The sequence below is a fragment of the Allobosea sp. P4_C6 genome, from assembly GCF_056402015.1.
This window is the reverse complement of the sequence record NZ_JBFUIF010000016.1, coordinates 1-111,257: the sequence shown is the minus strand read 5'-3', so window position 1 is coordinate 111,257 and position 111,257 is coordinate 1. Positions and strand designations below refer to the sequence as shown.

The 111,257-nt window shown below is 67.0% G+C and carries 109 protein-coding genes and 1 pseudogene (1 of these 110 running past the window's edge); 61 read left to right on the top strand and 49 right to left on the bottom strand.

Going from position 1 to position 111,257, the window contains the following annotated elements:
* The 6 genes from AC1DVA_RS13880 to AC1DVA_RS13855 all read left to right on the top strand — a co-directional run.
* On the top strand, positions 1-111 hold the final stretch of the coding sequence (locus tag AC1DVA_RS13880) for a carbohydrate ABC transporter permease (RefSeq protein ID WP_265050026.1). The gene continues 708 nt to the left of window position 1, outside the view; 111 of the gene's 819 nt are visible here — the last part of the coding sequence; its start codon lies off the left edge, out of view; its stop codon occupies positions 109-111.
* A gap of 83 nt (positions 112-194) precedes the next feature.
* Positions 195-1,091, top strand: a complete 897-nt coding sequence (locus AC1DVA_RS13875) for a dihydrodipicolinate synthase family protein (protein WP_476806225.1) — start codon at positions 195-197, stop codon at positions 1,089-1,091.
* Between the two features lie 25 nt (positions 1,092-1,116).
* Positions 1,117-1,794 carry a GntR family transcriptional regulator gene (locus tag AC1DVA_RS13870; protein ID WP_476806224.1) on the top strand — a complete coding sequence of 226 codons (678 nt, stop codon included), beginning with the start codon at positions 1,117-1,119 and terminating at the stop codon, positions 1,792-1,794.
* A 52-nt stretch (positions 1,795-1,846) separates the two neighbouring features.
* Positions 1,847-2,839, top strand: coding sequence for a sialic acid TRAP transporter substrate-binding protein SiaP (locus tag AC1DVA_RS13865; protein ID WP_476806223.1), 993 nt, complete (start codon positions 1,847-1,849; stop codon positions 2,837-2,839).
* Positions 2,840-3,049: 210 nt separating this feature from the next.
* Positions 3,050-3,565, top strand: a complete 516-nt coding sequence (locus AC1DVA_RS13860; protein ID WP_476806222.1) for a TRAP transporter small permease — start codon at positions 3,050-3,052, stop codon at positions 3,563-3,565.
* Positions 3,562-4,848 carry a TRAP transporter large permease gene (locus AC1DVA_RS13855; protein WP_265050021.1) on the top strand — a complete coding sequence of 429 codons (1,287 nt, stop codon included), beginning with the start codon at positions 3,562-3,564 and terminating at the stop codon, positions 4,846-4,848. The genes AC1DVA_RS13860 and AC1DVA_RS13855 overlap by 4 nt, the downstream gene beginning before the upstream one ends.
* Positions 4,849-4,864: 16 nt before the next feature.
* Here AC1DVA_RS13855 and ppk2 read toward each other — a convergent pair whose 3' ends face one another.
* Complete coding sequence (gene ppk2 / locus AC1DVA_RS13850) at positions 4,865-5,818, bottom strand: polyphosphate kinase 2 (RefSeq protein WP_476806221.1); 954 nt, start codon at positions 5,816-5,818, stop codon at positions 4,865-4,867.
* A gap of 119 nt (positions 5,819-5,937) precedes the next feature.
* Here ppk2 and AC1DVA_RS13845 point away from each other — a divergent pair, with 119 nt between their 5' ends.
* The 7 genes from AC1DVA_RS13845 to phoB all read left to right on the top strand — a co-directional run bounded on the left by AC1DVA_RS13845 (position 5,938) and on the right by phoB (position 12,596).
* Positions 5,938-6,990, top strand: a complete 1,053-nt coding sequence (locus tag AC1DVA_RS13845) for an ATP-binding protein (RefSeq protein ID WP_476806220.1) — start codon at positions 5,938-5,940, stop codon at positions 6,988-6,990.
* 113 nt (positions 6,991-7,103) lie between these two features.
* Positions 7,104-8,129: a phosphate ABC transporter substrate-binding protein PstS gene (gene pstS / locus AC1DVA_RS13840; RefSeq protein WP_476806219.1), complete on the top strand. Its 1,026-nt coding sequence runs from the start codon at positions 7,104-7,106 to the stop codon at positions 8,127-8,129.
* Positions 8,130-8,375: 246 nt separating this feature from the next.
* A complete protein-coding gene (gene pstC, locus AC1DVA_RS13835) occupies positions 8,376-9,332 on the top strand; it encodes a phosphate ABC transporter permease subunit PstC (protein WP_442865031.1) in 957 nt (318 codons plus the stop codon).
* 17 nt (positions 9,333-9,349) lie between these two features.
* A complete protein-coding gene (gene pstA, locus AC1DVA_RS13830; RefSeq protein WP_476806218.1) occupies positions 9,350-10,234 on the top strand; it encodes a phosphate ABC transporter permease PstA in 885 nt (294 codons plus the stop codon).
* A gap of 40 nt (positions 10,235-10,274) precedes the next feature.
* Positions 10,275-11,081, top strand: a complete 807-nt coding sequence (pstB, locus tag AC1DVA_RS13825) for a phosphate ABC transporter ATP-binding protein PstB (protein WP_265050015.1) — start codon at positions 10,275-10,277, stop codon at positions 11,079-11,081.
* Between the two features lie 85 nt (positions 11,082-11,166).
* Complete coding sequence (phoU, locus tag AC1DVA_RS13820; protein ID WP_265050014.1) at positions 11,167-11,886, top strand: phosphate signaling complex protein PhoU; 720 nt, start codon at positions 11,167-11,169, stop codon at positions 11,884-11,886.
* Positions 11,887-11,897: 11 nt separating this feature from the next.
* Positions 11,898-12,596, top strand: a complete 699-nt coding sequence (gene phoB / locus AC1DVA_RS13815) for a phosphate regulon transcriptional regulator PhoB (protein WP_265050013.1) — start codon at positions 11,898-11,900, stop codon at positions 12,594-12,596.
* A gap of 12 nt (positions 12,597-12,608) precedes the next feature.
* Here the strand turns inward: phoB and AC1DVA_RS13810 are convergent, their stop codons facing one another.
* Positions 12,609-12,995 carry a SpoIIAA family protein gene (locus tag AC1DVA_RS13810; RefSeq protein ID WP_476806217.1) on the bottom strand — a complete coding sequence of 129 codons (387 nt, stop codon included), beginning with the start codon at positions 12,993-12,995 and terminating at the stop codon, positions 12,609-12,611.
* 53 nt (positions 12,996-13,048) lie between these two features.
* On the bottom strand, positions 13,049-13,975 hold the full coding sequence (locus tag AC1DVA_RS13805; RefSeq protein WP_476806216.1) for a LysR substrate-binding domain-containing protein: 927 nt from the start codon (positions 13,973-13,975) through the stop codon (positions 13,049-13,051).
* A gap of 96 nt (positions 13,976-14,071) precedes the next feature.
* Between AC1DVA_RS13805 and argH the strand changes: the two genes are divergently transcribed.
* The 13 genes from argH (at position 14,072) to AC1DVA_RS13740 (ending at position 29,149) form a co-directional block, all read left to right on the top strand.
* Positions 14,072-15,487 (top strand): argininosuccinate lyase, encoded by a 1,416-nt coding sequence (gene argH, locus AC1DVA_RS13800; protein WP_476806215.1) that lies wholly within the window; start codon positions 14,072-14,074, stop codon positions 15,485-15,487.
* Positions 15,484-16,377, top strand: coding sequence for an amino acid ABC transporter permease (locus tag AC1DVA_RS13795; RefSeq protein ID WP_476806214.1), 894 nt, complete (start codon positions 15,484-15,486; stop codon positions 16,375-16,377). Before argH ends, AC1DVA_RS13795 begins: the two co-directional genes overlap by 4 nt.
* Positions 16,374-17,168 (top strand): amino acid ABC transporter ATP-binding protein, encoded by a 795-nt coding sequence (locus AC1DVA_RS13790; RefSeq protein ID WP_320109511.1) that lies wholly within the window; start codon positions 16,374-16,376, stop codon positions 17,166-17,168. The genes AC1DVA_RS13795 and AC1DVA_RS13790 overlap by 4 nt, the downstream gene beginning before the upstream one ends.
* A 36-nt stretch (positions 17,169-17,204) precedes the next feature.
* A complete protein-coding gene (locus AC1DVA_RS13785; RefSeq protein WP_476806213.1) occupies positions 17,205-18,035 on the top strand; it encodes an ABC transporter substrate-binding protein in 831 nt (276 codons plus the stop codon).
* Between the two features lie 206 nt (positions 18,036-18,241).
* Positions 18,242-19,420 (top strand): cell division protein ZapE, encoded by a 1,179-nt coding sequence (gene zapE / locus AC1DVA_RS13780; RefSeq protein ID WP_476806212.1) that lies wholly within the window; start codon positions 18,242-18,244, stop codon positions 19,418-19,420.
* 209 nt (positions 19,421-19,629) lie between these two features.
* Positions 19,630-20,229: a TetR/AcrR family transcriptional regulator gene (locus AC1DVA_RS13775; RefSeq protein WP_476806211.1), complete on the top strand. Its 600-nt coding sequence runs from the start codon at positions 19,630-19,632 to the stop codon at positions 20,227-20,229.
* Positions 20,230-20,491: 262 nt separating this feature from the next.
* Positions 20,492-21,454: a malate dehydrogenase gene (mdh, locus tag AC1DVA_RS13770; RefSeq protein WP_476806210.1), complete on the top strand. Its 963-nt coding sequence runs from the start codon at positions 20,492-20,494 to the stop codon at positions 21,452-21,454.
* 79 nt (positions 21,455-21,533) lie between these two features.
* Complete coding sequence (gene sucC / locus AC1DVA_RS13765) at positions 21,534-22,730, top strand: ADP-forming succinate--CoA ligase subunit beta (RefSeq protein ID WP_265050003.1); 1,197 nt, start codon at positions 21,534-21,536, stop codon at positions 22,728-22,730.
* 9 nt (positions 22,731-22,739) lie between these two features.
* Complete coding sequence (gene sucD / locus AC1DVA_RS13760; protein WP_265050002.1) at positions 22,740-23,624, top strand: succinate--CoA ligase subunit alpha; 885 nt, start codon at positions 22,740-22,742, stop codon at positions 23,622-23,624.
* 209 nt (positions 23,625-23,833) lie between these two features.
* Complete coding sequence (locus AC1DVA_RS13755) at positions 23,834-26,791, top strand: 2-oxoglutarate dehydrogenase E1 component (RefSeq protein ID WP_476806209.1); 2,958 nt, start codon at positions 23,834-23,836, stop codon at positions 26,789-26,791.
* A 129-nt stretch (positions 26,792-26,920) separates the two neighbouring features.
* Positions 26,921-28,198, top strand: coding sequence for a 2-oxoglutarate dehydrogenase complex dihydrolipoyllysine-residue succinyltransferase (gene odhB, locus AC1DVA_RS13750; protein ID WP_476806208.1), 1,278 nt, complete (start codon positions 26,921-26,923; stop codon positions 28,196-28,198).
* A gap of 42 nt (positions 28,199-28,240) precedes the next feature.
* The gene (locus AC1DVA_RS13745; RefSeq protein WP_476806207.1) at positions 28,241-28,657 is read left to right on the top strand and encodes a VOC family protein; all 417 of its coding nucleotides are present in this window, start codon (positions 28,241-28,243) and stop codon (positions 28,655-28,657) included.
* An 87-nt stretch (positions 28,658-28,744) separates the two neighbouring features.
* On the top strand, positions 28,745-29,149 hold the full coding sequence (locus AC1DVA_RS13740; RefSeq protein WP_265049998.1) for an MAPEG family protein: 405 nt from the start codon (positions 28,745-28,747) through the stop codon (positions 29,147-29,149).
* A gap of 148 nt (positions 29,150-29,297) precedes the next feature.
* On the opposite strand, the gene AC1DVA_RS13735 is transcribed toward AC1DVA_RS13740, so the two are convergent.
* Positions 29,298-30,965, bottom strand: coding sequence for an L-lactate permease (locus AC1DVA_RS13735; protein ID WP_476806206.1), 1,668 nt, complete (start codon positions 30,963-30,965; stop codon positions 29,298-29,300).
* 222 nt (positions 30,966-31,187) lie between these two features.
* On the opposite strand from AC1DVA_RS13735, the gene lpdA reads away from it, so the two are divergent.
* The 3 genes from lpdA (at position 31,188) to AC1DVA_RS13720 (ending at position 33,395) form a co-directional block, all read left to right on the top strand.
* Positions 31,188-32,588, top strand: a complete 1,401-nt coding sequence (gene lpdA, locus AC1DVA_RS13730) for a dihydrolipoyl dehydrogenase (RefSeq protein WP_476806205.1) — start codon at positions 31,188-31,190, stop codon at positions 32,586-32,588.
* Positions 32,589-32,754: 166 nt separating this feature from the next.
* A complete protein-coding gene (locus AC1DVA_RS13725) occupies positions 32,755-33,051 on the top strand; it encodes a nucleotidyltransferase family protein (protein ID WP_476806204.1) in 297 nt (98 codons plus the stop codon).
* Positions 33,051-33,395, top strand: coding sequence for a HepT-like ribonuclease domain-containing protein (locus AC1DVA_RS13720; protein WP_265049994.1), 345 nt, complete (start codon positions 33,051-33,053; stop codon positions 33,393-33,395). The genes AC1DVA_RS13725 and AC1DVA_RS13720 overlap by 1 nt, the downstream gene beginning before the upstream one ends.
* Positions 33,396-33,397: 2 nt before the next feature.
* Here the strand turns inward: AC1DVA_RS13720 and folD are convergent, their stop codons facing one another.
* The gene (gene folD, locus AC1DVA_RS13715; RefSeq protein WP_476806203.1) at positions 33,398-34,258 is read right to left on the bottom strand and encodes a bifunctional methylenetetrahydrofolate dehydrogenase/methenyltetrahydrofolate cyclohydrolase FolD; all 861 of its coding nucleotides are present in this window, start codon (positions 34,256-34,258) and stop codon (positions 33,398-33,400) included.
* A 212-nt stretch (positions 34,259-34,470) separates the two neighbouring features.
* On the opposite strand from folD, the gene AC1DVA_RS13710 reads away from it, so the two are divergent.
* From AC1DVA_RS13710 to AC1DVA_RS13690, 5 genes are all read left to right on the top strand, one after another.
* Positions 34,471-35,778 (top strand): cytosine deaminase, encoded by a 1,308-nt coding sequence (locus AC1DVA_RS13710; RefSeq protein ID WP_476806229.1) that lies wholly within the window; start codon positions 34,471-34,473, stop codon positions 35,776-35,778.
* A complete protein-coding gene (locus tag AC1DVA_RS13705; RefSeq protein ID WP_476806202.1) occupies positions 35,775-37,199 on the top strand; it encodes an FAD-binding oxidoreductase in 1,425 nt (474 codons plus the stop codon). The genes AC1DVA_RS13710 and AC1DVA_RS13705 overlap by 4 nt, the downstream gene beginning before the upstream one ends.
* Before the next feature lie 161 nt (positions 37,200-37,360).
* Complete coding sequence (locus tag AC1DVA_RS13700; protein ID WP_476806201.1) at positions 37,361-37,942, top strand: NAD(P)H-dependent oxidoreductase; 582 nt, start codon at positions 37,361-37,363, stop codon at positions 37,940-37,942.
* A gap of 102 nt (positions 37,943-38,044) precedes the next feature.
* Positions 38,045-38,527 carry a MarR family winged helix-turn-helix transcriptional regulator gene (locus AC1DVA_RS13695; RefSeq protein ID WP_265049989.1) on the top strand — a complete coding sequence of 161 codons (483 nt, stop codon included), beginning with the start codon at positions 38,045-38,047 and terminating at the stop codon, positions 38,525-38,527.
* Between the two features lie 142 nt (positions 38,528-38,669).
* Complete coding sequence (locus AC1DVA_RS13690) at positions 38,670-39,545, top strand: DMT family transporter (protein ID WP_265049988.1); 876 nt, start codon at positions 38,670-38,672, stop codon at positions 39,543-39,545.
* A 192-nt stretch (positions 39,546-39,737) separates the two neighbouring features.
* Here the strand turns inward: AC1DVA_RS13690 and AC1DVA_RS13685 are convergent, their stop codons facing one another.
* From AC1DVA_RS13685 to AC1DVA_RS13675, 3 genes are all read right to left on the bottom strand, one after another.
* Positions 39,738-41,702: a potassium transporter Kup gene (locus AC1DVA_RS13685; protein ID WP_476806200.1), complete on the bottom strand. Its 1,965-nt coding sequence runs from the start codon at positions 41,700-41,702 to the stop codon at positions 39,738-39,740.
* A 78-nt stretch (positions 41,703-41,780) separates the two neighbouring features.
* Positions 41,781-43,055: a flavodoxin-dependent (E)-4-hydroxy-3-methylbut-2-enyl-diphosphate synthase gene (gene ispG, locus AC1DVA_RS13680; RefSeq protein WP_265049986.1), complete on the bottom strand. Its 1,275-nt coding sequence runs from the start codon at positions 43,053-43,055 to the stop codon at positions 41,781-41,783.
* A gap of 13 nt (positions 43,056-43,068) precedes the next feature.
* Positions 43,069-43,608, bottom strand: coding sequence for a Fur family transcriptional regulator (locus AC1DVA_RS13675; RefSeq protein WP_265049985.1), 540 nt, complete (start codon positions 43,606-43,608; stop codon positions 43,069-43,071).
* 113 nt (positions 43,609-43,721) lie between these two features.
* Here AC1DVA_RS13675 and AC1DVA_RS13670 point away from each other — a divergent pair, with 113 nt between their 5' ends.
* The 3 genes from AC1DVA_RS13670 to AC1DVA_RS13660 all read left to right on the top strand — a co-directional run bounded on the left by AC1DVA_RS13670 (position 43,722) and on the right by AC1DVA_RS13660 (position 46,116).
* Positions 43,722-44,507, top strand: coding sequence for a 3-hydroxybutyrate dehydrogenase (locus AC1DVA_RS13670; RefSeq protein WP_476806199.1), 786 nt, complete (start codon positions 43,722-43,724; stop codon positions 44,505-44,507).
* A complete protein-coding gene (locus tag AC1DVA_RS13665) occupies positions 44,504-45,574 on the top strand; it encodes a patatin-like phospholipase family protein (RefSeq protein ID WP_476806198.1) in 1,071 nt (356 codons plus the stop codon). The genes AC1DVA_RS13670 and AC1DVA_RS13665 overlap by 4 nt, the downstream gene beginning before the upstream one ends.
* Positions 45,575-45,699: 125 nt before the next feature.
* A complete protein-coding gene (locus AC1DVA_RS13660) occupies positions 45,700-46,116 on the top strand; it encodes a DUF3830 family protein (RefSeq protein WP_047578809.1) in 417 nt (138 codons plus the stop codon).
* Between the two features lie 61 nt (positions 46,117-46,177).
* On the opposite strand, the gene ybaL is transcribed toward AC1DVA_RS13660, so the two are convergent.
* The 3 genes from ybaL to AC1DVA_RS13645 all read right to left on the bottom strand — a co-directional run bounded on the left by ybaL (position 46,178) and on the right by AC1DVA_RS13645 (position 48,961).
* Positions 46,178-48,049, bottom strand: coding sequence for a YbaL family putative K(+) efflux transporter (gene ybaL, locus AC1DVA_RS13655; RefSeq protein WP_476806197.1), 1,872 nt, complete (start codon positions 48,047-48,049; stop codon positions 46,178-46,180).
* A 209-nt stretch (positions 48,050-48,258) separates the two neighbouring features.
* Complete coding sequence (locus AC1DVA_RS13650) at positions 48,259-48,579, bottom strand: polyhydroxyalkanoic acid system family protein (RefSeq protein ID WP_476806196.1); 321 nt, start codon at positions 48,577-48,579, stop codon at positions 48,259-48,261.
* A gap of 172 nt (positions 48,580-48,751) precedes the next feature.
* Positions 48,752-48,961, bottom strand: a complete 210-nt coding sequence (locus tag AC1DVA_RS13645) for a hypothetical protein (protein WP_476806195.1) — start codon at positions 48,959-48,961, stop codon at positions 48,752-48,754.
* A 177-nt stretch (positions 48,962-49,138) separates the two neighbouring features.
* Between AC1DVA_RS13645 and AC1DVA_RS13640 the strand changes: the two genes are divergently transcribed.
* Entirely contained in the window at positions 49,139-49,801 is a 663-nt protein-coding gene (locus AC1DVA_RS13640) for a hypothetical protein (protein WP_265049979.1), read from the top strand.
* Positions 49,802-49,903: 102 nt separating this feature from the next.
* On the opposite strand, the gene AC1DVA_RS13635 is transcribed toward AC1DVA_RS13640, so the two are convergent.
* Positions 49,904-50,203, bottom strand: coding sequence for a hypothetical protein (locus AC1DVA_RS13635; protein WP_476806194.1), 300 nt, complete (start codon positions 50,201-50,203; stop codon positions 49,904-49,906).
* A 43-nt stretch (positions 50,204-50,246) separates the two neighbouring features.
* On the opposite strand from AC1DVA_RS13635, the gene AC1DVA_RS13630 reads away from it, so the two are divergent.
* Positions 50,247-50,768 (top strand): DUF4156 domain-containing protein, encoded by a 522-nt coding sequence (locus AC1DVA_RS13630; RefSeq protein WP_476806193.1) that lies wholly within the window; start codon positions 50,247-50,249, stop codon positions 50,766-50,768.
* A 21-nt stretch (positions 50,769-50,789) separates the two neighbouring features.
* On the opposite strand, the gene iolB is transcribed toward AC1DVA_RS13630, so the two are convergent.
* The 8 genes from iolB to AC1DVA_RS13590 all read right to left on the bottom strand — a co-directional run bounded on the left by iolB (position 50,790) and on the right by AC1DVA_RS13590 (position 61,774).
* Complete coding sequence (gene iolB, locus AC1DVA_RS13625) at positions 50,790-51,632, bottom strand: 5-deoxy-glucuronate isomerase (protein ID WP_476806192.1); 843 nt, start codon at positions 51,630-51,632, stop codon at positions 50,790-50,792.
* Positions 51,633-51,828: 196 nt separating this feature from the next.
* Positions 51,829-52,713: a myo-inosose-2 dehydratase gene (gene iolE, locus AC1DVA_RS13620; RefSeq protein ID WP_476806191.1), complete on the bottom strand. Its 885-nt coding sequence runs from the start codon at positions 52,711-52,713 to the stop codon at positions 51,829-51,831.
* Positions 52,714-52,739: 26 nt separating this feature from the next.
* Positions 52,740-54,590, bottom strand: a complete 1,851-nt coding sequence (gene iolD, locus AC1DVA_RS13615) for a 3D-(3,5/4)-trihydroxycyclohexane-1,2-dione acylhydrolase (decyclizing) (protein WP_476806190.1) — start codon at positions 54,588-54,590, stop codon at positions 52,740-52,742.
* Positions 54,591-54,750: 160 nt separating this feature from the next.
* The gene (locus AC1DVA_RS13610) at positions 54,751-56,685 is read right to left on the bottom strand and encodes a bifunctional 5-dehydro-2-deoxygluconokinase/5-dehydro-2-deoxyphosphogluconate aldolase (protein ID WP_476806189.1); all 1,935 of its coding nucleotides are present in this window, start codon (positions 56,683-56,685) and stop codon (positions 54,751-54,753) included.
* A 106-nt stretch (positions 56,686-56,791) separates the two neighbouring features.
* A complete protein-coding gene (locus tag AC1DVA_RS13605) occupies positions 56,792-57,655 on the bottom strand; it encodes a MurR/RpiR family transcriptional regulator (protein WP_265049972.1) in 864 nt (287 codons plus the stop codon).
* 214 nt (positions 57,656-57,869) lie between these two features.
* Positions 57,870-58,673 (bottom strand): SDR family NAD(P)-dependent oxidoreductase, encoded by an 804-nt coding sequence (locus AC1DVA_RS13600; RefSeq protein WP_476806188.1) that lies wholly within the window; start codon positions 58,671-58,673, stop codon positions 57,870-57,872.
* Positions 58,674-58,833: 160 nt separating this feature from the next.
* Positions 58,834-59,853 carry a TRAP transporter substrate-binding protein gene (locus tag AC1DVA_RS13595; RefSeq protein ID WP_265049970.1) on the bottom strand — a complete coding sequence of 340 codons (1,020 nt, stop codon included), beginning with the start codon at positions 59,851-59,853 and terminating at the stop codon, positions 58,834-58,836.
* A 52-nt stretch (positions 59,854-59,905) separates the two neighbouring features.
* Complete coding sequence (locus AC1DVA_RS13590; protein WP_476806187.1) at positions 59,906-61,774, bottom strand: TRAP transporter large permease; 1,869 nt, start codon at positions 61,772-61,774, stop codon at positions 59,906-59,908.
* 226 nt (positions 61,775-62,000) lie between these two features.
* On the opposite strand from AC1DVA_RS13590, the gene AC1DVA_RS13585 reads away from it, so the two are divergent.
* From AC1DVA_RS13585 to AC1DVA_RS13575, 3 genes are read left to right on the top strand one after another with little or no spacing between them, the layout of a single operon-like run.
* Positions 62,001-62,888, top strand: coding sequence for an IclR family transcriptional regulator (locus AC1DVA_RS13585; protein ID WP_476806186.1), 888 nt, complete (start codon positions 62,001-62,003; stop codon positions 62,886-62,888).
* Positions 62,885-64,519, top strand: coding sequence for an acyl-CoA synthetase (locus tag AC1DVA_RS13580; protein WP_476806185.1), 1,635 nt, complete (start codon positions 62,885-62,887; stop codon positions 64,517-64,519). Before AC1DVA_RS13585 ends, AC1DVA_RS13580 begins: the two co-directional genes overlap by 4 nt.
* The gene (locus AC1DVA_RS13575; protein ID WP_265049966.1) at positions 64,516-65,370 is read left to right on the top strand and encodes a PCC domain-containing protein; all 855 of its coding nucleotides are present in this window, start codon (positions 64,516-64,518) and stop codon (positions 65,368-65,370) included. The genes AC1DVA_RS13580 and AC1DVA_RS13575 overlap by 4 nt, the downstream gene beginning before the upstream one ends.
* Before the next feature lie 120 nt (positions 65,371-65,490).
* On the opposite strand, the gene AC1DVA_RS13570 is transcribed toward AC1DVA_RS13575, so the two are convergent.
* Positions 65,491-67,116, bottom strand: a complete 1,626-nt coding sequence (locus AC1DVA_RS13570; RefSeq protein WP_476806228.1) for an acyl-CoA synthetase — start codon at positions 67,114-67,116, stop codon at positions 65,491-65,493.
* Between the two features lie 125 nt (positions 67,117-67,241).
* Between AC1DVA_RS13570 and AC1DVA_RS13565 the strand changes: the two genes are divergently transcribed.
* The 3 genes from AC1DVA_RS13565 (at position 67,242) to AC1DVA_RS13555 (ending at position 70,438) form a co-directional block, all read left to right on the top strand.
* Positions 67,242-68,147 (top strand): beta-keto acid cleavage family enzyme, encoded by a 906-nt coding sequence (locus AC1DVA_RS13565; RefSeq protein ID WP_476806184.1) that lies wholly within the window; start codon positions 67,242-67,244, stop codon positions 68,145-68,147.
* Between the two features lie 48 nt (positions 68,148-68,195).
* The gene (locus AC1DVA_RS13560) at positions 68,196-68,948 is read left to right on the top strand and encodes a bestrophin-like domain (RefSeq protein WP_476806183.1); all 753 of its coding nucleotides are present in this window, start codon (positions 68,196-68,198) and stop codon (positions 68,946-68,948) included.
* Positions 68,949-69,070: 122 nt separating this feature from the next.
* Entirely contained in the window at positions 69,071-70,438 is a 1,368-nt protein-coding gene (locus tag AC1DVA_RS13555; protein ID WP_476806182.1) for an ABC1 kinase family protein, read from the top strand.
* Positions 70,439-70,443: 5 nt separating this feature from the next.
* Here AC1DVA_RS13555 and AC1DVA_RS13550 read toward each other — a convergent pair whose 3' ends face one another.
* Positions 70,444-70,656 (bottom strand): hypothetical protein, encoded by a 213-nt coding sequence (locus AC1DVA_RS13550; RefSeq protein WP_476806181.1) that lies wholly within the window; start codon positions 70,654-70,656, stop codon positions 70,444-70,446.
* A gap of 277 nt (positions 70,657-70,933) precedes the next feature.
* Between AC1DVA_RS13550 and AC1DVA_RS13545 the strand changes: the two genes are divergently transcribed.
* The 5 genes from AC1DVA_RS13545 (at position 70,934) to AC1DVA_RS13525 (ending at position 75,215) form a co-directional block, all read left to right on the top strand.
* On the top strand, positions 70,934-71,218 hold the full coding sequence (locus tag AC1DVA_RS13545) for an aa3-type cytochrome c oxidase subunit IV (protein WP_265049960.1): 285 nt from the start codon (positions 70,934-70,936) through the stop codon (positions 71,216-71,218).
* A 36-nt stretch (positions 71,219-71,254) separates the two neighbouring features.
* Positions 71,255-72,394: a Re/Si-specific NAD(P)(+) transhydrogenase subunit alpha gene (locus tag AC1DVA_RS13540; protein ID WP_476806180.1), complete on the top strand. Its 1,140-nt coding sequence runs from the start codon at positions 71,255-71,257 to the stop codon at positions 72,392-72,394.
* A 17-nt stretch (positions 72,395-72,411) separates the two neighbouring features.
* Positions 72,412-72,846 carry an NAD(P) transhydrogenase subunit alpha part 2 gene (locus AC1DVA_RS13535; RefSeq protein ID WP_265049958.1) on the top strand — a complete coding sequence of 145 codons (435 nt, stop codon included), beginning with the start codon at positions 72,412-72,414 and terminating at the stop codon, positions 72,844-72,846.
* Between the two features lie 3 nt (positions 72,847-72,849).
* On the top strand, positions 72,850-74,256 hold the full coding sequence (locus AC1DVA_RS13530; RefSeq protein ID WP_476806179.1) for an NAD(P)(+) transhydrogenase (Re/Si-specific) subunit beta: 1,407 nt from the start codon (positions 72,850-72,852) through the stop codon (positions 74,254-74,256).
* Between the two features lie 77 nt (positions 74,257-74,333).
* Positions 74,334-75,215 (top strand): alpha/beta hydrolase, encoded by an 882-nt coding sequence (locus AC1DVA_RS13525; protein ID WP_476806178.1) that lies wholly within the window; start codon positions 74,334-74,336, stop codon positions 75,213-75,215.
* Positions 75,216-75,236: 21 nt separating this feature from the next.
* Here AC1DVA_RS13525 and AC1DVA_RS13520 read toward each other — a convergent pair whose 3' ends face one another.
* The 5 genes from AC1DVA_RS13520 to AC1DVA_RS13500 all read right to left on the bottom strand — a co-directional run bounded on the left by AC1DVA_RS13520 (position 75,237) and on the right by AC1DVA_RS13500 (position 78,768).
* Positions 75,237-76,088, bottom strand: coding sequence for a tetratricopeptide repeat protein (locus tag AC1DVA_RS13520; protein ID WP_265049955.1), 852 nt, complete (start codon positions 76,086-76,088; stop codon positions 75,237-75,239).
* Positions 76,089-76,331: 243 nt separating this feature from the next.
* Positions 76,332-76,565, bottom strand: a complete 234-nt coding sequence (rpsU, locus tag AC1DVA_RS13515) for a 30S ribosomal protein S21 (RefSeq protein ID WP_038359685.1) — start codon at positions 76,563-76,565, stop codon at positions 76,332-76,334.
* Between the two features lie 284 nt (positions 76,566-76,849).
* The gene (locus tag AC1DVA_RS13510) at positions 76,850-77,950 is read right to left on the bottom strand and encodes a 5-(carboxyamino)imidazole ribonucleotide synthase (protein ID WP_476806177.1); all 1,101 of its coding nucleotides are present in this window, start codon (positions 77,948-77,950) and stop codon (positions 76,850-76,852) included.
* On the bottom strand, positions 77,947-78,447 hold the full coding sequence (purE, locus tag AC1DVA_RS13505) for a 5-(carboxyamino)imidazole ribonucleotide mutase (protein WP_476806176.1): 501 nt from the start codon (positions 78,445-78,447) through the stop codon (positions 77,947-77,949). Before purE ends, AC1DVA_RS13510 begins: the two co-directional genes overlap by 4 nt.
* A gap of 102 nt (positions 78,448-78,549) precedes the next feature.
* Positions 78,550-78,768, bottom strand: coding sequence for a YdcH family protein (locus tag AC1DVA_RS13500; RefSeq protein ID WP_055728071.1), 219 nt, complete (start codon positions 78,766-78,768; stop codon positions 78,550-78,552).
* A gap of 229 nt (positions 78,769-78,997) precedes the next feature.
* Here AC1DVA_RS13500 and AC1DVA_RS13495 point away from each other — a divergent pair, with 229 nt between their 5' ends.
* From AC1DVA_RS13495 to AC1DVA_RS13485, 3 genes are all read left to right on the top strand, one after another.
* A complete protein-coding gene (locus AC1DVA_RS13495; RefSeq protein WP_265049952.1) occupies positions 78,998-79,186 on the top strand; it encodes a YdcH family protein in 189 nt (62 codons plus the stop codon).
* Positions 79,187-79,355: 169 nt separating this feature from the next.
* Positions 79,356-79,616, top strand: a complete 261-nt coding sequence (locus AC1DVA_RS13490) for a GlsB/YeaQ/YmgE family stress response membrane protein (RefSeq protein WP_265049951.1) — start codon at positions 79,356-79,358, stop codon at positions 79,614-79,616.
* A gap of 37 nt (positions 79,617-79,653) precedes the next feature.
* Positions 79,654-80,151, top strand: coding sequence for a YidB family protein (locus tag AC1DVA_RS13485; protein WP_265049950.1), 498 nt, complete (start codon positions 79,654-79,656; stop codon positions 80,149-80,151).
* Between the two features lie 19 nt (positions 80,152-80,170).
* Here AC1DVA_RS13485 and AC1DVA_RS13480 read toward each other — a convergent pair whose 3' ends face one another.
* Positions 80,171-81,799 carry an acyl-CoA synthetase gene (locus tag AC1DVA_RS13480; RefSeq protein WP_476806175.1) on the bottom strand — a complete coding sequence of 543 codons (1,629 nt, stop codon included), beginning with the start codon at positions 81,797-81,799 and terminating at the stop codon, positions 80,171-80,173.
* 99 nt (positions 81,800-81,898) lie between these two features.
* Entirely contained in the window at positions 81,899-82,663 is a 765-nt protein-coding gene (locus AC1DVA_RS13475) for a sulfite exporter TauE/SafE family protein (RefSeq protein WP_265049948.1), read from the bottom strand.
* A gap of 176 nt (positions 82,664-82,839) precedes the next feature.
* Here AC1DVA_RS13475 and AC1DVA_RS13470 point away from each other — a divergent pair, with 176 nt between their 5' ends.
* Complete coding sequence (locus AC1DVA_RS13470) at positions 82,840-84,774, top strand: propionyl-CoA synthetase (RefSeq protein WP_476806174.1); 1,935 nt, start codon at positions 82,840-82,842, stop codon at positions 84,772-84,774.
* A gap of 122 nt (positions 84,775-84,896) precedes the next feature.
* Here the strand turns inward: AC1DVA_RS13470 and AC1DVA_RS13465 are convergent, their stop codons facing one another.
* Both AC1DVA_RS13465 and AC1DVA_RS13460 read right to left on the bottom strand, forming a co-directional pair.
* Positions 84,897-85,625: a DUF1013 domain-containing protein gene (locus AC1DVA_RS13465; protein WP_265049946.1), complete on the bottom strand. Its 729-nt coding sequence runs from the start codon at positions 85,623-85,625 to the stop codon at positions 84,897-84,899.
* A 383-nt stretch (positions 85,626-86,008) separates the two neighbouring features.
* Positions 86,009-87,007: an NAD(P)H-quinone oxidoreductase gene (locus AC1DVA_RS13460; RefSeq protein WP_265049945.1), complete on the bottom strand. Its 999-nt coding sequence runs from the start codon at positions 87,005-87,007 to the stop codon at positions 86,009-86,011.
* A 94-nt stretch (positions 87,008-87,101) separates the two neighbouring features.
* Between AC1DVA_RS13460 and AC1DVA_RS13455 the strand changes: the two genes are divergently transcribed.
* Together AC1DVA_RS13455 and rcdA are read left to right on the top strand one after the other, a co-directional pair.
* Positions 87,102-87,302: a DUF1192 domain-containing protein gene (locus tag AC1DVA_RS13455; RefSeq protein ID WP_265049944.1), complete on the top strand. Its 201-nt coding sequence runs from the start codon at positions 87,102-87,104 to the stop codon at positions 87,300-87,302.
* 372 nt (positions 87,303-87,674) lie between these two features.
* Complete coding sequence (rcdA, locus tag AC1DVA_RS13450) at positions 87,675-88,205, top strand: protease adaptor protein RcdA (protein WP_476806173.1); 531 nt, start codon at positions 87,675-87,677, stop codon at positions 88,203-88,205.
* Positions 88,206-88,511: 306 nt separating this feature from the next.
* On the opposite strand, the gene rpmE is transcribed toward rcdA, so the two are convergent.
* Entirely contained in the window at positions 88,512-88,748 is a 237-nt protein-coding gene (rpmE, locus tag AC1DVA_RS13445) for a 50S ribosomal protein L31 (RefSeq protein WP_265049942.1), read from the bottom strand.
* A 241-nt stretch (positions 88,749-88,989) separates the two neighbouring features.
* Here rpmE and AC1DVA_RS13440 point away from each other — a divergent pair, with 241 nt between their 5' ends.
* On the top strand, positions 88,990-90,795 hold the full coding sequence (locus tag AC1DVA_RS13440; protein WP_476806172.1) for an ABC transporter transmembrane domain-containing protein: 1,806 nt from the start codon (positions 88,990-88,992) through the stop codon (positions 90,793-90,795).
* A 195-nt stretch (positions 90,796-90,990) separates the two neighbouring features.
* Here the strand turns inward: AC1DVA_RS13440 and AC1DVA_RS13435 are convergent, their stop codons facing one another.
* The 12 genes from AC1DVA_RS13435 to tkt form a co-directional block, all read right to left on the bottom strand.
* Entirely contained in the window at positions 90,991-92,007 is a 1,017-nt protein-coding gene (locus tag AC1DVA_RS13435) for a peptidoglycan -binding protein (protein ID WP_476806171.1), read from the bottom strand.
* Between the two features lie 29 nt (positions 92,008-92,036).
* Positions 92,037-93,047: a flagellar motor protein MotA gene (locus AC1DVA_RS13430; protein ID WP_476806170.1), complete on the bottom strand. Its 1,011-nt coding sequence runs from the start codon at positions 93,045-93,047 to the stop codon at positions 92,037-92,039.
* 87 nt (positions 93,048-93,134) lie between these two features.
* Positions 93,135-93,923, bottom strand: a complete 789-nt coding sequence (locus tag AC1DVA_RS13425) for an inositol monophosphatase family protein (protein ID WP_476806169.1) — start codon at positions 93,921-93,923, stop codon at positions 93,135-93,137.
* A 91-nt stretch (positions 93,924-94,014) separates the two neighbouring features.
* A complete protein-coding gene (locus tag AC1DVA_RS13420) occupies positions 94,015-94,956 on the bottom strand; it encodes a tetratricopeptide repeat protein (RefSeq protein WP_476806168.1) in 942 nt (313 codons plus the stop codon).
* Positions 94,929-95,582 carry a thiamine phosphate synthase gene (locus AC1DVA_RS13415; protein ID WP_476806167.1) on the bottom strand — a complete coding sequence of 218 codons (654 nt, stop codon included), beginning with the start codon at positions 95,580-95,582 and terminating at the stop codon, positions 94,929-94,931. Before AC1DVA_RS13415 ends, AC1DVA_RS13420 begins: the two co-directional genes overlap by 28 nt.
* On the bottom strand, positions 95,579-96,733 hold the full coding sequence (locus AC1DVA_RS13410; protein WP_476806166.1) for a benzoate/H(+) symporter BenE family transporter: 1,155 nt from the start codon (positions 96,731-96,733) through the stop codon (positions 95,579-95,581). Before AC1DVA_RS13410 ends, AC1DVA_RS13415 begins: the two co-directional genes overlap by 4 nt.
* Before the next feature lie 316 nt (positions 96,734-97,049).
* A complete protein-coding gene (gene fba / locus AC1DVA_RS13405) occupies positions 97,050-98,132 on the bottom strand; it encodes a class II fructose-bisphosphate aldolase (protein WP_265049935.1) in 1,083 nt (360 codons plus the stop codon).
* Positions 98,133-98,275: 143 nt separating this feature from the next.
* Positions 98,276-99,469: a phosphoglycerate kinase gene (locus AC1DVA_RS13400; protein WP_476806165.1), complete on the bottom strand. Its 1,194-nt coding sequence runs from the start codon at positions 99,467-99,469 to the stop codon at positions 98,276-98,278.
* A 10-nt stretch (positions 99,470-99,479) separates the two neighbouring features.
* Positions 99,480-100,052, bottom strand: coding sequence for a putative glycolipid-binding domain-containing protein (locus AC1DVA_RS13395; protein WP_476806164.1), 573 nt, complete (start codon positions 100,050-100,052; stop codon positions 99,480-99,482).
* Positions 100,049-100,546: a hypothetical protein gene (locus tag AC1DVA_RS13390; RefSeq protein WP_476806163.1), complete on the bottom strand. Its 498-nt coding sequence runs from the start codon at positions 100,544-100,546 to the stop codon at positions 100,049-100,051. The genes AC1DVA_RS13395 and AC1DVA_RS13390 overlap by 4 nt, the downstream gene beginning before the upstream one ends.
* A 103-nt stretch (positions 100,547-100,649) precedes the next feature.
* Positions 100,650-101,660 carry a type I glyceraldehyde-3-phosphate dehydrogenase gene (gene gap, locus AC1DVA_RS13385; protein WP_265054788.1) on the bottom strand — a complete coding sequence of 337 codons (1,011 nt, stop codon included), beginning with the start codon at positions 101,658-101,660 and terminating at the stop codon, positions 100,650-100,652.
* A gap of 119 nt (positions 101,661-101,779) precedes the next feature.
* On the bottom strand, positions 101,780-103,777 hold the full coding sequence (gene tkt / locus AC1DVA_RS13380) for a transketolase (RefSeq protein ID WP_476806162.1): 1,998 nt from the start codon (positions 103,775-103,777) through the stop codon (positions 101,780-101,782).
* Positions 103,778-104,119: 342 nt separating this feature from the next.
* On the opposite strand from tkt, the gene AC1DVA_RS13375 reads away from it, so the two are divergent.
* Positions 104,120-104,425 carry a DUF4164 domain-containing protein gene (locus AC1DVA_RS13375; protein ID WP_320109574.1) on the top strand — a complete coding sequence of 102 codons (306 nt, stop codon included), beginning with the start codon at positions 104,120-104,122 and terminating at the stop codon, positions 104,423-104,425.
* A gap of 20 nt (positions 104,426-104,445) precedes the next feature.
* A complete protein-coding gene (locus AC1DVA_RS13370; RefSeq protein ID WP_265054786.1) occupies positions 104,446-104,814 on the top strand; it encodes a cell division protein ZapA in 369 nt (122 codons plus the stop codon).
* A gap of 183 nt (positions 104,815-104,997) precedes the next feature.
* Here the strand turns inward: AC1DVA_RS13370 and pal are convergent, their stop codons facing one another.
* Positions 104,998-105,510, bottom strand: coding sequence for a peptidoglycan-associated lipoprotein Pal (pal, locus tag AC1DVA_RS13365; RefSeq protein ID WP_265054908.1), 513 nt, complete (start codon positions 105,508-105,510; stop codon positions 104,998-105,000).
* Between the two features lie 378 nt (positions 105,511-105,888).
* Here pal and AC1DVA_RS13360 point away from each other — a divergent pair, with 378 nt between their 5' ends.
* The gene (locus AC1DVA_RS13360; RefSeq protein WP_476806161.1) at positions 105,889-106,689 is read left to right on the top strand and encodes an aldolase; all 801 of its coding nucleotides are present in this window, start codon (positions 105,889-105,891) and stop codon (positions 106,687-106,689) included.
* Positions 106,690-106,860: 171 nt separating this feature from the next.
* Here the strand turns inward: AC1DVA_RS13360 and tolB are convergent, their stop codons facing one another.
* Genes tolB through tolQ form a run of 4 tightly spaced genes read right to left on the bottom strand, consistent with a single transcriptional unit; the run spans position 106,861 to position 110,613 of the window.
* A complete protein-coding gene (tolB, locus tag AC1DVA_RS13355) occupies positions 106,861-108,198 on the bottom strand; it encodes a Tol-Pal system beta propeller repeat protein TolB (RefSeq protein ID WP_265054784.1) in 1,338 nt (445 codons plus the stop codon).
* A gap of 5 nt (positions 108,199-108,203) precedes the next feature.
* The gene (gene tolA, locus AC1DVA_RS13350) at positions 108,204-109,412 is read right to left on the bottom strand and encodes a cell envelope integrity protein TolA (RefSeq protein ID WP_476806160.1); all 1,209 of its coding nucleotides are present in this window, start codon (positions 109,410-109,412) and stop codon (positions 108,204-108,206) included.
* A gap of 28 nt (positions 109,413-109,440) precedes the next feature.
* A complete protein-coding gene (locus AC1DVA_RS13345; protein ID WP_265054782.1) occupies positions 109,441-109,890 on the bottom strand; it encodes an ExbD/TolR family protein in 450 nt (149 codons plus the stop codon).
* Between the two features lie 12 nt (positions 109,891-109,902).
* Positions 109,903-110,613, bottom strand: a complete 711-nt coding sequence (tolQ, locus tag AC1DVA_RS13340; protein WP_265054781.1) for a protein TolQ — start codon at positions 110,611-110,613, stop codon at positions 109,903-109,905.
* A gap of 455 nt (positions 110,614-111,068) precedes the next feature.
* On the opposite strand from tolQ, the pseudogene AC1DVA_RS13335 reads away from it, so the two are divergent.
* Positions 111,069-111,257: pseudogene (locus AC1DVA_RS13335) on the top strand (IS30 family transposase); the annotation flags it as partial.

Here is a 111,257-nt window from a genome sequence, read left to right as displayed (position 1 = left end):
CCACTGGCGGCGGCGGCGCTGCTGGTGACGCTGCCGGTGCTGCTGGTGACGGTGATCGCGCAACGCCAGATCGTCGCCGGGCTCTCCTCCGGAGGTCTCAAGGACGGCTAGCGAAACCGCTGGCGAGCGCTTGCGGGCACCTCTGTCTTCATACTAACATGTCAGTCACCGTTCAGACCTGAAAGCTCCCTCAAATGGCCACCGACAAGAACCGCTTCGGCCTTTCCTGCGCGATCACGACCCCGATGCGGGAGGGCGGCGGCGTCGACCTGCCGCGTCTCGTCAAGCATGCGCGACATGTGCTTTCCCAAGGCTGCGACTCGGTCACGCTGTTCGGCACGACGGGCGAGGGCGCGGCGCTCGGCTTGCCGGCGCGCACCGCGATGATGGGCGCGCTGATCGGGGCGGGTATCGATCCGGCCCGTCAGATCTATGCCGGCATCGCGGCGGCCTCCATGCATGAGGCGGTCGAGCAGGCCGGGCTGGCGCTGGATGCCGGGGCGAAGGGCCTGCTGGTCGCGCCGCCCTTCTACTTCAAGGGCGTCAGCGACGAGGGGCTCTATGTCTGGTTCTCGCAGTTCTTCGAGAAACTGGGCGGCTCGGCCCGCAACGTCATCCTCTACCACATCCCTTCGGTGACGGCGGTCGACATCAGCGTCGGGCTGGTGCAGCGGCTGAAGACGGCGTTCCCSGGGCTCGTCATCGGCGTCAAGGATTCCTCGGGCAGCTATGCCAATACCGAGGCGCTGCTGAAGGCGCATGGCGAGCTCGCCATCCTGGTCGGCGACGAGCGCCAGCTTGCCAAGGCGGTGCGCAACGGGGCTGAGGGCACGATCTGCGGCCTCGCCAATCTGGTGCCCGGCCTGCTGCGCCCGATGGTCTACGAGGGCAAGGACAGCCCGGTGGTGAACGCGCTGGTCGACGAGATCTGCTCGCACCCGGTGCTGGCGGCGGTGAAGGCTCTGACCGGCCATATCCATGGCGATCCCGGCTATGGCGCGATGCGCCCGCCGCTGGAGGCGCTGGACGAGGCGACCCGCAAGCGGCTCTTCGCCGCCTTCGATTCGATCTCGCAGGCGAAAGCCGCCTGAAGGAGGCGGCCTGAGGGAGGGCGACGTGAACCAGCCGGAGCAGGAACCGCGCGAAGGCGAACCGCTGAAGCTGAGGGAGCGCGCCTATGCCTCCTTCACCGAGCGGCTGCTGGCGCGCGAGATCAAGCCCGGCCAGTTCGTGACCCAGCGCGAGCTCGTCGCGATGACCGGCTTTCCGCTCGGCGCGATCCGCGAGCTGATCCCGCGACTGGAAGCAGAGGGGCTGATCAAGACCGTGCCGCAGCGCGGCATGCAGGTCGCCCATGTCGACCTCAACCTGATCCGCAACGCCTTCCAGTTCCGGCTCTTCCTCGAGAAGGAGGCGACGGCGCTCTATGCGCGCAACGCCACGGATGAGGAGATCGCCGAGCAGCGGGCGCGGCACGAGGCGATCGTCGCCCGCGCCGAAGCGGGCGGCGACGAGCGCCTGATCGAAGACGCCGAGGACATCGACCGGCTGATGCACGAGGCGATCATCGATCACCTCGACAACGACATCGTCAGCCAGGCCTTCCGCGTGACCTGGCTCAAGATCCGCCTGATCCGGCAATACGAGACGCGCATCCACAACAGCATCATCGTGCCGGTGATGCAGGACCATCTCGCGATCATCGCGGCGGTCGAGACGCGCGACCCCGAGCGCGCGGCCGAGGCGATGGCCGCCCATATCGGCAACGCCAGGACACGGGCGATGCAGTACTGACATCCGCAACCACCACGAGCCGGAGAACCGGCCGCTCCCGGAGGGAACAGCGATGAAGAGGCAGACGAGGCGCGATTTTCTGGCTGCCACGGCGGCAGGGGCGGCAACGATCGCCGCGCCCAACATCCTGCGGGCGCAGCAGCTGGTGCTGCGCTGGGCCGACGGCCAGCCGGCGAGCCATCCCTCGCCGCAGAGCGCGGTGAAGGCCGGCGCCGAAATCAAGGAGAAGACCGGCGGGCGCGTCGAGATCCAGTCCTTCCCGAACGGGCAGCTCGGCTCCTCGCGCGACATGGTCGAGTCGGTGGCATCGGGCGCGCTGACCATGGTCACGGAAGGCGCGGCGCAGCTCGGCCAGTTCGTGCCGCAGCTTTCGATCATCGAGGCGCCCTATATCTGGAAGGATTCGGCGCATATGACGCGGGCGCTGAAATCCCCGCTGATCGACGAGCTCAACAAGGCGCTGGTCGAGAAGCGCGGCATGCGCATGATCGGCGTCAACTATTACGGCGTGCGCCACCTCACCAGCGGCAAGAAGGCGATCAACTCGGTCGAGGACATGAAGGGCTTCAAGCTGCGCGTGCCGGAGGTCGACACCTTCCGCGCCATGGCCGAGGCCTGGGGGGCGCGGCCGACGCCGCTGAACTTCTCCGAGCTCTATCTCGCCCTGTCGCAAGGGGCGGTCGACGGCCAGGAGAACCCGCTGCCGACCATCGCTTCCGCCAAGCTCGGCGAGGTCCAGAAATACCTCGTGCTGACCGCGCACATCATCACGCCGCGGCTGGTGATCGTGAACGAAAGCGCCTGGCAGAAGATACCCCAGGCCGATCGCGACGTCATCGTCGCGGCCGTCGACAAGGCCGCCACCTGGCAGGACAACGAGATCCTGGAGCAGGAAAAGGGCCTCGCCGACACGCTGGCGAAGGGCGGCATGACGGTGATCAAGCCCGACAACGAGGCCTTCCGCAAGCCGGTTCTGGCGAGCGTGCCGGCCAAGTTCGAGAGCAAATGGGGCAAGGGGCTCTGGGACCGCATCCAGGCGCTTTGAGTCGGTCGTCCGTAAAGATCGTTCCGCCGTCATTCCGGGGCGCTGCGCAGCAGCGAGCCCGGAATCCATAGCCGCCGATTTCACCCGGGAAGAGCGGGACGTTCGCTTCGTCTTTTGCGGTCGTCGTCGCGGTTCTGGGTTCCGGGCTCAGGCCGCTGGCCTGCCCCGGAATGACCGCGTGGTTCCGAGCCGAGGCTGAGAGATATCCCGATGGCCGTATTGGTACGCGCAATATTCGACCGCCTGATGGAGGTGATCGCGGCGATCCTTCTCGTCGCGCTCCTCGTCACCGTGACGCTGGGCATCGTGACGCGGGCGCTGGGTGACCCGCTGATCTGGACCGACGAGGTCTCGCGCTTCCTGATGCTGTGGGTCGCCGTCGCGGGCTGGGTCCTGGCGAGCCGGCGGCGCGCCCATATCCGCATCCGCTTCTTCCACAATCTCCTGCCGCAGCATGGCTGGCGGGCGGCCGAGACCGTGATGCAGCTGGCGATGATCGTCTTCGGCCTGCTGGTGACCTGGTACAGCGTCCATCTGGTCCATGCGAATTACGACCTCGAGGCGACGACGGTGCCGCTCTCGATGGGAGTGCTCTATGTGCCCATGCTGCTGGCCGGCGTCGTCACCGCGCTGCAGGGCGTGGCCGATCTCGTCGACAATCTGCGCAACTGGAACGCGCCGCCCATCGCGCCGGTCGTGCCGACGATGCAGGAGGCGGCCGAGTGAGCACGCTGATCTTCCAGATCTCCGGGGTCTGGCTGCTCTCGATCCTGGCGGGCTTCCCGCTCTTCGCCTCGATGGGGCTGGCCGCCTTCGCCTTCGTGCTGATCGGCGATTTCTCCGCCTCGATCGTGCCGCAGAAGATGGCGCAGGCGATGAACTCCTTCCCGATCGTCGCCGCGCCGCTCTTCATCCTGATGGGCAACATCCTGGGCGCGGCGCGCATCACCGACCGCATCGTCGCCTTCGCCACGGCCGTGCTCGGCTGGCTGCGCGGCGGCTATGCCCATGCCTCGATCCTGACCAGCATGATCTTCGCCGGCATGGTCGGCTCGGCGGTGGCGGATGCGGCGGGCTCGGGCGCGATCGAGATCCGCGCCATGCGCAAGGCCGGCTACCGGCCGGAAACCGCGGCCTCGATCACCGCGGCGGCCGCGACGATCGGCCCGATCATCCCGCCCTCCTTGCCGATGGTGATCTACGGCGTCACGGCCGATGTCTCGATCGGGCGGCTGTTCATCGGCGGCGTCATTCCCGGCATCCTGATGGGGCTGTCGCTGATGGTGATGGTCGCGATCATCGCCAAGCGCCAGGGCTTCCGGAAGGAGAAGTTCAAGGGCTTCCGCGAGATCGGCCGGACCTTCCTCAGCGGCTTCTTCGCGCTGATGACGCCCCCGCTGATCCTCGGCGGCATGTTCACCGGCATCTTCACGCCGACGGAAGCCGCGGCCGTCGCCTGCCTCTACGCGCTCTTCCTCGGCTTCTTCGTCTACCGCACGCTGGAGGTGAAGCAGATCTGGCCGATCCTGATCGAGACCGTCGAGACCACCGGCCTCGTCACGGTGCTGGTCATGGCGGCGGGCGCGCTCGGCTGGTGCATGTCGATCTCGCGCGTGCCGCAGACGCTGACCCCGCTGATCGTCGACACGATCAAGGACCCGCTGGTCTTCCTGCTGGTCTGCAACCTCATCCTGCTCGTCGTCGGCTGCTTCATGGAGGCGTTGGCGGCGCTCCTGATCCTGATCCCGATCCTGGTGCCAGCCGCCCACAGCTTCGGCATCGACCCGGTGCAGTTCGGCATCATCATGATCCTGAACCTGATCCTGGGGACGATCCATCCGCCGATCGGCGTCGTGCTCTTCGTGGTGACGCGGATCGCGAACGTCTCCTTCGAGACGATGTCGAAGGCGATCCTGCCTTGGCTCGTGCCGCTGCTGGTGGTGCTGGCCATGATCACGCTATGGCCGCCGCTGACGACCTGGCTGCCGAACCACGTGATGGGGCCGTGAGGCGGCGGCCGGGGTGCTATCGGCCCTCCGGCTCGCCGCCATGGTCGAGATAGCGGTCGACGGGGATGACGATCTCCTCGTCGAGTATGCCGATCGCCGCCTCGTCCTTGTCCTTGTAGGGGATCGTCTTCAGCACGTGGCGGATGGCGTTGAGGCGGGCGCGCAGCTTGTCGTTGCTGCGCACGACGTGCCAGGGCGCGCTTTCGGTCGAGGTCCGGCCGAGCATCTCGTCGAAGGCGCGGGAATAATCGTCGAAGCGCGGCAGGGCCTCGAAGTCGATCGGCGATAGCTTCCAGCGCTTCAGCGGATCGTGCCAGCGGGCATGCAGCCGCGTGATCTGCATCTCGCGCCCGATGGTCAGGAAGAGCTTGATCAGGCGGACGCCGTCCCGCGCCAGCATGCCCTCGAAGACCGGCGCCTCGCGCAGGAAATGCTCGGTTTCCTCCGGCGTGCAGAAGCCCATGACGCGCTCGACGCCGGCGCGGTTGTACCAGGAGCGATCGAAGAACACGATCTCGCCCGCCGTCGGCATCTCGGCAGCGTAGCGCTGCAGGTACCACTGGCCCTTCTCGGTATCGGAGGGTTTCGGCAGCGCGACGATGCGGGCCTGGCGCGGGTTGAGATGCTGGGTGAAGCGGGCGATGGTGCCGCCCTTGCCGGCGCCGTCGCGGCCCTCGAAGACGATGACGATGCGCTCGCCCTGCTTTGCGGCCCAGCGCGTCAGCTTCTGCAATTCGATCTGGAGCGGCTCGAGCTCGCGGTTGTAGCGCTTGCGCTTCATCCGCTTGCCATAGGGATAGTCGCCGCTGTGATAGGCGGCATCGACGATGGCTTCCGGCAGCGTATCGGCCTCGATGTCGAAGTCCTTGAGCTTGGCGGGCTTCGAGCGGGCCTTCGCCGGCTTCGGTTGGTTCCCCGACGGCAATTCGATCGCGTTCTTCGCATTTGAACCGGAGAATTTCTTCGCCATCGTCGGCTCCTTGTTTCGCGCAAAGCCTAGCCGGCTGCCGCGCGGAAGGGAATTGACGCTTCCGCTTCTTCCGCTCAGGAAGGGCGCGCCGGCCGCCGCCGGCAGGCTTCGGGCGCTCCATGGTCGACATTGCCGTTTCCCACTCCGCGACGACGCGGCACATGATCGAGGCGCTCGGCGCTCCGGTCGTACTGCTCGACGAGCAGGGTTTCGCGCAGGCGTTGAGCCCGGCGATGCACGCGCTCATTCCGGGGCTCGAGATCGGCAAGCTGCTGGCCTTGGTGCTGCGCGACCCCGATCTCAACGACGCGATCGAGCATGTCGCGCTCGGGGGAGATCGCAAGACCGTCGAGCTCGTCGAGCGGGTGCCGTTCGAGCGAGCCTTTCGCATCCATATCGCGGCGCTGGGCGCCGGGCGCCGGCGCGCGACGCTGCTGACCTTCCAGGACCTCAGCGAGCAGCGGGTGATCGAGCGCATGCGCGTCGATTTCGTCGCCAATGCCAGCCACGAGCTGCGCACGCCGCTGGCCTCGCTGCTCGGCTTCGTCGAGACCTTGCAGGGGCCGGCGCGCAACGACGAGCGCGCCCGCGAGCGCTTCCTCGGGATCATGCGCGAGCAGGGGCTACGCATGGCGCGTCTCGTCGATGACTTGCTCTCGCTCTCACGCATCGAGCAGCGTGCCCATGTTGCGCCCGACACGCCCGTCGATCTCGCCGGCATCGCGCGCGAGATCGTCGACTCGCTCACCTTGATGGCGCGCGAGCGCGAGGTGACGCTGACATTGCGCACGCCGCGCGAGCCGCTCCAGGTTCCCGGCGATCGCGACGAACTGCTGCGGCTGATGGAGAACCTCGTCGAGAACGCGATCAAATATGGCAAGCGGGGCGGCGAGGTCCTGATCACCGTCGAGGCCGGGGAGGGCGAGGCCAGCTTCCATGTGCGTGACGACGGCCCCGGCATCGCGCCGGAGCACCTGCCGCGCCTGACGGAGCGCTTCTACCGGGTCGATACCGCGGCGAGCCGCGAGGCGGGCGGCACGGGCCTGGGCCTCGCCATCGTCAAGCATATCGTGCTGCGCCATCGCGGCCGGCTGACGATCGAGAGCAAGCCCGGCGAAGGCGCGACCTTCAAGGCGATCCTGCCGCGCTTCGGCGCTCAGCAGGCCGGCTAGAGACCGGCTGTCAGCCCTTCATGACAGCTTTCATGACGAAATGTCATTTGGCTGTCATATAGAGGGTGTTCTGACAGGGCCGCTGCATACAGCGACCCAGAGAGGACATCTCAATGCGCAAGATTCTCGTTCTCGCGGCCGTCGCCGCCGGGATCGCCGGTTCCGCCCAGGCCGCCGACATTACCGGCGCCGGCGCGACCTTCCCCTTCCCGATCTATTCCAAGTGGGCCGAGGCCTACAAGAAGGACACGGGCATCGGCCTGAACTACCAGTCGATCGGCTCGGGCGGCGGCATCCGCCAGATCAAGGCGAAGACCGTCGCCTTCGGCGCGACCGACGCCCCGCTCAAGGGCGAGGACCTCACCAAGGACGGCCTGATCCAGTTCCCGACCGTGATGGGTGGCGTCGTTCCGGCCGTCAACATCGCCGGCATCGAGCCGGGCAAGCTCAAGCTCTCGGGCGAGATCATCGCGCAGATCTATCTGGGCGACATCAAGAAGTGGAACGACCCGAAGATCGTGGCGCTCAACGCCGGCGTGACCCTGCCGGACGCCAACATCAACCCGGTCTACCGCTCGGACGGCTCGGGCACGACCTTCGTCTTCACCGACTACCTCTCGAAGGTCTCGGCCGACTGGAAGTCCAAGATCGGCACCAACCAGTCGGTCCAGTGGCCGGTCGGCATCGGCGGCAAGGGCAATGAAGGCGTCTCGGCTTCCGTCAAGCAGGTCGCGAACTCGATCGGCTATGTCGAGTACGCCTATGCCAAGCAGAACAAGCTCGCCCATGCCCTGGTGAAGAATGCCGACGGCAACTTCCCGGCGCCGGAAGAGAAGGCGTTCCAGGCCGCTGCGGCCAATGCCAACTGGCAGGAGCAGCCCGGCTTCGGCATCTCGCTCAACAACCAGAAGGGCGCGGATGCCTGGCCGATCACCTCGGCGACCTTCATCCTCGTCCATGCCAAGCCGGAGAAGCCGGAAGATGTGCAGTCCGCGCTGAAGTTCTTCGACTGGACCTACAAGAGCGGCGACAAGCTGGCGAGCGAGCTCGACTACGTCGCACTGCCGGCGAATGTGAAGGACCAGGTCCGCGCTGCCTGGAAGGGCGTGACCGATACCGCCGGCAAGCCGATCTTCTGATCGCTGCGGCCGACAAGGCGAGGCGGGACATTCCCGCCTTGCCGATACATTCAGCCCTCATCCTGAGGAGCCGCGGTGCGCGGCGTCTCGAAGGATGGATCCAGAGTGCACGGGAGCCTCCTTCGGGACACGCTCCTGCAGAGCGCTCCTCAGGATGAGGGCTGAGGTTGATCGGCGCCGGGCGACCGGCCGCAGGCGACCTCGGCTACGACACCGGAGCTTCCGCGGATGACCGCAGCAACCGACATGACGAGCATTCCCGGCGCGGCGCCGATCGTCCGCAGGACGCCGAAGGCAGGCTTCGACCTGTTCTTCCGCAATGCCAGCTTCGCGGCGGCGCTGTTCGTCCTGGTGCTGCTCGCCGGCATCATGCTCTCGATGGTCGTCGGCGGCTGGCCGGCCTTCCGCGAGTTCGGGCTCGGCTTCATCACCTCCAGCGTCTGGGACACCCAGAACGACCAGTACGGCGCCTGGCCGGCGATCGTCGGCACGCTCTCGACGGCGCTGATCGCGCTGCTGATCGGCGTGCCGCTCTCGCTCGGCATCGCCGTCTATCTCACCCAGCTCGCGCCGCCCTGGTTCAAGCGGCCGGTCGCCACCGCGATCGAACTGCTCGCCGCCGTGCCCTCGATCATCTACGGCATGTGGGGCCTGTTCGTCTTCGCGCCGCTCTTCGCGGCCTATGTGCAGATTCCGCTCTCGAACATCGTCGAGGGCATCCCGATCGTCGGCACCGTGCTCTACTCGCGCTCGCCCTCGGGTCTCGGCATCTTCACGGCCGGCATCATCCTGGCCTTCATGATCGTGCCCTTCATCGCCTCGATCACCCGCGACATGCTGGAGCAGATCCCCTCCGTGCTGCGCGAGAGCGCCTACGGCATCGGCGCGACGACCTGGGAGGTCGTGCGCCATGTGCTGGTGCCGCAGGCCGGCGTCTCGATCATCGGCGCGGTCATGCTGGGCCTGGGCCGCGCGCTCGGTGAGACGATGGCGGTGACCTTCGTCGTCGGCAACGCCAACCGCCTGTCGAGCTCCATCCTCGATCCGGGCTCGACCATCGCCTCGCGCATCGCCAACGAGTTCAACGAGGCGATGGGCCTCCAGCTCAACTCGCTGATCGCGCTGGGCTGCATCCTGTTCTTCGTCACCTTCGTCGTCCTCGTCATCGCGCGACTGCTGGTCTCGCGGGTGAAGCGCTACTGAGGTCCCGGGAGATGAGCATGACCACTGCTTCCAAGCCGCGCGAACTGCCCCATACCCCCTGGGGGCGCGTCCGCCAGTCCCGCCGCACCGCCGACCGGCTGATGAAGATCATCGCCACCGGCTTCACCTTCTGCGCCATCTTCGTGCTGTTCTGGATCCTCGGCATGCTGGTGGTGAAGGGCATCGGCGGGCTCTCGCTCGCGACCTTCACCGAGGTCACGCCCGGCCCCGGCTCTCAAGGCGGCGGCCTCGCCAACGCCATCGTCGGTTCGGTGGTGCTGACCTTCCTGGGCATCGCCATCGCCACGCCGATCGGCGTGCTGGCGGGGACATGGCTCGCCGAGTACGGCAGGCGCTCGAAGCTCGCGAACCTGATCCGCTTCATCAACGACATTCTGCTCTCGGCGCCGTCGATCCTGATCGGCCTGTTCGTCTACGTCCTGCTGGTCGAGCCGTTCCGCGGCTATTCCGGCTGGGCCGGCGGCGTCGCGCTCGGCATCATCGCGATCCCCGTCATCGTGCGCACCACCGAGGACATGCTGAGTCTCGTGCCCGGCCCGCTGCGCGAGGCCGGAGCCGCTCTCGGCGCGCCGCCCTCGGTCGTCATCACCAGCGTGACCTGGCGGGCGGCCAAGGCCGGCATGGTCACCGGCATTCTGCTGGCGCTCGCCCGCATCGCCGGCGAGACCGCGCCGCTGATCTTCACCGCGCTCAACAACAATTTCTGGTTCTCGGCGAACCTCGTCGGGGGCGTCTCGAACCTGCCCGTGACGATCTACCAGTTCGCCTCGGCCCCTTACGAGAACTGGCAGCAGCTGGCCTGGGCCGGCTCGCTCATCATCACCATGTCGATCCTGCTGCTCTCGATCGTTGCCCGCCGCATCGTCAGCGGCGGCAAGTAGAGCTTGAATCCAACCCGGTCGCGTCTGATCCTGAAGGACCATGTCGATGCTTTCGACCCTTGAACTCTCCCCGCAATCGCTCGATGCCGAGGCGCCCGTCCGGATCGCGGTGAAAAACCTCGATTTCTACTACGGCGAGCACAAGGCGCTGAAGAACATCAATCTCGACTTCCGCGACCGGCACGTCACGGCGCTGATCGGCCCTTCCGGCTGCGGCAAGTCGACCCTGCTGCGCATCTTCAACCGGATCTACTCGCTCTATCCCGAGCAGAGGGCGACCGGCGAGATCCTGCTCGACGGGCGCAACATCATCTCCAACGATGTCGACGTGAACGAGCTGCGCTCGCGCGTCGGCATGGTGTTCCAGAAGCCGACGCCGTTTCCGATGTCGATCTACGACAACGTCGCCTTCGGCATCCGGCTCTATGAGAGGCCGCCTAAGTCCGAGCTCGACGACCGCGTCGAAGGCGCCCTGCGCCGCGCCGCGCTCTGGGACGAGGTCAAGGACAAGCTGAAGAGCTCCGGCATGGGCCTCTCCGGCGGCCAGCAGCAGCGCCTGTGCATCGCGCGCACCATCGCGCAGAAGCCGGAGGTGATCCTGTTCGACGAGCCGACCTCGGCGCTGGATCCTATCTCGACCGGCAAGATCGAGGACCTGCTGGAGCAGCTGAAGAGCGACTTCACCATCGCCATCGTCACCCACAACATGCAGCAGGCGGCCCGCATCTCGCAGTACACCGCCTTCATGTATCTGGGCGAGGTCATCGAGTTCGCGCCGACCAACACGATCTTCATGAACCCCGGCAAAAAGCAGACGCAGGACTACGTCACCGGCCGTTTCGGCTGAGCGGCGACGGACTTCTTTGTTTTATCGCATTTTCATCGCGCGAACCGGTGCCCACTTCGCTTGAAAATGCTTCGAGGATAACGCCATGACCGATCACATCGTCCGTTCCTACGACACCGATCTCGAGGGCATCCGCCGCAGCCTCGCCGAAATGGGCGGCATGGCCGAGCGCATGCTGGGCGATTCCACCGTCGCCCTGGTGCGCCGCGACACCGCGCTCGCCCAGAAGATCATCTCGGCCGACCAGCGCCTCGACAATCTCCAGCGCGAGGTCGAGGAGAAGGCGGTGCTGACCATCGCCCGGCGCCAGCCGCTCGCCAACGATCTGCGCGAGCTGATCTCGGCGATCCGCATCGCGGCGGATGTCGAGCGCGTCGGCGATCTCGCCAAGAACATCGCCAAGCGGGCCGTCGCCATCGCCGGGCAGTTCCAGCCGCCGCATCGCGCGGTCGTCGGCCTCGAGCATATCAGCCGCCTCGTCCAGGCGCAGCTCAAGGACGTGCTCGACGCCTATGCCGCCGGCAACGAGCAGAAGGCGCTCGAGGTTTGGCGCCGCGACGACGAGATCGACGCGCTCTACACCTCGCTGTTCCGCGAGCTCCTGACCTATATGATGGAAGATCCGCGCAACATCACGTTCTGCACGCATCTGCTGTTCTGCGCGAAGAACATCGAGCGCATCGGCGACCACACCACCAACATCGCCGAGACAATCCATTATCTCATCACCGGCGACTCGCTCGACGTGAACCGGCCGAAGCTCGACACGACCAATATCGAGGTCGAGGCGATCACGGGCAGCTGAGGCAAGACATCATGGCCGCACGCATCCTGATCGTCGAGGACGAGGAGCCGCTCACCCTGCTGCTGCGCTACAACCTCGAGGCCGAGGGCTTCGAGGTCGACAGCGTCGCGCGCGGGGACGATGCGGAGCTGCATCTGCGCGACCACACGCCCGATCTCGTGCTGCTCGACTGGATGCTGCCCGGCCTCTCCGGCATCGAGCTCTGCCGGCGGCTGCGCTCGCGGCGCGACACCGAGCGCGTGCCGATCATCATGCTGACGGCGCGCGGCGAGGAGACCGAGCGGGTACGCGGCCTTGCGACCGGCGCCGACGACTACGTCGTCAAGCCGTTCTCGCTGCCGGAACTGATCGCGCGCATCCAGGCGCTTCTTCGCAGGGCGAAGCCAGGTCACGTCGCGGGGCTGCTGGCCGCGGGCGATCTCGAACTCGACCGCACGACCCGGCGCGTCCGCCGCGCCGGCAGCGAGCTGCATCTCGGGCCGACCGAGTTCCGGCTGCTCGAATTCCTGATGCAGGCACCGGGGCGGGTCTATTCGCGCGCCCAGCTTCTCGATGCCGTCTGGGGCCGCGACGTCTATATCGACGAGCGCACGGTCGACGTCCATGTCGGGCGGCTGCGCAAGGCAATCACGCCTGCCAACACCAAGGACCCGCTGCGCACGGTGCGCGGCGCCGGCTACGCCTTCGACGAGACCTTCGCGCGCAGCTGACGCGCGCGATCGTCAGGCGTTGGGACCGCCCTCGATATCGCCGGCCCAGGCCAGCGCGGTGTCGTACTCCTCCGGCTTGAACGTGCGCACCGTGACGAAGGGGATCGCGGGGTTGAGCAGGTCGACGAAGGCGGCGAGCCAGCTCTTGTCGGTGACCACGGCCTCGCGGGGAAAACGCTGGAGTTCCCAGAGCTTGCCAAGGCTGTAGCGCGCATCCTTCCAGGCGGCGGCCAATGTCATGTCGGTGAAATCGGTGAAGTCGGCGAGGATGCCGATCTTCTCGTGGCGGCCAAGCTTCGCATCGATATCGGCCATGATCTGATCGAGATCATCGGCCGTCAGCGTCCGCGACAGGCGGTAGGCGCCGACATGGTCGGGGGCGGGCAGAATGGTGAGCATGTCTCCTCCTCGGCGAAGACAACGCCCCGCCCGGAGGGAAGTTTCGCGGGAAATCAGTCTGCGGCGGAAGGCGCCCGTGTCGCGGCGTCGAACTGCCCGGCTTCGCTGAGCAGCCAGGTGACGAATTCGTCGAGGCCGGGGCGATCCGGCTGGCCGAGCGGGCGGGTGAGCCAGCAGCCGGTTGCGCTCGTGAAGCCGAGACCGAGCGGGTTGACGAGCGCGCCGGAGGCCAATTCATCGGCCACATAGCAGCGCGGCGTCAGGGCGACGCCGAGCCCGGCGACGGCGGCGCTGGTAATCACGGAATAGTAGCCGTAGCGCACGGTGTGCTCGGGCACAGCGCCGCGCAGGTCGTGGGCCTCGGTGAACTCGGCCCAGAAGGTCGGCATCTGATAGTGCTGGAGCAGCGTCATCTTCTGGATGTCGGCGGCGCGGCGGAAACCGCCCATGCGTTCGATCAGGCTCGGCGCGGCGACGAGGGCGACGTCGCGGCCGAACAGGTAGTGCGCCTCCCTGCCGGTCCAGGGCGGGACGCCGTGGGCGATATCGAGATCGGGCTCTTCGGTCTCGCTCTCGCTGACATAGTTGGTGAACTGCACGTCGACGCCGGGATGAGCCTCGGCGAAGGCGGGAAAGCGCCCCATCAGCCAGCGCTCGCCGACGATGGCGACCATGTGCAGCCGGATCGGCCGGGCGACCGCGGAGCGCTCGGCCAGGCGCCGCGCGCCGCGATCCATCTGCTCCAGCGCCGCTTCGGCATAGGGCAGATAGATCGCGCCGGCCTCGGTCAGCTTCAGGCCGAGCGGGCTGCGATCGAACAGCACGGCGCCGAGATGATGCTCCAGCGAGAGGATCTGCTTGGAGACGGCGCTCTGGGTGAGGTTGACCGCCTGCGCGGCGCGGGCCGTCGAGCCCAGTCGTGCGACGGTGGTGAAGGCCCGCAGGGCGGTCGATGACGGGGGAGGCCGACCGGCAGCCATGGGGTATTCCTTTTCGGACTATCTCTGCGGAGATCGTTTCGTTTGCCGGCCTCTCGGTCAAGAGGCCATTCTTCCGCTAGGGGAGGAACGAGCATCATGAACCAGACGACCCGCCTGTGGGGCGGACGTTTCCGCAAGCCGCCGGATGCGCGGTTGATGAAGCTCTCCAGCGCAGCCGGCGAGCACGCCAGGCTGGTGCCTCAGGATGTCGCCGGCGGCAAGGCGCATGCGGCCGAACTCGGGCGCGCCGGGCTGCTGACGGCCTCGGAACTCGACACCATCCTGACCGCCCTCGACGCGATCGCACGGGACACGGTCGAAGGGCGCATCGCGCCGGGACCGCAGGACGAGGACGTCCACACCTTCATCGAGCGCATCCTGACCGAGCGGATCGGCTCGACCGGCGCCAAGCTCAGGGCCGGGCGCTCGCGCAACGACCAGGCGGCCAACAACCTCAAGCTCTATCTGCGCGAGAAGTCGCGTTCGCTGGCGGCGATGCTGGCCGAATTGCTGACCGCGATCGCCGACCAGGCGGAATTGCACGCGGCCTCGGTCAGCCCCGGCTTCACCCATCTGCAGAGCGCCCAGCCCGTCACCTTCGGCCACTGGCTGATGGCGCATGGCCAGGTGCTGATGCGCGATGCCTCGCGCCTGAAGGATTGGGAAGCGCGCTCCGGCCAGTCGCCGCTCGGGGCGGCGGCGCTTGCCGGCTCCGCGATCACGCTCAATCCCGAGCTCAGCGCGCGGGCGCTCGGCTATGACCGGCCGTTCGAGAATTCGGTCGATGCGGTCGGCGCGCGCGACCATGTCGCGGAGTTCCTGTTCGTCGCGGCGATGCTGACGACGAACCTGTCGCGGCTCGCCGAGGAGGTGACGCTGTGGGCTTCCAGGCAATTCGCCTGGGTGACGCTGGACGACGCCTTCGCCACCGGCTCCTCGATCATGCCGCAGAAGAAGAACCCCGATATCGCCGAGATCTCGCGCGGGCGGGCGGCGCGGCTGACCGGCGATCTCGTCGCCATGCTCGGAGCGTTGAAGGGGTTGCCGCTTTCCTACAACCGCGACCTCGCCGAGGACAAGCGCGCCGCCTTCGACGCAGTCGACGTGCTGGAAGAGGTGCTGCCCGCCTTTGCCGGGCTGATCGCCAGCATGAGCGCCGACGCCAAGGTGATGCGCGCCCAGGCCGGGTCCGGCTTCGCGCTGGCGACCGAGGTGGCCGACTATCTCGCCCGCAGGGGCGTGCCCTTCGCCGAGGCGCATGAGATCACCGGGACGCTTGTGCGCTATTGCGAGGAAATGGGGCGTGAGCTGGAGACGCTCGACGCCGTCGACCTCCGGGCCGTCGATCCGCGGCTCGACGCCGGCGTGATCGACCATCTGACGCTCGATGCCGCCGTCGCGGCCCGCAGCGGCCATGGCGGCACGGCACCCGACCGCGTGCGCGAGCAGATCGCGCGCTTCCGTGACAACCTGACGGCTCTTGAAGCCTGGAGCCGGGAGACGCGGCGATGACCGACGCCACTTCACCGATCAGCAGCCGCGATCTCTCCGCGATCGCCCATCTCAGGATCGTGCCGCGGCGCTTCTACGGCCGCTGGTTCGCCTCGGCCGTGATCCTCGCCATCCTGGCCTGGATTGTGATGGCCTTCGTCGAGGGCGACATCGCCTGGCCGGTGGTCCGGCAGTTCTTCACGGCGCCCGCCATCATCGCCGGCCTCGGCAACACGCTGATCATGACCGTCTGCGCGATGACGCTCGGCGTCGTGCTCGGCGTCGTCTTCGCGATCATGTACATGTCGCCGAACCCGGTGCTGCGCAGCGTGGCGCTGTTCTACATCTGGTTCTTCCGCGGCACGCCGCTGCTGCTGCAGCTCCTGATCTGGTTCAACCTGGCGCTGGTCTTCCCGACCATCGGCATTCCGGGTGTGTTCTCCTGGCGGACGATCGATATCATCGGGCCGTTCATGGCGACGCTGCTCGGGCTCGGCATGAACCAGGGCGCCTATACGGCCGAGGTGGTGCGCGGCGGCATCCTCTCCGTCGACACCGGCCAGACCGAGGCCGCCAAGGCGATCGGCATGACGCGGCTGACGACGCTGCGCCGGATCGTGCTGCCACAGGCGATGCGCGTCATCATCCCGCCGGTGGGCAACGAGGTGATCAGCATGGTCAAGCTCACCTCGGTGGCGAGCGTGATCCAGTACGCCGAGATCCTGCGCAACGCGCAGACGATCTATTATGCCAATGCGCGGGTCATCGAACTGCTGATCGTCGCCGCGGGCTGGTACCTGCTGGTCGTGACGCTGCTGCAGATCGGCCAGTATTTTCTCGAACGCCACTTCTCGAAGGGGCGGGTGGGACGGCGCATCAAACGCGCCGCGGTTCAGGAGGAGCCCGCATGAGCGCGGTGGCGAACACGGCAGAGGCCGATAGCGCGATCGTCACGATCGCCAATGTCAGCAAGTTCTTCGGCGACCTGAAGGCGCTGAACAACGTCTCGCTCTCGATCGAGCCCGGCACGGTCCAGTGCATCATCGGGCCGTCGGGCTCGGGCAAGTCGACGCTGCTGCGCTGCATCAACCAGCTCGAGAAGATCGACCAGGGTGCCATCCGCGTCGATGGCGAACTGATCGGCTATCGCCGCGTCGGCGACGAACTGCACGAGCTGACCGACCCGGAGATCGCGCGCCAGCGCCTCGCCACCGGCATGGTCTTCCAGCGCTTCAACCTGTTCAACCACATGACGGCGCTGCAGAACATCATCGAGGGGCCGCTCACCGTGCTGAAGCGGCCGCGCAAGCAGATCGTCGCCGAGGCGACGGCGCTGCTCGAGCGTGTCGGCCTCGCCGAGAAGCGCGACGCCTATCCGAGCGAGCTTTCGGGCGGGCAGCAGCAGCGCATCGCCATCGCTCGCGCACTGGCGATGAAGCCGAAGCTGATGCTGTTCGACGAGCCGACCTCCGCGCTCGACCCCGAACTCGTCGGCGAGGTTCTGAACGTGATGCGCGACCTCGCGGCCTCCGGCATGACGATGATCGTGGTCACGCATGAGCTCGGCTTCGCGCGCGAGGTGGCGGGCGACGTCGTCTTCATGGACAAGGGCGAGATCGTCGAGCAGGGTCCGCCGCAGACCGTTCTCGTCGCGCCGAAACAAGCGCGCACGCGCGACTTCATCGCCGCCGTCCTGAAGTGACGGCGGCGGAATCAGTTCACTAGAGGGAGAGACCACATGCTTCGTTTGACCATCGCCGCCGCGCTGCTCGCCGGCACCGCGCTCGCCGCGCAGGCCCAAGCCCTGCCGGATCGCGTCAAGACCGCCGGCAAGATCATCATCGCCACCCAGCCGAACTATCCGCCGATCACCTTCAAGGACGTGGCGACCAACCAGCTCTCGGGCTTCGACATCGAGCTCGGCGAGGCCATCGCCAAGGAGCTCGGCATCAAGGTCGAGTGGCAGGAGACCGCCTTCGCCCAGATGCTGTCCTCGCTGCAGACGGGCCGCGTCGACGCGGTGATGGCGGGGATGAGCGACCTGCCGGCGCGGCGCGAGGCCGCCGATTTCATCAACTACCTGGATTCCGGCGCGCAATTCTACACGGTCACGGCGTTCAAGGACACGATCAAGACTCCCGAAGACCTCTGCGGCAAGAGCGTCGGCGCCAGCCGCGCGACCAACTGGCCGCGCCAGATCGGCGAGTGGAGCGCAGCGAACTGCGTCGCCAAGGGCAAGCCCGCGGTCAACGTGGTCGAGACCGAGGGCTCGGTCGATGCCCGCACCCAGCTCAAGACGCAGCGCCTGCAGGGCGGCGTCCAGGGCAGCGAGACGATGAGCCATTTCCAGAAGCTCGAGCCGAACACCTATATCCCGCTTGGCAAGCCCTTCACCCATTCGCTGGCCGGCATCCCCTTCGCCAAGACGGCGGAAGGCACGCAGCTGCGCGACGCCGTCAAGGGCGCGCTCGACCGGCTCCAGGCGAACGGCACCTATGACGCGCTGATCCAGAAGTACGGCCTGCCCGACAACGCGATCAAGCCGATCACCGTCAACCAGGGCAAGTAAGTCCTGCGGAGCATCTGCGCGTCATGCTCGGGCTTGACCCGAGCATCTCGGAAACCGGCGCGCGCTCGTCATGAGATTCTCGGGTCGACGCGATGCGTCGACCCGAGAATCACGCTCTTTTCCCGAAACGGTCCGTCGGACTTGCGATGATGGCAGGGCTGCCGTAACCCGGTCTGGTCTCATCCGGATCGCCATCGCCCGCCACCATGACAGCCTCGATCACCGACCGTTATGCCGCCCTGGTCGAGGCGGACGCTATCGAGCGCGATCCCGCGCAGGTCGCGGTGGTGAAGCGGCTGGAAGTCCTGACCGCCGCCCTCGCAGCCCGCCGCCTCGCCCGCAAGGGCAGCGCGCTGGGCTGGCTCTTCGGCAAGAAGCCGGACACGGCCGAGGCGCCGAAAGGGCTGTACATCTGGGGCTCGGTCGGCCGCGGCAAGACCATGCTGATGGACATGTTCTTCGAGGCCGCGCCGGTGAAGCGCAAGCGCCGCGTGCATTTCCACGAGTTCCTGGCCGATGTGCACGGACGCATCAACATCTACCGCCAGAAGATCAAGAGCGGCGAGGTCAAGGACGCCGACCCGATCGCGCCCGTCGCCGCCGAACTCGCGGACGAGGCCTACCTGCTCTGCTTCGACGAGTTCACCGTCACCGACATCGCCGATGCTATGATCCTCGGGCGGCTGTTCACGGCGCTTTTCGCCGCCGGCGTCGTGGTGGTCGCGACCTCGAATGTCGAGCCGTCGCGGCTCTATGAGGGCGGGCTCAACCGGGCGCTGTTCCTCCCTTTCGTCGCGCTGCTGCAGACCAAGGTCGAGGTGCTCAAGCTCGATGCCCGTACCGATTTCCGGCTGGAGAAGCTCGGCGGCGCGCCGGTCTACCATGTGCCGGCCGACGAGAAGGCCAAGGCTGCGCTCGACACGGCCTTCAAGGCACTGTCCGGCACGGCGCAGGGGCCGCGCACGGTGCTGAACGTGCAGGGGCACGACCTCGTCCTGCCGCAGGCGGCGGGCGGCGTGGCGCGAGCGGGCTTCGCCGATCTCTGCGCCCAGGCCTATGGCGCCTCGGACTACATCGCGCTGGCGCAGCGTTTCCATACGCTGGTGCTCGATGGCATCCCGATCCTCGATTTCGATCGGCGCAACGAGGCCAAGCGCTTCATCATCCTGATCGACACGCTCTATGAGCACCATGTGAAGCTCGTCGCCTCGGCGGCGGCCGAACCGCACGAGCTCTACCATGCCAGGCAGGGGCGCGAGGCCTTCGAGTTCGACCGCACCGTCTCGCGGCTGATCGAGATGCGTTCCGAGGAATATCTCGCCATGCCGCATGGCCGCCCCGACTCGACGGCGAGCGGGGATACCACGGGACTGGTGGAGACGTGATGACGGCCGGCGGCGCGAATCCCTCACCGTCATTCCGGGGCGCCCCGCAGGGGCGAGCCCGGAATCCAGAGCCGACGCCGCCGATCCAGAGAGAGGCATCGGATGGCACAGCGACCGCGCGAGGGGCATCGGTTCTGGGTTCCGGGCTCATCGCTGCGCGATGCCCCGGAATGACGGCGGTGCTATCTGAGCCGATGGATCGCTGACCCATGCCCCAGCGCGAGCCGAGCGAGACCCGCATCCTTTCGGTCGCCAGCGAGCATCTGCGCAAGTTCGGGCTGAAGCGCTTCACCGTCGTCGCCGTGGCGGAAGAGGCGGGTATGACGCATGCCAATGTCTACCGCTACTTTCCCTCGCGGGTGGCGCTCATCGATGCTGTCGTCGATGTCTGGCTGAAGGCGACCGAGCGCCGGCTCGCCGATGTCGCCGACGGGCCTGATCCGGCCGACGACAAGCTCGAACGGTTGATCCTGGCGCTGGCCAAGGCCAATCGCGATCTGCTCAGCGAGGACCCGCATCTGTTCGCGGCGCTGTCGCTCGCCGTCGCCAAGCGCCATGCCATCAGCCGGCGCAACCGCACGCGCGTGCGCGCCCTGTTCGAGCGCGTCGTCGACGAGGGCATCGCGACGGGCGTCTTCGAGCCGCGCGACCGCGACCGCGCCATCGCCTTCGTCATCGACGCCACGCACCGCTTCATCCATCCCGCCTCGCTGGCGCTGGAAGCGGATGTTCCGCTGGCTTCGGTCGATACGCGACTCTCCACCCTGATCCGCGTGATCCTGCGGGTGCTCGGTAGCGGCATCGTGTGAAAAATTTGGTGACGAATTACAGAATTCGTAAATTGTAACTGCTCGAATTCCGGCCACCCCGCGACGGGCCGCTGAAATGTGCCCGCGCAAGTCATTGAAAAATCTAAGACTGCCCTGATCTCTCGCGCGAGGCGGGGGCAGGCGCCCCGGAAAAGCCGCTTTTCGGGCAAGGGTTGCGGCAAAAGCCCGGTTTGGGCCAAAGGAACGCACGGTTTGGCCGGCTCGCCGGCATTTTGCAGCGCCAGGACAAAAGGACTAGGCAATGGCCCGTAAGAAGATCGCCCTCATCGGCTCCGGCCAGATCGGCGGCACGCTCGCCCACCTCGCCGGCCTCAAGGAGCTGGGCGACATCGTCCTGTTCGACATCGCCGACGGCATCCCGCAGGGCAAGGGTCTGGACATCGCCGAGTCCGCGCCGGTCGACGGCTTCGACGCCGGCTACAAGGGCACGAGCTCCTACGAGGACATCAAGGGCGCCGACGTCGTGATCGTCACCGCCGGCGTGCCGCGCAAGCCCGGCATGAGCCGCGACGACCTGATCGGCATCAACCTCAAGGTGATGAAGGCGGTTGGCGAGGGCATCAAGCAGTATGCGCCGAAGGCCTTCGTGATCTGCATTACCAACCCGCTCGACGCGATGGTCTGGGCGCTGCAGAAGTTCTCCGGCATCAAGCCGAACATGATCTGCGGCATGGCCGGCGTGCTCGACTCCGCCCGCTTCCGCCACTTCCTCGCCGAGGAGTTCCAGGTCTCGGTCAAGGACGTCTCGGCCTTCGTGCTCGGCGGCCATGGCGACGACATGGTGCCGCTCGTCCGCTATTCGGGCGTCGCCGGCATCCCGCTGCCGGACCTCGTCAAGATGAAGTGGACGACGCAGGAGAAGCTGGACGCCATCGTCGAGCGCACCCGCAAGGGCGGCGGCGAGATCGTCAACCTGCTCAAGACCGGCTCGGCCTTCTACGCTCCGGCCGCCTCCGCCATCGCGATGGCCGAGAGCTATCTCAAGGACCAGAAGCGCGTGCTGCCGGCAGCCGCCGCGCTCAGGGGCCAGTACGGCGTCAAGGACATGTTCGTCGGCGTTCCCGTCGTGATCGGCGCCAAGGGCGTCGAGCGCGTCGTCAAGATCCGCCTCAACGGCGCCGAGAAGGAGATGCTGGCGAAGTCGGTGGCTTCGGTGCAGGGCCTCATCGACGCCTGCAAGAACGTCGATCCGTCACTCGCGTGAGCTTAAGTGAGGGCGACGGCGCGGATTCGCGCCGTCGCCCTCTCGTCAATTTTCGGTCGCTGTCAGGGAAACCGAGCACATGAACATCCACGAATACCAGGGCAAAGCCATCCTCAAGGAATTCGGCGCGCCCGTTTCGGCCGGTTTCCCGGCACTGACGGTGGCCGAGGCGGTCGAAGCCGCCAGGAAGCTGCCGGGGCCGCTCTATGTCGTGAAGTCGCAGATCCATGCCGGCGGACGCGGCAAGGGCAAGTTCAAGGAACTCGGCCCTGACGCGAAGGGCGGCGTGCGCCTGGCCAAGTCGGTCGAGGAAGTCGAGGCCCACGCCAAGGAGATGCTCGGCAACACGCTGGTCACCGTGCAGACCGGCGAGACCGGCAAGCAGGTCAACCGCCTCTATATCGAGGACGGCTCGGACATCGAGAAGGAGTTCTACCTCTCGGCGCTGGTCGACCGCGAGACCTCGCGCATCGCCTTCGTCGTCTCGACGGAAGGCGGCATGGACATCGAGGCCGTTGCCCATGACACGCCCGAGAAGATCGAGACCTTCTCGGTCGATCCGGCCACCGGCATCATGCCGCATCACGGCCGCGCCATGGCGCGCATCCTCGGGCTCTCGGGCGACCTCGCCAAGCAGGCCGGCACCGTGCTCAGCCAGATCTACACCGCGTTCGTGGCCAAGGACATGGACATGCTGGAGATCAACCCGCTGATCGTGACGACCCAGGGCCAGATCAAGTGCCTGGACGCCAAGATCTCGTTCGACTCCAACGCGCTCTATCGTCACCCCGAGGTCGTTGCGCTCCGCGACACCACGGAAGAGGACGAGAAGGAGATCGAGGCGTCCAAGTACGACCTCGCCTATATCGCGCTCGATGGCACGATCGGCTGCATGGTCAACGGTGCCGGCCTCGCCATGGCGACGCTCGACATCATCCAGCTCTACGGGGAATCGCCCGCGAACTTCCTCGACGTCGGCGGCGGCGCCTCCGAAGAGAAGGTGACGGCGGCGTTCAAGATCATCACCGCCGACCCGAAGGTGAAGGGCATCCTCGTCAACATCTTCGGCGGCATCATGAAGTGCGACGTCATCGCACGCGGCGTCATCGCCGCGGTGAAGGCGGTCGGCCTTCAGGTCCCGCTGGTGGTGCGCCTGGAAGGCACCAACGTCCAGGAAGGCAAGGACATCATCTCGTCCTCCGGCCTCAACGTCATCCCCGCCGACGACCTCGACGACGCGGCGCAGAAGATCGTCGCTGCGGTCAAGAAGGCCTGAGGAGCAGACATGTCCATCCTGATCGACAAGAACACCAAGGTCATCTGCCAGGGCTTCACCGGCAAGAACGGCACCTTCCACTCCGAGCAGGCGATCGCCTATGGCACGCAGATGGTCGGCGGCACCTCGCCGGGCAAGGGCGGCTCTCTGCATCTCGGCCTGCCGGTCTTCGACAGCGTCGTCGAGGCCAGGGACAAGACCGGCGCCACGGCGTCCGTCGTCTATGTGCCGCCTCCGGGCGCGGCCGATGCGATCTGCGAGGCGATCGACGCCGAGATCCCGCTGGTGATCTGCATCACCGAGGGCATCCCGGTGCTCGACATGGTCAAGGTCAAGCGCTCGCTGGTCGGCTCCAAGACCCGCCTGATCGGACCGAACTGCCCCGGCGTCGTCACCGCAGGCGAGTCGAAGATCGGCATCATGCCGGCCAACATCTTCAAGCCCGGCTCGGTCGGCATCGTCTCGCGCTCGGGCACGCTGACCTATGAAGCGGTGTTCCAGACCACGCGCGAAGGCCTCGGCCAGACCACGGCCGTCGGCATCGGCGGCGACCCGGTCAAGGGCACCGAGTTCATCGACATGCTCGAGATGTTCCTGGCCGACGACAAGACCACCTCGATCGTCATGATCGGCGAGATCGGCGGCTCGGCCGAGGAAGACGCGGCCCAGTTCATCAAGGACGAGGCCAAGCGCGGCCGCAAGAAGCCGATGGTCGGCTTCATCGCCGGCCGTACGGCGCCTCCGGGCCGCCGCATGGGCCATGCGGGCGCGATCATCTCGGGCGGCAAGGGCGGCGCCGAGGACAAGATCGCGGCGATGGAAGCGGCCGGCATCAAGGTCTCGCCCTCGCCGGCGCGCCTTGGAAAGACCTTGGTCGAAGTGTTGAAGGGCTGATGTGCGTCGGCTCGCCGGAGCACGTCATGGCCGGGCTTGACCCGACCATCTCGTCCCGGCGGATGCGACGGCAAAATGGCAGGTCATGCTCGGGTCAAGCCCGAGCATGACGCCAGGATGCCCGGGCCGAGCCCGGGCATGACGGAACCTAAGGATGTCCGGGCAAGGGTTCGGACGTGACGCAAGCGGCGAAGGAAGGCAGGAGCATCATGGCTCGCCAGGACATCAACGAGGCTCTCGCGCAGACCGGTTTCCTCTATGGCGGCAACGCGGCCTATATCGAGGATCTCTATGCCCGCTACGAGGCCGACCCGAAGTCGGTCGACGAGCAGTGGCAGAGCTTCTTCGGCGCGCTGCAGGACGACAAGCAGGTCGTGCTGGAGAACGCCAAGGGCGCGTCCTGGAAGAAGCCGAACTGGCCGGTCACCGCCAATAGCGAACTGATCTCGGCCCTCGACGGCAATTGGGCCGTGGTCGAGAAGGTGATTTCCGACAAGCTCGGCGCCAAGGCCAAGGCCGCGGGCACCACGATCTCGGCCGCCGACGTGCAGCAGGCGACGCGCGACTCGGTGCGCGCGATCATGCTGATCCGCGCCTTCCGCATGCGCGGCCACCTGCATGCCAAGCTCGACCCGCTGGGCATCGAGAGCCGCGACGATACGGAAGAGCTGTCGCCGGCCGCCTTCGGCTTCGGCGAGGCCGATCTCGACCGCAAGATCTTCATCGACAACGTGCTCGGCATGGAGTTCGCGACCGTCCGCGAGATGGTCGCGATCCTGCAGCGGACCTATTGCGGCACGGTCGGCATCGAGTTCATGCACATTTCCGACCCCGAGCAGAAGGCCTGGCTGCAGGAGCGCATCGAGGGGCCGGACAAGGAGATCGCCTTCACCCGCGAGGGCAAGCGCGCGATCCTCAACAAGCTGGTCGAAACCGAAGGCTTCGAGAAGTTCCTCGACCTGAAGTTCACCGGCACCAAGCGCTTCGGCCTCGATGGCGGCGAGTCGCTGGTTCCGGCGCTGGAGCAGATCATCAAGCGCGGCGGCGCGCTCGGCGTGCGCGACATCGTCTTCGGCATGGCCCATCGCGGCCGCCTCAACGTGCTGACGCAGGTGCTCGGCAAGCCGCACCGCGCGCTGTTCCACGAGTTCAAGGGCGGCTCCTTMGCGCCGGATGACGTCGAGGGCTCGGGCGACGTGAAGTACCATCTCGGTGCCTCCAGCGACCGCGAGTTCGACGGCAACAACGTGCACGTCTCGCTGACCGCCAACCCGTCGCATCTCGAGATCGTCGACCCCGTCGTGCTCGGCAAGGTCCGCGCCAAGCAGGACCAGTTCGGCGACATCGTCGAGCGTTCCAAAGTGCTGCCGCTGCTGATCCATGGCGACGCGGCTTTCGCCGGCCAGGGCGTCGTGGCGGAGTGCCTGGGCCTGTCGGGCCTCAAGGGCCACCGCACCGGCGGCTCGCTGCACTTCATCATCAACAACCAGATCGGCTTCACCACCTATCCGCGCTATTCGCGCTCCTCGCCCTATCCGTCCGACGTGGCGAAGATGGTCGAGGCTCCCGTCTTCCACGTGAACGGCGACGATCCGGAAGCGGTGGTCTTCGCCGCCAAGGTCGCGATCGAGTTCCGGCAGAAGTTCCACAAGCCGGTCGTGATCGACATGTTCTGCTATCGCCGCTTCGGCCATAACGAGGGCGACGAGCCGGGCTTCACCCAGCCGCTGATGTACCGCAAGATCCGCGGCCACAAGACGACGCTGGAGCTCTACGCCGCCAAGCTCGAGGCCGAGGGCGTGCTCAACGCCGGCGAGATCGACGAGATCCGCGCCGCCTGGAAGAGCAAGCTCGAGGTCGAGTTCGACGCCGGCCAGTCCTTCAAGCCGAACAAGGCCGACTGGCTCGACGGCCGCTGGGCCGGCATGAAGGCGATCCGCGCGGACGAGGACGATCCGCGCCGCGGCGCCACCGGCGTCGAGGCAGCGGTGCTCAAGGAGATCACCGAGAAGATCACCGCGGTGCCTGCCGGCTTCAACGCGCACCGCACGATCCAGCGCTTCCTCGACAACCGCAAGAAGGCGGTCGAGGCGGGCGAGGGCATCGACTGGGCGACCGCCGAGGCGCTGGCCTTCGGCTCGCTGCTGCTCGACGGCAATCCGGTCCGCCTCTCCGGCCAGGATTGCGAGCGCGGCACCTTCTCGCAGCGCCATTCGGTGCTGATCGACCAGGAGACCGAGGCGCGCCACACCTCGCTGAACCATATCCGCGAGGACCAGGCCCGCTACGAGGTCATCAACTCGATGCTCTCGGAAGAGGCGGTGCTCGGCTTCGAGTACGGCTACACCCTGTCGGAGCCGAATGCGCTGACGATGTGGGAGGCGCAGTTCGGCGACTTCGCCAATGGCGCGCAGGTCGTGTTCGACCAGTTCATCTCGTCGGGCGAGCGCAAGTGGCTGCGCATGTCCGGCCTCGTCTGCCTGCTGCCGCATGGCTATGAGGGCCAGGGTCCGGAGCACTCCTCCGCGCGCCTCGAGCGCTTCCTGCAGATGTGCGCCGAGGACAACATGCAGGTCGCGAACTGCTCGACTCCGGCGAGCTACTTCCACATCCTGCGCCGGCAGCTGAAGCGCGACTTCCGCAAGCCGCTCATCCTGATGACGCCGAAGTCGCTGCTGCGCCACAAGCGCTGCGTCTCCGAGCTCAGCGAGCTGGCCGAGGGATCGACCTTCCACCGCGTGCTGGCTGATGATGCCGAGCGCGGCCGGTCGTCGACCAAGCTGGTCAAGGACTCGAAGATCCGCCGGGTCGTGCTCTGCTCGGGCAAGGTCTATTTCGACCTGCTGGAGGAGCGCGAGAAGCGCGGCCTCGACGACGTCTATCTGATGCGCGTGGAACAGCTCTATCCGTTCCCGCTGAAGACGCTGGCGCAGGAGCTGGCGCGCTTCAAGGGTGCCGACGTGGTCTGGTGCCAGGAAGAGCCGAAGAACATGGGCTCCTGGACCTTCGTCGAGCCCTATCTCGAATGGGTTCTGGGCCATGCCGGCTCGAAGTCGAAGCGGCCGCGCTATGTCGGCCGTCCGGCTTCGGCCGCGACCGCGACCGGCCTGATGTCGAAGCACGTCGCGCAGCTCAACGCCTTCCTCGACGAGGCCTTCGCGGGCTGATTATTCTCCCGGCAGCGCCCTTAGGGCTCCGCCGGGCTTTCATGCCGCACCGGTGTTTCCGGGGACCGATCCGCGTTCCCGAGCCGATGCCGAACCGACCGCCAGAGAACGAGACAACAGAGGCCTGACATGGCGACCGAAATCCGCGTACCCACCCTCGGCGAATCCGTTTCCGAGGCCACGATCGGCAAGTGGTTCAAGAAGCCGGGCGAGGCGGTGAAGGCCGACGAGCCTCTCGTCGAGCTGGAAACCGACAAGGTGACGCTGGAGGTCAACGCCCCGGCCGCCGGCGTGCTCGGCGAGATCGTCGCCAAGGAAGGCGAGACGGTTGGCGTCAGCGCCCTGCTCGGCACGATCGCCGAAGGCGGTGCTGCTGCTGCCGCCGCGCCGAAGAAGGACGACGCCGCCGTCGCCCAGGCTTCCGGCAAGGCCGGCTCCAGCACGGTCGCCGATGCCGAGAAGAAGACCGCCGCCATTGCCGGCGAGCCGCAGGTGAAGCCGGCGACCAAGGCCGCCGATTCCGGCCCGGCCGTGTCGCGTCTCGCCGCCGAGAGCGGCGTCAACCCGGCTTCCGTCCCCGCCTCGGGCAAGGATGGCCGCGTCACCAAGGGCGACATGCTGGCCGCGATCGCGACCGGCGGCGCTGCCGCTCCGGCCGCCGCTCCCGCTCCGGTGCAGGTCCGCGCTCCCTCGGCGCCGGACGACGCCTCGCGCGAAGAGCGCGTCAAGATGACGAAGCTGCGCCAGACCATCGCGCGCCGCCTGAAGGAAGCGCAGTCCAACGCCGCCATGCTGACGACCTTCAACGAGGTCGACATGACCAACGTCATGGCGCTGCGCAACCAGTACAAGGACGTCTTCGAGAAGAAGCACGGCGTGAAGCTCGGCTTCATGGGCTTCTTCGTGAAGGCCTGCGTCCAGGCGCTGAAGGAGATCCCGGCGGTCAATGCCGAGATCGACGGCACCGATATCATCTACAAGAACTACTACCATATCGGCGTCGCCGTCGGCACCGAGAAGGGCCTCGTCGTCCCGGTGGTGCGCGATGCCGACGATCTCTCCATCGCCGGCGTCGAGAAGAAGATCGGCGAATTCGGCAAGAAGGCCCGCGACGGCAAGCTCTCGATCGAGGAGATGCAGGGCGGCACCTTCACGATCTCGAATGGCGGCGTCTACGGCTCGCTGATGTCGACCCCGATCCTGAACGCGCCGCAATCGGCGATCCTGGGGATGCACAAGATCCAGGAGCGCCCGGTCGTGGTCGGCGGCAAGATCGAGATCCGGCCGATGATGTATCTCGCCGTTAGCTACGACCACCGCATCATCGACGGCAAGGAAGCCGTGACCTTCCTCGTCCGCGTCAAGGAAGGCCTGGAGGACCCGGCGCGCCTCGTCCTCGATCTCTGAGGACGGCCAGACCCGCGACGGCGGGGCAGGAGGAGATGAGCTATGGCTTTTCCACCGAATGTTCCGCCGCTGCAGCCACATCTCTGCGTCAGGGGCGGCAAGGCGGCGATCGCCTTCTATGAGAAGGCTTTTGGCGCGCAATGCACCTTGATGCAGGCGGCCGAGGATGGCGAGCGCGTGATGCACGCCAATCTCGCCTTGTTCGGCAGCGAGATCATGCTGCATGACGAGTTCCCGGAATTCGGCGGCCATGTCATGGCGCCGACGAGCCTCAAGGGCACCGGCGTCGCGATCAGCATCAACCTGCCGGCGCCGGCCGATGTCGATGCCGCGCTGGCCAGGGCCGAGGCTGCCGGCGCCGAAATCTTCATGCCGGCGAGCGACGTGTTCTGGGGCGCCCGCTATGGCAGGCTGCGCGACCCCTTCGGCCATGTCTGGGCGTTCAACGCGCCGCTGTGATCGCGCCTTCGCCGACGCGCCCGTGATCGGATTGGCCTGAACCCGACAAGCTGTCATGCTCCCCGCCTATCCGGGCTGGAGGGGACCATGACCGCACTTCCCATGACGACCGAAATCACCGTTCTCGGCTGGAGCGTGCTGCTCCTGCTCGTGCAGGTCGTCCTGCAGGCGGGAACGTCCGCCGATCTCGGGCCGACCTATCTGTTCAGCCCGCGCGACGAGCGGCGCGAACCGCAGAGCATCGTCGCGCAGCGGCTGAAGCGCGCGCTCGACAACCTGCTCGAAACCTATCCGGCCTTTGTGGCACTCGCGCTTGCGCTCACCGTCACGGGCAAGGCCGGCGGCATCGCGGCGACCGGGGCGTGGCTCTATCTCGCCGCGCGGTTCGTCTATGTCATTCTCTATGCCACCGGCATCCCGGTGGTCCGCACCGTCGTCTGGCTGGCCTCGGTCGCCGGCCTCGCGATGATGCTCTGGCGACTGCTGATGTGAGGCGTCGGCGCGGCAGTTCGATCCGCCGCGCCGGATCCATCCCGGAGCATGTCCGCGTTTCCCTGAATCGCGGACATGCTCCGGCCTCTTGTTCTGTCGCATTGTCTTCGCGCGAAACGGTATCCACTTCGCTCGAAGATGCTCCAGATCAGGGCTGCACCACCACCATCGCCGAGAAGGGATGGACATAGGCCTGCAGCATCACGAAGCCGCCGACCAGACTCGCCAGCACGATCGAGTGCCAGAAGACGAAGCGCAGGATCGTGCCTTCATGGCCGAACCAGCCCGTCGCGGTCGAGGCGACGACGATCGACTGGGCATCGATCATCTTGCCCATGACGCCACCCGAGGAGTTCGCCGCGCTCATCAGGATCGGCGAGAGGCCGAGCTGTTCGGAGGTGACCTTCTGCAGATTGCCGAAGAGCACGTTCGAGGCCGTGTCCGAGCCCGTGAGCGCGACGCCAAGCCAGCCGAGCAGCGTGCCGAAGAAGGGATACAGCACGCCGGTGCCGGCGAAGGCGAGGCCGAGCGTGGCGTCGATGCCCGAAAGCCGCGTCAGCGTGCCGATCGCCAGCATCGCGGCGATGGTGATCAGCGAATAGGCGCAGAGCCTGATCGTCCTGCCGTAGATCGAGAGCATCTTGCCCGGGCCGAAACCCAGCGCAAAACCAGAGATGACCGCCGCGATCAGCATGCCGCTGCCGGTATAGGACAGCCATGTGAAGGAGAAGATGGCGCCTTCCGGGKTCGGCCTGGCGGCGACGGGCGCGACCTTGTTGATCTGGTTGTGGAGATCGGGAACCGCATAGTTCCAGGTCGCCCAGGGATTGACCGCGCTCTTGAACCAGCCCGTGCCCCAGACCAGCAGGATGATGCAGACGATGATCCAGGGCGTCAGCGCCATCCAGACCTGCGATGAGCTCGGCTTGGCCCCGGCGGTGGGCTGGACGAGGCTGCCGTCGTCGGAGATGTCGTGGCCGCGCAGCTTAGGCGAGGTCCAGATCTCCTTCGGCTTCCAGACCTGCAGGAAGCCGATCAGGCAAGCCATCGAGATCAGCGAGGCGCCGATATCGACGATCCAGGGATTGATGAAGTTCGAGATCAGGAATTGCGGCACGGCGAAGGACACGCCGGTGACGAGGATCGCCGGCCAGATCTGCAACATCCCGCGCCAGCCGGCGAAGACGCAGATCAGCCAGAAGGGAACCAGCACCGAGAAGAAGGGCAGCTGACGCCCGACCATGGCGCCGAGCAGGAAGGGGTCGATGCCGGTGACCTGGCTGAGGCCCTGGATCGGCGTGCCGAGCGCGCCATAGGCGACGGGGGCGGTGTTGGCGATGAGCGAAAGGCCCGATGCCGCCAGCGGCGAGAAGCCGAGGCCGATCAGGATGGCGCCGGTGACGGCGACCGGCGTGCCGAAGCCGGACGCGCCCTCGAAGAAGGCCCCGAAGGCGAAGGCGATCAGCAGGAGCTGGATGCGGCGGTCGTCGGTGACGCCGCCGATCGTGGTCTGCAAGGTCTTGAAGGCACCTTTCTCGACCGTCAGCCGGTAGAGGAAGATGACGTTGAGGACGATCCAGCCGATCGGGAAGAAGCCGGTGACGGCGCCGAGCAGCGTCGCGCGCAGCGACATCCCTGCAGGCATGGTGAAGATGAAGATCGCGACCAGATTGGCGACGATGAGCGCGATGACGGCGGCGATGTGCGCCTTGACGGCGTTGGATGCGATGAGACCGAGCAGAACGACGACGGGTAGCGCGGCTGCGAGCGTCGACAGGACGCTGTTGCCGAATGGATCATAGACCTGATTCCACATGACGGCGTGCCCCTCCAGCGGGCTGATCTGCAATGTTCAGCGAATGGCGTTTCATCCTTTTCTTGTGATCCGGCAGTAAGCGCCGCTGTCTGAGTCGCGGCAAGCGCCGCGGCATGCCGTCAACGCATGAATGACGTAGCGCTTGCCGCAGAACCGATGTATGCCGACCGCCATCCGCCGCGGCGTCGTCCGCGGCCTCGAAACCATCAACGGAAGGGCGTCATGGCCTACGATCTCGTCGTTATCGGAACCGGCCCCGGGGGCTATGTCTGCGCCATCCGGGCAGCCCAGCTCGGGCTGAAGGTCGCCGTCGTCGAGAAGCGTAAGACGCATGGCGGCACCTGCCTGAACGTCGGCTGCATTCCCTCCAAGGCGCTGCTGCATGCCTCCGAGATGTTCGAGGAAGCCGGCCACACCTTCGAAAAGCTCGGCATCGTCGTCGGCAAGCCGAAGCTCGATCTCAAGGCCATGATGGCGCACAAGCAGGAAACCATCGACGCCAACGTCAACGGCGTCGGCTTCCTGCTCAAGAAGAACAAGATCGACGCCTTCCACGGCACGGCCGCGATCCCGGCCGCCGGCAAGGTCGTCGTCACCGCCGAGGACGGCAAGACGCAGGAACTCGAGACCAAGAACATCGTCATCGCGACGGGCTCCGAATCCGCGCCGCTGCCGGGCGTCGAGATCGACGAGAAGACCGTGGTGACCTCGACCGGCGCGCTCGAGATCGGCGCCGTGCCCAAGGAGCTCGTCGTGGTCGGCGCCGGCGTGATCGGCCTCGAGATCGGCTCGGTCTGGGCTCGTCTCGGCGCCAAGGTCACCGTCGTCGAATATCTCGATCGCATCCTGCCCGGCATGGATGGCGAGATCGCCAAGCAGTTCCAGCGCATCCTGGAGAAGCAGGGCTTCACCTTCCAGCTGGGATCCAAGGTGACCAAGGTCGAGACGGCCAAGAAGGGCGGCGCGACCGTCACCGTCGAGCCCGCCGCCGGTGGTGAGGCCAAGACGCTCAATGCCGATATCGTGCTGGTCGCGATCGGCCGCCGCCCGAATACGGAGGGCCTCGGCCTCGACAAGGCGGGCGTCGCCACCGAGAAGGGCCGCGTCGTCATCGACGACCATTTCAAGACCAATGTCGCCGGCATCTATGCCATCGGCGACGTGGTGCGCGGGCCGATGCTGGCGCACAAGGCAGAGGACGAGGGCGTCGCGGTGGCCGAGATCATCGCCGGCAAGGCGGGCCATGTGAACTACGACGCCATTCCGGGCATCGTCTACACCGCGCCGGAAGTCGCCGCGATCGGCAAGACCGAGGAAGAGCTCAAGGCCGCCGGCGTCGAATACAAGATCGGCAAGTTCCCCTTCACGGCCAACGGCCGCGCCCGGGCCATCCGCCATACCGACGGTTTCGTGAAGGTGCTGGCCGATGCCAAGACCGACCGCGTGCTCGGCTGCCACATCATCGGCCCGCATGCCGGCGACCTGATCGCCGAGGTGACCGTGCTGATGGAGTTCGGTGGCTCGGCCGAAGACCTCGCCCGCACCTGCCACGCGCATCCGACGTTGGCCGAGGCGGTCAAGGAGGCGGCGATGGCGGTGGAGAAGCGCCAGATCCATATGTGATCGGAACCGTCTGCGTCATTCTCGGGCGAAGCTTGGCTTCGACCCGAGAATCTCGTGACGAGAGAATTCTGGTTTCCGAGATGGTCGGCTCAGGGCCGACCATCTCGGCTGGGGGAATAGCCTCCGGTCCTTTGGTTCATTGCCGATCTGATATAGGATCGGCGTCATGACCCGTGACGAAGCTACCGCCGAGTTGATCTGCCGTGCCAAGGTCTTGCGCGATCGTGGCGCACAGGCGGCCTTTGTCTATGGATCGACCGCTCGCGACGAGGCGAGAGAGAACAGCGACATCGATATTTTCATCGATGTCGAGCCCGGCCGGAAGTTCTCGCTGCTCGATCTCGCGGGGATGCAGCGCTACCTGACGGAAGAGCTCGGCGTCACGATCGACCTGACGACACGATCGAGCCTGCATCCGAAGCTGCGGGACCAGATCGAGAGCGAGGCCGTCCGGGTCTTCTGATGGCAAGACGCGTCGATGTCGTCCTCGAAGACATTCTCGATGCTATCGGGATGATCGAGGACGCCGCTTCAAGCCATGATCGCGCGAGCTTTGCCAAGGCTGGATTTGCGCAGCGCGGCATCGAACGGTTGCTGGAGATCATCTCGGAAGCTGTTCGCCATCTCCCCGATGATCTGCTCGCCTCAAGGCCCGAGATCGCTTGGGCTGACGTTCGGGCCATCGGCAACCTGATCCGACACGAATATTGGCGCGTCGACCCCGATATCGTCTGGGCCGTGGTGGCGGAGGATCTGCCGCCACTGCGCGCTGCGATCGAAGACCTTCTCGTCCGATCGCGCGGTTGACTTCACCCCCGCCGCGCCTTGAACGCCGTCAGCGTATTGCGGAGCAGGCAGGCGATGGTCATCGGGCCGACGCCCCCCGGCACGGGCGTAATTGCGCCGGCCACTTTCACGGCCTCGGCAAAATCCACATCGCCGGTGAGCTTGCCGTCGGGCAGGCGGTTGATGCCGACATCGATGACGGTGGCGCCGGCCTTGATCCAGTCTCCCTTGACCATGCGCGGGCGGCCGACGGCGGCGATGACGATATCGGCTCGCCGGACCACGGCGGCTAAGTCGCGCGTGCGTGAATGGGCGATAGTGACGGTGCAGTCGGCCTGAAGCAGCAATTGCGCAACCGGCCGGCCGACCAGTTCCGAGCGCCCGATGACGACCGCATCCAGTCCGGACAGCGAGGGCAGCGCCTGCTTCAGCAGCAGCATGCTGCCGAGCGGCGTGCAGGGCACGAGCCTGTTCTTGCCGCCGGCAAGCAGACCGGCATTGATCGGGTGCAGCCCGTCGACATCCTTGGCCGGATCGATCGCGTCGATGATGCGGCCGGTGTCGATATGCCTCGGCAGGGGGAGCTGGACCAGGATGCCGTCGACATTGTCGTCGGCATTCAGTTCGGCGAGCTTGGCGAGAAGCTCGGCTTCGGTCGTCTCGGCCGGCAGCCGATGGGCGACCGAGTTCATGCCGATCTCGACCGCCAGCTTCTCCTTGGAGGCGACATAGACCTTGCTCGCTGGGTCCTCGCCGACGAGCACGACATGCAGCCCCGGCACGAGCCCACGCGCAGCCTTGATCACGGCGACCTCGCGGGCGATCTCGGCCCTGAGCGCGGCGGCGGCGGCCTTGCCGTCGATGATGCGGGCTTCACCGGTCATGGTCCGACCTCGTCCTTATGGGTGACGCCGCCCTCATGCGCGATCCGGCCGGCCCGGACAAGCCCGAATGCGATGGCGACATGGCCACGGGTGCCATGTGGCAGGGGAGGGGCGTCCGTCGCGGCTTGCGGGCTTACGGGCCGCCCGGTATCGACGAACCAAGACGCGAGGCTGGAAGGGGCAGGGACAACGTGACGACCGGTTTCGCCCGCATGCCCGATGCCCCGGCCTTCCGCCTTGCCGAGCTCCGCGCTCCTGCCTGCCTGATCGAGGGCGGCGAGGTTGCGGCTGACCGCAACGGGCTGGCGCGCATCGATCTCGTCATTGCCGAGGGCCGGATCGAAAGGATCGAGCCGGCCGGCATGGTGGCTGCGGGGGCGATGCCGGCCGTCGATCTCGACGGCGGGATCGTTCTGCCGCGGCTGGTCGATTGTCACGTTCATCTCGACAAGGGCCATATCTGGCCGCGCAGCCCCAATCGGGATGGCACCTTTCCGGGTGCGCTGACGACGGTCGCAGCCGACCGCGAGGCGAACTGGTCCGCCGAGGATGTGCGGGCGCGGATGGATTTCTCGCTACGCACCGCCTTCGCGCATGGCACGGCGGCGATGCGGACCCATATCGATTCCGTCGGCAAGCAGATCGGCATCTCCTGGCCTGCCTATGCCGAGATCAGGGCGGAATGGGCCGGGCGTATCGCGCTGCAGGCCTCGCCGCTGTTCGGGGCCGATGCGGCGCTCGATCCGGCGCATATGGCGGCGGTGATCGCGGCGGTGAAGGCGCATGGCGACGGCATCCTCGGCTGCGTCACCTACATGATCCCGGAGCTCGACCGGGCGCTCGACATCCTCTTTCAGGCGGCGATCGAGAACGGCTTCGATCTCGACTTTCATGTCGACGAGACCAACGATCCCGCGGCCCGCTCGCTGGAGCACATCGCGGATGCGGCGCTGCGCCATCGCTTTTCAGGCAAGATCCTGTGCGGGCATTGCTGCTCGCTCGCTTTGCAGGCGCCGGAGGACGAGGCGCGGATCATCGCCAAGGTTCGCGAGGCCGGCATCGCCGTGGTCTCGCTGCCGCTCTGCAACATGTATCTGCAGGACAGGGGGGTGGGCCGCACACCGCGCTGGCGTGGCGTCACCGCCCTACATGAGCTGAAGGCGGCCGGTGTGCCGGTGATGATCGCATCCGACAACACGCGCGACCCGTTCTATGCCTATGGCGATCTCGACCTCGTCGAGGTGCTGCGCGAGGGCACGCGCATCCTCCAGCTCGATCATTCTGGCCCGGACTGGGCTGCGGCCGTGGCGCGCACACCGGCGGAAGCGATGGGCCTGCGTGGCGCCGGCGTCATCGCGGTGGGAGCGCCGGCCGATCTCATCCTGACGCGGGCGCGCGACTGGACGGAACTCTTCTCCCGGCCGCAGGCCGATCGCACGGTGCTGGTCGCCGGACGACCGATCGACCGGACCTTGCCGGATTACCGCGAACTCGACCATCTGATGGGCAGAGCATCATGACCGGACGTTACGACATCGCCACGCTGAAGACCCGCCTCGGTGGCATCCGCACCGAGGAGAACCCGGCGCTGGTGAAGCAGAAGAGCCGCGACTTCTTCTGGTACTCGCCGGTGCTGAAGCGCCAGCTCGACCATATCGTCGCCGATATCGTGGTCTCGCCGGTGAGCGAGGCAGAGGTCGTGCAAGTGCTCGCCGCCTGCCACGAGCTCGGTATCCCCGTCACGCCGCGTGGTACGGGCACCGGCAATTACGGGCAGGCGATGCCGCTGTCGGGCGGCGTGCTGCTCGACCTCTCCGGCTTCAACAAGGTCAGGGAAATCGGTGCCGGCCGCTATGTCGCCGAGCCCGGCGCGATCATGGCGCGGATCGATGACGAGACGCGTGCCCACTCGCGCCAGGAACTGCGCCTGCATCCCTCGACCTACCAGACCGCCTCGATCGGCGGCTTCATCGCCGGCGGCTCGGGCGGCGTCGGTTCGATCAAATGGGGTGGCCTGCGCGACTGGGGCAACATCATCCGGCTCAAGGTCGCGACGATGGAGGCAAGCCCTCGCATCCTCGAATTCTCCGGCGAGGATCTGCACAAGGTCGCCCATGCCTATGGCACCAACGGCATCATCACCGAGGTCGAGATGCCGCTCGGCCCGGCCTATGACTGGGTCGACGTCATCGTCGGTTTCGACAGCCTGCGCGCCGCCACCGAATTCGCCAATGCGGTGGGCGAGCAGGACGGGCTCGCGCTCAAGAACCTCTGCGTCGTCGCCGCGCCCGCGCCGCACGACTATTTCCTGCGGCATCGCAAGTTCCTGCCGCGCGACAGCCATCTCGTCATCGTCATGGCCGCCGATTTCGCGGTGGATGCGCTCTGCGCCTATGCTCGGCGCTTCAAGGGCGCGGAGCTGCTGTTGCGCACCGACAAGCTGTCGCCCGAAGATGCCAAGGGCCTGCCGCCGGCTTACGAGCTCGGCTGGAACCACACGACGCTGCGGGCGCTGCGTGTYGACCCCGCGATCACCTATCTGCAGGTGCTCTATCCCTTCCCGAACCAGATCGACCTCGTCGACAAGATCCATGCCCGCTTCGGCGACGAGGTGGTCGCCCATCTCGAATTCGTGCGCTTCGACGGCAAGATCACCTGCTTCGGCCTGCCGCTGGTGCGCTTCACCACGGAAGAGCGGCTGGAGGAGATCATCGCCGTTCATGAGGAGATGGGCGCGCCGATCTTCAACCCGCATCGGTACACGCTGGAGGAAGGCGGCATGAAGCAGACCGACGAGACGCAGCTCGCCTTCAAGCGCGAGGCCGATCCGCAGGGCCTGCTCAACCCCGGCAAGATGATCGCCTGGGAGGACCCGAGCTACGATTATCGCTCGGGCAAGACCTTCCTGTTCCGCAGTCTCACTGAGGCCGGAGTCGGCTAGAACGCTTGCGAACGGGCCGCTCGGTCATCCCGGGCTTGACCCGGGACTCATCGAAGGACACCGGAACTCTATGATGGATCCCGGATCGGCGCCGCAGACGCGGCTTGTCCGGGATGACGTTGTGGTTCCGTCAAAAACAGCCCGCACTCGGAGCCTCAGCAATGCGCGTGCTCGTCCTCTATGCCCATCCCGTTCCCGAGAGCTTCGGTGCCGCGGCCCACGAGACGGTGGTCGCAACACTGAGGCAGGCCGGGCACGAGGTCGATGATTGCGATCTCTATGCCGAGAGCTTCGACCCGGTGCTGAGCCGGGAGGAGCGGCGCGGCTATCACGACATCGCCAGCAACACATTGCCGGTTGCCGGCTATGTTGAACGCGTGCGGGCCGCCGACGCGCTGGTGCTGTGCTTCCCCGTCTGGAACTTCGGCTATCCGGCGATCCTGAAGGGTTTCCTCGACAGGGTCTTCCTGCCGGGAGTCTCGTTCAGGATGGCCGATGGGAAAGCGCAGCCGGCGCTACACAATATCCGCCGGCTTGCGGCCGTCACGAGCTATGGCGGCTCACGCTGGCGCGCCTTGCTGATGGGCGATCCGCCGCGCAAGGCGGTCTGCCGCGCGCTGCGTGCGGTCTGTCACCCGCTGGCCCGCACGACCTATCTGGCGCATTATGACATGAATCTCTCGACGCCCGAGAGCCGGGACGCTTTCCTGCAAAAAGTCGCCGCGAAACTCACAGTCTTTTAGCTCTGACATTGCATTGTCATCCGTCTGTCATGTTCGCGCGCGAATACGCAGCCGGCGAAGCGTCTCCTTATCCGTCCAAGGATCGGCCCGAAGGATCGACCCATGACCAAGGCACTCGAGAAAAGCGTTGGCCGTGCCCTGCTCGTCACCGCGCGTCTGCATCGATCGCGGATGGGCGAGCGGCTGAACGGGCTCGGACTGTTCCCCGGGCAGGAGCAGGCGCTGAAAGCCCTGCAGCCGGCGCCGATGACGATGGGCGAGCTTGCCTCGCTGCTGCGCGTGAAGCCGCCGACGGTGTCGAAGACGATCGGGCGCCTCTCGCTCCAGGGCCTCGTGACGCGCGAGGGCGGCAATCGCGACGGCCGGCTGGTCCAGGTCGCCTTGACGGAAACCGGGCAGAAGACCGCCGCGGAACTCGACGCGGTCTGGAACGACGTCGAGGAAGAGCTTCTCGACAAGCTCGACGGCAAGGAACGCAAGCAGTTGCGCAAGCTGCTGCGCAAGGCCGCCAAGGGCCTTTCCCGGGCCGGCGCCGATCATGACGATCCCGACACCGATCTCGACGAGGCCGATAGCGACGCCTGATCTGCGCATGGAGCGCATGCGCTCCTGAGCTGGCGGAGGCCTCTAAATCGGTTCAATCTGGCTTCGTCATTCCTCCAGAGCATGGCGAAACCACGTGCCCCTGCCATCCCAGGCTCCGTCCGACGCGGGGCGAGCGCGCCTCATGGCCATCGGCCTGATGGGCGTCGCCGTCCTGCTGTTCTCGATGCTCGATGCGAGCGCGAAATGGCTGGGGCAGTCGATGAACCCGCTGCAGGTGGTGTTCGCGCGCTATGCCGGCAGCATGATCCTGGTGCTCGCGCTCATCAATCCGTGGTCGCATCCGGGCGTGCTGCGGACGAAGCGTCCCTGGCTGCAATGGGGGCGCTCGCTGCTGCTGCTCGGCTCGACGGCGCTCAATTTCGTGGCGCTGCGCTATCTCCAGCTCGCCGAGACGATCTCGATCATGTTCGCGGCGCCGCTGCTGGTGGCGCTGGTCTCCGGGCCGCTGCTCGGGGAATGGCCGGGACCGCGCCGGCTGGCGGCGATCGCCGTCGGCTTCATCGGCGTGCTGGTGGTGACGCGGCCGGGCATCGGCGGCATGCATCCGGCGGCGCTGCTCAGCGTGCTCGGCTGCTTCTGCTTCGCCTTCTACGCGCTGTCGACGCGCATGCTCTCGGGCCATGATTCATCGGAAACGACGATGATCTATTCCGGCGCCGCCGGAACGCTCGCCACCATCCCGCTGCTGCCCTGGATCTGGGAGACGCCGCAGGGCCTGCTGCCCTGGCTTCTGATGATCCTTGTCGGCGTGCTCGGCGGCTTCGGCCACTGGCTCCTGATCCTCGCGCACAGGCTGGCGCCGGCGACCGTGCTCGCGCCTTTCATCTACTCGCAGATCGTCTGGATGGTGCTGCTCGGCTGGTTCGTCTTCGGCCAGCTGCCGGACGGCTGGACCTTCGCCGGCGCCGGCATCGTCATCGCCTCCGGGCTCTACCTGCTCTATCGCGAGCGGGTGCGGCATGTGCCGGAAGAGGCGGCCTCGGCGCGGCTGGACTAGAGACTGTAGGGCTCGACAGGAATCGCGCTGTCTTTCCGGGGCGGCCTGCAAGGGCCGAGCCCGGGACCCAGAACCGACGTCTGATATCGCATGAGCTTACGGGCTCGGGGAGCTCTTCCGAACAAGCTCCGCCGGTTCTGGGTTCCGGGCTCAAGCGCTGCGCGCTTGCTCCGGAATGACAGCCGCGTTTGCTCAGACCGTGACCTGCGTGCCGACCTCGACGACGCGGCCGGTCGGGATCTGGAAAAAGTTCGTCGCGTCGGTCGCGCTCTTGGTCAGGCCGATGAAGAGATTGTCCTGCCAGATCGGCATTCCCGACTGGGGAGAGGGCTTGATCGAGCGGCGCGACAGGAAGAACGAGGTCGACATGATGTCGAACTTGAAGCCCTGCTTGCGCAGCATCGCCAGCCCCTTGGGCACGTTCGGGCTCTCCATGTAGCCGTAGACCATGTCGACCCGCCAGAAGTCGTCGGTGATGCGGGCGAGGCGCACGCGCTCCTCCTCGAGGACGCGCGGCGTGTCGGCCGAGCGCACGGTCAGCACGACGTTGCGCTCGTGCAGCACCTTGTTGTGCTTGAGGTTGTGCAGCAGCGAGGCCGGGGCGGTCTCCGGGTCGCTGGTCAGGAAGACGGCCATGCCCTTCACCCGGGCGGGCGGGCTCTTCGACAGCATGGTGACGAGCTCGAGCAGCGGCACGTCGGTCTTGCGGGTCTTGTCGAAGAGGATCTTGGTGCCGCGCATCCAGGTCCACATCACCAGCGTCAGCCCCATGGCGAGCAGCACCGGCACGTAGCCGCCGTGGAAGAGCTTCAGCATGTTGGCCGAGAAGAAAGATACGTCGACCAGCAGGAAGGGCAGGATGAGCGCGGCGGTGGCCGGCAGGCTCCAGCCCCAGTGGCGGCGGATGACGATGGCGGCGAGCAGGGAAGAGACCACCATCGTGCCGAAGACCGAGATGCCATAGGCGTGCGACAGGCTCGACGATGTCCGGAACGACCAGACCAGGATCAGAACGACGACGAGCAGCAGCAGGTTGACGCGGGGCACATAGATCTGGCCCGAGGTTTGCTCAGAGGTGTGGCGGATCTCCATGCGCGGCAGCAGGCCGAGCTGGATCGCCTGTCGCGTCAGCGAGAAGGCGCCGGTGATGACGGACTGGCTGGCGATGATGGTCGCCACCGTCGCCATCACGACGAAGGGCAGCAGCAGGCCCTCCGGAGCGAGCCGGTAGAACGGATTGTCGATGGCGCTGGGGTCGGAGAGGATGAGCGCGCCCTGGCCGAGATAGTTCAGCCACAATGCCGGGAAGACGATATAGAGCCAGGCGCCGCGGATCGGGCCGCGCCCGAAATGGCCCATATCGGCGTAAAGCGCCTCGGCGCCCGTCACCGCCAGACAGACCGAGCCGAGGACGGCCAGCGCCACGCCGGCGTGGTCGCGGAAGAACAGTAGCGCGTAATAGGGGTTGATCGAGCGGAACACGCTGAGGTCGTCGGCGATGTGATAGATGCCGAGCCCGGCCAGCGTCAGGAACCAGACCAGCATGATCGGGCCGAAGAAGGTCGCGACGCGCTGGGTGCCGTGGCTCTGGACCACGAAGAGGCCGATCAGGATCACCGAGGCGATCCAAAGGATGTAGTCGTTGAGCGCCGGCGTGATCAGCTTGACGCCCTCGATCGCCGAAAGCACCGAGATCGCCGGGGTAATGACGGTGTCGCCGTAGAACAGGCCCGCGCCGATCATGCCGAGCAGCAGGGCCATGTGGCTGCGCGCCCGGCCGAGGCTGCGCTGGGCGAGCGCGACGAGGGTCAGGATGCCGCCCTCGCCGTTATTGTCGGCCCGCATCAGCAGCACGACGTATTTCAGCGTCACCACAATGACGAGCGACCACAGGATCAGCGAGAGGACGCCGATGACGACCGTGGGCGGAATGACGACGTTCTCCGCGCCGCCGGTCGCCGCGAGCAGTGTTTCGCGCAGGGCGTAGAGCGGGCTCGTGCCGATGTCGCCATAGACGACGCCGAGCGCACCGAGCGCAAGCGCGGTATAGCCCGATTTGCCGTGACCGTGCCCGCCGGCATGGCCGTGGCCATCGTCGAGCCCGAAACGGGAATCCTCCGGCCGGACGGTCGCAGGATTCTGCTTCTCATGCCCCATAAGGGATCTCCGCGCGTGCTGCGGTGCAGCGAAAGGCCGGGGCCTCTAGCATAATGCGAGGGGCACGCAAAGGCAGGGTCAGCCAGCCGCGCCGAGACCGGCGCCGAAGCGCCGCTCGACATAGCTCGCAACCATCGTCTTGAACTCGTCCGCGATTCCAGTGCCGCGCAGGGTCGTGACCTTCTTGCCGTCGACGAAGACAGGGGCGGTCGGCGCCTCGCCTGTGCCCGGCAGCGAGATGCCGATATCGGCATGCTTGGACTCGCCGGGTCCGTTGACGATGCAGCCCATCACCGCGACGTTGAGGTTCTCGACGCCGGGATAGCGCGTCTTCCATTCGGGCATCGAGGTGGAGATCCAGTCCTGGATGTCGCGCGCCAGCTCCTGGAACACGGTCGAGGTCGTGCGGCCGCAGCCGGGGCAGGCGGCGACGAGCGGCACGAAGGCGCGGAAGCCCATGGTCTGGAGCAGTTCCTGCGCCGTCCTGACCTCGAGCGTGCGGTCCCCGCCCGGTTCCGGCGTCAGCGAATAGCGGATGGTGTCGCCGATGCCTTCCTGCAGGAGGATGCCGAGCGCGGCGGAGGAGGCGACGATGCCCTTCGAGCCCATGCCGGCCTCGGTGAGGCCGAGATGGATGGCGTAGTTCGCCCGGCTCGCGAGCATGCGGTAGACCGTGATCAGGTCCTGCACGCCCGAGACCTTGGCCGAAAGGATGATGTATTCGCGGGCGAGGCCGAGCTCCTCGGCGCGCTCGGCCGAGAGCAGGGCCGATTGCACCATGGCCTCGCGCATGATGGCGCGGGCGTCGAGCGGGCGCGCGCTCACAGCATTCTCGTCCATCAGCGCGGTCAGCAGTTCCTGGTCGAGCGAGCCCCAGTTGGCGCCGATGCGGACAGGCTTGCGGTGCCTGATCGCCATCTCGATGATCTGCGAGAACTGCTTGTCCTTCTTGTCCTTGAAACCGACATTGCCGGGGTTGATGCGGTACTTCGCCAGCGCCTCGGCGCAGGCCGGATGATCGGCCAACAGCTTGTGGCCGATATAGTGGAAGTCCCCGACCAGCGGCACATCGATGCCGACGCGGTCCAGCCGCTCGCGGATCTTCGGCACGGCGGCTGCGGCCTCGTCGCGGTCGACCGTGATGCGCACCAGCTCCGAGCCCTGCCGGGCGAGCGCCGCGACCTGCGCCACCGTGGCGCTGATGTCGGCGGTGTCCGTATTGGTCATCGACTGCACGACGATCGGCGCGCCGCCGCCGACGGTGACGTTGCCGACCTTGACCGGTACGGTCAGCTGACGGGCGAGCGGCCCGGCGCGTTCCGGCGTCAGATAGGAAAAGGCGCGCTCATTCATGAGGGCTGCTCTATCACGAACCGGCGTTGCGGCAATGTTCGCAGCGGCCGACGATCTCGACCATCTGGTGCGAGGGGGAGAATTGCCGGGTTTCGGCGATGGCCGCCACCGCTTTCTTCATCGCGGGCGAAGAATCCTCGTCGACGCCGCCGCAGACCTCGCAGATCAGGAAGGCGACGACCTCATGCGCGCCATGGCCGTGCAGGCAGGCGACGTAGGCGTTCTTCGAGGACAGGCGGTGGACGAAGCCCTGCTCGACCAGGAAATCGAGCGCGCGATAGATCGAGATCGGCGCAAGCCGCCGCCCGCCTGCCGGCGAAATCCGGTCGGCGAGATCATAGGCTCCGACCGGGCGATGGTCGGCGTGGAGAGCTTCCAGCGCCTGCCGACGGATGGGAGTCAGGCGCAGGCCGCGCTCGCGGCAGATGCGCTCCGCCCGCGCCAGGGCCTCAGCCGCATGGCGGCGATGGTCCTCGGCGTGGCGGCATGGTCCGTCATGCGTGTGGTGCACATGATCGTGGTGGTCATGGGCTTCTGGCTGCATTTTCGTCATGTTGCGCTGCGAAGAGTCCTCGGGCAACGTGCGATGATATCCAATCGTTGCATTGCCTTGTTCGAACACGAACCTAAGCATTTTCTCCCCGATTGTCAGGAGCCTTGACGCTCATGTTCCTTAAAGATCGCACTGCCGCCATCACCGGCTCGACTTCCGGCATCGGGCTCGCCTATGCCCGCGCACTCGCCAAGGAGGGCGCCAACCTCGTCATCAACGGAATTATGCCAGCCGCCGATGCCGAGAAGCTGCGCGCCGATCTGGAGCAGGAATTCGGCATCAAGGTGGTGTTTTCGCCGGCCGATATGACGAAGCCCGCCGAGATCGCCGGTTTCATCGCCGAGGGCGAGAAGGCCTTCGGCGCCATCGACATCCTGATCAACAATGCCGGCATTCAGTTCGTCTCGCCGATCGACGAGTTCCCGATCCAGAAATGGGACCAGATCATCGCGATCAACCTGTCCTCGGCCTTCCACACGATCCGCGCCGCCCTGCCGAAGATGAAGGAAAAGGGCTGGGGCCGGATCATCAACACGGCTTCGGCGCATGCCTTCGTCGCCTCGCCGTTCAAATCGGCCTATGTCGCCGCCAAGCACGGCATTGCCGGGCTGACCAAGACCGTGGCGCTCGAGGTCGCGACCAATGGCATCACCGTCAATGCCATCGCGCCGGGCTATGTCTGGACGCCGCTGGTCGAGAAGCAGATCCCGGACACGATGAAGGCGCGCGGCCTGACCAAGGAGCAGGTCATCAACGACGTGCTGCTCGACGCCCAGCCGACCAAGGAGTTCGTCACGGTCGATCAGGTCGCGGCGCTCGCCGTCTTCCTGTGCACGGATTCGGCCAAGTCGATCACCGGGGCGACGCTGCCGATGGATGGCGGCTGGACCGCCGCATGAGCGGGCGCCCGTCCCGCAAGCCCGAGCTGGTCAAGGGGCTGGCCGGGCCGAAGGCGGAGAAGACGATCTCGCTGGCGCTGCAGGGCGGGGGCGCGCATGGCGCCTTCACCTGGGGCGTGCTCGACGTCATCCTGGAGGATGGGCGGCTCGGCATCGAGGCGCTGACCGGCACGAGCGCCGGCGCGATGAATGCCGTCGTGCTGGCCGAGGGCTGGGTCGACGGCGGCGCCGATGGCGCGCGGGCCAAGCTGGAGGCGTTCTGGCGGGCGATCAGCGTCGACGGCAAGTATGGCGGCTCCGAGCGCTCGCTGCTCGACACCATGCTCGGCGCCTGGGGCAGCAACGGCACACCGCCCGGCCTGCTCTTCCTGGAGATGTTCTCGAAGGTCGCCAGCCCCTATGACGTCAACCCGCTGAACATCAACCCGCTGCGCGGCGTCATCTCCGACCTGATCGACTTCGAGAAGGTGCGCTCCCACGATGCGGTGAAGCTCTTCATCGCCGCCACCAATGTCCGGACCGGCAAGATCGCCGTGTTCGAAGGCGGGGACCTGACCGCGGACCATGTGATGGCCTCGGCCTGCCTGCCGATGGTGTTCCAGGCGGTGGAGATCCATGGCGAGGCCTATTGGGACGGCGGCTATATGGGCAATCCCGCCCTGTTCCCGCTGTTTTACAAGGCGCATTGCGACGACATCCTGCTGGTGCAGATCAACCCGGTCCAGCGCAAGGAACTGCCGACCAAGGCCCGCGAGATTCAGGATCGCCTGAACGAGATCACCTTCAACGCCTCGACACTGCGCGAGCTGCGCGCGATCGATTTCGTCAACCGGCTGGTCGATGCCGGCAAGCTGCCACGCGACGAGTACAAGCGCGTGCTGATGCACCGGATCGACGGCGGCCCGCCGCTGGCGGAGCTGAGCTCCTCGTCGCGGATGAACGCCGAATGGTCCTTCCTGCTCAGGCTGCGCGACATGGGGCGCGCGGCGGCGAAGCGCTGGCTCAAGCGCAATTACGAGGCGATCGGCAAGGCGGGCACGCTCGATCTCAAGGACGCGATCACCTGAGGTCGAGGTAACGCGATCCTTCGCTTTCCGGCGCCTCTCTTGTTCCCCGAGCCACTCTTGCGCGAGGGCGCGGCGGAATGGCATTCACCGGATCCGGGACCCCATTGCAGAAAGACAGGGATTTCATGAGCAAGCTGATCGTCACTGCCGGGCCGTTCAAGTTCGACGCCAAGTTCGAGCTGGAGGCCGCCCCGAAGACCTGCGCCGCTTTCAAAAAGCAGATGCCGTTCATCAGCAAGATGGTGCATGTGCGCTGGAGTGGCGAAGGCGTCTGGATGCCGCTCGGCGATCTCGATTTCGGCGTCGGCTACGAGAACAACACGGCCTATCCGGCTCCCGGACACATCATCCTGTATCCGGGCGGCGTCAGCGAGACCGAAATCTTGTTGGCCTATGGCGGCGTGCAGTTCGCCAGCAAGGCTGGCGTGCTCTCCGGCAACCACTTCATCACCCTGACTTCAGGGCTGGAGAACCTCTACACGCTCGGCCGCAAGACGCTCTACGAAGGCGTGCAGGACGTCCGCTTCGACCTCGTCGACTGAGCCGGGTTCGGCGAAGCCGCTGACATCGAAAGGGCGGGGCGCATGGCGCCCCGCCCTTTTTTCAGGCCGCGGCCGACGGGTCGGCGGGCGAATCGTCCGACGCGGAGGCGCGGGGCTTCACAAGGTGGAGCCCGCCCGCTGCGTCCGGCCTGGCGTCTTCCGGCTTCGCCTCGGGCGGGGAGGCTTCCGGCTGAGCCGCTCCCGCGAGGTTCTGGCAGAGTCCGAGCATGGCGCGGGCGATCTCGGCCTCGCCCATGATCGTCAGCGTCGCGCCGCATTTGGTGAGATGGGCGACCTCGGCATCGGAATGGGCGCGGGCGACGATCGGAAGCGTCGGGTTCTCCGCCCGGGCCTGCTCGCAGACCTGGCCGGCCTCGAAGCTGCCGGGAATGGCGACGAAGAGGCGGATGGCGCGCCCGACCGCCGCGGCCGACAGCACCTCGGGATCGGCGGCATTGCCGACGAGCAGCTCCGCGCCGTCGCGCTTCGCCGTCGCGACTGCGTCGGGATTGTCCTCGATGACCAGCAGCTTCGAGCCCTGGGCCAGCAGCCCGGCGCCGAGCAGGCTGCCGACACGGCCGTAACCGACCACGACGATGTGATCCTTGAGGCTGGTCGGGGTGACATCGCGCTCAGGCGTCGCCTCCGGCTGGGCTTCGGAAGCAGTCGGCTCGGGCTCCGCCGTCTCGGCGGGGGCTGCTGCTGGCTTCGGCTTCGCCACCGGCGCCTCCGGAGCCAGGCGCTCGACGATCGCGAACATCACCGGGTTGAACAGGATGGAGAGGATCGCGCCGGCCAGGATCAGGTCGCGCCCCTGTGCCGGCAGGATGCCGAGCGCGCTGCCGAGCCCGGCGAGGATGAAGGAGAACTCGCCGATCTGGGCGAGCGAGGCCGAGATCGTCAGCGCAACCGCGTTCGAGCGGCCGAAGGCACGCACGATCATCCAGGCGGCGACGGATTTGCCGATCAGGATGATGGCGAGCGTGGCGATCAGGGGGCCGGGCGCCCGCAGGATGATGCCGGGGTCGAAGAGCATGCCGACCGAGACGAAGAACAGCACCGCGAAGGCGTCCCGCAGCGGCAGGGTCTCCTCGGCGGCGCGCTGCGAGAGCGGCGATTCCGACAGGATCATGCCGGCGAAGAAGGCGCCGAGCGCGAAGGACACGCCGAACAGGGTCGCGGCCAGATAAGCGACGCCGAGCGCCACGGCGAGCACGGCGAGGCGGAAGAGCTCGCGCGAGCCCGTATGCGCGACCCAATGCAGGACCCAGGGAATGACGCGCCGGCCGACGACGAGCATGAAGGCGAGGAAGCCGATCAGCTTGGCGAAGGTCAGGCCGAGCACGCCCCAGATGCCGAGGTCGAAGCGGGTCGCCAGCGGCGCGCTCGCGCCCGGCTGCGAGCCGCCATTGATGATCTCGGCCAGCACCGGCAGCAGCACCAGCGCGAGCACCATCGCCATGTCCTCGACGATCAGCCAGCCGACCGCGATGCGGCCACGCTCGGTCTGGACCAGCCGCCGCTCCTGCAGGGCGCGGAGCAGAACGACGGTCGATGCGGTCGACAGAGCCAGGCCGAAGACCGCACCCGAGAACCAGTTCCAGCCGAGCAGCGTCCCGAGTCCGAGCCCGAGCAGCGTCGCGATACCGATCTGGACTACGGCGCCCGGCACGGCGATCGCCTTCACCGAGAGCAGGTCCTTCAGGGAGAAATGCAGGCCGACGCCGAACATCAGCAGGATGACGCCGATCTCGGCGAGCTCGTTGGCGAGGTTCTGGTCGGCGACGAAGCCCGGCGTGAAGGGGCCGACCGCGACGCCGGCGACGAGATAGCCGACGAGGGGGGAAATCCGCAGTTTTTGGGCGACAGCCCCGAAGACGAAAGCAAGGCCGAGGCCCGCGACGATGATGGCGATCAGCGGGCCGTGATGCATGGGTCTCCCGAGTCCGAAACGTCAAGTAATCGAAAATGCTGGAACGCTTCGGAGCATGGGGTTTGAAGCCGTCGATTTCAACCTAAGGACGTACGTCTTTTAGGCCGGCGCTGCCGAATTTTTCCGCCCACGGCCGCGAGCCGCGGGCACGAATTATCAGAAGCCATCTCCGGAATGCGCGCCTGCTGGCGGGCGCAAGGGCGACGGGCTCAGGCCTTCGGTTTCTCCAGGAGGATCTGGCCCTGCTTCTGGACGCCGATCTTCAGCTTCTCGGCGAAGACGGCCAGCATCCAGGGCAGTGTGACCTCGACGCGGACCAGGCTGTCCTCGACTTCGATGCGGCCATGGACTGTCTGGCCGAGCGCGCCCACGCCGAAATGCAGGTTGTCGCCGTCCCAGCGCTCCTCGACGAGCTGCATCCTGACCATGCCGAGCTTGTCGCGAATGCGGTCTAGCCCGCTGCGCAGGCGATCGAGCGCACCCGCGCGGCCGAGGTCATGCGAGATGGTGATGGAGACGGGTTTGCCCATGGAACCTCATCGGAAAGCGGAGCCGAGCTGCGAAACCAGGCCCGGATATGACCAAGCCCAGACATGGCGACGGCGCCGGAGTTTTTCCAGCGCCGTCGAAAAGCCCGCCTGAAGGAGGGCATGATGATCGACGATGATGATGCGGAACGGAACCCGGCCTTCGGCCGGAGGCTCAATCGCGCTCGATGAGGCGCCTGTGCCCGGTCTGGGTGACGCGCCAGACGATCCCGTCCGACTCGACCAGCCCACGATCCTGCAAGGCAAGCAGCATCGTGTCGTCGAAGATGAAGTGCTGGGTCTGTTCTTCGATGCTCTCCAGCGCGATCCATTCGGGATCCGAGAGAACTGCAGGATGAGCGATCTGGAGGTGCTGAACGTGCATAAGCGTCTCCTTCTCGTTGAATGCCCCTGTTCCGCGATAGATCGCATCCAAACATGACCGGGTTATGGCCGAACAGGCGAAGAATGATGACCCAAGCGTTTTCGACCGTCGCGGGAACACAGGCCGGGAGTCTCTCGTTCATTGCTCATGCCCGCTTCCAGAAACGGAGAAACCGCCATGGCGATCACCAACAGATTCCCGCCCGATGTTCAGAACGCTGCCGACGAGATCCAGGACGAGGCCGAGACGACCGTGCGGTCGCTGCGCAGCAAGGCGGCCGATATGGCCGACAAGGCGAGCGAGACCGTGAAGGACGGCTATGAGCGAGCCAAGGAAGCCTGGGACGAGGCCGATCCGATGGAGGCGGTTCGAGAAGGCGGGGACACCGTCGTGCGCACCGTCGAGCGGCATCCGCTCGCGACGCTCGGCCTGGGTGCCGTGAGCATCGGGCTGATCGCCTGGGCGACGCTGCGCAGCCAGCCCTCCTCGCGCTGGGAGCGCTACGAGCCGGACTATGGCCGCATGCGTAGCTGGCTCAACGACTACGGCTCCGATGCTGCGGACGCCGGCAACCGTGCCCTGAAGGCTGGCAGCAGCTGGCTGAGCGCCCGCCGCGAGAGCGCGGACGATTATGCGGATCGCGCCAACGACTACGCGGCGCGGGCGCGCGACTATGCCGATATGGGCGGCCGCATGCTGGCGAAGCGCGCGGAGCGCGAGCCCATGGCCGTCATGGTCGGGCTGGGGCTTGCCGTTTATGTGATCGGCTCGCTTCTGACGTCGGCTTCGAGCGCGGCCAAGGAGCCGGCTCCGGCGCGGCGACGTGCTGCCAAGCGCTGAAGCAACCAGCTCTCCTAAGAAGAAGGGCCCTGCGGCATGCCGCAGGGCCCTTCTTTTCATTATCCTATGGGGAGACGCATCCTAATGGGATGCGCTCACCTATCACCACCAGTAGCCACGGCGTCCGTAATAGCCGCGGCCGTAATAGGAGCGGTTGTCGGCGGCAACGAGGGCGCCCCCGATGACACCGGCCGCGACGCCGGCTGCGACGGCATTGCCGGTTTCGTTCGAGGCGCGGCGGTTCTCGACATAGTTCGCCGAACGGCACTGCTGATAAGCACGGGTGCCCGGACGGAAGCCCTGGGCCTCACAGGTGACTTCAGCGTCGGCCATGGACTCCTGCGCGGTCTGGCAACCGGCAAGGAGCGCGGCCATGGCGCCAACAATCAAAATGCTACGCATCGTTTATCCTTTTTCAGCCTCCCATTGGCCTGTCGCGACTTAAATGCAGCCGCCATCGCAGGTCAAGAATGACGCGGGCTTTGCGTTAAAGTTCGTGCGGTCGAATTCATTCAATCCCGCAGCAATCAGTGCCTCAGGAAAGCAGCGGCGAACCTGCCGGGCGGCAAGACGCCGCTTCCATATCCCCGGACTTGCATTTATGGCGGAGCGGCTGAACATGGGGCACAAATCGATCAGGACAGCCCGAACCATGGCAATGCCGCGTTTCTTCATTCTTGTGCCGGCTTTGTTGCTGGGGGCCTGCGCCTATCACACCTCGCGCAGCAGCATCGTCGTGGTGACCGATGCGAAGGGGGTTGTGGAGAACTGCACCAAGCTTGGCGAGATCGACGGCAGGTCCGATCTGCATTCGGTGCTGCTGACGGATACGGCGCGCGATTCGATCATCACCCGCCTGAAGATCAAGGGCGCGGAGATGGGTGGAACCCATGTCTTCTCCACTGTCGCCGACATCAAGTGGAAGGGGCCGGAGACCTCCGGCACGGTCTACAAGTGCAATCCATGAGACGGATGCCGACTGAACTGCTCACGGGCGCCCAGGCCTGACCTCGGCGCCCGAAGGGCAGGTGGTTGAGCTCTTCAGCATCCACTCATGCTCGGCGGCGTTGTGGAACTTCCATGTCCGCTTCGGCCCGGCCATGACGTTGAGATAATAGAGATCGTAGCCATGGCAGGTGGCGCAGGGGTGATAGCCCTTCGGCACCAGCACGACGTCGCCATCCTCGATCGCCATCGCTTCGTCGAGGCTGCGGTCGTCGGTATAGACGCGCTGGAAGCCGAAGCCCTGCGGCGGGTTGAGGCGGTGGTAGTAGGTTTCTTCGAGGTATGACTCTTGCGGCAGCTCGTCCCGGTCGTGCTTGTGCGGCGGATAGCTTGACGTGTTGCCGGCGGGCGTGATGACCTCGACCACCAGCAGGGAATCCGCCGGCTCGCCTTCGGGCAGGATGTTGGTGACGTGGCGCGTGTTCGAGCCCTTGCCACGGATTTCCTGGCCGAGATCGCCGGGCTTGATGACGCGTACGGGTAAACCGCCTTTAAGCCCAGGCGCGCTGCAGATCGCGAGTTCGAGATCGGTGGTGGCGGTGACCGACCAATCGGAATCCTGCGGAATATAGACCGACCACGGCTTGCCCTCGAACGGCGTCATGCGCTCGCCGAGTTCGCCGAGCCCTTGCCCGCCGGCCGTGACCTCGCCCTTGCCGGTGACGAAGACGAGGCAGGTCTCGCGGTCGCCGGTCCTGGCCGAGACGGTTTCGCCCGGCTTCAGCCGGTGCAGATCGAAGCCGACATAGGTCCAGCCGGCGCTTTCCGGCGTGACATGGGTGACGCGGCCAAGGGAGCCGGAGGGGCGGATCTTGAGATGGGACATGGGTCGGTTCCTTGGCGATTGAGGCGTTGGCCGCAGGACCACGCCGTCATTCCGGGGCTTCGCGCAGCGAAGAGCCCGGAACCCATAACCGCTGCCTATACCGAACAGGGCGGCGCCGTTCCGGAAACGTCTTCACCAACTGCGGTTATGGGTTCCGGGCTCGCCCTGCGGGCGCCCCGGAATGACGGCGGCGGTGTTAAGCCAATCCGGCTTCCTTGATGAAGCGCGCCAGATTGGCATGGCCGAGCTTGGCATAGGTCGCCGGCTCGGCCTTCTTCGGATCCTGCTCCGCCTCGACCACGATCCAGCCGGAATAGCCCTGAAGCTCCCTGAGCACGCGGACATAGTCGATGAGGCCGTCGCCCGGCACGGTATAGACGCCGGCGAGCACGGATTCGAGGAAGGACCAGTCCTCGCGGTTGGAGCGCCACATCACGGCTTCGCGGATGTCCTTGCAGTGGACATGGTGGATGCGCGCCTTCCAGTGGCGGGCGATGCGGGCCGGGTCGCCGCCGCCCCAGGTGGCGTGGCCGGTGTCGAGCAGAAGGCCGACGGCCGGGCCGGTGACGCCCATGAAGCGATCGATCTCGGCCTCGGTCTGCACCACCGTGCCCATGTGATGGTGATAGACGAGCTGCAGGCCGTACTCGGCCTTCACCGCCTCGGCGAAACTGGTGTAGCGCGCGCCGAAATCGTCCCATTTCGCTTTTGGCAGGACCGGGCGCGCCGAAAGCGGCTTGGTGATGTCGGAATGGATCGCGTTCGACGTCTCCGCCGCGATCAGGACCGAGCAGCCCATGTCGCGCAGCAGCGTCGCGTGAGCCTTGACTGCCGCCATCTCGGTGGCGACGTCGCGGACGAGCAGCTCGGTCGAGTACCAGCCGGAGACGAGGGCATGGCCGTGAGCATCCAGGATCGGCTTCAGCTTGCCGGCCTCGCGCGGGAATTTGTTGCCGAGCTCCATGCCGGTGAAGCCGGCTTCGCGCGCCTCGTTCAGGCAGGTTTCGAGCGGGATGTCGCCGCCGATCTCCAGCATGTCGTCATTCGACCAGCCGATGGGGTTCGCGCCGATGCGGATCATGTCTTTCGTCTTTCCGATAGGCGGGTTCAGTCGCCGATGTGCTGCCGCTTCACGCGGGTTTCATAGTTGGCTCGCGCCGCCCGGACTTCCGCGCGCGCGCTGACCTCGGGCACCGCCACGTCCCACCAGGCGCCGCCGGCGCCGGTCGAGATCAGCGGGTCGGTGTCGATGACGACGACCGTGGTGCGGGTGTTGGCCTTGGCCTGCGCCAGCGCGGTCTCCAGTTCGGCAATCGACGCCGCCTTGGTCGCGATGGCGCCGAGGCTGGCGGCATGGGCGACGAAGTCGATCTCGGGCAGCGTCTCGTGGCGGGCATCCTTCAGCAGGTTGTTGAAGGAGGCGCTGCCGGTGGCGTTCTGGAGGCGGTTGATGCAGCCGTAGCCGCGATTGTCGAGCAGGACGATGGTGAGCTTCAGGCCCAGCATCACCGAGGTAGCGATCTCGGAATTGAGCATGAGATAGGAGCCGTCGCCGACCATGACGACGATTTCCTTCTCCGGTTTCGCCATCTTGGCGCCGAGCCCGCCGGCGATCTCGTAGCCCATGCAGGAGAAGCCGTATTCGCCGTGATAGGAACCGGGCGGGCCGGCCTGCCAGAGCTTGTGCAACTCGCCCGGCAGACCGCCTGCCGCATGCAGCAGAATGATATCCGAGCCGAGACTGCGTTGAACCGCGCCGATGACCTGCGCGTCCGAGGGCAGGGCGGCGTTGGTGGCGGCCGTGACCTGATCCGCTTCCCTGCGCCAGTCGGCCTTGCCGGCCTTGGCGTCGGCGGTCCAGCTTTCCGGGGCCTTCCAGCCGGCGATGGCCTCAGCCAGTTCGGCAAGACCTTCGCGCGCGTCGGCGACGAGCGGCAGGGCCCGGTGCTTGCCGGCATCGAAAGCCTGAACGTTGAGGCCGATGATCGTCTTCTGCGGGGCGCCGAACAGTGCCCAAGAGCCGGTGGTGAAATCCTGCAGGCGTGAGCCGACCGCGAGGATGAGGTCGGCCTCGGCGGCGAGACGGTTGGCGGCCGCGGTGCCGGTGACGCCGACGGCCGCCATGTTCAGTGGGTTGTCGTCCGGCAGGGAGGACTTGCCCCCTTGCGTCTCGCAGACGGGAATGCCCGTCGCGGCCGAGAAGCGGGCGAGATCGTCGGAGGCGCCGGAATAGAGCACGCCGCCGCCAGCGACGATCAATGGCTTCCTTGCGGCCTTCAGGGCCTCGGCGGCGGCCTTCAGCTCGGCGCGGTCGGCGCGCGGACGACGCGGCGTCCAGAGGCGTTCAGTGAAGAAGCTCTCGGGGTAATCATAGGCCTCGGCCTGAACGTCCTGGCAGAGCGCGAGCGTCACAGGGCCGCATTCGGCGGGGTCGGTCAGCACCTGCATGGCGCGGGCGAGCGCCGGGATGATCTGCCCGGGCCGGGTGATGCGGTCGAAATAGCGCGAGACGGGCTTAAAGCAGTCATTCGCCGAGACGGTGCCGTCGCCGAAAGCCTCGACCTGCTGGAGGACGGGATCGGGAATGCGGTTGGCGAAGACGTCGCCCGGCAGCAGCAGCACCGGCAGGCGGTTGACATGGGCCAGCGCCGCAGCGGTGACGAGGTTGGTCGCGCCGGGGCCGATCGAGGTGGTCGCGGCCATGAAGCGGCGGCGCATGTTCGCCTTGGCGTAGGCGATGGCGGCATGGGCCATGGCCTGCTCGTTATGGGCGCGGAAGGTCGGCAGGCGCTCGCGCTCGTGCCAGAGCGCCTCGCCGAGGCCCGCGACGTTGCCATGGCCGAAGATCGCCCAGACGCCGCCGAAGATCGGGAGACGCTCTCCGTCGATCTCGGTCATCTGCGCGGCGAGGTAGCGCGTCAGGGCCTGCGCCATGGTGAGGCGGATGGTGCCAGTCATTTCGGATTCCGACTTTCCGCAACGAATGATGAAGTCATCCCGGGCGAGGGAAGCGAGACCCCGGATCCATGCCGGAACCGTTCAGGCATGGATCCCGGCTCGGCGCCGCTCGCGCGGCTTGGCCGGGATGACCCGCGTGGGTGGGCCGATCGCATGAAAGCTATGCCGCCTTGCGGCCGCGCGTGGCAAGCCAGAGGTCGGTCAGCGTGCCGAAGCGCCTGGCCATGTCGGCGATGGCAGCCTCGTCATCTAGCTGGCCCGAAAGCCAGCCCTCGGCTGCCGACATGAAGATGGTGCGGCCGACTGCGAAACCCTTGACGACGGGCGCATTGGCCGTGGCGGCAAAGCCGGCTTCCAGCTCCTCGACCGGCGCGTCGAGGCCGAGCAGGAGGACGCCGCGGCACCAAGGATCGTGCTTCGCGATGGTCTGCTCGATGGCCGCCCAGGCGGCAGGCGAGGATTGCGGCTCGAGCTTCCACCAGTCCGGCTTGATGCCGAGCGCGTAGATCTCTTCCAGCGCGCGGGCAATGGTGTCGGCGCCGAGCGGGCCGTTCTTGCCGGCGATGATCTCGATCAGGAGTTCGCGCCCGACCTTGCGCGCCGCCTCGAACAGGCCGCGCAGCTTGTCCTGCTGGGTCTGCTTCAGTTCCAGAGCGTCGTCCGGATGATAGAAGCACAGGCATTTGATGCAGTGCTCGACCGGCCATTCCGGCAGGGCCGAGCCGATATCCTGGCTCATCTCGAAGCGCAGCGGGCGTGAGCCCGGCAGTTCGACCGGGCGGCCGAGCCAGGCGAAAGGATGGCGGGCGAACTCGAACATCGCCTCGCGGCCATGCTTTTCGTCGAGCAGCATGCCGTAGCCGGGCCGGCCATTGGCGACGCGCGCGGCGGCCTTGACCGCGAGCACCTTGAAGTCGCGGATGCGGGCGGGATCGGTGCCGGCCTTCGCCGCCAGCTCCTCGAGCTGGGAGCGATGGTCGCAGGCCAGCGCCATCAGCGAGGGGATGTCGCGGCGGCGCGTCGTCGCCCAATGGATGTGGTTGATGTCCTCATCCTTGCGCAGGGCGCGGTGCGGGCTGCCGTTCTTCAGGAAATATTGCAGTTCCTCGAAGGTCGGGCTTTCCGGCGAGCAGAGCAGGCGCGAGACCGCGAAGGCGCCGCAGGCATTGGCCCAGGTCGCCGCGGTCTGCAGGGTTTCGCCGCCGAGCCAGCCGCGCAGGAAGCCGGACATGAAGGCGTCGCCCGCGCCGAGCACATTGTAGACCTCGATCGGGAAACCCTTGCCGACGATACCGTCTTCCAGATCGTCCGGGATCGCGCCGTCATAGACGATGCAGCCCATCGGGCCGCGCTTGAGCACGATGGTCGCAGGCGTCAGCGCGCGAATGGTCTTCAGCGCCGGCAGCAACTCGCTTTCGCCGGACGCGATCAGCACCTCTTCTTCCGTGCCGATGATGAGGTCGCAGCCGGGCAGGACCGTCTTCATCCGCTCGGAGACGGCCTGCGAGGCGATGTAGCGGTTGTCGCCGGCGTCATGGCCGGCGAGGCCCCAGAGATTGGGGCGATAGTCGATGTCGAGCACCACCTTGCCGCCGTTCGCGTGCATCAGCTTCATCGCCTTGCGCTGGGCGGCCTCCGGCTTCGGCCGGGCGAAATGCGTGCCGGTGACGACGACGGCGCGGGCCTTGGCGATGAAGGCGGGGTCGATGTCGCCCTCCTCCAGCGCCATGTCGGCGCAGTTCTCGCGGTAGAACAGCAGCGGGAAGGATGTGTCGCTCTCGACCGAGAGGATGGCGAKCGCGGTCAGTCGCTCGGGGTCGGTCTTGAGCCCGTCCAGATTGACGCCTTCGCGGCCGAGCTGCTCGCGCAGGAAGCGGCCGAACTGCTCGTTGCCGACGCGGGTTAGCAAGGCCGAACGCAGGCCGAGCCGCGCGGTGCCGATGGCGATGTTCGCCGGGCAGCCCCCGACCGACTTGGCGAAGCTGGTGACATCCTCCAGCCGCGAGCCGATCTGCTGGCCGTAGAGGTCGACCGAAGCGCGGCCGATGGTGATGACGTCGAGCGCCTGCGCCGATCCGCCGAGCGGTCCCGTCATATCATCCTCCCGGCTGCGATGCTCGTTGAGGCCGAACGGCCTTTGCTGCCGGCATGAAATAATAATTCCATTATTTCGTCAATGCGGAATAGATGTTCCTCAGACGTCAAGCTTGCCCGCGCCGGCGACCCTTGCGGCCGATGCGGCGGGCCTCGCCGATGCCGACGGAGAGCGCCATCGCCAGTGCCATGGTCGAGGAGAGCGTGCGGAAGCCGCCGAAATCGGCCTCGGCGACCTCGAACCAGAGGCTGGCGAAGCTCGCAAGCGGGGAAAACGCGCTATCGGTGATGGCGACCAGCGGGACTCCGCGTTCGGCGAGGCCGCGAGCGTCCTCGACGGTGGCCTGCGCATAGGGCGAGAAGCTGACGACGAGCACGGCATCCTTCGGCGAGGCGAAGGCGATCATCTCGGGGTCGAGCCCGGCCGCCGATTCGACCAGCTGATAGCGGACGCCGAGCTTGCCGAGCGCATAGGCGAGATAGCTCGCGATGGGGTATGAGCGGCGGCGGGCGAGGATATAGATGGTCTCGGCCCCCGCCAGCATCGTGATCGCGCGGTCGAGCGTCGCGTCGTCGAGGCTGCGGCTCATCACGTCGAGCGACTTGCGCGAGGCGGTGAGAAAGCCGTCGAGAATGTGGTGGTTACCGGCAGCGCCTTCGCCGGTCCGCAGCGTGCTGAGGCGCTCCTCATAGCTCGAATTGCGCTCGCGCAGCCGCTCGCGGAAGACGCCCTGCAGGCTGGTGAAGCCATCGAAGCCGAGATGCTGGGCGAAGCGGATCAGCGTCGAGGGCTGGACGCCGGCCGAGACGGCGATGCTGGCGGCGGTGCCGAAGGCGATCTCGTCGGGATTGTCGAGCGAATAGGCTGCGATCTGGGCGATGCGCTTGGGCAGGCTCTCGCGCTGGGCGAGAATCAGCGTGCGCAGGCCGTCGAAATCGCGCGGCAGTTCCGCAACGGCGGTTTCGCTCATTCTTGGGTTTCCGTTGCCGTCCCTGTTGCGACAGTTCTGGCAGCGAAGCGGAAATGGAGCAAGCGTTCCAATGGGGGAATGAACAATCGACGGGGGAGAGGCTGTCATGCTCGGGCTTGACCCGAGCATCTCCTGCCGAAAGAGGCTCCGGCCGCTTCTTCGGCATGAGATTCTCGGGTTTCCGCTTCGCTTCGCCTGAGAATGACGCCGCGAGTCAGCCCGGCAGGCCGGCGGTGCAGCTCTGGCCGCCATCGACCGGCAGGCAGACACCGGTGATGAACTTCGCCTCATCGGAGGCGAGGAAGACGGCGGCGTTGGCGATGTCCCAGGCCGTGCCCATCTTGCCCATCGGCACCTGCGCGTCGCGGGCGGCGACCATCTCCTCGACCGAGGCGTATTGCGAGGAGATCTGCTTGTAGATCAGCGGGGTGTCGATCAGGCCGGGCATGATGCAGTTGGCGCGGATGTTCTGCCGGGCATACTGCATCGCCAGCGCGACGGTCGCCTGGTTCACCGCCGCCTTGGTGGCGTAGTAGGCGAAGTAGGGATAGCCGGTCCAGCGGATGGCGGCGAGCGAGGAGATGTTGACGATGGCGCCGCCGCTGCCCTTCAGCATCTGCGGGATCACGGCCTTGGCGCAGCGATAGACCGAGCCGAGATTGAGCTGCAGCGAGGCGTTGAACTGCTCCTCCGACAGCTCGACCGGCCCGCCCATGTGGGTAACGCCGACATTGTTGTGCAGGATGTCGATGCGGCCGAAATGGCGCGCCGCGTCGGCGACGCAGGCCTCGACCGAGGCGAGCTTCGTGACGTCGGCGGCGAGCGCCAGCGCCTTGCCGCCTTCACCGGCGATGATGCTTGCCGTCTCTTCGGCGGCTTCGCGGTTCAGGTCGACGCAGGCGACGCCGGCGCCCTCGCGGGCGTAGGCGACAGCGGCGGCCTTGCCATTGCCCCAGCCGGGCCCCGACGAGCCGGCGCCGAAGACGATGGCGATCTTGCCCTTCAGCCGGTCGGCCATAGCTTTGCCTTCAGTGAGTCTGGCACTGTCATCCCGAACAAGCCGCGCAGCGGCGCAGATTCGGGATCCATCGAAGGGCGTCGCGCTCTACGATGGATCCCGGCGCTCCGCTTCGCTACGGCCGGGATGACGGTGCGGGAGATGGCCAAGTAGACAGATATCAGCTCAGCGAGCTGCCGACGGCCTTCTCCAGGATCGTCCAGGCCTCGTCGCCGTACTTCTTCTTCCACTCGGCGTAGAAGCCGGCCTTGCGCAGCGCTTCGCGGAAGGCGTCGGCCTTGGTCTCGTTGGCGACCATGCCCTTCGAGACCAGCTCGCCCTGCAGGCCGGCGTTGAGCTTGAAGACGTCGTCGCGCTCCAGAAGGGCGGCTGCGTTGATGTTCTTGGCGACGATGGCGCGCAGGTCCTCCGGCAGCTTCTCCCAGGCGCGGCGATTGGCCAGGAACCAGAAGCCGTCCCACATGTGGTTGGTCAGCGAGAGATATTTCTGCACCTCGAAGAGCTTGGCCGTCGAGATGATGGCGAGGGGATTCTCCTGGCCGTCGACGATCTTGGTCTGCAGGGCCGTGTAGACCTCGGCGAAGTTGATGCTGGCCGGGGCCGACTGGAAGGCGGTGAACATCGAGGTCCAGAGCGGGGAGACCGGCACGCGGATCTTGAAGCCCTTGAGGTCCTCGGGCGTGTTGACCGGGCCCCTGGAGGAGGTGATCTGGCGGAAGCCGTTATCCCAGATCTTGTCCATGACGACGAGGTTGGCCTTGTTGATCTGGCCGCGGACGTAAGCGCCGAGCTCGCCGTCCATCGCCTTCCAGACCGCGTCGTAGTTCGGGAAGGCGAAGCCGATGCCGGAGAGCGAGGCGTTGGCGACCAGCGTCGACAGGATCAGCGGCGAGAGCGTGAAGAACTCGACGCCGCCCGAGCGGACCTGGCTCAGCATGTCGGTGTCGGAGCCGAGCTGGTTGTTCGGGAAGATCTGGATGTCGACGCGCCCGTTCGTCTCCTGCTTGATCTTCGCCACCGCCTCGTTGGCGCGCGTGTTCATCGGGTGCGCGACGGGCAGGTTGTTGGCGTATTTGTAGGTGAACTCGGCGGCCTGCGCATTGGCGCGGCCGATATGGAAGGTGCCGATGGCGGAGGCGGCGGCTGTCGCCTGGAGCAGGCTGCGGCGTGAGATGGTCATGGGCGTTTTCTCCTTGGACGTTTCGTTATTGATGTCTTGTTCTGCGTGAGCGCTACAGCACCCAGGTCGAGAGGCCGGGGACGAGGGCGATGACGACGAGGCCGATCAGCAGCGCGATGAGATAGGGCCAGATCGCGCCCATCGCTTCGTCGGGCGAGACGTTGCCGATCTTGCAGGCGATATAGAAGCCGATGCCGATCGGCGGCGTCATCAGGCCGATGTTCATCGCGGTGACCACGACCATCGAATAATGGATGTCGTTGATGCCGAGGTTCTTGGCGATCGGGAACATCAGCGGCGCCATCAGCACGATCGCCGGCAGGCCTTCCAGCACGCAGCCGAGGATCATGAAGACGACGATCGTGACCGCCATGAAGGTGAGCCAGCCGCCGGGCAGGCCCGCCATGAAGGTGGCGAGGTCGCGGGCGAAGCCGGTCTGGGTCAGGGCCCAGGCCATGGCGAGCGCGGTGCCGAGGATCATCAGGATCGCGCCCGAGAGCGCGGCGGTCTCGACCAGCATGGCGTAGAACTTGGCCCGGCCGATGCCGCCATAGAGCACCATGCCGATGATCAGCGCGTAGAGCACGGCGATGGTCGAGACTTCCGTGGCGGTGGCGACGCCGCCGCCGACCGCGGCCCGGATGATGAAGGGCAGGACGAGCGCGGGCGCGGCGATCAGAGCCGCCTTGCCGATGATCGAGAAGGGCGCGCGACGCACGCCCTTCATATCCTCGGCCATCGCCTTCCAGCGGGCGAGGCCGGCGAGCGCCAGCAGCAGCACGCCGGCGATGACGAAGCCGGCATTGAATAGCCCGGCGATCGAGACGCCGGCGACGGAGCCGAGCACGATGAGCACGATCGAGGGCGGCACGGTGTCGGCCATCGCCGCGCCGGTGGAGAGCAGCGCGATCAGGTCCTTGGGCTTGTAGCCGCGCCGCTTCATCTCGGGGAAGAGAGCGGGCGCGACCGTCGCCATATCCGAGACCTTGGAGCCCGAGATGCCGGAGACCAGGAAGAGCGAGCCGAGCAGGACATAGGACATGCCGGCGCGGACATGGCCGAGCATCGAGGCGAGAAAGTCGACGATCGCCTTGCCCATGCCGGTGGCGTCGAGGATGCAGCCGAGCAGCACGAAGATGGGCACCGAGAGCAGGATGATGCTCGACATGCCTTCGTCCATGCGCCCGACCATCACGACGGTCGGCACGCTGGTCGAGAACATCAGGAAGCAGAGCGTGCCCAGCCCGAAGCAGAAGGCGATGGGAACGCCGGCAACAAGGCAGAGCGCGACGACGCCGATCAGGAAGATCAGGATGTTGAGGTAGCCCAGCCCCTTGAAGACCGGCGTACCCAGCCAGAACAGCAGGCCGAGGCCGACGATCGTGGCGGCTGCCAGGGCCAGATCCTGCGGGCGGGAGGTCTTGATCGCATAGCGCAGCGCGAGCAGCAGCATCAGCACGATGCCGATGGCGATCGCGGAGACGCGCCAGCTATTGGGAATGTTGAGCGCGGCCGAGGTGACGTAGCTTTCCTCGATCGTGTAGTCGATCGCGGGATAGACCATGGCCGCCAGGAAGGCCGCGATGGCGAGCAGCGCGAAGGTCTCGACGAACTGGCGCAGCCGCTCCGGCATCATGTTGACGAAGAGCGACAGGCGCAGATGCTCGTTGCGGTCGATGGCGATGGCCGAGCCGAGCATGGCAAGCCAGATGAACGAGATCGAGGCGACCTCGTCGACCCAGACGAAGGGCAGCGAGAAGACATAGCGCGAGGTGACGCCGAGCAGCAGCACGCAGATGATGAAGGCGACGAGCGCGCCGGCGACGAACTCGACCGGGCGCATGACCGGCGAGCCGGGGCGCGCATCCGCGTTCTCGCTCAGATTCTCCGGCAGCTTCAGCGTATCGACGACATCGACCATGCCGCGACCTCAGCTACGGCTTGGGCGGCACGGGCTTGTCCCCGCCACGCAGTGTGCCTCTAGGGCCATCGCTCATCCTCCCTTCGCGCCGATCTTGTGAACTGTCGGCGTCGATTGTGGTCCACACTGTGAGCAGTGGACGCGTGGCAGATTTACACGATGAAGGCGGCGTTGCAATCGGCAATGCACCAATCTAGGCTCTGAGGATAAGAACAGGGTCCATATCATGGACTATCTGGAGGAGCGCTTGCCGCAGAGTTCCGCGCCGGAAGCCGGTCTGTCCGGCTCGCAGAGCGTCGACCGCGCTCTGGGGCTGCTCTCGCTGATCGGGCGCGAGCCGGCCGAAGGCTTGCCGCTTGGCGAGATCGTCTCCGGCAGCGGGCTCAACAAGCCGACGACGCGGCGGCTGCTGCTGGCGCTGATGCGGGCCGGGCTCGTCGAGCAGGAGCCGCAGACGCGCCGCTATTGCCTGGGCGAGGAGGCCTTCGTGCTCGGCGTGCTGGCGGGGCGCCGCCATGGCGTGCTCGATATGGCGATGGACAGCCTTCGCCGTCTTTCGACGGACACGAAGGATACGAGCTTCCTGACCGTGCGGCGCGAGAATTATGCGATCTGCCTGCATCGCGAGGAGGGCACCTATCCGGTGCGGACCCATGCGCTGCAGAGCGGGGACCAGCATCCGCTCGGCGTCGGGGCGGGCTCGCTCGCGATCCTCGCCGCGCTGCCGGACGACGATGTGGACCGCGTCATCGCCGCCAACGCAGCCGTGCTGCTGGCGCGCTATCCGGGCTTCGCGCCCGAAGCGATGCGCGCCGATATCGTCGAGACGCGCGAGCGCGGCTTCTCGCTCAATCCCGGCCGGCTCGTCGCCAGCTCATGGGGAGTTGGCCGCGCCTTCCGCTATCCGGACGGGCGGATCGCCGGGGCCTTGTCGATCGCCGCGATCGACAGCCGCATGGCACCGGCGCGGCAGGCCGAGCTGTCGGGGCTGCTGGCGCGCGAGGGTGTGCGGATGGAAGCGCTGCTGGCGCAGATGTTCGTTTCCAAACAGGGCGCCAGGCCCATGACGGCGGCCGCGCCGCGATCGATCGAGACAGGGAGAGCCGCACGATGAGCTCCGTAACCGCAGCCCCCGCCGGAGGCGTCGTGCCGATGACGCGGCGCGTGATGAACCTCGCCCATATCGCGACGCAGAACGCGCGGCGCCTGGCCGAGCACCCCGCCTTCATCTGGGGCGAGAAGACGCTCGACTGGGTCGAGATCGATGCGCAGGTCTCGGCGCTGGCGGCGGGCCTGAAGGCGCGCGGCATCGGCAAGGGCGACCGTCTGCTCGTCCATTCCAAGAACTGCGACGCGATGTTCGTCTCGATGTTCGCGACCTTCCGGCTTGGCGCGGTCTGGGTACCCACGAATTTCCGCCTGCTGCCGGACGAGGTGGCCTATCTCGCCACTGCCTCCGGCGCCAAGGGCTTCCTCTGCCATGGCGATTTCCCGGAACATGCCGCGGCGGTCGCGGCTGCGAACCCGGCGCCCGAATTTCTCTGGCGGATCGGGGAAGGCGCGTTCGGCGAGGACGAGGTCGGGGCGGTGATCGCGCGCCATCGCGGCGAAAAGGTCGAGAACGCCGCGGTCGAGCACGACGATCCCTGCTGGTTCTTCTTCACCTCGGGCACGACCGGGCGATCCAAGGCAGCCGTGTTGACCCATGGCCAGATGGGCTTCGTGATCACCAACCATCTCTGCGACCTGGTGCCGGGCTCGACCGAGGCCGACGCCTCGCTGGTGGTGGCGCCGCTCTCGCATGGCGCAGGCGTGCACCAATTGGTGATCTCGGCGCGCGGCGCGGCCTCGATCCTGCTGCCGACCGAGCGTTTCGATATCGACGAGGCCTATCGGCTGATCGCCAAGCACCGCATCACCAATATCTTCACGGTGCCGACGATCCTGAAGATGCTGGTCGAGCATCCCGCCGCCGACCAGCACGACCATTCCAGCCTGCGCCACATCATCTATGCGGGGGCGCCGATGTATCGCGAGGACCAGAAGGCGGCGCTCGCCAAGCTCGGCAAGGTGATCGTGCAGTATTTCGGGCTGGGCGAGGTGACCGGCAACATCACCGTGCTGCCGCCGGCGCTGCATGAGCCAGAGGACGGGCCGCATGCGCGCATCGGCACCTGCGGCTTCGAGCGCACGGGCATGCAGGTGCAGATCCAGGACGAGGAGGGCCGGGAGGTCGGCGCGAACGTGCAGGGCGAGATCTGCGTGATCGGCCCGGCCGTCTTCGCCGGCTACTACGACAACCCCGAGGCCAATGCGAAATCCTTCCGCGACGGCTGGTTCCGCACCGGCGATCTCGGCCATATGGACGAGCAGGGCTTCGTCTACATCACCGGCCGCGCCTCGGACATGTACATCTCCGGCGGCTCGAACATTTATCCGCGCGAGATCGAGGAGAAGATCCTGACCCATCCGGCTATCGCCGAGGTCGCGGTGCTCGGCGTGCCCGACCCGGTCTGGGGCGAGATCGGCATCGCGGTCTGCGTCAACAGGCCAGGACAGCGCGCGACGGAGGCCGAGATCGCCGATTTCCTTAGCCCCAAGATCGCGCGCTACAAGATGCCGAAGCGTTTCCTGTTCTGGGAGGCCCTGCCGAAATCCGGCTATGGCAAGGTGCCGAAACGCCTCGTCAAGGACGAGCTGGAAAAGCGTGGCGAGCTCGATTTCCTGAAGGGGAGGGCAAAGTGAGGCGGATCGAGCAGCCCGGCATCGGCACGCCCGAGCGCATCCAGTGGGCGGAGTGCCATGGGCTTTCCTTCCCGATGACGCTGCAGGCGGGCTTGCCGCTGCTGGAGGCCGTCAGGCGCAGCTTCGCGGCGGCGGGCTTCGTCTCCGGCGTGGCCAAGCTTGACGGGCTCAAGCTCTCGCCCTTCGCCTATGTGATGCCGGCGCTGTCGAAGACGCCGGAACATGCCGCTTTCTACAGCGAGACCTTCCGGCCAGCGGGGGTGACGCAGGTCGAGCTCGGCGCGATGACCTTCGGCCAGCGCGACGGCGCGCCGTTCTTCCACGCCCATGCACTCTGGGCCGAGGGGCCGGCCAAGCGCAGCGGCGGCCATATCCTGCCCGACGAGACGGTGGTCGCCGAGACGATCACGCTGCCGGCGGTCGGGCTCGACGGGACGGCTTTCGTCGCCGAGCCGGACGGGGAGACGAATTTCAAACTGTTCGGGCCGAAACCGGCGGCGCTGCTCGACGCGACGCGCAATGGGCGTTTCTTTGCGCTGCGGGTGAAGCCAAACGTCGATTTCTGCGGAGCGCTGGAGGGGTTCTGCGCCGAGCATGGCATCCGGGAGGCCGTAATCCATGGCGGTGTCGGCTCGACGATCGGCGCGCGCTTCGCGGATGGCGGGGTGGTCGAGAATTTCGCCACGGAGGTCGCGATCACTCATGGACGGATCGCGGCGGGCGAGGGCGGGTTCGAGGCTGCGATCGATGTCGCGCTGGTCGACTACAAGGGCACGCTGGCGAGCGGGCGGCTGAAGCGCGGCGACAATCCGGTGCTGATGACCTTCGAGCTGGTGCTGGAGGCGCTATAGCAGCGTCGTCATTCTCGGGCGGAGCGTAGCGCAGACCCGAGAATCTCCTGCCGAACAAGGAGCGTCGGGGCCTCCGTCCGCCAGAGATGCTCGGGTCAAGTCCGAGCATGACGAGAGGTTTCAGCCGCCCCGCTGCTTCTCGATCTCCCGATTCCGCAAATCCTTGCGCATGATCTTGCCTGTGGCGGTAAGCGGCAGCTCCGTCACGAACTCGACCTCGCGCGGATACTGGTAGGCCGCCAGCCGGTCGCGCACGAAGGCCTGGATCTCGGCTGCCAGCGCCGCGGAGGGATCGATGCCCGGCTTCGGCAACACGAAGGCCTTGACGATCTCGGTGCGGACGGGATCGGGCACGCCGACGACCGCCACCATCAGCACGGCGGGGTGGCGGATGATGCAATCCTCGATATCGCCCGGGCCGATGCGGTAGGAGCCCGAGGAGATGATGTCGTCGTCGCGGCCCTGGAACCAGAAATAGCCCTCATCGTCGCGCGACCCGGTATCGCCGGTGACCAGCCAGTCGCCGATGAATTTCGCCGCGGTGGCGTCGGGCTGGTTCCAGTATTCCAGCATCATTACCGGGTCCGGCCTGTTGACCGCGATCAGCCCCGGCTCGCCGGGCGGCAACTCACGCCCCTCGGGCGAGATCACCGCCACGCGGTGGCCGGGCACGGCGTGGCCCATCGAGCCCGGCTTTACCGGAAACAGGCTGGCGCAATTGGCGACGAGGAGGTTCGCCTCGGTCTGGCCGTAGAATTCGTTGACCGGGAAACCGAAGGTCTCGCGGCTCCAGTCGAGCATGTCGGCGCCGAGCGTCTCGCCGCCGGTGCCGATCGAGCGCATGGAATAGCCGAAGCGCTGGGGATTGCCGACCTGCCGCATCAGTTTGAGGGCTGTCGGCGGCAGGAAGGCGTTGCGGACCTTGTGGCGCGCCATCAGCGCGAAGGCAGCCTCGGGATCGAATTTGCGGGCGCGGGAGGCGAGCACCGGCACGCCGCAATAGAGGCTCGGCAGCAGCACATCGAGCAGTCCGCCGATCCAGGCCCAGTCGGCGGGTGTCCAGAACAGGTCGCCGGCCTGCGGGAAGAACTCCTGCGGCATCTGCACGCCCGGCAGATGGCCGAGCAGGACGCGATGGGCATGGAGCGCGCCCTTCGGCTTACCGGTGGTCCCGGAGGTATAGATGATCACGGCCGGGTCGTCGGCGCGGGTGTCGGCGGCGGTGAAGCTGTCGGAAGCCTTCGCCATCTCCGCCTCGAAATCGAGATGGCCGGCGCCGCCGACGACGAAGATCTTGCGCAGGTTCGGCAGCGCATCGCGGATTGCCTCGACCTTGCCGATGTTCTCGGCATCGGTGACGAGGACGCTGGCGCCGCTATGGCCGAGCCGGTGCTCCAGCGCCTCCGGGCCGAACTGGATGAAGAGCGGCAGGGCGATGGCGCCGCGCTTGTAGGTGCCGAGATGGGCGATCGCGGTCTGCGGCGATTGCGGCAGCAGAATGCCGACGCGCTCGCCCGGTCCGATTCCGTGAGCGCTGAGCAGATTGGCGAAGCGGTTCGAGGCACGGGCAAGGTCGTCGAAGGACAGCGTCGCGACCTTGCCGTCGCCCTCCTCGAAGATCAGGGCCGGACGGCCGGTGCCGTCGGCATGGGCATCCGAGCAGGCGGTGCCGATGTTGAAGCGCTCCGGGATGCGCCAGGCGAAGCGGCGCAGCGTGTCTTCATAAGTCGTGCCACGCTCCAACACGGGTCCGCTCCAGTCGCTTTCATGCATTCCTGCCGATCCTGCCCAGCCTGTGGGCAGGCTGACAAGCCCGGCGGACGCGGCTTACGGTCTGCGGAAAGCCGCATAAGCTGATCGAGGAAATGCCTGTGACCAAGCCGATCTGGATCGAAGCCGCGATCAACGGGCCCTGGGGCAAAGAGCGCCAGCCCGGTATTCCAATCAGCATTCCCGATATCGTCGCCGACGGCATCGCGGCGGTCGAGGCCGGTGCTGCGATCGTGCATCTGCACGTCTACGATGTCGCGACGGGCCGCCAGCGCGACGACTGGGAGCTCTATGCGCAGGCGATCGAGGGCATTCGCGCCAAGGTCGACGCGATCGTCTATCCGACGATCCCGATCCTCGGTTCCGGCTATGCCGGCGACATGATCGGCTCGGGCCGGTACACCCATCTCGAGGAACTCGCGAAGCGCGGCCTCGTCGAATGGGGCGTGCTCGATCCCGGCTCGTGCAACTGGACGACCTTCGCCGGCATCCCGCAGGGAGAGCCGGGCTTCATCTATCAGAACCCCGGCGAGCATATCCGCGAGGGCATGGAGGTGGCCGAGCGTCACAAGGTCCATCCGAGCTATGCGATCTACGAGCCCGGCTTCACGCGGCTGGGGGCCGCACTGGCCAGGGCCTATCCAGGCATGCCCACGCCGATCTACCGGCTGATGTTCTCCGACGCCTTCGCCTGGGGCTTTCCGCCGCGCGAATGGGCGCTGGAGGCGCATCTCAAGCTGCTGGCCGAGGATGCTCCCGAAGCCCCGGTGATGATCGCCGGGCTCGGCGTCGATCTATCCGAGCTGATCGCGCCCGCCGTCGCGCGCGGGGTCCATGTTCGCGGCGGGCTGGAGGATGCGCCCTTCGGCTGCACCAAGACCAATGCAGCCTTGATCGCCGAGACGGTCCGCAAGGTCGAGGCTGCCGGAGGGCGGGCCGCCAGCGTGGCCGAGGTGCGGGCGGATCTCGCGGGACGCCGGCCGGCGGTGGACGCAACGTCAAGCTGACGATATCTTGCCGGCTTGCCCGACAGGGCGAGAGGCATCAGGCGCGCAATGAGCCCCATCGCCATCGGCTGCATCGCCTTTCTCTGCGTGTTCGGCGCGGCGCTCGCAGGGATGGTGCTGCGCTCGCGCCTGCCCGACCACCATCTGGCTCCCGAATCCAGGGATGCGATCAAGCTGGCGACGGCGATCATCGGGACGCTTTCCGCGCTGGCGCTCGGGCTCCTCATCGCTTCGGCGAAGCGATCCTTCGACGATGCCGGCCTGGAGAGGCGGACGTCTGCGGCGCGCGTGCTCCTGCTCGATCGCGTCATGGCGCATTACGGGCCGGAAGCGCAGCCGATGCGCCTGGCGCTTCGCAAGGCACTCGAAGCGAGGCTGAGCGCCGAACGGGATGACGGCGTCCACGATGTCCCGCTAGCCGAGGGCTTCGACGTCGAAGCCATTCAGGATGGGCTGCGCGGCCTGATGCCGACGACCGAAGCGCAGCGCCTGCTTCAGTCCCGTGCGCTGCAGGTCAGCGGCGACATCGCCGAAGCGAGATGGGTGCGGACCGAAACGGAAGTGGGCGGGTTTCCCACCCCGTTTCTCGCGGTGCTGATCCTGTGGTTCACCTTGCTCTTCGCCTCCTTCGGTATCCTCGCGCCGAGCAACGGGACGGTCGTGTTCACGCTGCTCGTCTGCGCCCTGTCCGTCAGCGTCGCCCTGGTCCTCATCATCGACATGGATCATCCCTATCTCGGCTTCATCCGTGTCTCCGACGCCCCTTTCAGGACGGCGCTCGAACGGTTGGGGCGGCCGTGACGCGGACCCATGCGCCGGGGCGCATTCGGCCCGCGGCATGACCGGCGAGGCGACGGGCCGCACTGGCATCCCCCGCGCGACGGCTTACATCAGGTGAAGCCCGATCCCGCGAAAGCGAGCCGATGTCCGACCGCGATACCGAAGCCAACCGCTTTTCTGCCCGTGCCGCGCGCTATGCCCGCGTCGGGGCCAATGTCGGTGGGGTGGCGGCGCGGATCGCCGGCGCCCGGCTCTTCGGCGTCGAGGGACGCGATGCCTCCAATGCCCAGGCCTTGGCGAAGGCGCTCGGCGGGCTGAAGGGGCCGATCATGAAGGTGGCCCAGCTCGTCGCCACCATTCCCGATGTCGTGCCGCCCGAATATGCCACCGAATTGCAGAAGCTGCAGTCGCAGGCGCCGCCGATGGGCGCGGCCTTCGTCAAGCGCCGGATGATGGCGGAGCTCGGCGCGGGCTGGCGCGAGCGTTTCGGCGAGTTCGATCTCAAGCCGGCGGCGGCGGCCTCGCTCGGGCAGGTGCATCGCGCGACGACGACCGAAGGCGCCCCGCTCGCCTGCAAGCTGCAATATCCTGACATGGAATCGGCCGTCGAAGCCGATATCGCCCAGCTCGAGGTGCTGTTCGCATTGCATCGGCGCATGGGCGCGGTGATCGATACGACCGAGATCGCCAAGGAGATCGGCGCCCGCGTCCGCGAGGAGCTCGACTACCGCCGCGAGGCCAAGCACATCGCGCTCTACCAGACCATCCTCGCCGACACGGCGCAGGTGCGCGTGCCGGCTGTCGAGGCGGGGCTCTCGACCGGGCGGTTGCTCACCATGCACTGGCTCGACGGCAGCCCGATCCTCTCGCACAAGCAGGATGGGCAGGAGGCGCGCGACCGGATCTCGACCGCGATGTTCAAGGCCTGGTGGCGGCCCTTCAGCCATCACGGCGTCATCCATGGCGACCCGCATCTCGGGAACTACACGGTGTTTTCGGAGGCCGGCGAGCCTGATGGCATCAACCTGCTCGACTATGGCTGCATCCGCATCTTCCCGCCCTCCTTCGTCGGCGGGGTGGTCGATCTCTATCGCGGCCTGCGCGACGGCGAGGATGCGCGCGTCGTCCATGCCTACGAGACCTGGGGCTTCAAGGGGCTGACCAAGGATCTCGTCGACACGCTGAACATCTGGGCACGCTTCATCTACGGGCCGTTGCTGGAGGACCGGACACGGCGCATCGCGGAAGGCGTCAGCCCGGCCGAATACGGCCGCAAGCAGGCCTTCCAGGTGCACCAGGCGCTGAAGCGGCGCGGGCCGGTGACGGTGCCGCGCGAGTTCGTCTTCATGGACCGCGCCGCGATCGGGCTCGGCGGCGTCTTCCTTCATCTCGACGCGGAACTGAATTTCCACCGGCTGTTCGAGACGGAGATCGACGGCTTCTCATTGGAGCGGGTGGCCGAGCGGCAGAGCACGGCGCTGGCAGGCGCAGGGCTGAAGGCGCAGGCCTGAGCTGCTCAATCGCCCCCGCCGCAATCCCCTTCGCCGAAATCGCCGCTTCCGCCATCGCCTCCGGTTGGACGGGCGTCGCTGCGCCAGGCGGCGATCTCCTCGTCGTCGCGCTTGGTCTGCTCTCGCGCTTCGGCAAACCAGCGCCTGGCTTTCTCCTGCAGGGCGGGATCGAGCGCGAAGGGATCATCGCCATCGGTATTCTTGCGCGGATCGTCCACGGAAAGCGCCTCCACTCGATTGCAAGAATTTAACCGAATCCGGGAGCATCGTCCCGGCCTTTGCCGAAATGCCGTTAATGGCGGCCAAGGGCGGCGATGACATACCGTCAGGTTCCGTACGATTAAATCGATTGAAATGGCGAATGGCCGCCGGTATTGCATAGGTGCCGGGTTGGCGAGCGATGCATTTCGCTGGCGCGCGGCGCTGCCGCGTTGCCCGTGCGTCGCGGGTGCGCTACAGGCGTAAAGAGACTGTGTCTTTTTCAGGATCGAGACCATGGCCGACCACGCCCAACATGCCGACATCCCCGCGATGGACTATAACGAGCATGAGCGGACCTATACGGGCTTCGTGCACTTCGCCGAGGTCGGCACCGTCGCCTGCCTCGCGATCGTCGCGGCGCTTGCGGTCGGCGGCACCAAGCATGCCTGGGGCACGGCGCTGATCGGCACGCTGCTCGCCGTGGTCGGCACGGGCGTCGGCATCGCCGCTCCCTCGATTTCCTGGCGTGCACCGCTCGTCGCGCTGGTGCTGATGCTGCTCGCGCTCCTGCTGCTCTGACCGTCTTCCCATAACGCCGGAAAGGCCTGCCCCACCATGCGCATTGCTGTCCCAGCCGAAACGCAAGGGGCGGAAACCCGCGTCGCCGCGACGCCGGAGACCGTCCGCAAGTTCAAGGGCCTCGGCGCCGAGGTCGTGATCCAGACGGGAGCCGGCATTGCTTCCGGCATCGTCGACGCGGAATACGAGGCGGCCGGTGCGACGATCGCGAAGACCGCGGCCAAGGCGCTCGCCGGCGCGGACATCGTGCTGAAGGTGCGCCGTCCGGGCGAGGGCGAGATCGCCGGCTTGCCGGCGGGCGCGCTCGTCATCGCCGTGATGGACCCCTATGGCAGCGAGGTGCAGGTCGAGGCGCTGGCCAAGGCCAATGTCGCCGCCTTCGCCATGGAATTCATGCCGCGCATCACCCGCGCGCAGGTGATGGACGTGCTGTCCTCGCAGGCCAATCTCGCCGGCTATCGCGCCGTGATCGACGGCGCCGCCGAATATGGCCGGGCGCTGCCGATGATGATGACGGCGGCGGGCACGGTGCCGGCCGCGCGCATCTTCATCATGGGCGTCGGCGTCGCCGGCCTGCAGGCGATCGCAACCGCGCGCCGCCTCGGCGCCATCGTGACGGCGACCGACGTGCGCCCCGCCACCAAGGAGCAGGTCGAATCGCTCGGCGCCAAGTTCCTCGCCGTCGAGGACGAGGAGTTCAAGCAGGCGCAGACGGCCGGCGGCTACGCCAAGGAAATGTCCAAGGAATACCAGGCGAAGCAGGCGGAATTGACCGCCAGCCACATCGCCAAGCAGGACATCGTCATCACCACCGCGCTGATCCCCGGCCGGCCCGCGCCGAAGCTGATTTCGACCGCGATGGTCGAGAGCATGAAGCCGGGCTCCGTGATCGTCGACCTCGCGGTCGAGCGCGGGGGCAATTGCGAGCTGGCGAAGCCCGGCGAGGTCGTCACGACCCCGAACGGCGTCAAGATCGTCGGCCATCTCAACGTGCCCGGCCGCCTGCCGGCGACCTCGTCCTCGCTCTACGCCAAGAACCTCTATGCCTTCGTCGAGACGCTGATCGACAAGGCCGAGAAGAAGCTCGCGGTGAACTGGGACGACGAGCTGGTGAAGGCCACCGCCCTGACGAAGGACGGCGCCGTCATCCATCCGAATTTCGCGCCGAAGGCCTGAGCGAAGGAATTCCGAACATGGCAAATCCGACCACCGAACAGGCTCTCGAACAGGCCCGCAACGCGGCCACGCTCGCCAGGCAGGCGGCCGAGCTCGCCGAGCGCTATGCCGACCAGGCTGCCGCCGCCGCCAGCATCGCCACCGGCGGCGTCGACCCGACGGTCTATCGCCTCGCGATCTTCGTGCTCGCCGTCTTCGTCGGCTACTATGTCGTCTGGTCGGTGACGCCGGCCCTTCACACGCCGCTGATGTCGGTCACCAACGCGATCTCCTCGGTCATCGTCGTCGGCGCGCTGCTCGCCGTCGGCGTCGAGACCTTGCCGGCGCTCGGCGACGGGCCGATCTGGGCCAAGGTCTTCGGTTTCCTGGCGCTGATCCTCGCCTCGGTGAACATCTTCGGCGGCTTCCTCGTCACCGAGCGCATGCTCGCGATGTACAAGAAGAAGGGCTGACGCATGGCCGCGAACCTCTCAGCCCTGCTCTACGTCGTTTCGGGCGTCCTGTTCATCATGGCCCTGCGGGGCCTGTCGCATCCGACGACCTCGCGACAGGGCAACCGCTACGGCATGATCGGCATGGCGATCGCCATCGTCACGACCGTGCTGTTCTTCCCGCCCTCCGGCTTCTCCGGCTGGCTGCTGGTCATCCTCGGCATCGCCATCGGCGGCGGCGTCGGCGCCTATATGGCCAAGCGCGTGCAGATGACGCAGATGCCGCAGCTCGTCGCCTTCTTCCACTCGCTCGTCGGCCTTGCCGCCGTGCTGGTGGCGGCGGCGGCGCTCTATGCGCCGGAAGCCTTCGGCATCGGCCATACCGGCTCGATCAAGGGCGCGAGCCTGTTCGAGATGGCGCTCGGCGTCGCCATCGGCGCGATCACCTTCACCGGCTCGATCATCGCCTTCCTCAAGCTCGACGGGCGCATGAGCGGCAAGCCGATCATGCTGCCGCAGCGCCACGGCATCAATATCGGGCTCGGCATCGCGCTCATCGTGCTGCTGGCGATCTTCATCAAGTCGGAGAGCCATGCGGTCTTCTGGCTGATCGTCGCGGTCTCGCTGGCCCTCGGCATCCTGCTGATCATCCCGATCGGCGGCGCGGACATGCCCGTCGTCGTCTCGATGCTCAACTCCTATTCGGGTTGGGCCGCGGCCGGCATCGGCTTCACGCTCGGCAACATGGCGCTGATCATCACCGGCGCGCTGGTCGGCTCGTCTGGTGCGATCCTGTCCTACATCATGTGCAAGGCGATGAACCGGAGCTTCATCTCCGTCATCCTCGGCGGCTTCGGCGGCGACGATGCCGCGGCGGGCGCCGGCGGTGCGGTCGAGGCTCGGCCCGTCAAGCAGGGCTCGGCCGACGATGCCGCCTACATCATGAAGAACGCCGGCAAGGTCATCATCGTGCCGGGTTACGGCATGGCGGTGGCCCAGGCGCAGCATACGCTGCGCGAGATGGCCGACCTGCTGAAGAAGGAAGGCGTCGAGGTGAAGTACGCCATCCATCCGGTGGCGGGCCGCATGCCCGGCCACATGAACGTGCTGCTGGCGGAAGCCAACGTGCCCTATGACGAGGTCTTCGAGCTCGAGGACATCAACTCGGAATTCGGCCAGGCCGACGTCGCCTTCGTCATCGGCGCCAACGACGTCACCAACCCGGCCGCCAAGACCGACAAGGCATCGCCGATTTACGGCATGCCGATCCTCGACGTCGAGAAGGCCAAAACCGTGCTCTTCATCAAGCGCGGCATGGCGGCCGGCTATGCCGGCGTCGAGAACGAGCTGTTCTTCCGGCCCAACACGATGATGCTGTTCGGCGACGCCAAGAAGGTCACCGACGACATCGTCAAGGCGATGGCTCACTAAACACGCCAGCCGTCATCGGATTGCTGCAAAGGGCCGGCTTGATCGCCGGCCCTTTCGCTTTCCGGGCATGCCCCCGCATGATTCTGCGCCTTTTGAAGCTGCTGCTCGTCTTCGGCGTCGCCGGCTATCTGGCCATGCTCGGCATGCTCTATCTGCGCCAGCGCGAGCTGATGTATCCGCGTGATCCGGCCAGGGCCGATATCGCGACCGCGGGCCTCGTCGCGGCGGAGGAGGCGAGCATCGCGACCGCCGATGGCGAGCGGCTCGTCGCCTGGGTTGTGCCGCCGCGCGCCGACAAGCCCGTCCTGCTCTATTTCCATGGCAATGCCGGCAATCTCGGGCGGGCAGGCCGGGCGGGGCGGTTCCGCGCGCTGACGGAAGACGGGACGGGGCTCTTCGCGGTGAGCTATCGCGGCTATGGCGGCTCGACCGGCAGCCCGAGCGAGGAGGGGCTGCTGCAGGATGCCCGCGCCGCCTATGGCGCCGCTGCCGAGCGCTTCGGCACCGGGCGGCTGGTCGGCTACGGCGAATCGCTCGGGACCGGCGTGGTGCTGAAGCTGGCAGCAGAAGTGCCGCTGCGGGCGGTGGTGCTGGAAGCACCGTATCTCTCGACCGTCTCCGTCGCGCAGGCCATCTACCCTTACGTGCCGGTGGGACTGCTGATGAAGGACAAGTTCCGCTCGGACGAGATCATCGGGCGGGTCAAGGTGCCGCTGCTCGTGATGCATGGCGAGCGCGACCAGGTCATCCCCTTCGCCCAGGGGCAGGCGCTTTATGAGCTGGCCAACACGCCCAAGCGCTTCCTGCGCTTTCCGGCCGGCCGGCACGAGGATTTGCCGCGCTACGGCTCGGTCGCCGAGGTGCGGCGTTTCCTCGCGGATGTCGCCGCGGGCGGCCCGGCCGGAGCCGAAACCCGCACGGTGGGCGCGCAGGCGGCCAAGGCCGGCGCGTCACCCTGAAGAAGCCCGAAGAGTGGCTCCTCAGCTCCGGAAGAAGCCGCCGCCGCCACCCATCCGGGAGGCGCCGGCCCGCGCCTGGGCGTTGTTGCCGTCGAGGCCCAGCGCGCGCTGATAGGCTTCGGAGGCCTCGGTCTTCTTGCCGAGCTTCTCGAAGGCGAAGCCGCGGCCGGCCCAGGCGTCGGCGTTGCGGTTGTCGACATTGAGCGCGGCCGTGAAATCCTCGAGCGCGGCGTCGTACTTGCCGAGCGCGTTCAGGCTCTGGCCGCGCGCGATATAGGGCGGGGCGGTGTAGGGATTGCGGTCGATCACCGAATCGAAATCGGTGACGGCATGCTGATGCTGGCCTTCCTTCTGGTAGACCAGCCCGCGGGCATGGAAGGCCTCGGCCGCTTCCGGGTTGAGGCGAATCGCGGTGTTGAGGTCGGCGATGGCCTGCTGGCTGTTGCCCTGCTGGCGCAGCAGGTTGGCGCGGGCGACATAGGCCGGCGCATAATTGGCATTGGCCGTGGTGGCGCGGTTGAAATCGGCCAGCGCGGCGTCGGTGCGGCCGCTCTGGCGCAGCGCGAGACCGCGATTCGTGTAGGCCGAAGCCAGGTTCGGGTCGATCTGGACCGCCTTGGTGAAGTCCGAAATCGCGTCCGAGAAGCGGCCGACTCGGGCATAGGCCGCCCCGCGGGTGTTATAGGCGCCGGGGTCGTTCTGGTTACGGTTGATGACCTCGGTCAACGAGCCGATGTTGACGTTGGCATCGGCGGTGTCGCGTGTGTCGAGCTCGGCGACGGCGGGCTGCGAGGATAAATTCGAGACGGTGTCGCACCCTGCGAGCGCGACCGCCATGCCGGCTGCTGCCAGCCAATACCTGCCTCGGATCATGCTCTGCCTCTTTTGGTTCAGTGCTTCGCCTGCCGCTTGCCCCCTTGCGGGAGGCTGATCCGGCCCGAGGGCCGGCCGCGGCGTCTCTGCGCTCCCCAACCGACAGCGCCTCACGGGAAAGAACGACTCAAACCCGCCAAAACTTGGTTAACGCCGCCGAAAAGCAAGAGCGCCCGGAGCGGGCTCCAGGCGCAGATCGCTATCGGCCCTTTCCAAGGCGGCCCGAAGGCCGTCCGGAACGGATCAGGGGCGCTTCGGCTTGACCGGCGCAGGCAGGAGGCCTTCGCGCTGCAGCTTCTTGCGAACCAGCTTGCGGGCGCGGCGGACGGCCTCGGCCTTCTCGCGCGCCTTCTTCTCGGACGGCTTCTCGTAGTGGCCGCGGAGCTTCATCTCGCGGAAGATACCTTCGCGCTGCATCTTTTTCTTGAGAGCGCGGAGAGCCTGGTCGACATTGTTGTCGCGAACGAGAACCTGCACGTGAAACGTCCGTCCTTAGCGGGTTGAGTCAATAATCAGCGCCGACGATGGCGCAGGGCACATCGCTCGAAGGTTCGTGCGGATACCAGAATTCATTTCGCCTGTCCACGGCATGGAGCCGTGAAAATGGCGGTTTTTACTGGGGCTTTCCCTCGTTCCGATAGAACCGTGGCGTCATTCTCGCGCGGAGCGAAGCGCAGACCCGAGAAACTCCGGCAGGACAAGGCTTGGGAGCCTCTTCCGGCACCAGATGCACGGGGCAAGCCCGAGCGTGACGGCGATGCCTATTCCGGCATGACCCGCGTGACATGGCCCATCTTGCGGCCGGGGCGGGCATCGCGCTTGCCGTAGAGGTGGAGATGGGCGCCGGACTCGGCCAGGATCTCGCGCCACTGCAGCGCGGCGTCGCCGATCAGGTTTTCCATCTCGATCCGGCCGCGCCGGGTGGTAGCGCCGAGCGGGAAGCCGCAGACGGCGCGGACATGCTGGTGGAACTGCGAGGTCAGCGCGCCCTCGCTGGTCCAATGCCCGGAATTGTGGACGCGCGGGGCGATCTCGTTGACGACGATCCGCTCGCCCTTGCCGACCTGCGCTTCCAGCACGAACAGCTCGACGGTGAAGACGCCGACATAGCCCAGCGCCTCGCTGATGCGGCGCGCCGCTTCGATCGCCGCATCGGAGGCCGGGGCGGAGAGATTCGCCGGCACATGGGTGAAGGCGAGGATATGGTCGCGATGTTCGTTCTCGCAGACGTCGAAGGCGGCGAAGGCGCCGTCGATGCCGCGGGCGGCGACGACCGAGACCTCGCGGACGAAGGGCACGAAGCCTTCGAGGATCGCGGGGAAGCGGCCGATCGCCTCATGCGCCTCGGCGAGATCGCTGCCGGGCGCGATCTTGACCTGTCCCTTGCCGTCATAGCCGAAGCGCCGGGTCTTCAGCACCGAAGGGCGGCCGAGCTCGGCGACGGCGACTTCGAGGTCGGCGAGCGAATCGACCGCGCGGAAGGGTGCCACGGGCAGGCCAAGCCCGGCGACGAAGCTCTTCTCGCTGAAACGGTCCTGCGTCACTGCGAGAGCGCGCGCGCCGGGATGCAGCGGGGCACGCCCGGCGAGGAAGGCCGCGGTCGCTGCCGGGACGTTCTCGAATTCATAGGTCACGACATCGACGGCACCCGCGAAGGCGGCGAGCGCGGCCTCGTCCTCGTAGTCGGCGATGGTGTGACGGGCGGCGACGTCGAAGGCCGGGCTGTCGGCTTCGGGCGCGAAGACATGGCAGCGGATGCCGAGATCGGCCGCCGCCAGCGCGATCATGCGGGCGAGCTGGCCGCCGCCGAGGATGCCGAGCACGGCGCCCGGCGCAAGGCCGGTGGGGACGGGCGGGCTCATGCCTCGTCCCGGTTGGGCCGCTCGGCGATGCCTGCGCTCTGGCGGGCGCGATAGGCGTCCAGCCGCTCCGCCAGCCCCGCATCCGAAAGGGCGAGCACGGCTGCGGCGAGCAGGGCCGCGTTGACGGCACCGGCCCGGCCGATGGCGAGCGTGCCGACCGGGATGCCAGCCGGCATCTGCACGATGGAGAGCAGGCTGTCCTGCCCCGAAAGGGCCTTGGATTCGACCGGGACGCCGAAGACCGGCAGTGGCGTCAGCGATGCCGCCATACCGGGAAGGTGCGCGGCCCCGCCGGCGCCGGCGATCACCACCTTGAAGCCCTCGGCCCTGGCGCCCTTGGCAAAGGCGAACAGGCGCTCGGGCGTGCGATGGGCCGAGACGATGCGGGCGTCATAGGGGATGGCGAGCGCGTCGAGCGTCTCGGCGGCGTGGCGCATCGTCGCCCAGTCGGACTGACTGCCCATGATGATGGCGACGGGTGGGCTGGTCTCGGCCATGAGATGCGCTCGGGCTCCGCTTACGGAAGCGCGCGATCTAGACCGTCCAGGGCCCGTGAAGCAAGGGCGAATCGGGCACAGCGCCGCCGGAAAGGCGCAGCGTCACGCGATGATGTCGGGAGTCAGCGCATCCTCGATCTGGGCGATGCGGTCCTTCAGGTAGAGCTTGCGCTTCTTCAGCCGCTGCACCTGGATCTGGTTGATCGAGCCGACCCGCTCCAGCGCATCGATGGCACTGTCGAGATCGCGATGTTCCTCCCGCAGCCGCGCCAGCTCCGCGGTGAAGGTCTCGACCTCTTCAGGGCTGAGCTCGAATCCCATGGCCATCTCATCATCGCCGTTATTGGGCGTGACTATGCCTTTGCCGCTGCGCGCCCCGCAAGGGCATCCGCCGTCGCGCAAGGGCCGGAAGGTCGTCCTATTCACGACTTTCCGGGAATGAGCCGGAGAGGATCAAAGAAACTCATGAATGCCGTGTGACATCACAGGGCAGACGCGAAGCCGGCTCTATGCCAGATTGAGACGTCAACCGCTGATCAGGAGGATCCAGATGTCGTTGCAAACCCGTCTTGCGGAACTCGAGCGCAAGCATCGCCAGCTCGAAGATACGATCGCCCAGGCTATGGCGAGCCCGTCCTCGAGCGATCTCAGCGTGGCCGAGTTGAAGCGGAAGAAATTGCAACTGAAGGATGAGATCGAACGCGTAAGGCAGACGATGCCATCGCGAACCTTGCATTGAAGCGAAGCGGGCGCTCAACCCGTTACTGATTCGAGATGCGGACGAGCCGGCCCCGAAAGGGGCCGGTTTTTTATTGTCCGCGCCGATGGGCAGATGCCGTCGGGGCCGAACGGAACTTTGTCGCATGGCCGTGGGTTGATGTGCCGCGCTTCAGCAAGGGAGGGATAGCATGGGCATTATCTGGACCATCATCATCGGCTTCGTCGCCGGTGTCGTCGCGAAGTTCATCATGCCGGGCTCGAACGAGCCGTCCGGCTTCATCCTGACGACGATCCTGGGCATCATCGGGGCCTTCGTCGCGACCTATCTCGGCCAGTCACTCGGTTGGTACGCTCCCGGTCAGGGGGCGGGGCTGATCGGCGCCGTCGTCGGTGCCATTGTCGTGCTGGTCGTCTGGGCGGCCATTTCCGGCCGCAATCGCACTGTCTGATCCAGGTATCCTTTGCACGAGAGAAGGAGTGATCGCCGTGAGTGACGACAACAGCAGCAGCGGTTTTCCGTCGCTGACAGCCCTGCTCGGGCTTCTCGCCGTCGCGGGTTACCAGAACCGCGACAAGATCTCCGAGTGGCTCGGCAGCCGGGGCCAGCCGGAGCCGGGACAGATTCCTGCGCCCCAGCCGGGACAGGCGCAGTCTGTGCCTCAGGAGGGTGGCGGCCTGCTCGGCAGCCTCGGCGGATTGCTGGGGGCGGGCGGCGTCGGCGCCGTGCTGAACAACGGCCTCGGCGAGCTCGTCGACCGCTTCAACCAGTCGGGGCAGGGCGAGAAGGCCGATTCCTGGGTGCGGCAGGGCCCGAACGAGGAGGTCGCGCCGACCGATCTGGAGCAGGCGCTCGGGCCGCAGGTCATCGATGCGATCGCCCGTCAGACCGGGTTGTCGCGCGAGGATCTGCTGGCGCGGCTGTCGAAGGTGCTGCCCGAGGCGGTGGACAACTACACGCCGGACGGACGCCTGAACCGCGCCTGACGGCGAACGGCGCGGGCTCTCACAGCGCCCGCGCCATCTCCCGCAGCCGGAATTTCTGGATTTTGCCGGTCGAGGTCTTCGGCACCTCGGCGAAGACGACCGTCCTCGGGCATTTGAACGAGGCGAGGTGCTGCTTGCACCAGGCGATGATCTCCGCCTCGGTCGCCGCCTTGCCCGGCTTCAGCTCGATGAAGGCACAGGGCGTCTCGCCCCATTTCTCGTCGGGCCGCGCCACCACCGCGGCAACCTGAACGGCGGGATGCTTGTAGAGCGCATCCTCGACCTCGATCGACGAGATGTTCTCGCCTCCGGAGATGATGATGTCCTTGGAGCGGTCCTTGAGCTGAATGTAGCCGTCGGGATAGCGCACGCCGAGATCGCCGGTGTGGAACCAGCCCCCAGCGAACGCGGCCTGCGTGGACTTAGGGTTGCCGAGATAGCCCTTCATCACGACATTGCCGCGCATCATGACTTCGCCGAGCGTCTGCCCGTCGCGCGGCACGGGTTGCATCGTCTCCGGGTCGAGCACGTCGAGCCCTTCCAGCGCCGGGTAGCGCACGCCCTGGCGGGCCTTCTTGGTCGCCTGCTCGGCAGGGGAAAGCGCGTTCCAGTCATCGTTCCAGTCGTTGACGACGGAGGGGCCGTAGCACTCGGTGAGGCCGTAGAGATGCGTCACCTCGAAGCCGGCCTGCTTCATGCCGGCGAGCACGGCCTCGGGCGGCGGGGCGGCGGCGGTGAAGAAGGCCACCGTCTGGGGGAAGTCGCGGCGCTCCTCGGCGGAGGCGTTGAGCAGCGCGGACATCACGATCGGCGCGCCGCAGAGATGCGTGACGCCATGGTCGGCGAGCGCGTCGTACATCGCCTTGGCCCGGACCTGCCGCAGGCAGACATGGGTGCCGGCAACGATCGAGATCGTCCAGGGGAAGCACCAGCCATTGCAGTGGAACATCGGCAGCGTCCAGAGATAGACGGGATGCCGGCCCATATTGCCGGTGATGACGTTGGAGGTCGCCAGCAGATTGGCGCCGCGATGGTGATAGACCACGCCCTTGGGATCGCCGGTCGTGCCGGAGGTGTAGTTCAGCGCGATGGCGTCCCACTCGTCCGATGGCATCTGCCAGTCGAAATCGGGATCGCCGCCGGCGATGAAATCCTCGTATTCGATGCTCCCCAGCCGCTCGCCGGGGCCGTCATAGACCGGGTCGTCATAGTCGATGACGAGCGGCTTCGCCTTGCACAGGGAAAGGGCCTCCCTGATCGTCTTCGAGAACTCGCGGTCGGTGATCAGCACCTTGGCGCCGCCATGGTCGAGCGAGAAGGCGATGATCGCGGCATCGAGCCGGGTGTTCAGCGTGTTCAGCACCGCGCCGGCCATCGGCGCGCCGTAATGGCATTCGAGCATGGCCGGCGTGTTCGGCAGCATCGCCGCCACGGTGTCGTTCTTGCCGATGCCAGCCTTGGCCAGGGCCGAGGCGAGGCGGCGGGAACGCGCATAGAACTCGGCATAGGAGCGGCGCAGCGGCCCGTGGATGATCGCCGTGCGATCCGGGAAGACGGCGGCGGCGCGTTCGAGGAAGGTCAGCGGCGTCAGCGGCTGGAAATTCGCCGGGTTGCGGTCGAGATCGGTGTCGTAGGCCGAAGGGGTCATCGCAAAACCTTCCACGCAGGCGCGGACAGCCTTAGCGGCTGCTGCGCCTTCGCGTAATCCATCCCTTTTTCCGATGCGGCGCAATCGCGCGGCTGCGCCTCAGCCGAGCAGATGCAGGCCGCGCACGCCGTCGAAGACGAGCTTCGCGCCGACGAGCAGCAGCAGCCAGTAGATGATCCCGTAGAAGCGCTCGGCCGGCACACGCCGGACCAGCCAGACGCCGGCGAAGGTCGCGGCCACGGCGAAAGGCAGCAGCGCGGCGGAGGCCATGAGGTTCTGGCTGCTGAACTGGCCGAGGGCGAGATAGGGGATGATCTTAACCAGATTCATCGCGGCGAAGAAGATCGCGCCGGTGCCGACGAAGATGGCCGGGGGCAGGCGCTGCGGCATCACATAGATCTGGAAGGGCGGGCCGCCGGCATGGGCGACCATGCTGGTGAAGCCGCAGAGAAAGCCCCAGAGGCTGCCCGGCCCCCAGCTGGCGCGCTGGACCGCGGGCGGCCTCTTGCCGTCGCCCAGCATGCGGCGCAGCGCGAAGCCGATCGAAATCAGCCCGACGGCGAGGACGACGGCCGCATCCGAGACCTTCGCCGCCAACAGGTAGCCGGCGAGCACGCCCAGCAGCGCGCCGGGCGCCAGCGTCGCCAGGTTGCGGCGGTCGAATTCGCGCCGGTACGACCAGACTGAGACGACATCCTGCGCGATCAGCAGCGGCAGCATGATCGCCGCCGCCGTCACCGGCGAGACGACCAGGGCCATCAGCGGCAGGGAGAGCAGGCCGATCCCGGAAAATCCACCCTTCGCCAATCCCGTCAGGATGACGGCCGGCACCATGGCGGCGAAGAAGACGAGGTCGAAGGGCATGGAGCGACGGCGGGGCGCAGGGCCGAGAGATGCGGAACGGGATGGGCGAAAGTCGTAAGCACACGAAGCTTGCGCTGGCCAAGGGGAGTGCGCAGTCTTCCGCGCAAAATCGGCCCCGCCAACGCCGGCTCGCTGCGGGGCTTTAGGATGAAATCCGGCGCAGAGGAACGCTTCCGATGAATGGCTCCCATGCGGCGCCCGCCCGGCCCGCCGAAGGCTATTACGAAACCTATGCCCGCTGGCAGGCCGATCCGGGCGCCTATTGGCTCGAGATCGCCGAGGGCATCGACTGGATCAAGCCGCCCGCTAGGGCTTTCGATCCGGAAGCCGGTATCTATGGCCGCTGGTTCCCGGATGCGACCTGCAACACCTGCTTCAACGCGCTCGACCGTCACGTCCGCGACGGGCGCGGCGAGCAGGTCGCGCTGATCCATGACAGCCCGGTCACGGGGACGAAGGCGAGCTACACCTACGCCCAGATGCTGGAGGAGGTCGCGACGCTTGCGGCCGTGCTGCAGGATCTCGGTGTCGGCAAGGGCGATCGCGTCATCATCTACATGCCGATGGTGCCGGAAGCCGCCTTCGCCATGCTGGCCTGCGCGCGCATCGGCGCGGTGCATTCGGTGGTGTTCGGCGGCTTCGCCGCCAAGGAGCTGGCGACGCGCATCGACGATGCCGAGCCCAAGGTGATCCTGACCGCGACCTGCGGTGTCGAGCCGACGCGCGTGGTCGAATACAAGCCGCTGCTCGACGGCGCGATCGCGATGGCCACGCACAAGCCCGAGACCTGCGTCGTGCTGCAGCGGCCGCAGGCGGACGCCTCGATGCATGCCACGCGCGACAGGAACTGGCGCACGCTGGTCGCAGCCGCCAAGGCGGCAGGGCGCAGGGCCGACTGCGTCGAGGTCGCCGCCACCGACCCGCTTTACATCCTCTACACCTCCGGCACGACCGGCCGTCCGAAGGGCGTGGTGCGCGACAATGGCGGGCACATGGTCGTGCTCAAGGCGACTATGGACCAGCTTTTCGACGTCGGGCCGGGCGAGGTGATGTTCTGCGCCTCCGATGTCGGTTGGGTCGTCGGCCACGGCTACATCGTCTATGCGCCGCTGCTCCAGGGCGCGACCAGCGTGCTCTACGAGGGCAAGCCGGTCGGCACGCCCGATCCCGGCGCCTTCTGGCGGGTGATCGCCGAGCATGGCGTCAAGGTGCTGTTCACGGCGCCGACCGCCTTCCGCGCCATCCGCAAGGAGGACCCGGAGGGCAGGCATCTCGCCGGCCACGACCTCTCGCGTTTCAGGGCGCTGTTCCTCGCGGGCGAGCGGGCCGATCCCGAGACGCTGAAATGGGCCGAGGCACTGTTGAAGGTGCCGGTGATCGACCATTGGTGGCAGACGGAGAGCGGGTCGCCGATCGTCGGCGACCCGATGGGGCTCGGCCTGCTGCCGATCAAGCACGGCTCGCCGACCGTACCGCTGCCGGGCTGGGACGTGCAGTGCCTCGATGAGGGCGGGCGGCAGGTCGAGCCGGGCAAGATGGGCGCGATCGTGCTCAAGCTGCCGTTGCCGCCCGGCGCGCTGCCGACGCTCTGGAACGATGACGAGCGCTTCAGGGACGCGTATCTCACGACCTATCCGGGCTACTACAACACCTCGGATGCCGGCTTCATCGACGCGGACGGCTATGTCTTCATCATGGGCCGCACCGACGACATCATCAATGTCGCCGGCCATCGCCTCTCGACCGGCGGGATGGAGGAGGTGCTGGCGGCGCATCCGGCGGTGGCGGAATGCGCGGTCGTCGGCATCCGCGACGCGCTCAAGGGCGAGCAGCCCTGCGGCTTCGTCGTGCTCAAGGCAGGCGCGACCGAGACGCCCGAGCAGGTCGAGCGCGAGCTGGTCGCACTGGTGCGCGAGCGGATTGGTCCGGTCGCGGCGTTCAAGCTGGCGCTGACGGTCAACCGGCTGCCGAAGACGCGCTCCGGCAAAATCCTGCGGGCGACGATGAAGAAGATCGCGGATGGCGAGGATTATGCCGTGCCGGCGACGATCGAGGACCCCGCAGTACTGGGCGAGATCGGTACGGCGCTGAAGGGCAGGGGGATCGGGTAGGCCCCGATCATGCCGTCATTCTCGGGCGAAGCGACGCTTCGACCCGAGAATCTCATGACAAGAGAGCACTGATTTCCGAGATGCTCGGGTCAAGCCCGAGCATGACGGCTGGCTAGAAAGCTTCAGCCCTCGTCGTCCTCGTCGGCCGGGCGCTTGAGCTGCTTCAGCTTGGCGAAGACGGAATCGACGTCGATGGCGGCTTCCTCCTCGCGCTTCGGCCGGCTCATGTCGGCGAAGGGCTGGCTCTCGGAAGGCTTGGGCTCGCGAGCGGTCGTCTCCTCCGCGGGGAGCAGGGTCGAGCCGGCTTCCACCAGCGCGGCGGGGCGATCCTTGGCGGCGCGGCCGACCTCGAAATCCAGGTCGATCTGCGAGCACAGGCCGAGGCTGACCGGGTCGATCGGGGTGAGCTGCTGGGCGTTCCAGTGCGTGCGGTCGCGGATCTGCGCGATCGTCGACTTGGTGGTGCCGATCAGGCGGATGATCTGGGCATCCTTGAGCTCGGGATGGTTGCGCAGCAGCCAGAGGATGGCGTTCGGGCGATCCTGGCGCTTCGAGACCGGGGTATAGCGCGGGCCCTTGGTGCGCTTGATCTCCGGCACCTTCACCTTGCGCTCGGCGAGACGCAGATGATGGCTCGGGTTCTTGGCGGCGCGCTCCAGCTCCTCGCGGGTGAGCTGGCCGGAGGTGATCGGGTCGAGGCCCTTGATGCCGGCCGCAACTTCGCCATCGGCGATGCCGCGCACCTCGAGCGGGTGCAGTTTGCAGAACTCGGCGATCTGCTCGAAGGTCAGCGAGGTGTTCTCGACCAGCCAGACCGCGGTGGCCTTGGGCATCAGCGGGGTTTGTGACACGGTTGCGTCTCCTGAAATGCCTTCGCGCCGTCAGCTCGCTTGGCTGGGGCTCGTCAAGGCAAGGTCGCGGACAAAAGCTCTCATGCGCCGACCGGCCTCCCCGGCCGGCCATCCAAATCATCGACGATGAGCAGGATGGCGCGCCTTATAGGCGAGGGCGGGGCAGGTGTCCATGGAAAGCGTGCGCTGTAGTAGCAGAGGCTGCTGGCAGTTGGCGCAACCGCATCGTCATTCCGGGGCAGGCCGAAGGCCTGAGCCCGGAACCCAGAACCGATGCGCTTTCCATGACGGCGCGGACCTCGTTGCAAGACCCGCCAGAAGGACATTGGTTCTGGGTTCCGGGCTCTTCGCTGCGCGAAGCCCCGGAATGACGGCGAGGGGAGTCACACCGTCAGCACGATCTTGCCGATATGGGCGCTGGATTCCATCAGCCGGTGCGCCTGCGCGGCCTCTGCAAGCGGGAAGGTCGCGTTGATCAGGGGCTTGCAGCGCCCGGCTTCCAGCAGCGGCCAGACCTTCTCCTGCAGCTCGGCGGCGATGGCCGCCTTCTCGGCGATGGTGCGGGGGCGCAGCGTCGAGCCGGTATGGGTCAGGCGCTTCAGCATCAGTCGGCTGAAATTGGCAGTCGCCTTCGGGCCGTTGAGGAAGGCGATCTGGACGATGCGGCCCTGATCGGCGGCGGCTTCGTAGTTGCGGTCGATATAGTCGCCGCCGACCATGTCGAGGATGAGGTCGACGCCGCGTCCCTCGGTCGCCGCCTTCACCGCCACGACGAAATCCTCCGTGCGGTAGTTGATGGCATGGTCGGCGCCGAGTTCGCGGCAGGCCCGGCATTTGTCCTCGGAACCGGCGGTCGCCAGCACGGTCGCGCCGAAGGCCTTGGCGAGCTGGATCGCCGTGGTGCCGATGCCGGAGGAGCCGCCATGGACGAGGAAGCTCTCGCCGGCCTGCAGCCGCCCGCGCTGGAAGACGTTGGTCCAGACGGTGAAGAAGGTCTCGGGGATAGCGCCGGCCTCGATCAGCGAGAGGCCGTCGGGTACGGGCAGCGCGTTGCTCTCGTGGACGACGGCATATTGCGCGTAGCCGCCACCGGCGACGAGGCCGCAGACTTGCTGGCCGATCGCGAAGCGCTCCGCTCCCTCTCCGCGCGCGACGACGGTGCCGGCGATTTCGAGGCCGGGGATGTCGGAGGCACCGGGCGGCGGGCTATAGCCGCCCTGGCGCTGCAGGACATCGGGGCGGTTCACGCCGGCTGCGGCGAGGGCGACGAGGATTTGGCCCGGGCCGGGCTTCGGAACGGGACGGCTCTCCGGCCGCAGGACTTCCGGTCCGCCGGGCTGCGCGATGCCGATCGCTGTCATCGTCTCGGGTAGGGGCTTCATGGCCTGTCGTCCTTCGTCATGGTGCGGCGCAGCGTGACTGCGGCCGTGAGTTGGCTAGCCTGCCGCGCGCAGTTTGAGCAGATGCGAGGCCGCCATGTCGATATTCCCGGAGGATGATCGCCCCAAGCCGAAGAGCGTGCATGAGATCGGGCAGGATCTGTCGATGCTCTCGCTCGCCGAGATCGATGAGCGCATCTCGGTGCTGAAGGCCGAGATCGAACGCCTGGCCGAGGCGCGCGCGAAAAAGGATGCGTCGCGCTCCGCGGCGGACGCGTTTTTCCGAAAGCTGGCCTGAACAAGGGTCAAAAAGGCACGCCCGTTAAGGCGGCGTTAAAGATTCCAAAGTATGAATCGCATCATCCAGTTTGTCTGGATGTCGAGTGGCTCCTGCCCACTCTGTTTGACGCCTCCCTGTTGACCTTCGAGCCGCCTCTGGCGGCTCTTTTTTTGTTTTTGGCGTCTCTCGCGCACTGTGCCCATAAGCGCGTTTATCCCCGTGTCCGGGCGGGCTGCCGGTCATATCTCGCCAGAGCTGTTTAGCCGCGTTAACCTTAACGACATCTTACCGGCGTCGGGAAACGTGATCGGCGCTATCCTTGCGACATCGGCGGCATGATCCGTGACGCGTTTCAAAGGCGCACGGGCTTGTGCCGATGGGAGACACCGCATGAACGATGCCCAGCTGCTCGATCCGCAGACGAAAGAGGGCGCCCTTTCCTTCGCGCGTCGCTTCGTGCGATCCGACGCCTTCATGCTGCTGTTCCGCGAGGGCATGGGGCTGGTGGAGCAGACGGCCGCCTATCTCGATGGGGACGGCCGCAAGGAAGCGGCGGCGCTGCCGCGCGAGGTCGCGCTGACCTACGCTACCGAGAGCATGCGCCTGACCACCCGGCTGATGCAGATCGCCTCCTGGCTCCTGGTGCAACGTGCCGTGGCCGAGGGCGAACTGACGGTCGAGCAGGCCAGGACAGAGCACAACAAGGTCAAGATCGGCGATCCGATGATCGCGCCGGCCGAGCATATCGTCGCGCAACTGCCGGAACGCCTGCGCGATCTGATGGCGCATTCGCAGCGGCTGCAGGCGCGCCTGCGCCATCTCGAAAGCCAGATGTCGGGAGCCGAGACCCGCAGCGAAGCTCGCAACCCCGTCCAGGACCAGCTGGCGAGCCTTCAGGCGCGGCTCGGCCTGACGCACTGAGGATCATCGGGCGTCGCTGACCGGCTTTCGTCGCAGGACACCGCCGTCATTCCGGGGCAAGCGCGGAGCGCTTGAGCCGGGAAACCAGAACCGGTGCCGTTCGAATGCGGGCTCGACGCTCGCGCCTCCTGCGTGAAACGCATCGGTTCTGGGTTCCGGGCTCGCCCCTGCGGGCCGCCCCGGAATGACGGCGCAGTTCCGCTCGATCGAACGGATGCCTGCGCGTTCAGGATTTCCAACAAAAAACCCGGCCGCGAGGCCGGGTTTTTTGTTTCAGGTCAACGACGGCGCCAGAGCGCCGCAGCATCACTTCTTGCCGATCGTGCCCAGGCCGGCGAAGCGCGTGTTGAAGCGCGACACACGCCCGCCACGGTCCAGCATATGCTGGGTGCCGCCGGTCCAGGCCGGGTGGGTCTTGGGGTCGATGTCAAGGTTGAGGGTGTCCCCTTCCTTGCCGTAGGTCGAACGGGTGGCATATTCGGTGCCATCGGTCATGACGACCTTGATGTTGTGATAGTCGGGGTGGATGCCGGACTTGGCCATGACGAAATCCTCGAAGCTTACAAAAACGGGCGCATCGACAAGCAGGCGGGCCTGCCCGGCCCGTCGAAAAGAATTCGGATGAGCCTGTCGTGAAGTCGCGTGCACATATCGCAGCCGGGACCACAGCGCAAGCTTAACCGGCATTCGAGGCGGCCCCTGCGGCGTTGAGTCGTTTGCCAAGGGCGCCGCTATCGGCTTCACGAAGCGAGATTGATATTGGTTGAAAGAGCGTGCGTGGCGCATGCGAGAGACGAAGGAGGTCCGGCGCGTGGCCGAGGCTGACAAGAACGACAAGAAGGCGCGGCCCGACTTCCGCTCTCTGGCGACCTTCTGGCCCTATGCGCAGGCGCAGAAGGGGCGGATCGCCCTGGCGCTGGTTGCGCTCGTCATCGCGTCGCTGGCGACGCTGGTACTGCCCATGGCGGTCCGGCGCGTCATCGATGTCGGTTTCACCGGGGGTGAACAGCAGCTCGCCAACAGCTATTTCATCCTGCTGATCGGCGTCGTCGCCGTATTGGCGCTGGCGAGCTCGGCGCGCTTCTACCTCGTCATGACGGTGGGCGAGCGCATCGTCGCCTCCCTGCGCGCCGACGTCTTCCGCCACCTCACGCGGCTGGAGCCGGCCTTCTTCGATTCGAGCCGGGCGGGAGACCTCGTCTCGCGGCTCACCGCCGACACCACGCAGATCAAGTCGACCTTCGCCTCGACGGCCTCGATCGCGCTGCGCAACGCCATCATGGCGCTGGGCGCGCTCGGGCTGATGGTGGCGACGAGCCCGCGGCTCTCCGCCATCGTCATCGGCGTCATCCCGCTGATCGTCGTCCCGCTCGTCCTGTCCGGGCGCACGGTGCGCAGGCGGGCGCGGGCGGCGCAGGACCGGCTGGCAGATGCCTCGGCCTTCGCCGCCGAGGCGGTCGGTGCGATCCGCACGATGCAATCCTTCGGCGCTGCCAGCCAGACCTCGGCGCGGTTCGAGGCCGCTTCGGACGGGGCCTATTCGGCTTCGCGCCAGGCGACGGCATCGCGCGCGCTGCTCTCGGGCGTCGCGATCTTCTTGGTCAGCGCGAGCGTCGTCTGCGTGCTCTGGACTGGGGCGACCGAGGTCTTCGAGGGGCGGATGACCGGCGGGCGGCTCTCGCAGTTCATTCTCTATGCGGTGCTGGCGGCAAGCTCGCTCGGCCAGCTCTCCGAGGTCTACGGGGATATCAGCGCGGCGGCCGGCGCCTCGAGCCGGCTCGGCGAGATCCTGGCGATGAAGCCGGCTATCGCCGCGCCGCCGCATCCCAAGCCGATGCCGCATCCCTCGCTCGGCGAACTCGCCTTCGAGAACGTCTCCTTCAGCTATCCCGGGCGCGTCGGCCCGGCGCTGTCGAACCTGAATTTCTCGATCAGGCCGGGCGAGCGCGTGGCGCTGGTCGGGCCATCGGGCGCGGGCAAGAGCACCGTGCTGCAATTGGCGCTGCGCTTCTACGATCCGCAGAACGGGCGCGTGGTCGTCGACGGCGTCGCCGGACCGGAGGCCGATCCCGAGGCCTGGCGCGAGCGCTTCGCGCTGGTGCCGCAGGAGCCGACCGTGTTCGGCGTCTCGGTGCGCGACAACATCGCCTATGGCCAGCCCGGCGCCTCGCTGGCGGAGGTCGAGGCGGCGGCGCGGCTCGCTGCCGCGGACGAGTTCATCCGCGCCTTGCCCGAGGGCTATGACACGGTCGTCGGCGAGCGTGGCGTCACCTTGTCGGGTGGCCAGCGCCAGCGCCTCGCCATCGCCCGCGCAATCCTGAAGGACGCGCCGATCCTGCTGCTCGACGAGGCCACGAGCGCGCTCGATTCCGAAAGCGAGCGCGTGGTGCAGGACGCGCTCGACCGGCTGATGCAGGGGCGCACGACGCTGGTGGTGGCGCATCGCCTCGCGACGATCCTCTCGGCCGACCGCATCCTGGTCCTGGAAGACGGCCGCGTCGTCGAGGAGGGCAGCCATGCAGAGCTGAAGGCACGCGGTGGGCTCTATGCGCGTCTCGCGGCGCTGCAGTTCGGGCTCGAGGCGGCGTAAGAGGTGCGCGGGAACCGCTCGGTCATTCCGGGGCTTCGCGTAGCGAAGAACCCGGAACCCAGAACCGACGCAGTTCGACGGGAAAAGTGCCGGTAGCGCTCGTCTATCGCAATATCGGGAATCGGTTCTGGGTTCCGGGCTCATGCCTACGGCATGCCCCGGAATGACGATGAGGTTCCAGAAGACGCAGAACGCTCAGCGCTCCGTGATCTTGAACTCGATGCGACGGTTGCGGCGGTGGGCCTCGTCGCTGTTGGCGACGTCGAGCGGCTGGTATTCGCCGAAGCCGGTCGCGGCGACGCGGTCGGTCGGGAGGCCGCGCGAGATCAGGTACTCGACGACCGCGATGGCGCGCGCCGAGGAGAGATACCAGTTCGAGGGAAACTGCGCCGATTTGATCGGGCGATTGTCGGTATGGCCGTCGACGCGCAGGATCCAGGGTAGGTCCGGCGGCATTTCGTTGCCGAGATCGAGCAGGATGGTGGCGAGCTTGTCGAGCTCGCCTTTGCCCTCGGGCTTCAGCACGGCCTGGCCGGCATCGAAGAAGACCTCGGACTGGAAGACGAAGCGGTCACCGACGACGCGGATGTCCGGCCGCGTGCCAAGCACCTGCCGCAGCCGGCCGAAGAAGTCCGAGCGATAGCGCGCCAGCTCCTGCACGCGCTGGGCGAGCGCGACGTTGAGCCGCGAGCCGAGCTCGGAGATGCGCGCCTGCGATTCCTTGTCCTTGGCTTCCGAGGCGCCCAGAGCCTCCTCCAGTGCGGCGAGCTGGCGGCGCATGGCCATGATCTGCTGGTTGACGAGATCGACGCTGGCCTGGGCGCGGGCGGAGAGCTGCTTCTCGGTCTCCAGCGCCTTCTGCGCGTCGGCGAGCTGAGCCGGGGCGTTGCCGTTCTGGGTATCGATCAGACCCTGCAGGCGGCCGCGCTCGCCCAGCGACTGGGTCAAGGTCGATTGCATGAGCTGCAGGCTCTCCTGGGCCTGCCGGTTGGAGGAGCGCTCAAGCGCGAGCAGGTCCGTCAGCTCCGAGATCTGCCGGTTGAGCCGCTCCAGCGCCGTGTCCTTGCCGGTGAGCTCCTGCGAGAGGAAGAACTGGCCAAGCACGAAGACGGTGAGCAGGAAGACGATGCCGATCAGCATCGTCGACAGTGCATCGACGAAGCCGGGCCAGAAGTTTGTTTCCTCGCGGCGATGGGCGCGGGAGAGGGCCATCCTTCAGAGTCCTGCGCTGGAGAGGCTGATCATGGCTCAGCGATCTGGTCGGCAGTAAGGCGCTCGATCAGGCGCTTCAGGTCCTTCTCGCGCGAAGCCTGCGCCTCGACCCAGTCACGGATCATCTGCTGCTCGGCCCGCATGTGCTGGACAAGGCCCTGGATGCCTTCGGCGAGATTGGCGAGCGCCTGTGTGGCGGCCCGGTTGTTGGACGCCCCGTCCGCCATCGCCGCGCTCAGCTTCTCGAAGCGATCGGCCAGCGGATCGCCCGCCCCAAGCAACGGGGCGATGGTGCCGGGAATGGCGGTGCGTGTGCCCAGCCAGCTTTCGATCTCGTTGCGGAAACGGCGCTGCGCCTGCGCGACCTGGAGATCGAGGAAGCCCAGGATCAGCGAGCCGGCGATGCCGAAGAGCGAGGACGAAAAGGACAGGCCCATGCCCGCGAGCGGGGCGGAGAGGCCGGCCTTCAGCTCGTCGAAGAGCACGCCGGCCTCGGCCCCGGTGCGCAGGGATTTGATGACGCCGCCGACCGAGCCGACCGTGTCGAGCAGGCCCCAGAAGGTGCCGAGCAGGCCGAGGAAGACGAGCAGGCCCCCGAGATAGCGCAGCACCTCGCGCCCGTCGTCGAGCCTGACCGCTATCGATTCGAGCGCGGAGACGGCCTGGGCCGGGGCGAGCGAGCCGTTGTCCAGCGCCGGCAGGACCGGGCCGAGCGGCGCGATGACCTGTCCGCGCCGCACTTCCGCCGAGGCGGGGGCGGCGGCGAGGCGGGTCGCGGCCCGGGCCTCGCTGTGGATGCGCCAGAGTTCGCGCAGCGCGATCAGCACGCCGACCAGGAGCGCGCCGAGGATGAGGCCGTTAAGCCCCGGATTGGTCATGAAGGCCTGGACCAGCCCGCCCTGCAGGATGAAGCCGAGAAAGCCGATCAGGGCCAGGAACAGAACCGCGCGGACGATGTAGCGAAGCGGCCTTGAGAAACGGGTTTCCGCCCGCGTTGGTGCGGCCGCCACCGGCTCGGCCGCGAAATCCTCATTCGCCATGCGTCGTCTTCCGTTCGCCTCGGAGTGCGGGAGGACTGTCGCCTCCCGCGTCTCCGGGATCAAGCACGAAAGAGCGGGGAAGGTTCCTCAGCCCGCCGTCTTCAGCGCGGCGCGCAACGCCTGCTCGCCGGCCTCGTTGCCGCAGAGGATGTCCTTCGCGCTGGTGACCTGCTTGCCGTCGAGCGTGCCGAAGGTGCCGCCCGCCTCGCGGATCAACACGGCGCCCGCCGCGAAATCCCAGGTGTTGAGGCCACGCTCCCAATAGGCGTCCATGCGGCCGGCGGCGACATAAGCGATGTCGAGCGCGGCGGAGCCCATGCGGCGGACATTGGCGAAGCGCGGCATCACGGCGGCGAGTTCACGCAGGAACTGGCCATGGCCGCCCTTGCCGATATGGGGGATGCCGGTGCCGATCAGCATGTCCGCCGGCTCGCTGCGGCCGGACACGCGCAGGCGGCGGTTGTTGACGAAGGCGCCCTTGCCCTTCTCGGCCACGAACATCTCGTCCTTGGCGGCGTCGTAGATCACGCCGGCGATGAACTGGTTGTCGCGCTCCAGCGCGACCGAGATGTTCCAGTGCGGGATGCCGCGCAGGAAGTTGTGGGTGCCGTCGAGCGGGTCGATGTGCCAGCGGTTGCTCTCGTCGGTGCCGTGGACGACACCGCTCTCCTCCATCACGAAGCCGTAGCCGGGGCGGGCCTTCTCCAGCGCCTCGCGCAGGATCTGCTCGGCCTTGTGGTCGGCCTTGGAGACGAAGTCGCCGGGGCCCTTGGCCAGAACCTGCAGGTTCTCGACCTCGCCGAAGTCGCGCTTGAGCGAGCGGGACGCCTTGATCACTGCGTCGGTCATCACGGTTATCAGGGGGGAACGGATCATCTGGAACCTCTTGCGCGCGGCGATGGCGCGATGAGCCTGCGGCGCGGCCTGTGCGCCCGGCGAGAATAGCGAGCCGTCACTTGCGCGGCTCTTAGGGCGCCGTCAAGACTGCGCTGCTGATGCGGCTGGCCGCAATGCGCGCGGCGCGGCCCTGCTGCTCCGGCTTCAGGCGGTCGAACATGGCTTCCAGCGCCGGGTCGTCGAGGCCCTGTGAACGGGCTGCGAGATGCCAGGCGGCGGCCTCTATCGTGTCCGGCGGAATGCCCAGGCCGAACTGATAGAGCTTGGCCAGGCGGTTCTGGGCGATGGGATTGCCTTGCGCGGCTGCGCGCTGGAACAGCTTTGCCGCTGCCGCCTCGTCCTTCGGCACTCCGGTGCCGTTGAACAGCATGATCGCATACTCGACGATGGCGGGAATGTTGCCGGCGGCGGCGGATTGCTGCATCCAGCGCGCCGCGACCTGCTCATTTGCGGGCATGCCGCGGCCCTGCTTCGCCAGCACGCCGAGCGCATGCATGGCATCGCTGACCCCGCCCTTGGCCGCGATCTCGAGATGGGCGACCGCCGGCTTGTCGTCAGCCTCGCGGCCGGTGGCGAGCAGCGTCAGCGCGAGATTGTAGTTTGCTGCCGGGTGGCCGGCAGCGGCGGCTTTTTCGAGCAGGGCGCCGGCGCGAGCCGGGTCACGCTTGCCGCTCTTCTCGTCGAGAAGCTGCGTCGCCAATGCGAAGGCGGCATTGACGTCGCCGCGCGCCTCGGCCCGCTCATACCATTCGGTCGCGACCTTCTGGTCGGGCGGGATGCCAAGGCCCTGGCGGTAGAGTTCGCCGACCAGCGTCATCGCCGCGGCGTCGCTGCTGTCCGCCTCGATGCGCTTCAGGGCTTCGGAGAGGGCGCGCCGGTAGTGGCCGGCCTGGTAGGCGCCGTAGGCATTGTCGGCGTAGGGCGCAGCCTCGGCCGGCGCCGCCAGCACGAGGCCGGCAAGCCAGGCGATGCGGGCAAGCCGCTTCATCGCGCCGTCTTCCGCGCCGAGCACGCGGCAATCGCAGCATTGGCGGCTTCGACCAGCGCGCGAATGTCCTGCCCTTCCTCGAAGGCCCAGGCGCCGAGCGCGAGGAATTCGGCGCCGGTCTCGACCAGGGCGGCGATGGATTCGGCATCGGGTGCGTAGGCGACGCAGGGCGTCTCGAAGATTTCGGCCCACCAGCCGGCGCGCTCGATCACGGCTGCGAGCGGCGGCACGCTGCCATCGGCACGCGGCTCGCCGAACATGACGTAATCGACGCCGGCCTCGCCGACATCCATCGCATCGTGGCGGGCGCGCAGGTTGCCGGCCCCGACGATGCGCTCGTTGCGCAGGCTGGAGCGGGCCTCCGCGATGGCTTCGGGGCCGCCGGTGAGGTGGACGCCATCGGCGCCGCCACGCGTGACGACGAGGGCGCTGTCCTCGACGACGAGGGCGACATTATTGGCCTGGACCGGGCCGGCGAGGCGCTTGACGCGCTCGATCCGGCTGCGGTCGTCGCCAGGGGACAGACGCAGCACGACGGCGGCGACATCGCCGCCGGCCATGGCCTGCATCAGGCGAAAGGCCATCGCCTCCGCGTCTTCGACGGGCGGGGTGACGAGCATCAGGCGAGTGGGGGAAGCGTGTGTAGTCATGATCGGCTGCGCAAACGGCCCGCAGCGAAGTCCAATGTCAAGACGCTAAGCCCGGCAACGAGACTCCAGAAGGCAGAACCGATGCCGAAAAGCGAGAGGCTGGAGGCCGCGACGGCGAAGGCGACGACCGCGGCGAAGCGCTCTTTGTCGGGCGACATCGCCTGCGCGAGCGCGCCGGTGAACGAACCGACGAGGCCCAGCCCAGCCACGGCGACGATCAACGCCTTGGGCAGGGCGAGCAGCAGCGCGATCAGCAGGCCGGTGCAGCCGGCGACGACGATATAGGCGAAGCCGTAGATCACACCGGCCTTCCAGCGCTGGGCCGGATCGGGATGGGTGTCGCCGCCGGTGCAGATCGAGGCTGATATCGCGGCCATGTTGGTCATATGCGCGCCGAAGGGGGCCGTCAGCAGCGAGACGAGCCCGGTGGCGAACAGGGCCGGCGCCGTCGGCGGGTTGTAGCCGGCCGCGCGCAGCACGGCGAAGCCGGGCAGGTTCTGGGCAGCCATGGTGACGAGATAGAGCGGGACGCCGATTCCGAGCATGGCGGCAATATCGAAGCGCGGCGTGACGAATTCGAGGCCGGTGAGCGCGATCTCTCCTGCCGGCCAATGGGCAAGCCCGCCCGCGAAGCTGATGGCGATGCCGGCGACCAGCGCCGCGATGACGCCGAGGAAGGGGTTGAGAAGCCGCGCGACGAGGAAGACCGCGAGCAGCGGCAGCACCAGCAGCGGCGATATTCTCATCTCGTCGAAGACGGCGACGACGAAACGGAAGATCACGCCCGCCAGCATCGCCGAGGCGATCGGCATGGGGATGCGCTCGATCAATCCGCCGAGCGGGCGCAAGGCCGCGGTCAGCATCATCAGCACGGCGGCAACGAGGAAGGCGCCGACGGCGGAGGCCATGTCGAAGCCGCTGGCGGCGGCGATCAGGGCCGCGCCCGGCGTCGACCAGGCGCAGATCATCGGCATGCGGTAACGCCAGGACAGCCAGATGCTCGGCAGGGCCGTGCCGATGGCGAGCGCGGCGACCCAGGAGACGGTCTGATCGGCCGTGGCGCCGAGCGCGTGCGCGGCCGAGAGGATGACGGCGACGGAAGCCGCGAAGCCGACGAAGACCGCGACCAGGGCGGAGAAGACGATCGACATGGATTGCGGGCTCGGCGGCGGGGTTCGACCTCTTGAATCAGAAATGCACCCAGCCGGAAAGAGACTCTCCCGCATGGCCGTATCACGCCGCTTTCCCTTCTCCCCTTGTGGGAGATGGTGGCTCGGCGAAGCCGAGACGGAGGAGCGGTCGCGCGACGTTCCCGGAATCTGCCTGAAAAGCWGGCTCCCGGAAACGTCGCGCGACCCCTCACCCCAACCCTCTCCCGACCGAACTCGGCTGTTGCCGAGTTCGGCACTTCGCGAAGCTGATCTCGGGCAAGCCCGGGATCAGGGGGAGAGGGGGTAGATCAGAGCGTCACGCCGCCTTCTTGGCGCCGAAGGTCGGGTCGAGCTCGCCCTTGGCGTAGCGCTTGGCCATTTCGGCCAGCGTGATGACACGCTTGATCTTCGAGGCCTGGCCGGCGGTGTTGAACTCCTGCAGGCGCAGCGTGCAGAGCTTCGTCATCGCCTCCATGGCGGGCTTCAGATATTTGCGCGGGTCGAACTCGCCGGGGTTCTCGGACAGGATCTTGCGGATCTGGCCGGTCATCGCCATCCGGTTGTCGGTGTCGATGTTGATCTTGCGCACGCCGTGCTTGATGCCGCGCTGGATCTCCTCGACCGGCACGCCCCAGGTCTGGGGCATCTTGCCGCCATACTGGTTGATGATGTCCTGGAGGTCCTGCGGGACAGAGGAGGAGCCGTGCATGACGAGATGCATGTTCGGCAGCTTCTTGTGGATCTCCTCGATGACGTTCATCGCGAGGATCGCGCCGTCGGGCTTGCGGGTGAACTTGTAGGCGCCGTGCGAGGTGCCCATGGCGATGGCGAGCGCATCGACCTTGGTCTCGGCGACGAACTTCACGGCTTCGTCCGGGTTGGTCAGGAGCTGGTCATGGCTGAGCTTGCCCTCGAAGCCGTGGCCATCCTCCTTCTCGCCCTCGCCGCTTTCCAGCGAACCCAGGACACCGAGCTCTCCTTCGACGGAGATGCCGCCGAGATGGGCCATGTCGGTGACGGTCTTGGTCACGCCGACATTGTAGTCCCAGTCGCCCGGGGTCTTGCCGTCGGCCTTGAGCGAGCCGTCCATCATGACGGAGGTGAAGCCGGCCTGGATCGCGGTCATGCAGGTCGACGGCTCGTTGCCGTGGTCGAGATGCACGCAGACCGGGATATGCGGATAGATCTCGGTGACGGCGTCCATCATGTGCTTGAGCATGATGTCGTTGGCATAGCTGCGGGCGCCGCGCGAGGCCTGGATGATGACGGGCGCGTCGGTCGCATCCGCCGCCGCCATAATCGCCAGCGCCTGCTCCATGTTGTTGATGTTGAAAGCGGGCACGCCGTAGTCGTTCTCGGCGGCGTGGTCGAGCAACTGGCGAAGCGTGATACGGGCCACGATGGCACTCCCCTTTGGCTAATCGATATGTCGGAGGATGTAGTGCGGAAGCGCCGCCCGCGCAAAGCGAAAGCGGCAAAAAGCTTAAAATGCGAACGGCCGCCCCGTCGCCGGAGCGGCCGATTCAATGCCGTTTCCGTGCCTTAAGCCTTCCGCAGCGCCTCGACGCCCGGGAGGGCCTTGCCTTCCATCCATTCGAGGAAGGCGCCGCCCGCCGTCGAGACATAGGTGAGGTCGCCCGCGACGCCGGCATGGTTCATCGCCGAGACGGTGTCGCCGCCGCCCGCGACCGCGACGAGTTCGCCGGCCTTGACGCGCCTGGCCGCTGCCTTGGCGATGGCGACGGTCGCGGTGTCGAAGGGCGGTAATTCGAAGGCGCCGAAGGGGCCGTTCCAGACCAGCGTCTTCACCTTCTCCAGGCGCAGCACGACTTCGGCGATGCTGAGCGGGCCGGCATCGAGGATGATCTCGTCGGCCTCGACACCGTCGACCGGCACGACCCGGTAGCTGGGATGGGCCTTGAACTCGCGTGCGACCAGCGCATCGACCGGCAGCAGGATCTCGCAGCCGGCGGCCCTGGCCTTCTCCTCGATCTCGCGGGCGGTGCCGACGAGGTCATGCTCGCAGAGCGATTTGCCGACATTGACGCCGCGCGCAGCGAGGAAGGTGTTGGCCATGCCGCCGCCGATGGCGAGCACGTCGACTTTCCTGACGAGGTTGCCGAGCAGTTCGAGCTTGGTCGAGACCTTGGCGCCGCCGACGATCGCCATCACCGGCCGGGCCGGATTGTCGAGGCCGGCGGACAGTGCCTCCAGCTCGGCCTGCATGGTGCGGCCGGCATAGGCCGGCAGGACATGGGCGAGGCCTTCCGTCGAGGCATGGGCGCGGTGGGCGGCCGAGAAGGCGTCGTTGACGTAGGCGTCGCCATTGGCGGCGATCGCCCTCACGAAGTCCGGGTCGTTCTTCTCGTCGCCGGCGTGAAAGCGGGTGTTCTCCAGCAGGAGCACGTCGCCGTTAGCAGCCGCCGCGACGGCCTTGGCGACATCATCGCCGATGCAGTCGTCGACGAAAGCCACGGGGCGGCCGAGCGCCGCGGTGAGCGCCGGCACGATCTGCTTCAGGCTGTTCTTGTCGTCGCGGCCCTTGGGGCGGCCGAAATGGGCGAGCAGGATGACCTTGCCGCCCTTGTCGGCGATTTCGCGGATGGTCGGCAGCACGCGGTCGATGCGGGTGGTGTCGCTGACCTTGCCGTTTTCCATGGGGACGTTGAGGTCGACGCGGACCAGCACGCGCTTTCCGGCGAGATCGGCGTCGTCGAGGGTGCGGAAGGCGGTCATCGGCGTCTCTTCAGATGCGTTCGAACAGGCTGGGATAATCGACGACGAGGCCGTCATCGTCGACAGGCAATTCGGCCTCGAAGCTGCGGTCGGCCGCCTGATAGCGGAACAGGCGCGGCTCCAGGCAGGTGTAGACCTGCCGGTCGAGCCGCGGCACGAAGCTGTCGAAGGGGATGTAGAGCATCGCGAATTCGCGGCTCTGGCCGGGCTGCCAGCTTTCGCGGCGGATCGGCAGCGTGTTGGTGAAGGGCGTGCCGGCGAGGTCGATGTCGACGCAGTCGTCGAAAGCGGGCAGGTGCTCGCCGAAGACATCGCGCCAGATGCCGTCGCGCCGCTCCAGGAAGACGCGGCGCCCATCGGTGGTCGCGATCGTCAAGGCCGTCACGGCAAAGCCCGGATCGCAATCGATGGCGTAGGAAACGCCGTAGGGCTCTCCGCCGCCGCGCTCGCCGATCACCACGGATTCGGCGCGGATGCCGGCCGGCGTGCCGCGCAGCGTGAAATGCTCCAGTCCGACGCCCTCGACCGGCCGCCAGCGCAGGCTGCGCGGCTCGGCGAGAAGGGCGACGTCCCGGAAGCTCATCGCGCCAGCAGACCCCCGAACAGGCCGGGCACGCCGAACTTCAGCACCAGGATGGTGAGGATGACGGTGAGCACCGAGGTGACGATCGCGGTCATGAACAGCGTGCCGGCGCGCGGCGTCGCGTCGATGCGATTGCGCAGGGTGGCGATCTCGTTGCGGATCGCGGCGAAATCCATGGTGCCGGCGGCGGCGTCCACCTTATGGGCGCTGCGCTCCAGCGAGGCCTCGGCGCGGGTCAGCACGGCCTCGTAGCGGGCGAACTTCTCCTCGATGCGGGCTGCCTTCTCCTCGATGCGCGAGAGCTGGTCGAGCTGGCGCGGATCGGACTTCGCTGCGGTTTCGGCAGAGGCCGGCACGGCAGAGCCGACAATGACGGCCGGAGCGGCCGGCGGCGGCGTCGCGGCTGCGGGAGCGGGGCTGAATGCGGGGGGCGGCGTCACGGCTGGCGCGTCGGTGGGCGCCGGGGACATGACGGTCGGCTCGATCTTGGCCATAGGCTCTCCGTAGCTTGGCGGAAATGACGGGGCCGCGCCGCGAGCGGCTTGCGGCCCCGCTTTCATGCACCATACCCCCTTTCGGAGGTATGGCGGCGATGGATCAGAGCAGGGCGCCCATGGCGACGGCGGTGTCGCTCATGCGGTTCGAGAAGCCCCATTCGTTGTCGTACCAGGACAGCACGCGCACGAACTTGTCGTCCATGACCTTGGTCTGGTCGAGGGCGAAGGTCGAGGACGCCGGATCGTGGTTGAAGTCGATCGAGACGTTCGGCTGGTCGGTGACGGCGAGGATGCCCCGGAGCGGGCCGCGCTTCGAGGCCTTGACGATGGCGTCGTTGATCTTCTCGACCGAGGTCTTGCGCTTCGAGATGAACTTGAAGTCGACGACCGAGACGTTCGGGGTGGGCACGCGGATCGAGGTGCCGTCGAGACGGCCCTTGAGCTCGGGGATGACGAGGCCGATCGCCTTGGCGGCGCCGGTCGAGGTCGGGATCATCGACATTGCCGCGGCGCGGCCGCGATAGAGATCCTTGTGCATGGTATCCAGTGTCGGCTGGTCACCGGTATAGGCATGGATCGTGGTCATGAAGCCCTTGTCGATGCCGACGGCGTCATGCAGCACGCGCACGACCGGCGCGAGGCAGTTGGTCGTGCAGGAGGCGTTCGAGACCACGAGGTGATCCTTGGTCAGCTCGCCCTGGTTGACGCCGAAGACGACGGTCAGGTCGGCGCCATCGCAGGGCGCCGAGACCAGCACGCGCTTGGCGCCGGCGGCGAGATGGGCCGCCGCCTTGTCGCGGGTGGTGAAGATGCCGGTGCATTCCAGGGCGATGTCGACGCCGAGGGCCTTGTGCGGCAGGTCCTTGGGATCGCGGATCGCGGTGACCTTGATCGGGCCGCGGCCGACATCGATCGTGTCGCCGGAGACGGTCACCGTGCCGGGGAAGCGGCCATGGACGGAGTCGAAGCGGAAGAGATGGGCGTTGGTCTCGACCGGGCCGAGATCGTTGATCGCCACGACCTCGATGTCCTTGCGCTTCGATTCGATGATCGCGCGCAGAACGTTGCGCCCGATGCGGCCGAAGCCGTTGATCGCCACCTTGACCGTCATGTCTTCCTCTCCTTCGCCGAGCGAACCGGCGCAGCCGTCGCTATCCACGCGGGCAATTCGGCCAAAGCATGGCCGAACGCAAGACCCGATCTGGGAATCTCAGCCCGTTCTATCGAAAATCAGGCGTTGTGCTTCTTCATCGCCGCCTCGGCGACCGCTTCCGCCGTGATGCCGAAGTGCTTGTAGACCTCCTTGTAGGGGCCGCTCGCCCCGAAGGAGTGCATGCCGACGAAGGTGCCGTCATGGCCGATCACCGCATCCCAGCCGAAGCGCACGCCGGCCTCGACTGCGATCTTGATGGGCGCGCTGCCGACGACCTCGGCCTGGGTCGCCTCGTCCTGCGCCAGGAAGAGCTCGAGCGAGGGCACCGAGACGACGCGGGCGCGCACGCCCTTCTCGGCCAGCAGCTTGCGGGCGGCGACGGCAAGCTCGACCTCGGAACCCGAGGCGAAGAGCGAGACCTGGGCCTTGCCGCCCTCGGCCGCCAGCAGCTCGTAGGCGCCGGCCGCCGAGCGGTTCTTCGCGGTGGCATCTGTGCGCAGCTGCGGCAGGTTCTGGCGCGAGAGCGCGAGGACCGTCGGCCCGTCGGTGCGCTCCAGCGCGGCCTGCCAGGCTTCCGCGGTCTCGATCGTGTCGGCCGGGCGGAAGACGCGCATGTTCGGCATCGAGCGCAGCGAGGCGAGGTGCTCGACCGGCTGATGGGTCGGGCCGTCCTCACCGAGGCCGATCGAGTCGTGCGTCATGACATAGACGACCGGCAGGCCCATCAGCGCGGCGAGGCGCATGGCGGGGCGGGCATAGTCGGCGAAGACCAGGAAGGTGCCGCCCGCGGTGCGGAAGCCGCCATGCAGGGTGATGCCGTTCATCGCCGCTGCCATGCCGTGCTCGCGGATGCCGTAGCGGACATAGCGGCCCTTGGGGGTCTTGGGCGTGAAATCCTCGGCGGCCTTGGTGCGGGTGTTGTTGGACGGCGTCAGGTCGGCCGAGCCCATCACCAGCTCCGGCATGACCGGGATGATCGCTTCCAGCGCCAGCTCCGAGGCCTTGCGCGTCGCGACGGCCTGCGGCGCCGCGATCAGCGCCTTCTTGTGGGCGAGGATCGTCCTGTCGAGCTTGGCCGGGACGGTGTGGGCGATGCGGCGCTCGAAATCGCCGCGCTTGCGCTCGGACAGGGTCACGAAGCGCTCCTTCCACTCCTTGTGGGCGGCAGTGCCGGCCACACCGAAGCCGCGCCAGGCCTTGAGCAGGTCGGCCGCGACCTCGAAGGCGCCGCCGGTGATGCCGAGCGCCTGCTTGGCGGCAGCGAGCTCCTCGGCGCCGAGCGGCTCGCCATGGGCCTTGGAGGTGCCGGCCTTCTTCGGCGCGCCGAAGCCGATCACGGTCTTGCAGGCGATCATGGTCGGCTTGTTGGACTTCTGGGCGCGGCGGATGGCCGCCTCGATGGCGTCGGGATCATGGCCATCGACGCGCTCCGAGCGCCAGCCGCAGGCCTTGAAGCGGGCGACCTGATCGACATTGTCGGAAATCGAGAGCGGGCCGTCGATCGAGATGCCGTTGTCGTCCCAGAGCACGATCAGCTTGTTGAGCTTCTGGTGGCCGGCCAGCGCGATGGCCTCCTGGCTGATGCCCTCCATCAGGTCGCCGTCCGAGGCGAGGACGTAGGTGTGGTGGTCGACGACCTTCCTGCCGAACTCCGCGGCGAGCATGCGCTCGGCCATCGCCATGCCGACAGAGGTCGCCAGACCCTGGCCGAGCGGGCCGGTGGTGGTCTCGACGCCGGCGGTCTCGAAGTTCTCGGGATGGCCGGGGGTCTTCGAGCCGACCTGGCGGAAGGCCTTGAGGTCGTCGAGCGCCATGCCCGGCGCGCCGGTGAGATAGAGCAGGGCGTAGAGCAGCATCGAGCCATGGCCGGCCGAGAGCACGAAGCGGTCGCGGTCGGGCCAGCGCGGATCGGCGGCGTCGTACTTCATCACGCGGGTGAACAGCACGGTGGCGACGTCGGCGGCGCCCATCGGCAGGCCGGGATGGCCGGACTTGGCCTTCTCGACGCCGTCCATCGCCAGGCCGCGGATGGCGTTGGCGAGCTTGTCGTGCTGGGCACGGTCGATGGTGGTCATGGTGATCACAGGCTCCGTCTGGCGGGCGGGAGGGCCGCTCCGAGCCGGCATGGGGCAGGCGGGAGGGCTTGCTGGAAGTGTTGCTGGCTGGCTTGGCAAGCTTCGAAAAGGATGGGTGGATTAGGCCTTGCCCTCGGGTCGAGTCAATTCGCGGAATCCGGCTTTCGAGGTCGCAGGGGCTGGCTTTTGCCGGTTTTCCGCAGACGGCGTCTGAAGCATGGCGGGCAAGTGCCTGCGAGGCGGTGCTTCCGGGTCTTCGGAGCGATTCCTGTTTTCCGGCGTTCTGCTGTAAATTCAGTCACGAATCGTGTGAGCCGGCTTCGGTCTGAAAGGAGAGCGATGGTGGCGAGCCTGATGTTGGACAATGCGCTGGCGCGTCTCGACGGCGCGCTTGCGCAGCTCGAGGCGGCGGCGCGGCGGCGGATCGAATCCGAACGCGGCCGGGGCAATCTCGAAACGGAACTGGCGCTGATGCAGGACGATCGGGCGCGGCTTGCGGCCGATCTCGACGGCGCGATGGCGCGGCTCGGCCATGTCGAGACTGCGGCGGCCGATGTCGATCAGCGGCTGGAGCGGGCGATGAACGTCATCGGCGCCGTGATCGACCGCGTGCAGGCGCAGCAGCCGGCCGAGCCCGAAGCGAGCTAGACAGAGAGGCAGGACAGCGGATGCCGCAAGTCAACGTCATGATCGCCGGCAAGGCCTACCGCATGGCCTGCGGGGAGGGCGAGGAACCGCATCTGGAGGGGCTGGCCAAGTTCTATGACGACAAGATTGGCGAGATGCGGCAGGCCTTCGGCGAGATCGGCGACATGCGGCTGCATGTCATGGCGGCGCTGATGGTGGCCGACGAGGTGCATGAACTCAGGCAGAGGCTGGCGCGGCTCGAGGCCGATCACGCTGCGATACGGGGCGATGCCGGTGCCGCCGACCAGCGCCTGAGCGATGTCGAGGACCGTGCGGCGGAAGCGCTCGTCGCGGCGGCCGAACGGATCGAGGGCGTCGCCAAGAGCCTGATCCCGACGCCGGCTGGTTGAGAAAGACCACGCGTCGTCATGCTCGGGCTTGTCCCGAGCATCTCCGGCAGAAAAGGCGTCTCTTTCTGCCTGAGATTCTCGGGTCTGCGCTTCGCTGCGCCCGAGAATGACGGAAAGTTCCCACAAGCGAAGAGACCCCGGATGTTGCCATCCGGGGTCTCTTTCTGTGCGTTTTCGCTGCGATCAGACGCCCGGCGCGCCGCCGGCGCCGTCCAGCACCGTGACGGAGCGGCGGTTCTGCGACCAGCAGGAGATGTCGTTGCAGACCGCGACCGGGCGCTCCTTGCCATAGGAGATGGTGCGCATGCGGTTGGCCTGGATGCCGCGCGAAGCGAGGTAGTCACGCACCGTCTGGGCGCGGCGGGCGCCGAGCGAATAGTTGTACTCGCGCGTGCCGCGCTCGTCGGCGTGGCCCTCGACCGTGAAGGTGTAGCGCGGATAGCGCTGCAGCCAACCGGCCTGCTTGTCGAGCGTGGTGGTGGCGGTGGAGGTCAGGTCGGTGGAGTCGGTCTCGAAGAAGACGCGGTCGCCGACATTCACGACGAAGTCCTGCGCGCTGCCGGGCGTCGCGGCGCCGCCGGCGCCGAAGCCCGAGGCATCCGCGTTCTGATCCTTGGCGCAGGCGCCGAGTGCGAGCGTTGCGGCAATGGCGGCGGCGAAACGGACGGCACGGCCGCCGGTGAAGAGAGTGGTCATCATGGCTGAACTCCGGGCGATCAAATCTTTTGGCGGCGCGCTTCGAAGAGGGCTTCGCATGGCTCCATCAATGAAGCGTCAACCTAAACGAGACCTTGCCAGAACAAGGCGAAGTGGCGGCATTAGGGCGTATGGTTAACCAATTATGGCGAAAGGCGTTTCCGCCAGCGGTTGTGGTGCGGCGGACACATCGGATGCCGGGCTGGTGGCTGCGGGTCGATTGTGGAGCATGCCGACGCCTTCATCGTAGCCACGAAAGAAGCTTGCAAATCGGCCGAGCAATTGCAGCGCCTGTTTCGCCGGGCCGGCCCTATCGTTCCGCAAGCGTCGGCTCGATGCTTGCTTCTTTTCCGCCTTTCCCGTCGACCGGAGATCGCGATGGCCCATTCCCTGAAGTCCGGCGCTGCGAGCACGGCGCCCATCCGCGGTCCGAACCAGCCCGACCTCGACTCCGAGGTGGTATGGGAGGCGCGCCGGGACCTTGCCGCGACGTTCCGGATGGCGGCGCGTTATGGCTTCGAGGAGGGGATCTGCAATCACTTCTCCGCGCTCGTGCCGGGCTATGACGACCTGTTCATGGTCAATCCCTATGGCTGGGCCTTCCGGGAGCTGACGGCGTCGAAGCTGCTGATCTGCGACTTCCACGGCAATGTCGTGTCCGGCAAGGGCGAGCCCGAGGCCACCGCCTTCTACATCCACGCCCGGATCCACAAGAACATCCCGCGCGCCAAGGTCGCCTTCCACACCCATATGCCCCACGCGACGGCGCTTTCGATGACCGAGGGCGATCCGCTGATCTTCGCCGGGCAGACGGCGCTGAAGTTCTACGGCCGCACCGCCGTCGACCGGGACTATAACGGGCTGGCTCTCGACGAGCGCGAAGGCGACCGCATCGCGGCTGCAGTCGGCGGGGCCGATATCGTCTTCATGAAGCATCACGGCGTCATGGTGCTCGGGCCGACCATCGCCGAGGCCTGGGACGATCTCTATTATCTGGAGCGCGCCTGCGAAGTGCAGGCGCTGGCGCTCTCGACGGGGCGCCAGGTGCTGCCGGTCAAGCCGGAGATCGCCGAGGCGGCCTATCGGCAGATGCGCGAGGGCGACCCGGAATCGGCGCGCCTGCATCTGGCCTCGATCCGCCGGCAGCTCGACGCCGAGGAGCCGGCCTATCGCGATTGAGCCGGCAGCATCGCAAAAGCAAAAGCCGCCCGAGATCATCGGGCGGCTTTTTGGGTCATGCCGGCCGGAGCGAAGCGTGGATCCGGGATCCCTCGTATGGCGCGGCGTTCTACGATGGATCCCGGGTCAAGCCCGGGATGACGGCGTGGTGCCGAGGCAAATTTGCGCGCCTCAGCGCGCGGCGGTCAGCAGGGGCGACCAGGTCGGGTCGGAGGCGAAGGCCGGGGTCGGCACCGGCACTTCGACGCGGCCGGTGATATCGACCATGTACAATTTGCCGCCGGACTGGCCGCCGGGATCGCGGAAGAACATCAGGTACTGGCCGTTCGGGGCCCAGTTCGGCGCCTCGTTGTGGAAGCCCTCGGTCAGGATGCGTTCGCCCGAGCCGTCGGGGCGCATCACGCCGATGGCGAAGCCGCCGCCGCCCTGGCGGGTGAAGGCGATCAGGTCGCCGCGCGGCGACCAGGAGGGCTGCGAGTAGCGGCCCTGGCCGAAGGAGATGCGCTGGCCGTCGCCGCCGGCGGACGACATCACATAGAGCTGCTGCTGGCCGCCGCGGTCGCTCTCGAAGACGATCTTCGAGCCGTCGGGCGCATAGGAGGGCGAGGTGTCGATCGCCGCCGTCGAGGTCAGCCGCGTCGTCGAGCGCGAGCCGATGTCGATGGCATAGAGATTGGCGTTGCCGCCCTGCTGCAGCGAGAGAACGACGCGCTGGCCATTGGGCGCGAAGCGCGGGCTCGAGCTCATGTCGGGGAAGTTGCCGACGACCTGGCGCTGGCCGGTCTCGATGTTGAGCACCTGCACGCGCGGCTGCTCGCCCTGGCGCTGGGTCATGAAGGTGACGTCCTGCGAGACCGGCGAGTAGCGCGGCGTCACCACAGAGGTGTCGCCATTGGTGAGAAAGCGCACATTGGCGCCGTCCTGGTCCATGATGGCGAGGCGCTTGCGGCGGTTTTCCTTCGGACCGGATTCGTCGACGAAGACGACGCGGGTGTCGAAGAAGCCGCCGAGCCCGGTGACCTTGCTGAAGATCGCATCCGAGATGATGTGGCCGACGCGGCGAGCATTGCTCGGGTCGGTGAAATATTGCTGGCCGTCGGTCTGCGTGCCGGTCGCGACGTCCCAGAGCCGGAACTCGGCGCGGATGCGGCCGGCCTCGCGCGCGACGCGGCCGGTCACCAGCGCCTGCACGCCGCTGGCCTTCCAGGCGTCGAAGCGCGGCGCCGCGTCGAAGGGCGGGTTCGCCTCCGGGAAGCGGCTCTTGTCGATCGGCGTGAAGTAGCCGCAGCGCTTCAGGTTGTTGGTGATGACGCCGGAGACGAGGACGCCGCCTTCGCCGGCGAAGTCGGCGATGGCGATCGGCATCGGCTGGAAGGCGCCGCCGCGCAGGTCGATCACGAGTTCGGCGCGGGCAGCCGTGGGCACCAGCAGCGCGGCGCCGGCGGTCGCCAGAAGGCGGCGGCGGGTCGGAGCGGCGGTGAGGAAGGGGAGGGGGGTACGGTCGATCATCGGGGTCACATGACGTCCCTTGCGTCGAAATTGACGACGACATCGCGCCAATCGTCATAATAAGAGGCGAATTGAGCCGGAATGCGCAATGGCGCGCAGCGGCGGGTGGCGGTCAGCGCCGAGTCGGCGGCGACGCGGAAAAGCGGGTCGGCGGAGGAGTTGATGACGCCCGGCTGGCCGGCGAGCGAGCCGTCGGTGTTCAGCTTCATCCGGACCGAGGGCACGATATTGCCGTTGCCATGCGCATTGGCGAGCGCGATCGGCACGTTCCAGCACTTCAGGAGCTGGTCCTGGATGATGCCGATGAGCTGGGCCCGAAGCGAGGGGCTGAGCTTCTGCGAGGCGCCGCGCTCGGTGCCCAGCGAGGCTGTGCGGTTGACCTGCGGCGCCGAGGAGCCGGACGACTGCGCCTTCTCCTTCGACTGGAGCAGCTTGGCGATATCGCTGGCGTTGAAGTTCTTGGCGATCTCGGCTTCGCGCTTCGCCTTGGCTTCCGCCTCCTGCTTGGCCTTGGCCTCGGCGGCGAGCTTCGCCTTCTGCTCGGCCTCTGCCTTCGCCTTGGCGGCGGCTTCGACCTTCTCCTTCGCGGCCTTGTCGGCTTCGGCCTTGGCGAGCGCCTCGGCCTTGGCCTTTGCGTCAGCCGCGCGCTTGGCGGCCTGGGCTTCCGCTTCCGACTTGGCCTTGGCGGCGGCCTTCGCCTCTTCCTCGGCCTGCTTCGCCTTGGAGGCGATTTCGGCCTCCTCGGCGAGCTTGGCGAGTTCCTCGCGCTTCTGCTCGGCCTCGCGCGCGGCGGCGGCCTCGCTCTTCTGCGGCGGCTGCTTGGCGGGTTCGGGCGGCTTGGCCTCGGGCTTCGGCAGTTCGACTGAGCGGGTCGGCGGCAGAGGCGCGGAAGCGTTGTCGTCGGCGGTCTTCAGCTCGGGCGGACGTGAAGGCGGGGCGGGCGTGTCGGTCTTGGCCTCGCCGGCCTCCTTGCGCTCGACCGTCTCGGACTGGCGCTCGGCGCGGGGCGTCGGCTGGGCCTGCACCTTCTCGGCGCTGCGCTCGCCGCGCGTGACCTGGTTTAGCGCGTTGGGATCGATGATCTCGACGGCGATCGCCTCCTCGTTCTCCGGCAGCGGCGCCGGCGAGGCGAACGCCAGCAGCCCCGCGACGAGGACCGTCGCGTGGCCGAGCGCCGACACCAGCATGCCAGGTTCGGAGGTCGTAAGCTTCACGCCCTGAACACCCTTGCTTTCTTCGCTCTCAGCGGCTCGCCGGTTCGGTGACCAGCGCAACCCGCTTGAAGCCGGCCGAGGTGATGGTCGACATCACCGAGGCGACCCGGCCATAGTCGACCAGCTTGTCGCCGCGCACATAGATGCGTTCGTCGAAGCCCTGCTTCGCCAGGCCCTGCAGCTTGGCGACCAGATCCGGCTCCAGCGTCGGCTGGTCCTGCAGGAAGATCTGGCCCTTGCTGTCGATGGCGATGGTGACCGGCTTCTGGTCGACGTTGATCGGCTTGGCGCCGGTCTGCGGCAGGTCGAGCGGCACGCCGGTCGCGATCAGCGGCGCGGCGACCATGAAGATGATGAGCAACACCAGCATGACGTCGATGAACGGCGTCATGTTGATCTCAGCGATGGCGCCGTGGCGGCGCCCGCGTCGACCCCGGCGGCCTGAGCCCTTTGCGCCTGTGGCGGCGGACATACCCATGCTTTCAGCCCCTCAAGCCGCCATGCGCTCGTCGATCTGCCGCGACAGGATCGCGGAGAACTCGTCGGCGAAGGCCTCGAGCCGGCCTTGAGCCTTGGCGACCTCGGCCTGGAGCTTGTTGTAGGCCATCAGCGCGGGAATCGCGGCGAACAGGCCGATCGCGGTGGCAAAGAGCGCCTCGGCAATGCCGGGGGCGACGACCGCGAGCGAGGAATTCTTGGAGACCGCGATGGCGGTGAAGGAATGCATGATGCCCCAGACCGTGCCGAAGAGGCCGATGAAGGGCGCGGCCGAGGCGATGGTTGAGAGCACGAGGAGCTTCGATTCCAGCCGTTCGGTCTCACGCTGGATGGTGACGTCCAGCACCTTGTCGATGCGCTGCGAGAGGCTGGCGACCGAGCGCCCGCCATTCTCGAAGGAGCGCTTCCACTCCCGCATCGCCGCGACGAAGACGGCGGCCATGTCGTTGACCGGCTTGCCGGCGAGATCGCGATAGAGCTCCTCGAGCGAGCGGCCGGACCAGAACACCTCCTCGAAGGCGTCCATGTCCTTGCGCGTGCGCCGATAGAGCAGCGTCTTGTCGATGATGATCGACCAGCACCAGATCGAGGCGCCGATCAGGCCCAGCATCACCAGCTTGACCACGATGTGAGCATGCCAGAACAGCGTCCAGAACGACATGTCGATCTGCGGCGCGGCCTGCGCAACGTCGGCGGGGTTCATCCTGTCATCCTTCTCACCCAGGCGGTACGACCGACGGCCGAGCCTGCAAGGCCCATGGCCCCGATCCAAACCCCGCCGCTCGCGTCGCGGGAGACCCACGCCGCCGCCCGTTTCGCGATCCGGGGAAATGCCGTACCCCGTCAATCGCGCGCGAATCCGGCGAAAGATGGGCCGAAACGGGGTTTCCCACGGAACACATGCTCCGCAATGAGTTAAGCATCCAGCAAGGTTAATGTGGGGTATACGGCTGGCGCGATGCCTCAAGGGCGCTGAGAGGCAACCTCCGACGACCCCTCTCGGATCGCGTGACGCACGAGCGCTTTACAGATCTGGCGCCGTTCTGGCCGGTATTCCGCGTGGATTCGAGGGACGAGTTCACGAACGACAGAGATGTCGGGTGGTCTCAATCGGTAATCGCAACACGCTACTTTTCCTTTGGAGATGGAGCGTGGGTGATGAAGCAGCGGCGGCGGATCTACTATTCGGCGGCCCAGCGGGCTGAGATCTGGGATCGCTGGAAGGCCGGCGAGTCGATGAGTTCGATTGGGCGGCGGTTCGATCGGGAGTCCTCTTCGGTGTTCTCGGTGCTTTCGCCGACGGGCGGCATTCGGCCTCCAGACCGGCGGCGGGCGCCGCGGGCGCTC

Bases quoted from the DNA above. Each gene is read 5' to 3' on its own strand.
- AC1DVA_RS13390 (WP_476806163.1), bottom strand. From the start codon at position 100,546: ATGGCCAAGATCGAGCCGACCGTCATGTCCCCGGCGCCCACCGACGCG.
- rpmE (WP_265049942.1), bottom strand. From the start codon at position 88,748: ATGGCCAAGTCCGGCATCCACCCCGACTATCACAACATCAAGGTCGTC.
- AC1DVA_RS13480 (WP_476806175.1), bottom strand. From the start codon at position 81,799: ATGACCCCTTCGGCCTACGACACCGATCTCGACCGCAACCCGGCGAAT.
- AC1DVA_RS13530 (WP_476806179.1), top strand. From the start codon at position 72,850: ATGGCCGCGAACCTCTCAGCCCTGCTCTACGTCGTTTCGGGCGTCCTG.
- iolD (WP_476806190.1), bottom strand. From the start codon at position 54,590: ATGACTGGCACCATCCGCCTCACCATGGCGCAGGCCCTGACGCGCTAC.
- iolE (WP_476806191.1), bottom strand. From the start codon at position 52,713: ATGATCCGCATCGGCGCGAACCCCATCGGCTGGTCGAATGACGACATG.
- pstC (WP_442865031.1), top strand. From the start codon at position 8,376: ATGACGAGCATTCCCGGCGCGGCGCCGATCGTCCGCAGGACGCCGAAG.
- AC1DVA_RS13690 (WP_265049988.1), top strand. From the start codon at position 38,670: ATGGCCATCGGCCTGATGGGCGTCGCCGTCCTGCTGTTCTCGATGCTC.
- AC1DVA_RS13785 (WP_476806213.1), top strand. From the start codon at position 17,205: ATGCTTCGTTTGACCATCGCCGCCGCGCTGCTCGCCGGCACCGCGCTC.
- AC1DVA_RS13650 (WP_476806196.1), bottom strand. From the start codon at position 48,579: ATGGGCAAACCCGTCTCCATCACCATCTCGCATGACCTCGGCCGCGCG.
- AC1DVA_RS13415 (WP_476806167.1), bottom strand. From the start codon at position 95,582: ATGACTACACACGCTTCCCCCACTCGCCTGATGCTCGTCACCCCGCCC.
- tolB (WP_265054784.1), bottom strand. From the start codon at position 108,198: ATGATCGACCGTACCCCCCTCCCCTTCCTCACCGCCGCTCCGACCCGC.
- AC1DVA_RS13790 (WP_320109511.1), top strand. From the start codon at position 16,374: ATGAGCGCGGTGGCGAACACGGCAGAGGCCGATAGCGCGATCGTCACG.
- AC1DVA_RS13810 (WP_476806217.1), bottom strand. From the start codon at position 12,995: ATGCTCACCATTCTGCCCGCCCCCGACCATGTCGGCGCCTACCGCCTG.
- AC1DVA_RS13795 (WP_476806214.1), top strand. From the start codon at position 15,484: ATGACCGACGCCACTTCACCGATCAGCAGCCGCGATCTCTCCGCGATC.
- AC1DVA_RS13600 (WP_476806188.1), bottom strand. From the start codon at position 58,673: ATGGCCGACCGGCTGAAGGGCAAGATCGCCATCGTCTTCGGCGCCGGC.
- phoB (WP_265050013.1), top strand. From the start codon at position 11,898: ATGGCCGCACGCATCCTGATCGTCGAGGACGAGGAGCCGCTCACCCTG.
- AC1DVA_RS13630 (WP_476806193.1), top strand. From the start codon at position 50,247: ATGCAGCCGCCATCGCAGGTCAAGAATGACGCGGGCTTTGCGTTAAAG.
- AC1DVA_RS13640 (WP_265049979.1), top strand. From the start codon at position 49,139: ATGGCGATCACCAACAGATTCCCGCCCGATGTTCAGAACGCTGCCGAC.
- AC1DVA_RS13665 (WP_476806198.1), top strand. From the start codon at position 44,504: ATGAGCGGGCGCCCGTCCCGCAAGCCCGAGCTGGTCAAGGGGCTGGCC.
- AC1DVA_RS13805 (WP_476806216.1), bottom strand. From the start codon at position 13,975: ATGGCTGCCGGTCGGCCTCCCCCGTCATCGACCGCCCTGCGGGCCTTC.
- ispG (WP_265049986.1), bottom strand. From the start codon at position 43,055: ATGAATGAGCGCGCCTTTTCCTATCTGACGCCGGAACGCGCCGGGCCG.
- AC1DVA_RS13510 (WP_476806177.1), bottom strand. From the start codon at position 77,950: ATGAGCCCGCCCGTCCCCACCGGCCTTGCGCCGGGCGCCGTGCTCGGC.
- AC1DVA_RS13545 (WP_265049960.1), top strand. From the start codon at position 70,934: ATGGCCGACCACGCCCAACATGCCGACATCCCCGCGATGGACTATAAC.
- AC1DVA_RS13535 (WP_265049958.1), top strand. From the start codon at position 72,412: ATGGCAAATCCGACCACCGAACAGGCTCTCGAACAGGCCCGCAACGCG.
- AC1DVA_RS13595 (WP_265049970.1), bottom strand. From the start codon at position 59,853: ATGACCATCTCACGCCGCAGCCTGCTCCAGGCGACAGCCGCCGCCTCC.
- AC1DVA_RS13540 (WP_476806180.1), top strand. From the start codon at position 71,255: ATGCGCATTGCTGTCCCAGCCGAAACGCAAGGGGCGGAAACCCGCGTC.
- pstB (WP_265050015.1), top strand. From the start codon at position 10,275: ATGTCGATGCTTTCGACCCTTGAACTCTCCCCGCAATCGCTCGATGCC.
- AC1DVA_RS13740 (WP_265049998.1), top strand. From the start codon at position 28,745: ATGACCGCACTTCCCATGACGACCGAAATCACCGTTCTCGGCTGGAGC.
- ybaL (WP_476806197.1), bottom strand. From the start codon at position 48,049: ATGCATCACGGCCCGCTGATCGCCATCATCGTCGCGGGCCTCGGCCTT.
- AC1DVA_RS13675 (WP_265049985.1), bottom strand. From the start codon at position 43,608: ATGACGAAAATGCAGCCAGAAGCCCATGACCACCACGATCATGTGCAC.
- AC1DVA_RS13490 (WP_265049951.1), top strand. From the start codon at position 79,356: ATGGGCATTATCTGGACCATCATCATCGGCTTCGTCGCCGGTGTCGTC.
- AC1DVA_RS13370 (WP_265054786.1), top strand. From the start codon at position 104,446: ATGCCGCAAGTCAACGTCATGATCGCCGGCAAGGCCTACCGCATGGCC.
- AC1DVA_RS13470 (WP_476806174.1), top strand. From the start codon at position 82,840: ATGAATGGCTCCCATGCGGCGCCCGCCCGGCCCGCCGAAGGCTATTAC.
- odhB (WP_476806208.1), top strand. From the start codon at position 26,921: ATGGCGACCGAAATCCGCGTACCCACCCTCGGCGAATCCGTTTCCGAG.
- folD (WP_476806203.1), bottom strand. From the start codon at position 34,258: ATGACCGGTGAAGCCCGCATCATCGACGGCAAGGCCGCCGCCGCCGCG.
- phoU (WP_265050014.1), top strand. From the start codon at position 11,167: ATGACCGATCACATCGTCCGTTCCTACGACACCGATCTCGAGGGCATC.
- gap (WP_265054788.1), bottom strand. From the start codon at position 101,660: ATGACGGTCAAGGTGGCGATCAACGGCTTCGGCCGCATCGGGCGCAAC.
- AC1DVA_RS13360 (WP_476806161.1), top strand. From the start codon at position 105,889: ATGGCCCATTCCCTGAAGTCCGGCGCTGCGAGCACGGCGCCCATCCGC.
- AC1DVA_RS13585 (WP_476806186.1), top strand. From the start codon at position 62,001: ATGGACTATCTGGAGGAGCGCTTGCCGCAGAGTTCCGCGCCGGAAGCC.
- AC1DVA_RS13455 (WP_265049944.1), top strand. From the start codon at position 87,102: ATGTCGATATTCCCGGAGGATGATCGCCCCAAGCCGAAGAGCGTGCAT.
- AC1DVA_RS13645 (WP_476806195.1), bottom strand. From the start codon at position 48,961: ATGCACGTTCAGCACCTCCAGATCGCTCATCCTGCAGTTCTCTCGGAT.
- AC1DVA_RS13345 (WP_265054782.1), bottom strand. From the start codon at position 109,890: ATGGGTATGTCCGCCGCCACAGGCGCAAAGGGCTCAGGCCGCCGGGGT.
- zapE (WP_476806212.1), top strand. From the start codon at position 18,242: ATGACAGCCTCGATCACCGACCGTTATGCCGCCCTGGTCGAGGCGGAC.
- AC1DVA_RS13710 (WP_476806229.1), top strand. From the start codon at position 34,471: ATGCCCGATGCCCCGGCCTTCCGCCTTGCCGAGCTCCGCGCTCCTGCC.
- AC1DVA_RS13660 (WP_047578809.1), top strand. From the start codon at position 45,700: ATGAGCAAGCTGATCGTCACTGCCGGGCCGTTCAAGTTCGACGCCAAG.
- AC1DVA_RS13775 (WP_476806211.1), top strand. From the start codon at position 19,630: ATGCCCCAGCGCGAGCCGAGCGAGACCCGCATCCTTTCGGTCGCCAGC.
- AC1DVA_RS13580 (WP_476806185.1), top strand. From the start codon at position 62,885: ATGAGCTCCGTAACCGCAGCCCCCGCCGGAGGCGTCGTGCCGATGACG.
- AC1DVA_RS13700 (WP_476806201.1), top strand. From the start codon at position 37,361: ATGCGCGTGCTCGTCCTCTATGCCCATCCCGTTCCCGAGAGCTTCGGT.
- AC1DVA_RS13845 (WP_476806220.1), top strand. From the start codon at position 5,938: ATGGTCGACATTGCCGTTTCCCACTCCGCGACGACGCGGCACATGATC.
- AC1DVA_RS13725 (WP_476806204.1), top strand. From the start codon at position 32,755: ATGACCCGTGACGAAGCTACCGCCGAGTTGATCTGCCGTGCCAAGGTC.
- AC1DVA_RS13745 (WP_476806207.1), top strand. From the start codon at position 28,241: ATGGCTTTTCCACCGAATGTTCCGCCGCTGCAGCCACATCTCTGCGTC.
- mdh (WP_476806210.1), top strand. From the start codon at position 20,492: ATGGCCCGTAAGAAGATCGCCCTCATCGGCTCCGGCCAGATCGGCGGC.
- AC1DVA_RS13430 (WP_476806170.1), bottom strand. From the start codon at position 93,047: ATGGCGAATGAGGATTTCGCGGCCGAGCCGGTGGCGGCCGCACCAACG.
- AC1DVA_RS13440 (WP_476806172.1), top strand. From the start codon at position 88,990: ATGCGAGAGACGAAGGAGGTCCGGCGCGTGGCCGAGGCTGACAAGAAC.
- AC1DVA_RS13495 (WP_265049952.1), top strand. From the start codon at position 78,998: ATGTCGTTGCAAACCCGTCTTGCGGAACTCGAGCGCAAGCATCGCCAG.
- AC1DVA_RS13555 (WP_476806182.1), top strand. From the start codon at position 69,071: ATGTCCGACCGCGATACCGAAGCCAACCGCTTTTCTGCCCGTGCCGCG.
- AC1DVA_RS13425 (WP_476806169.1), bottom strand. From the start codon at position 93,923: ATGATCCGTTCCCCCCTGATAACCGTGATGACCGACGCAGTGATCAAG.
- pal (WP_265054908.1), bottom strand. From the start codon at position 105,510: ATGACCACTCTCTTCACCGGCGGCCGTGCCGTCCGTTTCGCCGCCGCC.
- rcdA (WP_476806173.1), top strand. From the start codon at position 87,675: ATGAACGATGCCCAGCTGCTCGATCCGCAGACGAAAGAGGGCGCCCTT.
- AC1DVA_RS13525 (WP_476806178.1), top strand. From the start codon at position 74,334: ATGATTCTGCGCCTTTTGAAGCTGCTGCTCGTCTTCGGCGTCGCCGGC.
- AC1DVA_RS13670 (WP_476806199.1), top strand. From the start codon at position 43,722: ATGTTCCTTAAAGATCGCACTGCCGCCATCACCGGCTCGACTTCCGGC.
- purE (WP_476806176.1), bottom strand. From the start codon at position 78,447: ATGGCCGAGACCAGCCCACCCGTCGCCATCATCATGGGCAGTCAGTCC.
- iolB (WP_476806192.1), bottom strand. From the start codon at position 51,632: ATGTCCCATCTCAAGATCCGCCCCTCCGGCTCCCTTGGCCGCGTCACC.
- tkt (WP_476806162.1), bottom strand. From the start codon at position 103,777: ATGACCACCATCGACCGTGCCCAGCACGACAAGCTCGCCAACGCCATC.
- AC1DVA_RS13460 (WP_265049945.1), bottom strand. From the start codon at position 87,007: ATGAAGCCCCTACCCGAGACGATGACAGCGATCGGCATCGCGCAGCCC.
- AC1DVA_RS13590 (WP_476806187.1), bottom strand. From the start codon at position 61,774: ATGGTCGATGTCGTCGATACGCTGAAGCTGCCGGAGAATCTGAGCGAG.
- AC1DVA_RS13520 (WP_265049955.1), bottom strand. From the start codon at position 76,088: ATGATCCGAGGCAGGTATTGGCTGGCAGCAGCCGGCATGGCGGTCGCG.
- pstS (WP_476806219.1), top strand. From the start codon at position 7,104: ATGCGCAAGATTCTCGTTCTCGCGGCCGTCGCCGCCGGGATCGCCGGT.
- AC1DVA_RS13410 (WP_476806166.1), bottom strand. From the start codon at position 96,733: ATGTCGATCGTCTTCTCCGCCCTGGTCGCGGTCTTCGTCGGCTTCGCG.
- AC1DVA_RS13605 (WP_265049972.1), bottom strand. From the start codon at position 57,655: ATGAGCGAAACCGCCGTTGCGGAACTGCCGCGCGATTTCGACGGCCTG.
- AC1DVA_RS13395 (WP_476806164.1), bottom strand. From the start codon at position 100,052: ATGAGCTTCCGGGACGTCGCCCTTCTCGCCGAGCCGCGCAGCCTGCGC.
- lpdA (WP_476806205.1), top strand. From the start codon at position 31,188: ATGGCCTACGATCTCGTCGTTATCGGAACCGGCCCCGGGGGCTATGTC.
- AC1DVA_RS13695 (WP_265049989.1), top strand. From the start codon at position 38,045: ATGACCAAGGCACTCGAGAAAAGCGTTGGCCGTGCCCTGCTCGTCACC.
- AC1DVA_RS13500 (WP_055728071.1), bottom strand. From the start codon at position 78,768: ATGGGATTCGAGCTCAGCCCTGAAGAGGTCGAGACCTTCACCGCGGAG.
- AC1DVA_RS13860 (WP_476806222.1), top strand. From the start codon at position 3,050: ATGGCCGTATTGGTACGCGCAATATTCGACCGCCTGATGGAGGTGATC.
- pstA (WP_476806218.1), top strand. From the start codon at position 9,350: ATGACCACTGCTTCCAAGCCGCGCGAACTGCCCCATACCCCCTGGGGG.
- sucC (WP_265050003.1), top strand. From the start codon at position 21,534: ATGAACATCCACGAATACCAGGGCAAAGCCATCCTCAAGGAATTCGGC.
- AC1DVA_RS13685 (WP_476806200.1), bottom strand. From the start codon at position 41,702: ATGGGGCATGAGAAGCAGAATCCTGCGACCGTCCGGCCGGAGGATTCC.
- sucD (WP_265050002.1), top strand. From the start codon at position 22,740: ATGTCCATCCTGATCGACAAGAACACCAAGGTCATCTGCCAGGGCTTC.
- tolQ (WP_265054781.1), bottom strand. From the start codon at position 110,613: ATGAACCCCGCCGACGTTGCGCAGGCCGCGCCGCAGATCGACATGTCG.
- AC1DVA_RS13400 (WP_476806165.1), bottom strand. From the start codon at position 99,469: ATGACCGCCTTCCGCACCCTCGACGACGCCGATCTCGCCGGAAAGCGC.
- argH (WP_476806215.1), top strand. From the start codon at position 14,072: ATGAACCAGACGACCCGCCTGTGGGGCGGACGTTTCCGCAAGCCGCCG.
- AC1DVA_RS13865 (WP_476806223.1), top strand. From the start codon at position 1,847: ATGAAGAGGCAGACGAGGCGCGATTTTCTGGCTGCCACGGCGGCAGGG.
- ppk2 (WP_476806221.1), bottom strand. From the start codon at position 5,818: ATGGCGAAGAAATTCTCCGGTTCAAATGCGAAGAACGCGATCGAATTG.
- AC1DVA_RS13475 (WP_265049948.1), bottom strand. From the start codon at position 82,663: ATGCCCTTCGACCTCGTCTTCTTCGCCGCCATGGTGCCGGCCGTCATC.
- AC1DVA_RS13435 (WP_476806171.1), bottom strand. From the start codon at position 92,007: ATGGCCCTCTCCCGCGCCCATCGCCGCGAGGAAACAAACTTCTGGCCC.
- AC1DVA_RS13635 (WP_476806194.1), bottom strand. From the start codon at position 50,203: ATGCGTAGCATTTTGATTGTTGGCGCCATGGCCGCGCTCCTTGCCGGT.
- AC1DVA_RS13560 (WP_476806183.1), top strand. From the start codon at position 68,196: ATGAGCCCCATCGCCATCGGCTGCATCGCCTTTCTCTGCGTGTTCGGC.
- AC1DVA_RS13720 (WP_265049994.1), top strand. From the start codon at position 33,051: ATGGCAAGACGCGTCGATGTCGTCCTCGAAGACATTCTCGATGCTATC.